The sequence below is a fragment of the Methylobacterium sp. P3_A11 genome (assembly GCF_056403155.1).
On the sequence record NZ_JBFUGA010000007.1, the window covers coordinates 1 to 100878 of the forward strand.

Annotated in this window: 84 protein-coding genes and 1 pseudogene; 47 read left to right on the forward strand and 38 right to left on the reverse strand. The window is 70.7% G+C overall.

Annotated elements, in window-relative coordinates; translation table 11 throughout:
* A pseudogene (locus AC1DXK_RS03710) lies at positions 1-261 on the reverse strand (PBP1A family penicillin-binding protein); the annotation flags it as partial.
* Positions 262-423: 162 nt separating this feature from the next.
* Positions 424-1089 (reverse strand): HdeD family acid-resistance protein, encoded by a 666-nt coding sequence (locus tag AC1DXK_RS03715; RefSeq protein ID WP_477296935.1) that lies wholly within the window; start codon positions 1087-1089, stop codon positions 424-426.
* Positions 1090-1283: 194 nt separating this feature from the next.
* On the opposite strand from AC1DXK_RS03715, the gene AC1DXK_RS03720 reads away from it, so the two are divergent.
* Positions 1284-2558 carry an HlyD family secretion protein gene (locus AC1DXK_RS03720; protein ID WP_457104113.1) on the forward strand — a complete coding sequence of 425 codons (1275 nt, stop codon included), beginning with the start codon at positions 1284-1286 and terminating at the stop codon, positions 2556-2558.
* On the forward strand, positions 2555-4276 hold the full coding sequence (locus AC1DXK_RS03725) for a DHA2 family efflux MFS transporter permease subunit (RefSeq protein ID WP_457104112.1): 1722 nt from the start codon (positions 2555-2557) through the stop codon (positions 4274-4276). The genes AC1DXK_RS03720 and AC1DXK_RS03725 overlap by 4 nt, the downstream gene beginning before the upstream one ends.
* Before the next feature lie 88 nt (positions 4277-4364).
* On the opposite strand, the gene AC1DXK_RS03730 is transcribed toward AC1DXK_RS03725, so the two are convergent.
* Complete coding sequence (locus tag AC1DXK_RS03730) at positions 4365-5579, reverse strand: transglycosylase SLT domain-containing protein (RefSeq protein WP_457104238.1); 1215 nt, start codon at positions 5577-5579, stop codon at positions 4365-4367.
* A gap of 322 nt (positions 5580-5901) precedes the next feature.
* Here AC1DXK_RS03730 and AC1DXK_RS03735 point away from each other — a divergent pair, with 322 nt between their 5' ends.
* The 11 genes from AC1DXK_RS03735 (at position 5902) to AC1DXK_RS03785 (ending at position 18656) form a co-directional block, all read left to right on the forward strand.
* Entirely contained in the window at positions 5902-7092 is a 1191-nt protein-coding gene (locus AC1DXK_RS03735; protein WP_457104111.1) for an inositol-3-phosphate synthase, read from the forward strand.
* A gap of 41 nt (positions 7093-7133) precedes the next feature.
* Positions 7134-8063 (forward strand): HD domain-containing protein, encoded by a 930-nt coding sequence (locus tag AC1DXK_RS03740; RefSeq protein WP_477296938.1) that lies wholly within the window; start codon positions 7134-7136, stop codon positions 8061-8063.
* Between the two features lie 44 nt (positions 8064-8107).
* Complete coding sequence (locus AC1DXK_RS03745; protein ID WP_457104109.1) at positions 8108-9487, forward strand: class I SAM-dependent methyltransferase; 1380 nt, start codon at positions 8108-8110, stop codon at positions 9485-9487.
* Positions 9487-10482 (forward strand): Gfo/Idh/MocA family protein, encoded by a 996-nt coding sequence (locus tag AC1DXK_RS03750; RefSeq protein WP_457104108.1) that lies wholly within the window; start codon positions 9487-9489, stop codon positions 10480-10482. The genes AC1DXK_RS03745 and AC1DXK_RS03750 overlap by 1 nt, the downstream gene beginning before the upstream one ends.
* 224 nt (positions 10483-10706) lie before the next feature.
* Positions 10707-12308: a YcaO-like family protein gene (locus AC1DXK_RS03755; protein ID WP_457104107.1), complete on the forward strand. Its 1602-nt coding sequence runs from the start codon at positions 10707-10709 to the stop codon at positions 12306-12308.
* A complete protein-coding gene (locus tag AC1DXK_RS03760) occupies positions 12305-13177 on the forward strand; it encodes a sugar phosphate isomerase/epimerase family protein (protein WP_457104106.1) in 873 nt (290 codons plus the stop codon). The genes AC1DXK_RS03755 and AC1DXK_RS03760 overlap by 4 nt, the downstream gene beginning before the upstream one ends.
* A gap of 310 nt (positions 13178-13487) precedes the next feature.
* On the forward strand, positions 13488-14726 hold the full coding sequence (locus AC1DXK_RS03765) for a glycosyltransferase family 4 protein (RefSeq protein ID WP_457104105.1): 1239 nt from the start codon (positions 13488-13490) through the stop codon (positions 14724-14726).
* 18 nt (positions 14727-14744) lie between these two features.
* Positions 14745-15503 carry a PIG-L deacetylase family protein gene (locus AC1DXK_RS03770; protein ID WP_457104104.1) on the forward strand — a complete coding sequence of 253 codons (759 nt, stop codon included), beginning with the start codon at positions 14745-14747 and terminating at the stop codon, positions 15501-15503.
* A complete protein-coding gene (locus AC1DXK_RS03775) occupies positions 15493-16122 on the forward strand; it encodes a uracil-DNA glycosylase (protein ID WP_477296942.1) in 630 nt (209 codons plus the stop codon). Before AC1DXK_RS03770 ends, AC1DXK_RS03775 begins: the two co-directional genes overlap by 11 nt.
* Before the next feature lie 151 nt (positions 16123-16273).
* Complete coding sequence (locus AC1DXK_RS03780; RefSeq protein WP_457104102.1) at positions 16274-17362, forward strand: lysylphosphatidylglycerol synthase domain-containing protein; 1089 nt, start codon at positions 16274-16276, stop codon at positions 17360-17362.
* Between the two features lie 19 nt (positions 17363-17381).
* Positions 17382-18656, forward strand: a complete 1275-nt coding sequence (locus AC1DXK_RS03785; protein ID WP_457104101.1) for an ATP-binding protein — start codon at positions 17382-17384, stop codon at positions 18654-18656.
* On the opposite strand, the gene AC1DXK_RS03790 is transcribed toward AC1DXK_RS03785, so the two are convergent.
* On the reverse strand, positions 18638-19249 hold the full coding sequence (locus AC1DXK_RS03790; RefSeq protein WP_457104100.1) for a glutathione S-transferase family protein: 612 nt from the start codon (positions 19247-19249) through the stop codon (positions 18638-18640). The two genes, AC1DXK_RS03785 and AC1DXK_RS03790, sit on opposite strands and share 19 nt — an antisense overlap.
* 166 nt (positions 19250-19415) lie before the next feature.
* Between AC1DXK_RS03790 and AC1DXK_RS03795 the strand changes: the two genes are divergently transcribed.
* The 3 genes from AC1DXK_RS03795 (at position 19416) to AC1DXK_RS03805 (ending at position 23582) form a co-directional block, all read left to right on the forward strand.
* Entirely contained in the window at positions 19416-21890 is a 2475-nt protein-coding gene (locus AC1DXK_RS03795; protein ID WP_457104237.1) for a heavy metal translocating P-type ATPase, read from the forward strand.
* A complete protein-coding gene (cueR, locus tag AC1DXK_RS03800; protein ID WP_457104099.1) occupies positions 21887-22345 on the forward strand; it encodes a Cu(I)-responsive transcriptional regulator in 459 nt (152 codons plus the stop codon). The genes AC1DXK_RS03795 and cueR overlap by 4 nt, the downstream gene beginning before the upstream one ends.
* A 64-nt stretch (positions 22346-22409) precedes the next feature.
* A complete protein-coding gene (locus AC1DXK_RS03805; protein WP_457104098.1) occupies positions 22410-23582 on the forward strand; it encodes a M20 aminoacylase family protein in 1173 nt (390 codons plus the stop codon).
* A 263-nt stretch (positions 23583-23845) separates the two neighbouring features.
* Here the strand turns inward: AC1DXK_RS03805 and AC1DXK_RS03810 are convergent, their stop codons facing one another.
* Positions 23846-25246, reverse strand: coding sequence for a leucyl aminopeptidase family protein (locus tag AC1DXK_RS03810; protein WP_457104097.1), 1401 nt, complete (start codon positions 25244-25246; stop codon positions 23846-23848).
* Between the two features lie 127 nt (positions 25247-25373).
* Here AC1DXK_RS03810 and AC1DXK_RS03815 point away from each other — a divergent pair, with 127 nt between their 5' ends.
* The 3 genes from AC1DXK_RS03815 (at position 25374) to AC1DXK_RS03825 (ending at position 30160) form a co-directional block, all read left to right on the forward strand.
* Entirely contained in the window at positions 25374-26195 is an 822-nt protein-coding gene (locus AC1DXK_RS03815) for a tetratricopeptide repeat protein (RefSeq protein ID WP_457104236.1), read from the forward strand.
* 417 nt (positions 26196-26612) lie between these two features.
* Complete coding sequence (gene acnA / locus AC1DXK_RS03820; protein WP_457104096.1) at positions 26613-29312, forward strand: aconitate hydratase AcnA; 2700 nt, start codon at positions 26613-26615, stop codon at positions 29310-29312.
* A gap of 161 nt (positions 29313-29473) precedes the next feature.
* On the forward strand, positions 29474-30160 hold the full coding sequence (locus AC1DXK_RS03825; protein WP_457104095.1) for a metal ABC transporter permease: 687 nt from the start codon (positions 29474-29476) through the stop codon (positions 30158-30160).
* A gap of 91 nt (positions 30161-30251) precedes the next feature.
* Here AC1DXK_RS03825 and AC1DXK_RS03830 read toward each other — a convergent pair whose 3' ends face one another.
* The gene (locus tag AC1DXK_RS03830; protein ID WP_457104094.1) at positions 30252-30482 is read right to left on the reverse strand and encodes a DUF6894 family protein; all 231 of its coding nucleotides are present in this window, start codon (positions 30480-30482) and stop codon (positions 30252-30254) included.
* A gap of 382 nt (positions 30483-30864) precedes the next feature.
* Here AC1DXK_RS03830 and AC1DXK_RS03835 point away from each other — a divergent pair, with 382 nt between their 5' ends.
* Positions 30865-32526 carry an OFA family MFS transporter gene (locus AC1DXK_RS03835; protein ID WP_457104235.1) on the forward strand — a complete coding sequence of 554 codons (1662 nt, stop codon included), beginning with the start codon at positions 30865-30867 and terminating at the stop codon, positions 32524-32526.
* A 79-nt stretch (positions 32527-32605) separates the two neighbouring features.
* Positions 32606-33517: a LysR family transcriptional regulator gene (locus tag AC1DXK_RS03840; RefSeq protein ID WP_457104093.1), complete on the forward strand. Its 912-nt coding sequence runs from the start codon at positions 32606-32608 to the stop codon at positions 33515-33517.
* Between the two features lie 173 nt (positions 33518-33690).
* Here the strand turns inward: AC1DXK_RS03840 and rpmG are convergent, their stop codons facing one another.
* The 5 genes from rpmG to rnr form a co-directional block, all read right to left on the reverse strand.
* Positions 33691-33858 carry a 50S ribosomal protein L33 gene (gene rpmG, locus AC1DXK_RS03845; RefSeq protein WP_091717349.1) on the reverse strand — a complete coding sequence of 56 codons (168 nt, stop codon included), beginning with the start codon at positions 33856-33858 and terminating at the stop codon, positions 33691-33693.
* 106 nt (positions 33859-33964) lie between these two features.
* A complete protein-coding gene (locus tag AC1DXK_RS03850; RefSeq protein ID WP_457104092.1) occupies positions 33965-35152 on the reverse strand; it encodes an MFS transporter in 1188 nt (395 codons plus the stop codon).
* Positions 35149-35886, reverse strand: coding sequence for an NUDIX hydrolase (locus AC1DXK_RS03855; RefSeq protein ID WP_457104091.1), 738 nt, complete (start codon positions 35884-35886; stop codon positions 35149-35151). Before AC1DXK_RS03855 ends, AC1DXK_RS03850 begins: the two co-directional genes overlap by 4 nt.
* Positions 35849-36307 (reverse strand): DUF983 domain-containing protein, encoded by a 459-nt coding sequence (locus AC1DXK_RS03860; protein ID WP_457104234.1) that lies wholly within the window; start codon positions 36305-36307, stop codon positions 35849-35851. Before AC1DXK_RS03860 ends, AC1DXK_RS03855 begins: the two co-directional genes overlap by 38 nt.
* Before the next feature lie 23 nt (positions 36308-36330).
* Complete coding sequence (gene rnr / locus AC1DXK_RS03865) at positions 36331-38652, reverse strand: ribonuclease R (RefSeq protein ID WP_457104090.1); 2322 nt, start codon at positions 38650-38652, stop codon at positions 36331-36333.
* Positions 38653-39031: 379 nt separating this feature from the next.
* Between rnr and ydiJ the strand changes: the two genes are divergently transcribed.
* Positions 39032-42118, forward strand: coding sequence for a D-2-hydroxyglutarate dehydrogenase YdiJ (gene ydiJ / locus AC1DXK_RS03870; protein ID WP_477296947.1), 3087 nt, complete (start codon positions 39032-39034; stop codon positions 42116-42118).
* 14 nt (positions 42119-42132) lie between these two features.
* Positions 42133-43023 (forward strand): ketopantoate reductase family protein, encoded by an 891-nt coding sequence (locus tag AC1DXK_RS03875; RefSeq protein ID WP_457104233.1) that lies wholly within the window; start codon positions 42133-42135, stop codon positions 43021-43023.
* 57 nt (positions 43024-43080) lie between these two features.
* On the opposite strand, the gene AC1DXK_RS03880 is transcribed toward AC1DXK_RS03875, so the two are convergent.
* The 4 genes from AC1DXK_RS03880 to AC1DXK_RS03895 all read right to left on the reverse strand — a co-directional run bounded on the left by AC1DXK_RS03880 (position 43081) and on the right by AC1DXK_RS03895 (position 47575).
* Entirely contained in the window at positions 43081-43395 is a 315-nt protein-coding gene (locus tag AC1DXK_RS03880; RefSeq protein ID WP_457104088.1) for a plasmid stabilization protein, read from the reverse strand.
* A gap of 17 nt (positions 43396-43412) precedes the next feature.
* Complete coding sequence (locus tag AC1DXK_RS03885) at positions 43413-45032, reverse strand: hybrid sensor histidine kinase/response regulator (protein ID WP_457104087.1); 1620 nt, start codon at positions 45030-45032, stop codon at positions 43413-43415.
* Between the two features lie 132 nt (positions 45033-45164).
* Positions 45165-47138, reverse strand: a complete 1974-nt coding sequence (locus AC1DXK_RS03890) for an AI-2E family transporter (protein WP_457104086.1) — start codon at positions 47136-47138, stop codon at positions 45165-45167.
* Between the two features lie 56 nt (positions 47139-47194).
* Complete coding sequence (locus tag AC1DXK_RS03895; RefSeq protein WP_477296950.1) at positions 47195-47575, reverse strand: response regulator; 381 nt, start codon at positions 47573-47575, stop codon at positions 47195-47197.
* Positions 47576-47770: 195 nt separating this feature from the next.
* On the opposite strand from AC1DXK_RS03895, the gene AC1DXK_RS03900 reads away from it, so the two are divergent.
* The 3 genes from AC1DXK_RS03900 to AC1DXK_RS03910 all read left to right on the forward strand — a co-directional run bounded on the left by AC1DXK_RS03900 (position 47771) and on the right by AC1DXK_RS03910 (position 50754).
* The gene (locus AC1DXK_RS03900; protein ID WP_457104084.1) at positions 47771-48406 is read left to right on the forward strand and encodes a glutathione S-transferase family protein; all 636 of its coding nucleotides are present in this window, start codon (positions 47771-47773) and stop codon (positions 48404-48406) included.
* Between the two features lie 118 nt (positions 48407-48524).
* Positions 48525-49430, forward strand: coding sequence for an amino acid ABC transporter substrate-binding protein (locus AC1DXK_RS03905; protein WP_457104083.1), 906 nt, complete (start codon positions 48525-48527; stop codon positions 49428-49430).
* An 82-nt stretch (positions 49431-49512) separates the two neighbouring features.
* Entirely contained in the window at positions 49513-50754 is a 1242-nt protein-coding gene (locus tag AC1DXK_RS03910; protein ID WP_457104082.1) for an MFS transporter, read from the forward strand.
* 6 nt (positions 50755-50760) lie between these two features.
* Here AC1DXK_RS03910 and AC1DXK_RS03915 read toward each other — a convergent pair whose 3' ends face one another.
* Complete coding sequence (locus tag AC1DXK_RS03915) at positions 50761-52002, reverse strand: NAD(P)/FAD-dependent oxidoreductase (protein ID WP_457104081.1); 1242 nt, start codon at positions 52000-52002, stop codon at positions 50761-50763.
* Positions 51999-52946 (reverse strand): LysR family transcriptional regulator, encoded by a 948-nt coding sequence (locus tag AC1DXK_RS03920; RefSeq protein WP_457104080.1) that lies wholly within the window; start codon positions 52944-52946, stop codon positions 51999-52001. The genes AC1DXK_RS03915 and AC1DXK_RS03920 overlap by 4 nt, the downstream gene beginning before the upstream one ends.
* A 182-nt stretch (positions 52947-53128) precedes the next feature.
* On the opposite strand from AC1DXK_RS03920, the gene AC1DXK_RS03925 reads away from it, so the two are divergent.
* The 5 genes from AC1DXK_RS03925 (at position 53129) to AC1DXK_RS03945 (ending at position 59010) form a co-directional block, all read left to right on the forward strand.
* Positions 53129-54184 (forward strand): class 1 fructose-bisphosphatase, encoded by a 1056-nt coding sequence (locus AC1DXK_RS03925; RefSeq protein WP_457104079.1) that lies wholly within the window; start codon positions 53129-53131, stop codon positions 54182-54184.
* Between the two features lie 23 nt (positions 54185-54207).
* Positions 54208-55068: a phosphoribulokinase gene (locus AC1DXK_RS03930; RefSeq protein ID WP_457104078.1), complete on the forward strand. Its 861-nt coding sequence runs from the start codon at positions 54208-54210 to the stop codon at positions 55066-55068.
* A gap of 19 nt (positions 55069-55087) precedes the next feature.
* Positions 55088-55774: a ribulose-phosphate 3-epimerase gene (rpe, locus tag AC1DXK_RS03935; RefSeq protein ID WP_457104077.1), complete on the forward strand. Its 687-nt coding sequence runs from the start codon at positions 55088-55090 to the stop codon at positions 55772-55774.
* Positions 55768-56556, forward strand: coding sequence for an HAD-IA family hydrolase (locus tag AC1DXK_RS03940; RefSeq protein WP_477296954.1), 789 nt, complete (start codon positions 55768-55770; stop codon positions 56554-56556). Before rpe ends, AC1DXK_RS03940 begins: the two co-directional genes overlap by 7 nt.
* A gap of 492 nt (positions 56557-57048) precedes the next feature.
* Complete coding sequence (locus AC1DXK_RS03945; protein ID WP_457104075.1) at positions 57049-59010, forward strand: methyl-accepting chemotaxis protein; 1962 nt, start codon at positions 57049-57051, stop codon at positions 59008-59010.
* A 31-nt stretch (positions 59011-59041) separates the two neighbouring features.
* On the opposite strand, the gene AC1DXK_RS03950 is transcribed toward AC1DXK_RS03945, so the two are convergent.
* Entirely contained in the window at positions 59042-60088 is a 1047-nt protein-coding gene (locus AC1DXK_RS03950) for an SDR family oxidoreductase (RefSeq protein ID WP_457104074.1), read from the reverse strand.
* 197 nt (positions 60089-60285) lie between these two features.
* Here AC1DXK_RS03950 and AC1DXK_RS03955 point away from each other — a divergent pair, with 197 nt between their 5' ends.
* Complete coding sequence (locus tag AC1DXK_RS03955) at positions 60286-61032, forward strand: YebC/PmpR family DNA-binding transcriptional regulator (RefSeq protein WP_457104073.1); 747 nt, start codon at positions 60286-60288, stop codon at positions 61030-61032.
* A 23-nt stretch (positions 61033-61055) separates the two neighbouring features.
* Here AC1DXK_RS03955 and AC1DXK_RS03960 read toward each other — a convergent pair whose 3' ends face one another.
* Positions 61056-62042: an alginate O-acetyltransferase AlgX-related protein gene (locus AC1DXK_RS03960; protein WP_457104072.1), complete on the reverse strand. Its 987-nt coding sequence runs from the start codon at positions 62040-62042 to the stop codon at positions 61056-61058.
* Between the two features lie 184 nt (positions 62043-62226).
* On the opposite strand from AC1DXK_RS03960, the gene ada reads away from it, so the two are divergent.
* Positions 62227-63291 carry a bifunctional DNA-binding transcriptional regulator/O6-methylguanine-DNA methyltransferase Ada gene (gene ada, locus AC1DXK_RS03965; protein ID WP_457104232.1) on the forward strand — a complete coding sequence of 355 codons (1065 nt, stop codon included), beginning with the start codon at positions 62227-62229 and terminating at the stop codon, positions 63289-63291.
* An 8-nt stretch (positions 63292-63299) separates the two neighbouring features.
* Here the strand turns inward: ada and AC1DXK_RS03970 are convergent, their stop codons facing one another.
* Together AC1DXK_RS03970 and AC1DXK_RS03975 are read right to left on the reverse strand one after the other, a co-directional pair.
* Positions 63300-64610 (reverse strand): DUF5666 domain-containing protein, encoded by a 1311-nt coding sequence (locus AC1DXK_RS03970; RefSeq protein ID WP_477296957.1) that lies wholly within the window; start codon positions 64608-64610, stop codon positions 63300-63302.
* A gap of 11 nt (positions 64611-64621) precedes the next feature.
* Positions 64622-65467, reverse strand: a complete 846-nt coding sequence (locus AC1DXK_RS03975; protein WP_457108021.1) for a DUF6502 family protein — start codon at positions 65465-65467, stop codon at positions 64622-64624.
* 642 nt (positions 65468-66109) lie between these two features.
* Here AC1DXK_RS03975 and AC1DXK_RS03980 point away from each other — a divergent pair.
* Positions 66110-66850, forward strand: coding sequence for an outer membrane protein (locus AC1DXK_RS03980; protein WP_477296959.1), 741 nt, complete (start codon positions 66110-66112; stop codon positions 66848-66850).
* Positions 66851-67029: 179 nt separating this feature from the next.
* Entirely contained in the window at positions 67030-67407 is a 378-nt protein-coding gene (locus tag AC1DXK_RS03985; RefSeq protein ID WP_457108023.1) for a hypothetical protein, read from the forward strand.
* An 18-nt stretch (positions 67408-67425) separates the two neighbouring features.
* On the opposite strand, the gene grpE is transcribed toward AC1DXK_RS03985, so the two are convergent.
* The 3 genes from grpE to AC1DXK_RS04000 form a co-directional block, all read right to left on the reverse strand.
* Positions 67426-68034: a nucleotide exchange factor GrpE gene (gene grpE, locus AC1DXK_RS03990; protein WP_477296961.1), complete on the reverse strand. Its 609-nt coding sequence runs from the start codon at positions 68032-68034 to the stop codon at positions 67426-67428.
* 104 nt (positions 68035-68138) lie between these two features.
* Entirely contained in the window at positions 68139-70931 is a 2793-nt protein-coding gene (locus tag AC1DXK_RS03995) for a [protein-PII] uridylyltransferase (protein ID WP_457108025.1), read from the reverse strand.
* A 51-nt stretch (positions 70932-70982) separates the two neighbouring features.
* Positions 70983-72404 (reverse strand): TAXI family TRAP transporter solute-binding subunit, encoded by a 1422-nt coding sequence (locus tag AC1DXK_RS04000; RefSeq protein ID WP_457108026.1) that lies wholly within the window; start codon positions 72402-72404, stop codon positions 70983-70985.
* Between the two features lie 221 nt (positions 72405-72625).
* Between AC1DXK_RS04000 and AC1DXK_RS04005 the strand changes: the two genes are divergently transcribed.
* The 9 genes from AC1DXK_RS04005 (at position 72626) to AC1DXK_RS04045 (ending at position 83220) form a co-directional block, all read left to right on the forward strand.
* The gene (locus AC1DXK_RS04005; RefSeq protein WP_457108027.1) at positions 72626-73153 is read left to right on the forward strand and encodes a regulatory protein RecX; all 528 of its coding nucleotides are present in this window, start codon (positions 72626-72628) and stop codon (positions 73151-73153) included.
* A gap of 76 nt (positions 73154-73229) precedes the next feature.
* Positions 73230-74441 (forward strand): putative DNA modification/repair radical SAM protein, encoded by a 1212-nt coding sequence (locus AC1DXK_RS04010; RefSeq protein WP_457108028.1) that lies wholly within the window; start codon positions 73230-73232, stop codon positions 74439-74441.
* Positions 74441-75925 (forward strand): UdgX family uracil-DNA binding protein, encoded by a 1485-nt coding sequence (locus AC1DXK_RS04015; protein WP_457108029.1) that lies wholly within the window; start codon positions 74441-74443, stop codon positions 75923-75925. Before AC1DXK_RS04010 ends, AC1DXK_RS04015 begins: the two co-directional genes overlap by 1 nt.
* 71 nt (positions 75926-75996) lie before the next feature.
* Positions 75997-76128, forward strand: a complete 132-nt coding sequence (locus AC1DXK_RS04020; protein WP_457108030.1) for a hypothetical protein — start codon at positions 75997-75999, stop codon at positions 76126-76128.
* Positions 76128-76292 carry a hypothetical protein gene (locus AC1DXK_RS04025; protein ID WP_457108031.1) on the forward strand — a complete coding sequence of 55 codons (165 nt, stop codon included), beginning with the start codon at positions 76128-76130 and terminating at the stop codon, positions 76290-76292. Before AC1DXK_RS04020 ends, AC1DXK_RS04025 begins: the two co-directional genes overlap by 1 nt.
* Positions 76270-76632, forward strand: a complete 363-nt coding sequence (locus tag AC1DXK_RS04030) for a HepT-like ribonuclease domain-containing protein (RefSeq protein ID WP_457108032.1) — start codon at positions 76270-76272, stop codon at positions 76630-76632. Before AC1DXK_RS04025 ends, AC1DXK_RS04030 begins: the two co-directional genes overlap by 23 nt.
* Positions 76633-76654: 22 nt before the next feature.
* Complete coding sequence (polA, locus tag AC1DXK_RS04035; protein WP_477296964.1) at positions 76655-79813, forward strand: DNA polymerase I; 3159 nt, start codon at positions 76655-76657, stop codon at positions 79811-79813.
* A 293-nt stretch (positions 79814-80106) separates the two neighbouring features.
* On the forward strand, positions 80107-82194 hold the full coding sequence (locus tag AC1DXK_RS04040; protein ID WP_457108034.1) for an ATP-binding protein: 2088 nt from the start codon (positions 80107-80109) through the stop codon (positions 82192-82194).
* A 54-nt stretch (positions 82195-82248) separates the two neighbouring features.
* Positions 82249-83220: an NADPH:quinone oxidoreductase family protein gene (locus AC1DXK_RS04045; RefSeq protein ID WP_457108035.1), complete on the forward strand. Its 972-nt coding sequence runs from the start codon at positions 82249-82251 to the stop codon at positions 83218-83220.
* A 4-nt stretch (positions 83221-83224) separates the two neighbouring features.
* On the opposite strand, the gene AC1DXK_RS04050 is transcribed toward AC1DXK_RS04045, so the two are convergent.
* From AC1DXK_RS04050 to AC1DXK_RS04075, 6 genes are all read right to left on the reverse strand, one after another.
* A complete protein-coding gene (locus tag AC1DXK_RS04050) occupies positions 83225-84238 on the reverse strand; it encodes an adenosine kinase (RefSeq protein WP_457108036.1) in 1014 nt (337 codons plus the stop codon).
* Positions 84239-84553: 315 nt separating this feature from the next.
* Positions 84554-85963: an MFS transporter gene (locus AC1DXK_RS04055; protein WP_457108037.1), complete on the reverse strand. Its 1410-nt coding sequence runs from the start codon at positions 85961-85963 to the stop codon at positions 84554-84556.
* A 79-nt stretch (positions 85964-86042) separates the two neighbouring features.
* On the reverse strand, positions 86043-86972 hold the full coding sequence (locus tag AC1DXK_RS04060; RefSeq protein WP_457108038.1) for a glutaminase: 930 nt from the start codon (positions 86970-86972) through the stop codon (positions 86043-86045).
* A gap of 295 nt (positions 86973-87267) precedes the next feature.
* A complete protein-coding gene (locus tag AC1DXK_RS04065; protein ID WP_457108039.1) occupies positions 87268-89037 on the reverse strand; it encodes an ABC transporter ATP-binding protein in 1770 nt (589 codons plus the stop codon).
* A 203-nt stretch (positions 89038-89240) separates the two neighbouring features.
* A complete protein-coding gene (locus tag AC1DXK_RS04070; protein WP_457108040.1) occupies positions 89241-90602 on the reverse strand; it encodes an MFS transporter in 1362 nt (453 codons plus the stop codon).
* Entirely contained in the window at positions 90599-91354 is a 756-nt protein-coding gene (locus AC1DXK_RS04075) for a PRC-barrel domain-containing protein (protein WP_457108041.1), read from the reverse strand. Before AC1DXK_RS04075 ends, AC1DXK_RS04070 begins: the two co-directional genes overlap by 4 nt.
* Before the next feature lie 321 nt (positions 91355-91675).
* On the opposite strand from AC1DXK_RS04075, the gene AC1DXK_RS04080 reads away from it, so the two are divergent.
* A complete protein-coding gene (locus AC1DXK_RS04080) occupies positions 91676-92083 on the forward strand; it encodes a hypothetical protein (RefSeq protein WP_457108051.1) in 408 nt (135 codons plus the stop codon).
* A 59-nt stretch (positions 92084-92142) separates the two neighbouring features.
* Here the strand turns inward: AC1DXK_RS04080 and AC1DXK_RS04085 are convergent, their stop codons facing one another.
* The 3 genes from AC1DXK_RS04085 to AC1DXK_RS04095 all read right to left on the reverse strand — a co-directional run bounded on the left by AC1DXK_RS04085 (position 92143) and on the right by AC1DXK_RS04095 (position 93349).
* On the reverse strand, positions 92143-92577 hold the full coding sequence (locus AC1DXK_RS04085) for a PRC-barrel domain-containing protein (protein ID WP_457108042.1): 435 nt from the start codon (positions 92575-92577) through the stop codon (positions 92143-92145).
* 114 nt (positions 92578-92691) lie between these two features.
* Positions 92692-93177: a DUF2721 domain-containing protein gene (locus AC1DXK_RS04090; protein WP_457108052.1), complete on the reverse strand. Its 486-nt coding sequence runs from the start codon at positions 93175-93177 to the stop codon at positions 92692-92694.
* A gap of 49 nt (positions 93178-93226) precedes the next feature.
* Complete coding sequence (locus tag AC1DXK_RS04095; RefSeq protein WP_457108043.1) at positions 93227-93349, reverse strand: hypothetical protein; 123 nt, start codon at positions 93347-93349, stop codon at positions 93227-93229.
* A gap of 243 nt (positions 93350-93592) precedes the next feature.
* Here AC1DXK_RS04095 and AC1DXK_RS04100 point away from each other — a divergent pair, with 243 nt between their 5' ends.
* Positions 93593-93955: an SWIB/MDM2 domain-containing protein gene (locus AC1DXK_RS04100; RefSeq protein ID WP_457108044.1), complete on the forward strand. Its 363-nt coding sequence runs from the start codon at positions 93593-93595 to the stop codon at positions 93953-93955.
* A 251-nt stretch (positions 93956-94206) separates the two neighbouring features.
* Here the strand turns inward: AC1DXK_RS04100 and AC1DXK_RS04105 are convergent, their stop codons facing one another.
* The 5 genes from AC1DXK_RS04105 to AC1DXK_RS04125 form a co-directional block, all read right to left on the reverse strand.
* Positions 94207-95004, reverse strand: a complete 798-nt coding sequence (locus AC1DXK_RS04105) for an SDR family NAD(P)-dependent oxidoreductase (protein ID WP_477296969.1) — start codon at positions 95002-95004, stop codon at positions 94207-94209.
* 171 nt (positions 95005-95175) lie between these two features.
* Positions 95176-96579 (reverse strand): MFS transporter, encoded by a 1404-nt coding sequence (locus AC1DXK_RS04110; protein WP_457108046.1) that lies wholly within the window; start codon positions 96577-96579, stop codon positions 95176-95178.
* Between the two features lie 195 nt (positions 96580-96774).
* Positions 96775-98121 carry an ATP-binding response regulator gene (locus AC1DXK_RS04115; protein ID WP_457108047.1) on the reverse strand — a complete coding sequence of 449 codons (1347 nt, stop codon included), beginning with the start codon at positions 98119-98121 and terminating at the stop codon, positions 96775-96777.
* A complete protein-coding gene (locus tag AC1DXK_RS04120) occupies positions 98118-99317 on the reverse strand; it encodes an FIST signal transduction protein (protein WP_457108048.1) in 1200 nt (399 codons plus the stop codon). Before AC1DXK_RS04120 ends, AC1DXK_RS04115 begins: the two co-directional genes overlap by 4 nt.
* Positions 99318-99482: 165 nt before the next feature.
* A complete protein-coding gene (locus tag AC1DXK_RS04125) occupies positions 99483-100049 on the reverse strand; it encodes a c-type cytochrome, methanol metabolism-related (RefSeq protein ID WP_457108049.1) in 567 nt (188 codons plus the stop codon).
* A gap of 250 nt (positions 100050-100299) precedes the next feature.
* Here AC1DXK_RS04125 and AC1DXK_RS04130 point away from each other — a divergent pair.
* Positions 100300-100878, forward strand: a 579-nt coding sequence (locus tag AC1DXK_RS04130; RefSeq protein ID WP_477296972.1) for a transglutaminase-like cysteine peptidase, incomplete at its 3' end; no start/stop codon positions are given.

Genomic DNA, 100878 nt, shown 5'->3' on the forward strand with positions numbered 1-100878 from the left:
GCTCGGATCGACCGGTGCGGCCGGACGGGTCGCGCGCACTCGGGCCAGACGCTCGGCCGCGCCTGCGGAGACGCTCCGGCCAAGGCGCGCGACGCCGAGCCCGGCGGCGGCGATCAATGCCCAGAGGTGACGCAGCAGGTCGCGGGCCGCGCGCCCTGCCTCCCGGGCGGCGAGGCGCGGGTCGGGGCTCTCGGTGGCAGGCACCGGCCTCGTCGAGTTCGGCTCGTCGGCCGGGGCGCGTTCCGGCGCGTCGGGCGTCATCGCGTTGCGGGTTCCGGGACCGGCCCTTCCGGTCGAGGGCGTCTTCTAAGCCGCATCCGATCCCGTGTCCCCCACTTGTGACGACGCAGACGGACCGGCAGGCCGATCGCGCCGCGACCGTGTGGATCGGGCCACGGAGTTCGAGCCGGCGTCCGGTCCGCTTCAGCGGCCGAGCGGCGGGGTCGGTCCCGCGGCCGGCCCGTGCCGGCTGCGCAGCTTGAAGGCCAGGATCAGGAGCAGCACGCCGAAGGCGAAGGTGTAGGATCCGATCCACCACGTCAGCACCAGGGCCGACATGCCCGGCTCGAGGATCAGGGCGACCCCGAACAGGATCGAGACGAGGCCGCCGAGGACCAGCCACCACCGCCCGTAATGGAGGTGCAGGCGGAAAGCCGCCGCGATCATCAGGCCGCCGGTCACCAGCGCCCATACGGCGAGCAGGAGCACGAAGGCCCAGACCGCCGCCGCCGGCACGAGAACCGCGGCGACGCCCACGATGATATCGACGAGGCCTTCGATCAGCATGAAGCCCCAGCGCTCGTGCCGCTGCGCGGCCCGGACCGCGCCCACGATGGCGATGACGCCGTCGGCGAACATGTAGGCGGCGAAGAACAGCACCAGGGAGAGCACGAACGCCCCGGGCGCGATGAACGCGATGGCGCCGAACAGGATCGCGACGACCCCGCGCAGGGCCACGAGCCACCAGTTCCGCGCGAGCGCGGCGCTCATGGCATCGAGGCGGGCGACACCGACGAGCGGGATGCCGGTGGGCGAGGTCGTGGAACCGGTGCCGGGTATGTGCGGCCTCGGGGATGGGCTGCTGGTCATGGCGGACTCCTGGGTCTTCGAGCCGAGAACGGCAAAGGTTCCGTGCGCAGAACGCCGCAGTGCGGCATGCGTTCCTGACCCGGGGGCGCCACGCATGGAACCTTGGACCGGCGACTGGCTTGTGCTGCCTGAGGCGGGCGATGCGACAAGCCCGGTCACCGACAGGTGGCCGGCCCATCGGGCGGCGACTTCCCATGTTTGACGATCAGCGGCAGTCCTTCGAGGACGCGGCACGCGCGCGTTCGGCCGGCGGCCGGAGCGGCGCGCCCGATCGCGATGTCCTCGATGTCGGATCGGCCGGAGCGACCTTCGATCCGCCCGCCGCGGACGACGCGTCGGCGCGCAAACCCGGCACGAACGACGGAGCCGTTGAGGAGCCCGACGCGCCGGAGGCGGACGACGGCGTGGAGCCGGACGACGCGGACGACGATGAGGGACGTCCCAACATCCTGCGCCGCCACCCGTTCGCGTTCCTGCTCGGCGGCCTCGCCGTCGTCGCGCTCTGCGTGGGCGTGTTCTTCTACTGGCTGCTGTACATGCACCCCTACGAGAGCACGGACGACGCCTTCGTCGATGCGCGCAGTATCGCGATCCAGCCGAAGGTCGGTGGCTACCTCGTCGACGTGCCGGTCACCGACAACCAGCATGTCGCGGCCGGCCAGATCCTGTTCCAGATCTACCGGCGCGACTACCAGATCGCCCTCGATCAGGCGCAGGCGCAGGTCGAGGCCGACGAGGCCGGCATCAAGAACCTCGACGCGCAGATCCAGGCGCAGGACGCCAATATCGACGTGTCCAAGGCGCAGGTCGCCACCGCCGAGGCGGCGTTGAAGTTCGCCCAGGAGGATGCGGCCCGCTACAAGGACCTCGCCGAGCGCGGCTCCGGCTCGATCCAGCAGTCGCAATCCGCGACCTCGACGCTGCAGCAGCGGCAGGCCTCCGTGCAGAGCGCCAATGCCAGCGTGGTCGCCGCGCAGAAGCAGATCGGCGCCCTCCAGGCCCAGAAGGCCTCGACCCAGGCGCAGCTCGCCCGCGACAAGGCGCAGGTCGAGCAGGCCGAGCTGAACCTCGGCTACACGACGGTCCGCGCCGTGCAGGCCGGCCGCGTCGTCCGGCTCACCGGCGGTGTCGGCCAGCTCGCGCAGGCCGGCCAGAGCCTGGCGATGTTCGTGCCCGACGACATCTGGGTGACGGCGAACTTCAAGGAGACCCAGATCGCCGACATGCGCCCGGACCAGCCGGTCGATCTCGAGATCGACGCCTATCCGGGCCGCAAGATCCACGGGACGGTGGCCTCCGTCCAGCCGGGCTCCGGCACCGCCTTCAGCCTGCTCCCGGCCCAGAATGCCACCGGCAACTACGTGAAGGTGACCCAGCGCATCCCGGTCAAGATCGTCGTCAGGGATTGGCCGACGGACGTGTCGATCGGCCCGGGCATGTCGATCGTCCCGACCGTCACGGTGCGGTGAGCATTGTGGCCGGTCAGGGGAGCGCGGCCGCGTCCGGCCGCAGCGCGAACGCGGGTCGGGCGCAGACGGCCGGAGCTTCGGGCCAGGGGTCGGGCAAAGGGTCCGCCACGGCGTCGGGCAAGGCGTCAAGCAAGGCGTCGGCCAAGGCGCCGGGCGGCCACAATCCGTGGCTGATCGCCGGCGTGGTGGCGCTGGCGACCTTCATGGAGGTGCTGGACACCACCATCGCCAACGTGGCGCTTCGCTACATCTCGGGCGGCCTCGCGGTCGGCCCCGACGAGGCGGCCTGGGTGGTGACGAGCTACCTCGTGGCCAACGCGATCACGCTGACGGCCTCGAGCTTCCTGGCCAAGCGCTACGGACGCAAGGCGTTCTTCATGTGGTCGGTGGCGCTGTTCACCGTCTCGTCGATCCTGTGCGGCTTCGCCTGGAGCCTGGAATCCCTGCTGCTGTTCCGGGTGCTGCAGGGGCTCGGCGGCGGCGGCATGGCGCCGCTTGCGCAGTCGATCCTGGCCGATTCCTTCCCGCCCGCGAAGCGCGGCCAGGCCTTCGCGCTCTACGGGGTCGCCATCGTGGTGGCGCCGGTGATCGGCCCGACGCTCGGCGGCTGGCTCTCCGACAACGCCTCCTGGCACTGGTGTTTCCTGATCAACGGGCCGGTGGGCGTCATCGCCCTGGGGCTGATGTACTGGCTGATCGAGGACAGCGCGGCGGCCAAGAAGGAGCGGCGCGCCCTGGTCCGCAAGGGCATCCGTTTCGACATCGTCGGCTTCGTGCTGGTCGCCCTGTTCCTCGGCTCGTTGGAGGTGATCCTCGACGAGGGGCAGCGGAAGGACTGGTTCGGCACTTCGACGCTGATGAACGTATCCGGCGTGCTGATGGTGGTCTCGTTCGCCGCCATGATTCCGTGGCTCCTGAACAAGAAGAACCCGGCCGTCGACCTCAGCCTCATCGGCAACCGCCAGTTCGGCTCCTGCTTCTTGGTGATGATGTTCACCGGCGCGATCCTGATCGCGACGACGCAGTTCATCCCGCAGATCACGCAGGAATATTACGGCTACACCGCCACCCTGTCGGGCCTCGTGCTCGGTCCGGGCGGCATCGTCACCGTGGTGATGATGTTCCTGACCGGACGCGTCTCCGCCTACCTGCAGCCGAAATGGCTGATCGCCGCCGGCATGACCATCGTCGCCCTCGGGATGTACGACCTGACGCGGATCGACGGCTCGACCACGTTCTCGTTCTTCGCGTGGTCGCGGGTCTATATCGGCCTCGGCCTGCCGATGGTGTTCCTGTCGATCACGTCCGCCTCGTACGAGGGGCTCCGCAAGGATCAGACGGATCAGGCCTCGGCGCTGATCAACGTCGCCCGCAACGTCGGCGGGTCGATGGGCGTCTCCCTCGCCCAGAACATGCTGGCCTACCGGAGCCAGTTCCACCAGAGCCGGCTGGTCGAGAGCGTCAACCCCACGTCACCGGCCTATCAGGAGACCATGCGGCAGGCGACGCAGTACTTCTCCGAACACGGCTATGCCGGCGTCGAGGCCCAGAGCCAGGCGACCGCGTGGCTCGGCAACATCCTCAGCACCCAGGTGGCCTACTGGGCCTATATCGACGTGTTCTGGGTGATGGGCCTCGTCGCCGCCTGCGCGGTGCCCCTGGCCCTGAGCCTGAAGAGCGTCAAGCTCGGGGGCGGCGCACCGGCAGGGGGGCATTAAGGGGACGGGAGAGCCGCGCATCGCGCGGCCCTCGGGTCCCGCCGGACGACGCGGCCCGGTCCGGAAGGCCCGCGGCCCGACAGGATCATCACACCCCGTCCGGCGGCAGGGCCTCCGTCACCTCGACGCGGCGGGTGCCGGCGTTCCGGCCGGACTCGTCGGACGCCACGTCGGTCGCGGCCCCTGCCTTGTCGAGCGCTTCGGCCACCGCCGCGACACCCTGGTAGCGGGTCAGGCGCCGGTCGATCATGTCGTCGAGCCGACCGTGCAGTTCCGCGACCGTGAGGCTGCGGCGCTTGCCGCCCGCCTTCTCGGTGAACAGGCTGCGATTGGCCCGGGCCGCGCTCCGGAACTCGCGTCCGGCGACCTCGTCCGGCTTCTCGGAGGAGAGCGACAGGAAGCGTCCGGCGCTCGCGGTGCCGAGGAAATGGGCGAGATACAGCTCGGTCGTCGTGAGCGCGCGCCCGACCCGGGCCTCGATCCGCTCGCGGTCGCGCTTGATCAGCTCGGCCGCCATGAGGGCGGCGACGCGGGGATCGTTGCGCAGCCCGAGGATCCGGGCGCGCATGCTGCCCGTGACCGTGATGGCGGAGCCCCGGCCCTTCACGGCGGCGGCCTCCTCGGCGAGCCCGTAGCGGGCGCCGTAGTCGCGGATCATCTCCAGCCACGTGCGGGCGACGAACTGGAACAGGCCCGCCGCCGAGGAGGTCGCGGCCTTCGCGTCCGTGTCGAAGCTCGATTCCTTGTCGGCCAGCGCCATCATGTAGACGGGGTCGACCCCGGCCTCGTCGGAGGCCTTGACGATGGTGTCGACCACCTTTCGCGGGACGCTCCGCTCGCCGAACTGCACCGCATCCTGACCCTGGTCCTGCTTCACCCGCGGCAGGGCCGCGAGGTCTTCCTGAATCAGGGCCGTGGTGGCAGGCTCCTGCTCCGGCACGGGCAGGCCCTTCCAGGCCTCCGCGGCCGACGAAGCCGGCCCCTCGGCGGGAACCGTGGGCTCCGACGCCCGTTGAGCCAGCGACTGGGCGGCACGCGGGCTGGTGTCGATCCGGTCGTGAGCCTGGGCGGCCGGCGCGAAGGCTGCCTGCGGCAGGCCGAACCCGGCGACGAGGCCGAGCGCCAGCGTCCCGGTGAGCCGGCCAAGGCCGGTGCGGCGAAGTGACCGGCGCTCTGTCTTGCGTCCAGCCCGCGGCAGCCACGCCACGGCTTCATCCTCGAAATGGCCCGCGCCGTTCAGGATTTGCGGCACGAGTCGGTTCACGTCGTCGGCGCGATGCGCCGGCTCCGGGAAAACCCCCATCATTGGTCCTCTTCTAGATCGGTCCTTGCATCGGCCCGGCTCTGTCGGCCGGGTTTCTCGAAGCGGCCGCCCTATCGACGCCGGCCGTGACCAGAATGGGACGGCCCCGTGATCCAAGCGTGGCACGGTCAACGAAGGGTTAACCCTGCCCGTTAGCGGCGCGTTAACCCGGCGAGCCGTCCGCGCCGGGCGCGACGGAGGCGCAATGTTGTCGCATTCGGGTTGGAACGCGGCCCGTCCGAGCCAGTTAGGTACGGCCCCGGGGGGGTCGTACTTTCCGTCCGAGACGCCACCCGCGTCCGCACAAGGACATCAGTTTCCGATGAGCATGCAGTCCGGTCGCCGCGTCGGTGTCGCATTCGTTGGCATGGGCGGCGCTGTCGCCACCACCGCCATCGCCGGCATCGAGATGATCAAATCCGGTTCGAACAGACTCGACGGACTGCCGCTCGCCGGCCTCTCCGTGGCGGGGATGGCCGACTACAAGGATCTCGTCTTCGGCGGATGGGACCTCAACGGCGACGACCTCGCCTCCGCGGCCAGCGGCCATGGCGTCCTCTCGAAGGACGACATCGAGGACGGCGCCAACGCCCTGAAGGGGATCACCCCCTGGCCGGCGGTCGGCAGCGCCAAGTTCTGCAAGAACATCGACGGTCAGAACCGCATCGTCGCCAAGGACCACCGCGAGGCGGTCTCGGTCATCGCCAACGACCTGCGGCGCTTCCAGAAGGAGAGCAACCTCGACGACGTCGTGGTGGTGAACCTCGCCTCCACGGAGCGCTGGCCCGACCTGAGCGACCCGACCCTGAACTCCACCGCGGCCTTCGAGAAGGGCCTGGATTCCAGCGACGAGGCGATCTCCCCGGCGATGCTCTACGCCTACGCGGCGATCAAGAGCGGCATTCCCTACGCCAACTTCACCCCGAGCGTGGCCGCCGACGTCCCGGCGCTCCTCGACCTCGCCAAGGAGCTGAACGTGCCGGTGGCCGGCAAGGACGGCAAGACCGGCCAGACCATGATGAAGACCGTGCTGGCCCCCGCCTTCAAGGCCCGCGCGCTGCACGTCGACGGCTGGTTCTCGACCAACATCCTCGGCAACCGCGACGGCCTCGCCTTGAACGACCCGAACTCGCTTCAGTCGAAGCTCAACACCAAGGGCACGGTGCTCGACTCGATCCTCGGCTACCCGGTCGAGGACCACCTCGTGCACATCCACTATTACCGGCCGCGCGGCGACGACAAGGAAGCCTGGGACAACATCGACGTCACCGGCTTCATGGGCCAGCGCATGCAGGTGAAGGTGAACTTCCTCTGCAAGGACTCGATCCTGGCCGCCCCGCTGGTCATCGAGATCGCCCGCGTGCTCGACCTCGCCCACACGCGCGGTGACGGCGGGGTCCAGGAGCAGCTCTCGACCTTCTTCAAGGCTCCGATGGTCAAGAACGGCCACGGGCCGGAGCACGCCTTCGGCAAGCAGGAGCAGATGCTCCGCGACTGGCTGGGCGTGCACTAGGCCGCATCGCCACAGGGGAGACGGCTTTTCGGAACGAGACGATGCCCAACGAAACCCTGCCGTCTTCCCCCGGCGCGGCAGCGCCGGAGGCCCTGCGCGACCTCCTGGTCGAGATGAACGACCTCAAGCGCGTCCGCTCCGCGGGCCGMCAGGGATCGATCGCCGAACGCCTGTTCGCACAGGGGTGGGGGCTCCTCACCGGCGGGAGCCCGCCCGACGACGTGGCCCTCGACATCACCGCCACGACTCTCGCGGCGACGCGGCTCTGCGATCTCGACGCCGCCTTCCTCACGGCCGCCGGGCTCTCGGAGGCGGCGGCTTCCKAAGTGCTGGTCGCGGGCTTCGATGCCGTCACCGCCGACCTCGATGCGGACCTGCGGACGCGCCTGCGTGCACGCCTCGCGCCGCGTCCGGCGGGCCAGCCTGGTCCCCTGCCGGGCTTCGTCGCCGCCCTGGCGCAGCAGCCGCGGGCCGGCGTCACCTGTCCCGGCCGCGCCCGCATCCTGCTGGAGCCGCCCGAGAACCACGCCGAGCACTGCCTGATCGTCGCGGCCTACGGCGTCTGCCTCAGCCCGTTCTACCGGGCGGACCCCGGCACCGTGTTCCTGGCTGCGATGGCCCACCACTTCCACAATGCCGCGATGCCGGATGCCGGGTTCACCGGCGAGATGCTGCTCGGCGACCATCTCGGGCCGGTCATGGCCACGACCACGGGCTGGGCGCTCGCCGAACTCGCCGAGCCCCTGCGCAGCCAGGTCGAGCGCGCCCGCGCGGTCCTGCCCGACGACGCCACCGCGGAGGGCCGCGCCTTCCACGCGGCGGATTGCATCGACCGGGTTCTCCAGATCGCCCAGCACCTCCGCGGGGCCTCGACCACGATGGGGATGGTGCTCGACGAGTGGGAGCTGGTCCATGCCGGCCCGGTCAAGGGCTTCCACGATCGTGTCCTCGCCGACATGCGCATCCCTTGATCGCCGGACCCGGTCGCCCATCTGCCGGGACGGCCCCGAGAACCATGATCCCGTTCGAACTCCACTCGCCGGATACCGGCAACCCGCTGAAGGCCGACGGCCCGCACGCTTTGCGCGACGCGGAGACCGGCGCACGCTGGCCCGTGATCGACGGCATTCCGTATCTACGGATCAACCGCGAGGCGTTGATCGAGCGGGTCCTGGCCCATCTCGACGCGGGCGAGCCCGACGAGGCGCTCGCTGCCCTGCTGGTCGATCAGGATGATTGGTGGAACGGCCCGCCCGCCGACCCGGCCGGGATCATCCAGCTCATCAAGGAGCGCCGCACAGCGACGCTCCGCGACGCGGTCGAACGCCTCGGCTGGGGCCGCGTCGGCGACTACTTCCTGCACCGCTGGAGCGATCCGACCTTCCTGGCCGGCCTTTCGTTGCTGGAGGCGCACTGGAACGAGCCGGTCTGCGTCTTCGAGTTCGCCTGCGGCATCGGCCACTACCTGCGGGAGCTGCAGCGGCGCGGCTGCAAGGTCTCCGGGGCCGACGTTGTCTTCGCCAAGCTCTGGGTGGCGCGCCATTGGGTCGTCGCCGAGAAGGCGCAGCTCGTCTGCTTCGATGCCGGCTCGCCCCACTGGCCGATCCCCGGGGCGCCGGTCGACCTGGTCGTCTGCAACGACGCCTTCTACTTCCTCGACGACAAGGCGGCGCTGCTGGAGAACCTCCGTCAGAACGCCGGCGACGACGGTTGGCTGGCGCTCAGCCACATCCACAACCGCGACTGCCCGGGCTTCTCGGCCGGCAGGGCCGTGACCGCGGAGGAGATCGCCGAGTTCTTCCCCGATGCCCTCGTCTACGACGACGCGGAGCTGACCCGGGCGCTGGTCGAGGCGCGGGCGCCGGGCCCGCAGGATCCCGCCGCCCTGCGAACCTGCGAGGCGTTCTCGGTGGTGTGCGGCCCCGGGATGCGCCCGGCGCCGCGCGCCCTGATCGACGGCCTGACCCTGCCGAAGCCCGGCACCGTGCTGCGGCTCAACCCGCTCTATGTGCCCGTGATGGCGGACGCGACGGGCTCCCTTTTCCGTGCGGGAGAGGGTCGGGGCGAGGGTTACGACGTTTCGGCACAGAGTGCGCCATCGACGCGCACTGCCGTCGCGCCGTCCTCGGAAAGCGCAAATCCCTCACCCTATCCCTCTCCCGGACGGGAGAGGGGACCCGCGTCCCACTTGGATGGCGGTGGTCAGGACACCGACCAGGGCGGTTACGTCATCCACTGGCCCTCGGAGCGCTACGAGGCGGAGTACGCCCCCCGCGCCACCTACCCGCTCCACTCGCCCGGCCCCGAGCACCTGACCTTCGACGGCAGACTCGACAGCCCGGAGACGCAGCGCGTCCGCGTGCGCGAATTCGTCGATCTGCCGGAGCGGTGGTGATGGACGCGGTCGGCTGGGGCATCGTCGGCTACGGTTGGGTCGCCCGCGATTACATGGAGCCCGGCATCCGCGCCGCCGGGCATCGGCTGGTCGCGGTCTGCGATCCCAATCCCGAGTGCCGCGCCGCGGCCGAGCGGGCAGGCGCCCGCGGCCATGCCGACCTCGCCGGTCTCATCGCCGAGCCCGCGGTCGAGGCGGTCTACGTGGCGACGCCCAACCACCTCCACCGCGGCGCCGTCGAGGCGCTGGCCGCCGCCGGCAAGGCGATCCTGTGCGAGAAGCCCATGGCGGCGACGCTGAGTGACGCCGAGGCCATCGCGCACGCCGTCGCGTCGCAAAAGGTCTTCTACGGGACGGCCTTCGATCAGCGGCACCACCCGGCGCATCGGGCGATCCGCGCCCAGGTCGAGGCCGGACGGGTCGGCACCGTGACGGCGGTGCGGATCGTGTACGCCTGCTGGCTCGGGCGCGACTGGTCGGAGGCCGGACAGCCGAATTGGCGGATCGACGCCGCCCAGGCCGGCGGCGGTGCGCTCATGGATCTCGCGCCGCACGGGCTCGACCTCGTGGACTTCCTGCTCGGCGAGCCGATCGCGGATCTCGCAGCCCTGACCCAGAGCCGCGCTCAGGATTACGCCGTCGACGACGGCGCCCTTCTGATCGGGCGGACCGAAGCGGGCGCTCTGGCGAGCCTGCACGTCGCCTACAATTGCCCCGATGCGCTGCCCCGTCGCCGTCTCGAGGTTGTCGGCACGAAGGGCCTGCTGGTAGCCGAGAACACGATGGGCCAGACGGCCGGCGGGTCGCTCGTCTTCATCGACGGGGCGAGCGGCCGCCCGGAACCGCTCGCCTTCGATGTCGACAGCTCGCCCTTCACCGAGCAGGTGCGCGCCTTCGGCTCGGCCCTGCGCCGGCCCGAGGAGCGGGCGGCGTGGTCGGCCGCGCGCGACCTTCACACCATGCGGCTCGTCGCCCGTGCCTACGGGCAGGAATAGCGACACGACAGGACGATCGATCGCCAAACTCGGATCCGGCGTAGTCCATCCACCCCCTCTTCCTGAGGTGCTCGCGCCAGCGGGCCTCGAGGGAAGGCTCCAGGGATCGCGCGGCCAGCTGGAGCCCTCCTTCGAGGCCTCCGCTACGCTGCGGCACCTCAGGATGAGGGGCGGGTGGGACACGGCGGCGGAACAGGCGGACACGAGAGGGACGGGACCGAACCTTGAGCAACGCAGACGCCTTCCACGATCAGGACGACCGCGCCCGCCACGAGCGGATCAAGGCGCCGCGCCCCTACCGCTTCGGCGCCAGGCGGCCGATCGAGGGCCTGCCCGCGATCCTGCCCGACCCGGTCAAGGCCTATCTCGACGTCCTGCCGGAGGGGCGCGTCGTCGGCTTCCCCCTGGCGCCGCTGGACCGCACCGGCATCCCGGTCTGGTTCGTGGCCCTGTTCCTCGACGACCCGTTCTTCGTGGGCGCGATGCCGTCGGGCATCGGCTACGGCGCCACCGACGACGAGGCGCTGATCGGCGCCGTGGCGGAGATCGCCGAGAACCTGATGCCGTCGCTGGCGGTCCTGCCCCGTGCCAAGGAGCGGGCGCGCTACACCGATCTCGTCCGCGTCTATGGCCAGAACGCGGTGGCCGACCCGCTCACCCTCTGCCTGCCGGCCGGATCCCCGGTCGGCCGCGACACGGTGCTCGAATGGACGCCCGCCGTGCGGCACGCCAACGGCGAGGTGGTGCTCATGCCCCTCGACGTCGCCGCGACCGACTATTTCGAGCTGTCGGAGGGCTACCGGCCCTTCACCAACCTCATCACCAACGGCCTCGGCGCCGGGCCCGACGTGCCCTTCGCGCTGGGCCACGGCGTCCTCGAACTGCTCCAGCGGGACGGTAACGGCCTGTTGTTCCGGGCGTTGGACCAGGGCGTGATGCTCGATCTCGACGGCATCGGGCCGGAGAACGCCGCGATGTTGGCCCGGCTGAAGGATCTGGGCATCCGCGCGCTGCCGAAATTCGCCACGGACCAGTTCGGCCTGACCAACCTCTACGTCGTCGGCTACGACGCCGACCCGGCCCGCACACCGGCGCCGATCGCCCTTTCGGCCTGCGGCGAGGCCTGCGACCCGGACCGGGAACGGGCCTTGCGCAAGGCCCTGCTGGAATTCCAGGCCGCGCGGGTGCGCAAGACCTTCGGCCACGGACCCCTCGAGATGGCCGCCACGGTGACGCCGCCGGGCTATATCGACGCCTTCATCCAGAAGGCGCTCCCGAGCCTCGACCTCGAGGAGAGCCGCGCGCTCCAGGCGATGCTCGAATGGATCGAGATGCCCGCCGCCGACCTGCGTGGCGTGCTGGCCGACACCGTCTATTCCGAGCGCAGCACCAAGCGCTTCGCGGACCTGCCCTCGACCCCGGCCGCCGACGGTCATGCCCGGGGCAGGATCGCCTGCGACCGGCTCACGGAGGCCGGGTTCGACGTGCTCTACGTCGACTGCACGCCGCCTGGCGGCGGTGTCGGCGTGGTGAAGGCGATCGTGCCGGGGCTCGAGGTCGAGACCATGAGCTATTACCGGATCGGCGAGCGCAACACGCGCAAGCTCCTCGACCGCGACCACCCGCTGATCCGCTTCGGCACCGAGAGCGACGCCTTACGCCCCGTGCGGCTCACGCCGGAAGCCCTGGACCGGTTCGGCGGCCAGCCGCTGTTCGACGTGGCGCTGGCCGAGCGGATCGTCGGCCGGCACTATCCCCTCTACCGCGAGCCGGAATCGCACCACGCGCCGTTCCGCCTCGCCCAGCGGAAGGGGAGAACGGCATGACGCTCCGGTTCGCCTACAATACCAACGGCGCGGCCAACCACCGCCTCGACGACGCGATCCACCTGATCAAGGCCGCCGGCTATGACGGCGTCGCGCTGACCCTCGACATCCACCACCTCGACCCCTTCTCCGAGACCTGGGCGGCCGAGGCCGGCCGCGTGGCGAGCCTGCTGGAGAAGCTGGAGCTGACCTGCGTCATCGAGACGGGCGCGCGCTTCCTCCTCGATCCCAGCGCCAAGCACGAGCCGACCCTGGTGACCGCCGACGCCGCGGGTCGTGCCCGGCGGGTCGGCTTCCTCAAGCGGGCGATCGAGATCGGCGCCATGCTGTCCGCCGAGGCGGTCTCGTTCTGGGCCGGCGTGCCGAAGCCCGGCGTCGATCCCGGCGAGGCCCGGCGCTGGCTGGCCGAGGGACTGCACGCGGTCTCGGCCTTCGCCGCCGAGTCCGGGGTCGTGCCGTGCCTGGAGCCGGAACCCGGCATGCTGATCGAGACGCTCGACGATTACGCGTCCCTCGACGTGCCGGGGCTGAAGCTCGCCCTCGACACCGGCCATTGTCTCGTCACGGGCGAGCGGGAGCCGGAAGCCGCCGTGCGGGAATTCTCCGACCGGATCGGCACCGTGGCGATCGAGGACATGAAGCGCGGGAGCCACATCCACCTGCCGTTCGGCGAGGGCGACATGGACGTGCCGGGGGTGCTGGAGGCGCTCGAGGAGATCAGCTTCGGCAAGCTGATCTGCGTCGAGTTGTCCCGCGAGAGCCACCGGGCCGACGTGATGATACCGCAGGCCCTCGATTATCTGCGCGGCTGCCGGCGCTCCGGTCCCGTGATGGCCGGCGAGCAGGAGACGCGGCGGCAATGGCAGTGAGCAAGGCCCTCTTAGCTGATGGTACGCACGCCATCGTCCCGGCATGGCGCCGGTCTCGGCTCCCGGCGGCCATGCCGACTCCGCCATCCACTCCGAACATCCGGCTTCAAGACCGGGCGCGGGTCCCCTCGCCCATGCGGGAGAGGGACAGGGTGAGGGACGAGAACGCCCAGACAATGGCTCGGCCTGTCGCCGCTTCGATGGAGCGCTCTGTCCTGAGACCTCTCGTCCCTCACCCCAACCCTCTCCCGCACGGGAGAGGGAGCCGGTCGCGCGCCGTCATCAACGGACCGTGTCCGATGGTGCAACGATGAGAATCCTCTTCCTCAGCCGCCGCTACTTCCCGGCGATATCGGGCATGAGCGTCTACGCGCAGAACCTGCTGCGCGAGCTGGTCGGCGCCGGCCACGACGTCACGATGATCTCGCAGTACCGCGGCGACGCCTTCGGTACCCGGGTCTACGGCGGCGGGCCGCCCCCGCCGGTGCCGGGGGTGCGGGTGATCGGCCTGGAACAGCTCGGCGAGCAGACATCGGGCGATTTCGAGCGCGACATCGCCACGATGGTGGACGCGATCGCCCGAGAGCACGCCCGGAAACCCTTCGATATCCTGCACGCCCAGTACGGCTACCCGACTGGCTGGGCGGTCCTGCTCGCCGCCCGCAAGCTCGGGGTGCCGAGCGTCGTCTCGATCCAGGGTGGCGACGGCCACTGGGTCGGATCGTGCTGCGAGACCCACCGGGTCGCCATGTGCGAGGTTCTGGCCCACGCCAACGCGCTGCTGATCGGCGGCGCCTCCTTCGTGGACGAGGTCTGCGGGCGGCTGGGATCGGACCCCGCCCGCTTCACCATCGTGCCCGGCGCGGTCGACACCGACCGGTTCGCACAGGGGACGCCCGACGGGCTGCCCGCGCCCCATGCCGGGCCGGTGCGCCTGTTCTACCACGGCCGGGTCGACCGCCGGAAAGGCGTGCTCGACTTCATCGACGCCCTCGCGATCCTGCGCCGGCAGGGCACGCCCTTCGCGGCCACGATCTCGGGGATCGGGCCGGACGTGGACCCGGCCCGGGCGCTCGCCGCTGAGCTGGCCTTCTCGGAGCGCGACGTCGCCTTCACGGGCTATGCCGAATACGGCTCCGTGCCCGACCTCTACCGCCGCGCCGACGTGTTCGTCTCGCCGACCTATGCGGAGGGCTTCTCCAACACGATCCTAGAGGCGCTGGCGGCCGGGCTCGCCACGGTCTCTTGCCACGCGGTCGGCGTCTCCGACTGCCTGCGCAACGGCGAGAACGGGCTTCTGGTCGATCCGGGCGACACCCCGGCGCTGGCGGCCGCGCTGACCCGGATCATTACGGACGAAGACCTGCGCCGCCGCATCGCCACGACCGGCCTGGAGGAGTGCCGCCGGGTCTATTCCTGGCATGCGGTCGGGCGGCAGATCATGGACGTCTACGCCCGCGTGCGCGACGAGTCTCCGGCCACCGAATTCCCGAGCGATCTGCCTTACGATCCCAGCTGCCGGTTCCGCGCCGAGCCGCATCTCCTCTGAGGTCGAGTGACGCGAAACGTGCCCACCGCGCTTGCCCTATCGCCCCATCTCGACGACGCCGCCTTCTCGTGCGGCGGCCTCATGGCGAGCCTCGCCTCGGATGGCTGGCGCGTGGTGATGGCGACCCTGTTCACCGGCAGCGTCGCCGATCCGACGGGCTTCGCGCTCGCCTGCCAGCTGGACAAGGGCTTGGCGCCCGAAGTCGACTACATGGCCCTGCGCCGGGACGAGGATGTCCGCGCCGCCGCCGCGCTCGGCCTCACGCACCCCGTCCACCTGCCGTTCCGGGAGGCCCCGCACCGGGGCTACGGCGCGGCGTCGGAACTCTTTTCCGAAACCCGACCCGACGATGCCATCGCCGCCGATCTCGCCCCGGCGCTGGCGGCCCTGATCGGCGCCGAGGACCCCGACCTGATCCTCGCCCCACAGGCGATCGGCGGGCATGTCGACCACGTCCAGGCGGTCCGGGCGCTCCGCAGCCTCGATCCGCCGCCGCCGATCCTGTGGTGGCGCGACTTCCCCTACACGGTGCGGGACGCCGCCCCGAAGGAGCCTCTCGCGGCGCTGTTCGCGGGGCTCGCCGAGCCGGCGATGCGCCTTGATCAGGAGGCGCAGGCCCTCAAGCGTGCCGCCTGCGCGGCCTATGCCAGCCAGATCGGCTTCCAGTTCGGCGGCATGGCCGGCCTCGACGCGCGGCTCGCTCGGGAGGAGGGCATCGAGCGCTTCCGGCTGTTGGGCTCCCTCGGCTTCGCAGTTTCCAGCCTGGATGCCGGCTGAACCGCAGGCGCCGAAGGCGCTGGCCGATCCCGAGGCCCTCGCGGCCCGTCGCGCCCTGATCGGCAGCTGCCACATCGCGCCGATCCGAGCCCTCGCGGCGCGCATATCCGCCGAGTGTGGCGCCCCGGTCCCGGCGCCCGACCCCCTGGACGGCGGCGTCGGAGCGCGGATGCTCCTCCTCCTCGAGACTCCCGGCCCGGCGGTGCTGCGCACCGGCTTCGTCACCCGCGACAGCGCGAACGGCACGGCCGCCAACCTGTTCCGCTTCCTCGCCGAGGCCGGGCTGAGCCGGGCCGACACACTGATCTGGAACGCGGTCCCCTGGCTCATCCACGCCGAGGGCGCCCGCAACCGGGCGCCCCGCCGGGCGGAGGTCGCGGCGGCCGCACGCTATCTGGCCCCGCTCCTCGACCTGCTGCCGCGCCTCGCCGTGGCGGTGCTGGCCGGCCGCTTCGCCGGGGAAGCGGCGCCTGCCGTCGCGGCGCTCCGCCCCGACCTGCCGGTGATCCAGGTGCCGCACCCGAGCCCGACCTATGTCTGCACCGCGCCGGAGGTGCCCGAGCGGATCCGGCACGGCCTCGCGGAGGCGGCCGCAATCCTCGATCGAACCTCCGGCTGAGGATAGATCGCCCGTCACGGGCCTGCCTTCCCTGGCCTTGCGCCCCGGTTCGGCCTACATGCGGGGCAACGGGCCGCGGTCCGGGAGATTCCGGCACGGGCTGACGGCCTTCGGCCGGGCCGCGCAGCCGGAAGGGCGGACGCCGATCGGCATGAATTTTCAGGGACAGCACCGGAGCGCGGCCGAGCAGGCCGAGCCGGTTGAGCACGATGCCGCCGCGACCGCGAAGCGGAAGAGCCGGCGCAACCGCTATGCCTGGATCGGCACGGCCGCCAGCATCGTGCTGTTCGCGGTCTCCCTCGGCGTGCTGTGGAAGCTCGTCCAGAGCGTGAGCTGGGCGGAGGTGCGGACCGCGATCGCGGCGGCCACGACCGAGCAGCTCGGCCTCGCCTTCCTGTTCGTCGGCATCAGCTACCTCTTCCTCACCGGCTACGACGCGCTGGCCCTGCGCCAGCTCAGGATCAAGGTACCCTACCGGATCACCGCGCTGGCCTCCTTCACCAGCTACGCGGTGAGCTTCACGTTGGGCTTCCCGCTGCTGACCGCCGGAACCATCCGGTACTGGATCTACGCCCGGCAGGGCCTGTCCACCGCCAAGATCGCTGCGCTCACCGTCATCGCCGGCTTCACCTTCTGGCTCGGTATGGGCGTGGTGCTGGGCTTGAGCCTGATCATCGAGGCGGGCCAGCTCGCCGGGCTCGCCTTCACGTCGATCCGGATCAATCAGGGTGTCGGGCTGGCGGCGCTGGCCCTCGTGCTCGGCTATCTCGCCTGGGTCTCGGCGAAGAAGCGCAGCATCACCGTCAAGCACTGGCGCCTGGAACTGCCCGGAGCCTCGGTCTCGATCGGGCAGATGATCGTCGGGATCGGCGACGTCTGCGCGGCAGCGGCGGTCCTCTACGTCCTGCTGCCGCAGGAGATGACGCTCGGCTTCACCACCTTCCTGGCGATTTACGTGCTCGCCGCCATGCTGGGCATCGCGTCGAACGCCCCCGGCGGCATCGGCGTGTTCGAGGCCACCGTGCTCCTCGCCCTGTCGAGCCTGCCGCGAAACGAGGTTCTGACCTCGCTGCTGCTGTTCCGGGGCTGCTACTACGTCGTGCCCTTCGTGACCGCCCTGGCGACGCTCGGCCTGTACGAGATCGTCAAGCGCGCGGCCGGGACGCGCGATCCCGGGCCGCCGGAGGGGACGGCCGGCCCGTCCGGCCGGGCGTGGCACGACGAGTCCGAGACCCACTGAGCGGACGGCCGCACCTGCCATGTCGGGCCGCCTGCGCAGCTACCCCGCCTGGACCGGTGCCGCGATCGCGGCGGGTCTGTTCGGTCTCGCCACCGCCCTGGCCGGACGTCTCGATCTCCCTCTGATCCTGATCGGGCTTGGATCGATCTGCCTGGGCGGCTGGCTCGGCGGCCGCGGCCGCGAGGCGCCGGTGCCGCGTCCGGCCGCCACCACGCAGCGCCACGCGGTCGCCGAGGCGCTGCTCGCCCATGTGCCGGACCCGGTCATCCTGGTGGACCGGCGCACCCTGGTGGTGGAGGCCAACCCTGCTGCCCGTGCCCTCCTGCCGGCCCTGCACCAGGGCCGGCCCCTGTCCTTCGCGCTGCGCGACCCGGAGGTCCTCGACGGCATCGAGGCGGTGCTGAGTTCCGGCCTGCCGCGCCGCGTCGCGCTCTCGACCCGGGTGCCGCTGGAGCGCATCTTCGAGGTCCAGATCGGCGCCCTGCCGATGCCGGACGGGTCCGGCGTCAGCGCCCTGCTGTTCCTGCGCGACCTCACCTCGGCCCGGCGCCTTGAGGCGATGCGGGTCGATTTCGTCGCCAATGCGAGCCACGAGCTGCGCACGCCGCTGGCCACCCTGATCGGTTTCATCGAGACACTCCAGGGTCCTGCGCGCGACGACGCCCAGGCCCGGGAGCGCTTCCTCGAAATCATGCGGGTCCAGGCCCTGCGCATGACGCGCCTGATCGACGACCTGTTGTCGCTGTCGCGGATCGAGCTGCGCGAGCACGTGGCACCCACCGCGGTGGTCGATCTCGGTGCCCTCGTCCGCCAGATGGTCGACGCCCAGGGTCCCCCCGCCGAGGCGCGGGGCGCCACGATCCGGTTCGAGGACGGCGCCGGACCCTACCCCGTGCCCGGCGATGCCGACGAACTCGCCCGGGTGATCGAGAACCTGATCGAGAACGCCGTGAAATACGGCGGCGGCCGGATCAGCGTCGGGCTCGCCCGCGAGGACGATCCGCGGCTCGGGCGCCGGATCGTCCTGTCGGTGGCCGATGACGGGCCGGGCATACCGCCCGAGCACATTCCGCGCCTGACCGAGCGCTTCTACCGGGTCGACGTCGCGTCGAGCCGCGCCCGCGGCGGCACCGGTCTGGGGCTCGCGATCGTCAAGCACAGCCTCAACCGCCACCGCGGGCGTCTCGCCATCGAGAGCGCGGAGGGGACGGGGACGACGGTCCGGGTCAGCCTGCCGGAATACGGCGCCGCCGCGCCGCCGCAGCCCGCGTCCGATCAGGCCGGCCCGGCATAGGTCCCGATTCCGAGCCCGTTCTCGACGTGTCCGACCCAGGTGCGGATGGCCGGGTAGCCCGCGAGGTCGAAGCCACCCTCATGGGCCATGCGGGTGTAGGCGACGAGGGCCACGTCGGCGAGTGTGAGGGCATCGCCGGCCATGAAGGCGGAGCGCTCGAGGGTCGCCTCCATCAGCCGCAAGGCATCCGCACCGCGCTCGGCGAGCTTCGGATCGAGATCCTCCGGCGACCGCCTGAGGTAGTGGAGCTGGTAGCGGCGGACCGCGATGTAGGGCTCGTGGCTGTACTGCTCCCAGAACATCCATTGCAGCATGCGGGCGCGGGGGAGGGGGGCTTGCGGGATCAGGGCGGACCCCTCCGCCAAGTGCAGGATGATCGCGTTCGATTCCGACAGGACGGCGCCCTCGGGAAGGACGATGATCGGCACGCGCCCGGCCGGGTTCAGGGCCAGGAAGTCCGGCGTGCGCGTCCCGCCGCCCGGAACATCGACGTCACGCCAGACCGCCGGGATGCCCAGGTGGGCCGCGACCCACTTCACCTTGAGGCAGTTGCCGGAGCCCGGATCGCCGTAGATCGTCAGGGGCTCGGTCATCCGCGTCCTCCTCGCTCCGGTGACGGAGCTTGGCCGGGTCTGGACGATTCGACAACGGGCGCCCCCGACCGACCGGTCCTGTAACGGCCCGCAGACGGCCCTTGACCTTCCCATGATGGGAAGCCCCATCTGATGGGGCATGGATGCTTCGAACGGGATCGCCGCCATGTCGAAATCCGTCACCCTGACAGTCCCCATCTCGGGGATGTCCTGCGCCTCCTGCGTCGGCCGCGTGGAGCGCGCCCTGACGGCGCTGCCCGGGACGCGGGACGTCGCGGTGAACCTCGCCACCAACCGCGCCACCCTCGTCCTCGACGCGGGCACGACCCCGGGTGACGTCGCGGCGGCCCTGGCGGAGGCCGGCTATCCGGTTCCCGAGACGCAGAGCCTGCTCGCCGTCGAGGGAATGTCCTGTGCGAGCTGCGTCGGCCGCGTCGAGCGGGCGCTCTGCGCGGTGCCGGGCGTGACGGCCGCCAGCGTCAACCTCGCCGCGGGACGGGCCGCGATCCGGCACCCCGAGGGCGTGGTGTCGATGGACGACCTGATCGCGGCCGTGGAGGCGGCGGGGTACGAGGCCCGCCCGGTCGATGCGGGCCATCCGGCCGACCCCTCGGCCCGGCAGGCGGACGAGGGCCGGATCCTGCGCCGCGACCTGACCGTTGCGGCCCTCCTCTCGGCGCCCGTGGTCGTCCTCGACATGGGCGGGCACCTGCTGCCCGGCCTGCATGGCGGCCCGGTCACGGCGGTGGTCGAGGCGATCCTCGCCACCCTGGTCCTGGCCTGGCCGGGGCGACGGTTCTTCCTGCGCGGCGTGCCGGGCCTGCTGCGCGGCCACCCCGACATGAACGCCCTGGTCGCCCTGGGCGCCGGGGCCGCCTACCTGTTCTCGATGGTCTCGACGCTGGCGCCGAGCCTCCTGCCCGCGGGCGCGGCCCATCTCTATTTCGAGGCGAGCGTGCTGATCGTCACGCTGATCCTCCTCGGCCGGACCCTGGAAGCCCGGGCCAAGGGGCGCACGGGCCAGGCGATCGCCCGGCTGATGGACCTGGCCCCGAAGACCGCCCGGGTCGTGCGCGACGGCGCAGAGACCGAGGTGCCGCTCGACGCCCTGCGCATCGGCGACGTCGTCCGGGTGCGTCCGGGCGAGCGTGTGGCGGCGGATGGCTCCGTGGCCTCCGGCACCAGCCACGTCGACGAGAGCATGGTCACCGGCGAGCCGGTGCCGGTCCGCAAGGGGCCGGGCGACAAGGTGGTCGGCGGCACCCTCAACGGGCGCGGCAGCCTCGACCTGCAGGTCGAGGCCGTCGGCGGCGCCACCGTCATCGCGCAGATCGCCGCCATGGTGGAACGCGCCCAGGGCGGGAAGCTGCCTATCCAGGCGCTCGTCGACCGCGTCACCGCGCGGTTCGTGCCGGCGGTGATCGGGATCGCCGCCGTCACCTTCCTGGCCTGGCTCCTCCTGGCGCCGGCCCCCGCGCTGGGGCCGGCCCTGGTCAACGCCGTGGCGGTGCTGATCATCGCCTGCCCCTGCGCCATGGGGCTGGCAACGCCCACCGCCATCATGGTCGGCACCGGGCGCGCGGCGGCGCGCGGCGTGCTGTTTCGCGACGGCGCCGCGCTGCAGGGTCTGCGCGACGTGCGCGTCGTGGCGCTCGACAAGACCGGTACGCTCACCGAGGGGCACCCCCGGCTCACCGGGATCGTCCCGGCCGCGGGCGTGGACGAGGCCGAGGCGCTGGCCCTCGCCGCCGCGCTCGAGACCCGCTCCGAGCATCCGCTGGCCGGCGCCGTGGTGGCGGCCGCCCGCGACCGGAACCTCCGCGTTCCGGAGCCGGAGAGGTTCGAGGCGGTGGAGGGATTCGGCGTCGCGGGCCGGGTGGCGGGCCGGGCCGTGGCGCTCGGGGCGCCGCGCTACCTGCAGCGTCTCGGCGTCGCCCTGGACCCGGGCCTCGCCAGCCGCGCCGAAGGGCTGGCCGAGGCCGGGCAAAGCCCGATCCACCTCGTCCTCGACGGCGGGCACGCCGCGGTCCTGGCGGTGGCCGATCCCGTGAAGCCGGGCGCCGGCGCGGCGGTGGCGGCCCTGAAGGCGCGCGGTCTCGTGGTGGCGATGGTCACGGGCGACGATCCCGTCACCGCCGCGGGCGTGGCGCGGAGCCTCGGAATCGATGCGGTGGCCGCCGGGGTTCTGCCCGGCGGGAAGGTCGAGGCCGTCCAGCGGTTCCGGTCCGCGCACGGGCCGGTGGCCTTCGTGGGCGACGGGATCAACGACGCGCCGGCCCTGGCCGAGGCCGATGTCGGGCTCGCCATCGGCACCGGCACCGACATCGCGATGGACAGCGCCGACGTGGTGCTGATGTCGGGGGAGCTGGAATCCCTGGTCGAGGCCCTGGCGCTCTCGCGGGCGGTGATGGCCAACATTCACCAGAACCTGTTCTGGGCCTTCGCGTACAACGTCGCGCTGATCCCGGTGGCGGCGGGCGTGCTGGTGCCGTTCGGCGGCCCCGCCCTGTCGCCGATCCTGGCTGCGGGCGCCATGGCGTTCTCCAGCGTGTTCGTCCTCGGCAACGCCCTGCGGCTGCGCCGGGCCGGCGGACGACCGGCGTCCACGGGGGCGTCCGCGCTCACCGCGAGGCCGGCATGAGCGGGACGACCCTGACGATCGGCGAGGCGGCCCGGCGCACCGGGGTCTCGGCCAAGATGATCCGCTGGTACGAGGCGACCGGCCTGCTGCCGCCGGCCGCCCGGTCCGAGGCCGGCTACCGCCATTACGGCGCGGCCGATCTGCACACGCTGCGCTTCATCCGCCGCGCCCGCGACCTCGGGTTCAGCGTCGATGCCATCGCGGATCTGCTGGCGCTCTGGCGCGACCGCGCCCGCCCGAGCGCCGGGGTCAAGGCGATCGCCCAGGAGCAGATCGCCGATCTGCGCCGCCGCATCGCCGAGATGGAGGGGATGGCCCGGACGCTGGAGCATCTGGCGGAGGCCTGCTGCGGTGACGAGAGGCCGGACTGCCCGATCCTGGACGATCTCGCCGCGGCGGATCATGGCCCGACGCGGCAGCGCGCGATCCGCTCGCTCTCCAAGCGCGGCCGTTGACGGCGGCTCTGGCCCCGGCTTTGCTGGTCTGGTCGATCCCGAAGGCCACGAAAGCCCCGACCCGATGCCCGTCCTCGAACGGATCCGCGCATTCGCCGACACGATGACAACGTGGCGGCACGACCTGCACGCCCATCCCGAGCTGCTCTACGACGTCGAGCGCACCGCGGGGTTCGTCGCGGACAAGCTCCGGTCCTTCGGCTGCGACGCGGTGGTGACCGGCATCGGCCGCACGGGGGTCGTCGGCGTGATCCGGGGGCGGGGGCGCGCCTCCAACCGCGCCATCGGCCTGCGCGCCGACATGGACGCGCTGCCGATCCAGGAGGTGCGGGACCTGCCCTACCGGTCCACCGTGCCGGGCAAGATGCACGCCTGCGGCCATGACGGGCACACGACGATGCTGCTCGGGGCCGCCCGGTACCTCGCCGAGACCCGCGACTTCGACGGGGCGGCCGTGCTGATCTTCCAGCCCGCCGAGGAGGGCGGCGGCGGCGGCGAGGCGATGGTCGAGGACGGCCTGATGGAGCGGTTCGGGGTCGAGTCGGTCTACGGGATGCACAACATCCCCGGCATGGCGGTCGGCACGTTCGCGATCCGCCCGGGTCCGATCATGGCGTCCACCGACCGATTCACGATCACGATCGAGGGCCGGGGCGGCCACGCGGCCCTGCCGCAGAACGCCATCGACAGCGTGCTGGTGGGAAGCCACGTGATCATCGCCCTGCAGAGCATCGTGGCGCGCAACCTCGATCCGCTGCAATCGGCGGTGGTCTCGGTCTGCGCGCTGGAGGCCGGCGAGGCGTTCAACGTCCTGCCGCAGACCGTGACCATGCGCGGCACGATGCGCACGCTGTCCCAGGCGGTGCGGAGCCGGATCAAGGCGCGGATCGAGACCCTGGTCGCCGAGATCGCCGGCGGCTTCGGCGCGCGCGGCCTGGTCGAGTACGGGTCGAGCTATCCGGTCACCGAGAACCATCCCGCCGAGGCCGACTTCATGGCCGGCGTCGCCGAGGCGCTGGTAGGAGAGGAGAATGTCGACCGGGCCGTCGCGCCGATGATGACGGCCGAGGACTTCTCCTACATGCTCGGCCGCCGCCCCGGCGCCTACATGTTCATCGGCAACGGCGACAGCGCCTCGCTCCACCACCCGCATTACGACTTCAACGACGACGCCGCGCCGTACGGGGCCTCCCTGTGGGCGCGCCTGATCGAGACGGGCCTGCCGCTGACCGCCTGAGCGCGCCGCCGGCTCGGGGGCTGGCGGCGATCACCACCGCGGTGGGGCGGGCGTGATCCGCAACCGCGAGGACTTTCGTTTCGGGCTCGGGACGCTCCGGAGCCTGGCGCTATGCGACGGGGCCGGCATCCTGTAGCGGCAGGCGGGTCTTGCTTGAGCCGCATCGTCATCGCGAGCGCAGCGAAGCGACCCAGGGAAGCGCAGCCTCTATCAGCGTGGCGCTGACTGGATTGCTTCGCTGCGCTCGCAAAGACGAGAGGCGATCAGCCGCCGTAGCGCGCCTTGAGCAGCGCGTAGGTCAGCCGAGCTGTCTGGACCTCGCCGCCCTCCGGCCGGCCGGGCTTGGTGGAGGGGTTCCAGCCAAAGAGGTCGAAATGGCCGTGGGCCTTCGTCTTCGGGGCGAACCGGCGCAGGAACAGCGCCGCGGTGATCGCCCCCGCGAACGGGCCGCTCGAGACGTTGTTGAGGTCGGCCACCTTGGAGTCGAGCAGGCTCGCGTAGGGCGCGTGGAGCGGCATCCGCCAGACCGGATCGATCGCTGCCCGCCCCGCCCGCGCCACCGCCTCGGCCAGCGCGTCGTCTTCCGTGAAGAAGGCCGGCAGGTCCGGCCCGAGGGCCACCCGGGCCGCGCCCGTGAGCGTCGAGAAGTCGAGGATCAGGTCGGGGGCGTCCGCGTCCGCGAGGGTGAGCGCGTCGGCCAGGATCAGGCGCCCCTCCGCGTCGGTGTTGCCGATCTCGACGCTGAGCCCGGCCCGGCTCTTCAGCACGTCGCCGGGGCGGAAGGCGTTGCCCGAGACCGCGTTCTCCACCGCGGGGATCAGCAGGCGCAGGCGCAACCGGAGCCCGGCGCCCATGACCATGTCGGCGGCGGCGAGGGCTGCGGCGGCGCCGCCCATGTCCTTCTTCATCAGCAGCATCGCGGCCGACGGCTTGATGTCGAGCCCGCCGGTGTCGAAGGCGACGCCCTTGCCGATGAGCGTCACGCGCGGCGCGTCCTTCGAGCCCCAGGTCAGGTCGATCAGCCGCGGCGCCCGGGGCGAGGCGGCGCCGACGGCGTGGATCAGCGGAAAGTCCTTCGCCAGCGCGTCGCCCTCCGTCACGGTGACGGTCGCGCCGTGGCGATCGGCGAGGCTTCGGGCGGCCGCCTCGATCTCGGCGGGGCCGAGGTCGTTGGCCGGCGTGTTGACGAGGTCGCGGCCCATCGCCACCGCGGCGGCGATCCGCTCTACGTCGGCGGCGTCGATGCCGGTCGGAGCTGCGAGCCGGGCCTTCGTGCCGCTGCCGGACCGGTAGCGGCTGAAGCGGTAGCTCCCCATCAGCCAAGCGAGTGCGGCCTCGGCGGGCTCGGGCGCGTTCTCGAGGCGGTAGGTGCCCTCCGGCAGCAGACCCGGCAGCTTTCCGACGATCAACCGGTCGTAGGATGCGGCCTCCGGATCCCCGAGTCCGAACAGCACCCGCCCGAGGCCGCCGTCCCGGGCCGGCAGCAGCGCGAGGGTGCCCGCCTTCGGCTTGAAGCCGACGGCCTGGGCGAAGCTGCGCCCGGCGGGTTCCAGGCCGGCCTCGGTTTCCGCCCAGGCCGCCGTCGTGACCAGGGTCACCGGCACGGCCTGCGTGTCGGCGGGTCGGAGCGCGTGGATCGTCGCCGGGATCTCGGCCTGGGTCATGTGCCTCTCGCGTGCCGTCGGGACCAGCAGCTTAACCGGTGGTTAGGGTTAACGCTCTATCACCGGCCGGCCGGAAGCGTGAAGCGCGCCATCGCACCCGGCCCCGATGTCGGCGGAGCGTATCATGATGACGGCCCTGATCCGGGTCACACGATCTCAGGCCACCGCCGGACGCCGCACCGCACTGGTGGCTGCCGTGGTCGCGCTGGGGCTCGCCGGCTGCAACACCCGCTCTCCCGAGACCACCGGCTCGATCGGTCCCCTCGGAGCCCCCTCCACGGCCCCCTCCGCGGCCCCCGCGCGGCAGGACATCGACCGGCTGGCGGAGCGGTTCAACGCCGAGCCCACCGACGGCCGCACGGCGATCGCCTATGCCCGCGCCCTGCGGTCGACCGATCAGATCAACCAAGCCGCAGCGGTCCTGCAGCAGGCCGCCCTGCGCAACCCGCGCGACAAGGCCCTGCTCGGCGCCTACGGCAAGTCGCTGGTCGAGGCTGGCCGCTTCCGCGAGGCGATCGACGTGCTCGCCAACGCGCACACGCCCGCGAACCCCGACTGGCGCATCCTGTCGGCCCAGGGCTCGGCCTCCGCTCAGCTCGGCGAGCAGACCCGGGCACAGGGCTTCTACGAGGCCGCGCTCAAGATCCGGCCTAATGAGCCCTCGCTCCTGTCCAATCTCGGCCTGTCCTACGCGCTGTCGCGCAATCTCGATCTCGCCGAGCAGACCCTGCGGCTCGCCGCCGACCAACCCGGCGCCGATGCGCGGGTGCGGGCGAACCTCGCCATGGTCCTGGGCCTCAAGGGCCGCTTCGCCGATGCCGAGACCGTCCTGCGCCGCGACATGAGCCCCGGGGAGGCGGCCACGAATGTCGCTTCCCTTCGCAGGCTCGCGGCCCAGCCGAATCGGTCCAAGGCGCTGTCCGGCGCGGGTGCCCCCGGGCAGGGGTGACGCGAGCGCGGGGCTCCGGTGCTCAGCCGCGCCGAGGCCCGTGACCGACAGCCATCCCGTCGCTCCGGGCTCGCCTTCGGCATCCCGGACCGCCGATACACCGTGACGTTGGACTGGCCCGTCCCATGCGCGACGACGGCCGGCGCGCCACGCCGCGCGGCCGCACGCCCGGGCTCGACAGGAAAACGCACCTGTCATCGCGACCCGGTAGCGGCCAGATTCGAAAAGTTCTATATCCCTCCCTGGCTGCGCCGCGCGGCTTCACGGGCGTCCAAATCGCCCCCGCGCATCGTCTCCTACCCGGGCGCTCCCGGGGCGGCGCGCGCCCGTCGGGCGCTACACAGGCCGAACACAGACTTCGTAGCGCAGGTTTTGCCTGCGCGTGTTCGACAACCCGCAGCGAGGATAGAACCAGCCGTGCCCTCACTCGACAGCTTCAAGGCCCGCCAGACGCTCGAAGCCGGCGGCAAGACCTACACGTACTATTCGATCCCCCAGGCCGAGAAGAACGGCCTCGCCTCGGCAGCCGCGCTGCCCTTCTCCATGAAAGTGATCTTGGAGAACCTGCTGCGCTACGAGGATGACCGCTCGGTCAAGAAGGCCGATATCGCGGCCGCCGTCGCCTGGCTCGACCAGAAGGGCAAGGCCGAGGTCGAGATCGCGTTCCGCCCCGCCCGCGTGCTGATGCAGGACTTCACCGGCGTGCCGGCGGTGGTCGACCTCGCCGCCATGCGCGACGCCATGGTGGCGCTCGGTGGCGACCCGCAGAAGATCAACCCGCTTGTGCCGGTGGATCTCGTCATCGACCACTCGGTGATCGTCGACGAGTTTGGCACGCCGAAGGCGCTCGCCGACAACGTCGCCCTGGAATACTCGCGAAACGGCGAGCGCTACACCTTCCTGAAGTGGGGCCAGTCGGCCTTCGACAACTTCTCCGTCGTGCCGCCCGGCACCGGCATCTGCCACCAGGTGAACCTGGAATACCTGTCGCAGACCGTCTGGACGAAGGCAGAGGACGGGTCCGAGGTGGCCTATCCCGATTCGCTTGTCGGCACCGATTCGCACACCACCATGGTCAACGGCATGGCCGTGCTCGGCTGGGGCGTCGGCGGCATCGAGGCCGAGGCCGCCATGCTCGGCCAGCCGCTCTCGATGCTGATCCCCGAGGTCGTGGGCTTCAGGCTGGCTGGCAAGCTGCCCGAGGGCACCACCGCCACCGACCTCGTGCTCACCGTCACCCAGATGCTGCGCAAGAAGGGCGTGGTCGGCAAGTTCGTGGAGTTCTACGGCCCCGGCCTCGACGACATGGCGGTGGCCGACCGGGCCACGATCTCCAACATGGCCCCCGAGTACGGCGCGACCTGCGGCTTCTTCCCCGTCGACCAGAAGACCATCGACTTCCTGAAGGTCACCGGCCGCTCCGACGACCGGATCGCCCTGGTCGAGGCCTACGCGAAGGCGCAGGGCATGTGGCGCGACGCCAGCACGCCCGACCCGGTCTTCACCGACACGCTGGAACTCGACATGGGCGAGGTCCGGCCGTCGCTCGCCGGGCCGAAGCGCCCGCAGGACCGCGTGCTCCTCGACGGTGCGAAGCCCGGCTTCGCCGCCTCGATGGAGACCGAGTTCAAGAAGGCCGCCGACATCGCGCGCCGCTACCCGGTCGAGGGCACGAACTTCGACCTCGGGCACGGCGACGTGGTGATCGCCGCGATCACGAGCTGCACCAACACGTCGAACCCCTCGGTGATGATCGGCGCGGGCCTGCTCGCCCGCAACGCCGTCGCCAAGGGCCTGCGCTCCAAGCCGTGGGTGAAGACCTCGCTGGCCCCCGGTTCGCAGGTGGTTGGCGAGTACCTGGAGAAGTCCGGCCTGCAGGACCCCCTCGACGCGCTCGGCTTCAACCTCGTGGGCTTCGGCTGCACCACCTGCATCGGCAATTCCGGCCCGTTGCCGGAGGCGATTTCCAAGGCGATCAACGACAACGACATCGTCGCCGCGGCGGTCCTCTCGGGTAACCGCAACTTCGAGGGGCGCGTGAACCCCGACGTGCGGGCGAACTACCTCGCCTCGCCGCCGCTGGTGGTCGCCTACGCGCTGGCCGGCTCGATGCAGATCGACATCACGACCGAGCCGCTCGGCCTGGGCTCCGATGGCAAGCCGGTCTACCTGAAGGACATCTGGCCGTCCTCGGCCGAGGTGCAGCAGTTCATCGAGGAGAACATCACCTCGGCGCTGTTCAAGTCGCGCTACGCCGACGTGTTCGGCGGCGACCAGAACTGGAAGGATGTCGAGGTCACCGAGGCCGAGACCTTCGCGTGGAACCCGGGCTCCACCTACGTGCAGAACCCGCCCTACTTCGTCGGCATGGAGAAGACCCCGAAGCCGGTGGAGGACATCGCGGACGCCCGCATCCTCGGCCTATTCCTCGACTCGATCACCACCGACCACATCTCGCCGGCGGGCAACATCCGCGCGGCCTCGCCGGCCGGCGAGTACCTGCAGTCGCACCAAGTGCGCGTGCAGGACTTCAACCAGTACGGCACGCGGCGCGGCAACCACGAGGTGATGATGCGGGGCACCTTCGCCAACATCCGCATCAAGAACCAGATGGTGAAGGACGCCTCCGGCGGCGTGGTCGAGGGCGGGTGGACCCACTTCCAGCCGTCCGGCGAGAAGATGTTCATCTACGACGCGGCGCAGAAATACGCCGCGCAGGGCACCCCGCTGGTGATCTTCGCCGGCAAGGAATACGGCACCGGCTCGTCGCGCGACTGGGCGGCCAAGGGCACGAAGCTGCTCGGCGTCCGCGCCGTGGTGGCCGAGAGCTTCGAGCGCATCCACCGCTCGAACCTCGTCGGCATGGGCGTGGTGCCGCTGGTCTTCCAGGGCGACACGAGCTGGCAGTCGCTGGGCCTGAAGGGTGACGAAACCGTCACCATCAAGGGTCTCGCCGGCGAGCTGAAGCCCCGCCAGACGCTGACCGCGGAGATCAAGTCCGCCGACGGCACGGTGAAGCAGGTCCCGCTGACCTGCCGGATCGATACCCTCGACGAGCTGGAATACTTCCGCAACGGCGGCATCCTTCCGTACGTGCTGCGCTCGCTGGCGGCCTGATCCCCTGGGGCGGCCTTCGGGCCGCCATCGGGTTCTACGAGGCGGCGCCCACCGGGCGCCGCCTTATTTGTTACTCACGGCCTGTGTTTCGCTTGCGCACAACCTTGTTTTGCGCGCGGCAAGCCCCATAACCCGGCTCTCGAAGCCAGGATGGGACCTCGATGAAGCACCTCAGCAAGACCCTCGTCGCCGCTGGCCTGACGGCCCTTCTGTCGAGCGCCGCCTACGCCGCCCAGGTCGAGCGCGTCCGCGGCACCATCGACAAGGCCGACGGCACCACGCTCACGATCAAGACCGACGACGGCAAGACCGAGACCGTGGATGTCGGCGGCGCCAAGTTCGCCTGGGTGGTCCCGTCGAGCCTCGATGCGATCAAGGACGGCGTCTTCATCGGCACCGCCACCAAGGGCGAGAACCCCATGACCGCCCTGGAGGTGGTCCTCTTCCCCGAGTCGATGCGCGGGACCGGCGAGGGCCATTACGGCTGGGATTCGATCACCGACCAGACCGCAGGCGCCGGCGCCAAGGTCAAGAGCGCAATGACCAACGGCACCGTGAAGGTCGAATCGTCGAACGCCCCGAAGGTGAAGAGCGCCATGACGAACGGCACCGTGAAAGCCGACAAGGCCGCCGCGGGTGGCGAGCGCACCCTCACGGTGAGCTACGGCAAGGACGGGTCCAAGGAGATCGTGGTGCCGGCTTCGGCGCCGATCGTCGCCTTCGAACCCGCCGACAAGGCGATCCTCGCGCCGGGCTCCAAGGTCTTCGCGGTGGTCGCCAAGGACGGCGCCAAGGCCGAGGGCAAACTGGTGGCGGTGGGCAAGGACGGCCTGACCCCTCCGATGTAAGGCAGGGCGGCCCGTCCGGCGGGCTCCGTCGGGCGGGCCGATCGCCTCGGGGGCGCTGTCGAAGCGGATCGCTAGGCGGCGTAGGGCAGCCTCACTGATCCACGATGAAGAAGTTCGCCTGCGCCCGCATCACGAGCTTGCCGGTCTTGTCATAGGCGTGGGCCGTATACTCGTTCACGCCGGTCGCCTCGCCTTCGTCCTGCAGGATCGCGATCAGGGCTCTGCGAAGCAGAACCCGCAGGGCATGGAGATCAGGCAGTTCGGTCCCTTCCGCGTCGATGACTTCGACGTGGTTTGCCGTATCGATGAAATAGCGTGGCATTGCGGCTCCCGCAGATGAGGGCGGGGCGCGTTCGCTCTGAGGCCCTGCGACGCAGACTACGGTGCCGGGGAGGGCGCCGGACGCCTTGATCTGTCTCAACGGGCATCGCCGTGGACGGAGAGACGGTGGACCCCGCGCGGATACATGATCGGTCGCGTCCGGCTTCCCGGGTGCTGGGATCGCGGCGCGTCGTGCCCGGGCACGGATCCACTGCGACTCAGTGCCGATGTGCGGCCTGATTTCGGGGTTGACGCATACACGTCGACCCCGATTGGATTAAAATTGCCGTCTCAGCGTATAGCGCGCTGGTGCCCTGCACACAGATCGCGCATTCTCCCGCCGCGCGCGGCCCATGAACGAGGCTGCCGTGGAGGAGTCGATGATGAGTGCTGGCGTTGCGGGCGCGATCGCGCCTGATGGGACACCAAATTTTCTGTCGCGTGAGCGGATCGTCGCCAAGCCGGGCTTCAACCGGTGGCTGGTCCCGCCGGCGGCGCTTGCGATCCATCTCTGCATCGGCATGGCCTATGGCCTCTCGGTGTTCTGGCTGCCGCTGACCCGGGCGCTCTCCGTGGGCAAGCCGACGCCCGCCGCCTGCCCCGACATGGGCGTGATGACGGCCCTTTTCACCACAAGTTGCGATTGGCGCGTCAGCGACCTCGTGACGGTCTTTTCGATCGGCATCGTCGTGCTCGGGCTCTCGGCCGCACTGTTCGGCGGCTGGCTGGAGCGCGCGGGTCCGCGCAAGGCGGGCATCGTGGCCGCCCTGTGCTGGGGTGGCGGCTTCCTGATCGGCGCGCTGGGTGTCTACGTCCATCAGCTCTGGCTGGTCTGGCTCGGCATGGGCCTGATCGGCGGAATCGGGCTGGGCCTTGGCTACATTTCGCCGGTATCGACGCTGATCAAGTGGTTCCCCGACCGCCGCGGCATGGCCACCGGCATGGCGATCATGGGGTTCGGCGGGGGTGCCATGATCGGCTCGCCGCTGGCCGACAGCCTGATCAAGAGCTTCCGGACCGCGGACTCGGCCGGCGTCTGGCAGACGCTCGCCGTCATGGGCATCGGCTACATCCTGTTCATGCTGGGTGGTGCCTTCGGCTACCGGGTGCCCCCGGCCGGCTGGCGCCCGGACGGGTGGACCGCGCCCGCGTCCAAGAACGCCATGATCGCATCGGGGCACGTCCATCTGCGCGACGCGCACAAGACCTCCCAGTTCTGGATGATCTGGCTCGTCCTGTTCCTCAACGTGTCGGCCGGCATCGGCGTGCTGGCCCTGGCCTCGCCGATGCTCCAGGAGATCTTCGGCGGCGAGCTGATCGGCCTGCCGGGCACAAGCTTCTCCACCCTCGACGCCGGCCAGAAGGCGCAGGTCGCGGCCATCGCGGCGGGCTTCGTCGGACTGCTCTCCCTGTTCAACATCCTGGGCCGGTTCTTCTGGGCTTCGATGTCGGACCGCATCGGGCGGAAGGGCACCTACGCGATCTTCTTCGCGCTGGGCGGCCTCCTGTACGCGGCGGCGCCCTGGGCCGCCGGCATCGGCTCGCAGGCTTTGTTCGTCGCCATCTTCTGCGTGATCCTGTCGATGTATGGCGGCGGCTTCGCGACGGTTCCGGCCTACCTCGCCGACGTGTTCGGCACGCAGTTCGTGGGCGCCATCCACGGCCGCCTGCTCACCGCGTGGTCGATGGCGGGCATCGTCGGACCCTTCGTCATCACCAAGATCCGCGAGGCGCAGGTCGCAGCCGGCGTGCAGGGGGCGGACCTCTACGGCCGGACCATGTACGTGCTCGCGAGCTTCCTGGCGGTCGGGTTCATCTGCAACCTGCTGGTCCGGCCGTTGGCGCAGCGCTGGTTCATGTCCGATTCCGAGCGCGCCTCCCTCGACGTCCGCACGGGCGCGACGGCCGACGGACCGTCCGGGTCGTTCGGGATCGGACGCGGCGGCTTCAGCCTCGGCGCGGCCCTGGCCTGGGCGGTGGTCGGCATTCCGATCGTCTGGGGCATCGGCATCACCCTGTCGAAGGCGTTCATCCTGTTCCGGTGAGTGCCGGGAGCCCTCGGTTGTGGCCGGCACGGCGGGTCGCTAGGGTTCCGGCGCCTCGCCGTGCCGGGACGCCTCCGTCGTGATCGACAAGCTGGACTTCCTGCTCGCGCTCGCCCGCGAGCAGCATTTCGGGCACGCCGCGGAATCCTGCGGGGTGACCCAGCAGACCCTCTCGGCCGGCGTGAAGCAGCTGGAGAACCGGTTCGGCGTGCAACTCGTGCTGCGCGGCTCCCGCTTCCAGGGCTTCACCCCCGAGGGCGAGCGGGTCCTGGAATGGGCGCGGCGCATCGTGGCCGATGCCCGGGCCATGCACGAGGAAGTCACCGGCCTGCGCCGGGGCCTGACCGGGCACCTGCGCATCGCCGCGATCCCCACGGCCCTGCCGATGATCGTGAACCTCACGACCCCCTACCGCGAGCGGCATCCGGACGTGCGGCTCACGGTCGAATCAGCCACCTCGGCCGACATCTTCTCGCTGATCGAGAACCTCGAGGCGGATGCCGGCCTGACCTACCTGGACAACGAGCCGCTCGGGCGGGTGGTCTCCGTGCCGCTCTATCGGGAGCGCTATCGTCTCGTCACGGCGATCGGCGGCCCATTCGACGGCCGGGCGAGCGTCACCTGGGCGGAGACCGGCAGCCTGCCGCTGTGCCTGCTCACCCCGAACATGCAGAACCGGCGGATCATCGACCAGCAGATCCGGGAATCTGGTGCGGATCCCGCCGCGACCCTCGAGTCGAACTCGATGATCGTGCTGTTGACCCACGTGCGCACCCTGCGCTGGGCCTCGATCATGCCCGAGATCCTGGTCGATGCGCTGGGACCGATGGAGGGCGTGCGCACGATCCCGATCACCGCCCCGGACCTGGAGCACACGATCGGCCTCGTCGCCCCGCGGCGTGAGCCGTCAACGCCGATGGTGACCGCCCTCGTGGCCATCGCGCGATCCCTGGCGCGGACGCTCGATCCGGACCTTCCAGCGCCCGCCTGACCGCGCAAGCCGCCGTCGTCGCCGACCAACGGGGGCGTTTCCCCGTGCGGGGCGCGGCGGGATTCCCGCACTCGGCGGCCCTCCGCCCGCAGGAGGGCGCCCCAAAGAAAGAAGCCGCCCCGTCCCCGGAGCGGCTTCACATGAACGGTCGGGCCGGGATGCGGCCCGGCGTCTTACTTGATCTTCGTCTCCTTGAACTCGACGTGCTTGCGCGCGACCGGGTCGTACTTGCGCATCGACAGCTTCTCGGTCTGCGTCCGGGAGTTCTTCTTGGTGACGTAGAAGTAGCCGGTGTCGGCGGTGGAGATGAGCTTGATCTTGACGGTGACGGCCTTGGCCATGGCGCGGCGCTCCTGCAGGGTGCGGCATTCCGCGTGAGCGAAACGCAAATGGCCGGGAAGGCCCGGCCGAATACGGGCGGGTGAATGCCCGATCGGGCTCGGCAGGTCAAGAGTGGCGGGGCACCCACTCCGTGGCAGCCAGCCATCCGGCGAAGGCCAGAAACAGGGCGAGGAGCGCCAGCGCGAAGCCGTGCGGCGGCGCGAGGTCGAGGCCACCGCCGATCACCGGCGGACCCAGCATCAGCCCGACATTGTAGAGCACCACGAAGGCCGCGTTGGCGCCAGCGAGATCGTTTGCCGGCGTGCGGTCCCCGAGCATCGCCAGCCCGACCGTGTAGAGGGTGCCGGCGATCCCGCCCCACACCAGGAGCAGGAGGCCGAACGCGATGGGACTGCCCGCCGCCAGGGGGATCAGGGCCGAACCCGCCGCACCCGCGAGTCCGGCGCCGAGCAGCACGGCGCTGCGGTCGAGCCGGTCTGCGAGCCAGCCGAACGGGATCTGGAACAGCACGTTGCCCAGCGCGATCAGGCTGACGAGGCCGGCCGCTCCTTGCGCGTCGTAGCCGAGGCGCAGGCCGTAGAGCGGCAGGATTGCGAAGATGCCGGTCTCCACCGCACCATAGGCGAGGGCCGCCGCCAGGGCGCCTGGAGCGAGCCGCACGTAGCCGAGGATACTCCGGCCCGAGCCCGTCTCGATCGTTGGCGACAGCCCGCGGGCCAGCAGGATCGGCAGGCCGCCGGCCAGCATCAGGACGGCCCCGGTTGCGTAGGGCGCCGGCCCCTCGGTCCCGACCAGCGCCAGCAGCAGGGGGCCGACCGCGAACCCCGCCGCCAGGACGGTGGCGTAGATGCCCATCACGAGGCCGCGACGCTCGGGGGGCGCGGCCGCGTTGATCCAGTATTCGGACAGGACGAACAGCGCGCCGAGGGTCGCCGAGAAGACGAAGCGCAGGGGAAACCACAGGGCAATGCCCGGCAGGAGCGGGAACAGCGCCAGGCTGACCGCCCCGACGAGGAGCGCCAGGCCCAGCAGCGGCGCAACGCCGATCCGCGCCGCGAGCCGCGGCACGAACGGCACCGTGCAGATGCTGGCGATGCCGGCCACCGCCGTGTTGAGCCCGATCAGCGTACTCGACGCGCCGCGCCGCTCCAGCTCGATCGAGAGGAGCGGGATCGAGAGGCTCAGCCCTATGCCGACGACGGTGACGCAGGTCACGGCCGCCGAGATCGCCGCCACATCTTCCGATCGGATCCCCCGCCGCGCCTCCCGTGCCAGCTTTTCCGGGTGGCTCACAAGGCTACCCGCTCCCGGCGGCCGTAGCGTTCGTAGTGGAAGGGGATCATCCGATGCGGCGCGAAATCGACGGTGATCTGCGCCTCCAGGTCATCGAGGATCGCCCGGGTTATGTAAGGCAGGTCGAGCTTGCGCGCGGCATCGAGGCGGACCCAGGCGAGTTCGGTGAACTCGGCGTCGACGCTGATCCGCCCCGGCTCCTCGGCCGCCACCATCCGGTGGTCGACCGCGAAGAAGCGCGTGTCGAAGCGGCGCACGCGCTTGGGCGGGGTGATTGCCCGGGCCACGAGGTGCAGGGCCTCGAGATCCGGAAGGACGCCGTGGCGGCCAAAGCCCTCCCAACCCTCCGGGGTGCCCTCGGGGGCGCCGTGCTCGGTCGTGCCGAGCAGCAGGCCGGTCTCCTCGTAGGTCTCGCGGATGGCGGCGAGGGCCAGTGCGCGGCCGAGATGATGCGGCGGGCGGGAGACCTGCCGGGTCAGGGCCGCCTCCGCGTAGTCGGGGAGCGCCCCGGCCACCGGCATGTGGCGGTCGCCGAGTTCGATCCGGCCGCCCGGAAAGACGAACTTCCCCGGCATGAAGGCGAGGTTCGGGTTGCGCCGGCCCATCAGGACCTTGGGGCCGCCCTTTCCGCGCCGGTCGATCACGATCATGGTCGCGGCGTCCCGCGGGCGCAGGCGCGCCGCGGCGGGCTTCCCCTCAGGACCGGTCGCGATCTGTGGCTCCGGCTGCGGCAAGGCGGGTCTCCTCCAGCCCCGGGACGGGGCGGCTCCGCGGTAGCGTGGCGAAGCCGTGCATGCCAAGGGCGTATTGCAGGCCGACGACGGCGCCCTTGACCGGCTGGAGCAGGACAAGGGCGAAGAGGAGCGTGAAGACCGGCCAGACGCCCATCTCCACCCAGAGGGGCACCTCGTAGGCGCTCTCGGTCTCCAGGATCAGGTACCCGACGATGTGGGCGACGATGAAGATGACCACGTAGGGCGGCAGGTCGTCGGCCCTGTGGTGGTGCAGCTCCAGGCCGCAGGCCTCGCAGTCGGGCCGGACCTTGAGGAAGCGGCCGAAGATCCGCCCCTGTCCGCAATGGGGACAGCGGCCGATGAAGCCGCGGGCCAGCGCGGGGATCAGGCGAGTGCGGGCCGGGAGCGCGTCGGCGGTCATGGGAGGGGTGTACATCGGCCCGGTCAGCGGCGCGAGCCGCGATGGCGCGACCCGGTGTTGCGGATTCCGGCGGGGCGGCCGGGCGGCGCGGACTTGAACGGTCGAGCGCCGGGCTTCTGCCCCGGGCCGGCCTTCCGGGCGCCCGACCGGGAGCGGCCCTCGCTGAGCAGCTCGAAGCGCAGCGCGCCGGCGATCGGCGCGGCTTCCACGAGCCGCACCTCGACCCGGTCGCCGAGGCGGAACGTCTCCCCGCTTCGCTCGCCGACCAGGGCGTGGCGGCCTTCCTCGTGGCGGAAATAGTCGGCGCCGAGCTGCGAAACGGGCACGAACCCGTCGGCGCCGGTCTCGTCGAGCTTGATGAACAGCCCGGCGCGGGTCACCCCCGCGATCTGACCCTCGAAGGTGGCGCCGACCTGATCGGCGAGGTGGTGGGCGATCAGCCGGTCGATGGTCTCGCGCTCGGCCGCCATGGCGCGGCGCTCGGCGGCCGAGATCTGCTCGCCGATCTGGGCGAGCTCACCCGCGGAGATCGCGACGGCCAGACCGTCGGAGCCGAGCCGGCAGGCGGTGATCAGCGCCCGGTGGACGACGAGGTCGGCGTAGCGCCGGATCGGCGAGGTGAAGTGCGCGTAGCGGCGCAGGTTCAGGCCGAAATGGCCGAGGTTCTCGGCGGCGTAGACCGCCTGGGCCTGGCTGCGCAGGATGACCTCGTTGAGGAAGACGCCGTGCTCGGTCTCGGCCGCCATGGCCAGGATCCGGTTGAACAGGGCGGGGCGCAGCGCGCCGTCCTTCGGCAGCTTGATGCCCACCGAAGCCAGAACCTCGCCGAGCGCCCGCATCTTCTCCTGAGCCGGCTCGTCGTGGACGCGGTAGATCAGCGGCTGCCGGGCGTGCTCCAGGGTCTCGGCGGCGGCCACGTTCGCCTGGATCATGAACTCCTCGATGAGCCGATGGGCATAGAGGCGCTGGGGCACGATCACCCGGTCGACCGCACCGTCGGGGCTGAGCAGGACCTTGCGCTCGGGCAGATCGAGGGCGAGCGGCCCGCGGCGGTCCCGGGCCTCCCGCAGGGCCGCGTACGCGGCCCAGAGCGGGCGGAGCGCCGTGTCCAGCAGCGGCCCGGTCGCAGAGTCCGGCTGTCCGTCGATCGCGCCCTGCGCCTGCGCGTAGGCGAGCTTGGCGCGGGACCGCATCATCACCCGGTGGAAGCTGTGGCGGCGCTTCTCGCCATCGGCGGCGATGACCATGCGCACCGCGAGCGCCGGCCGGTCCTCGCCCTCGCGGAGCGAGCAGAGGTCGTTCGAGATCCGCTCGGGCAGCATCGGCACGACCCGGTCGGGGAAGTAGACGGAATTGCCCCGCTCAAGCGCCTCGCGGTCGAGGCTCGAGCCCGCCCGCACGTAGGCGGCGACGTCGGCGATGGCGACGGTGAGGATGAAGCCGCCCGGATTGGCCGGATCGGGATCGGCCTCGGCCATGACGGCGTCGTCGTGGTCCTTGGCGTCCGGCGGGTCGATGGTCAGGAGCGGCCGGTCGCGCCAATCCTCCCGGCCCGTCAGGGGCGCGGGCTCGGCGGCGTCGGCTTCCGCCAGGGTCGCATCCGAGAAGACGTGCGGAATGTTGTGCAGGTGGAGCGCGATCAGGCTCACCGCCTTCTCGGAGCCGAGGGAGCCCAGACGCTCCCGGACGCGTCCCCGCGGCAGCCCGAACCGCGTCTCACGTTCCAAGGTGACGCTGACGAGGTCGCCGTCGCGGGCCTGCCCCTCCTCGCCGGGCGGGATCATGATCTCGCGGCCCTGCGAGCGCTTCTCCACCGGCGCGATCCGGCCACCCTGCGCGCCGGCGCGGTAAACCCCGATCACCTCGGCCTTGTTCTTGCCGATGACCTTAACGACGCGGCCCGCATAGCCGCCCTCCGCGTCGCGCTCGACGCGGAGCAGGACGCGATCGCCAATGCCCGGCGCCGGCCGGTTGCCCTTGCGAGGGCCGCGCGGCTGGGTCAGCACGATGGAGGGTGGCTTCCCGGCCCCGCCCCATTCCACCGGCACGGCCAGGAAATCGCCATGGCGGTCCCGCGAGCGGATGTCGGCCAGAACCACGGGCGGCAGGTGGCCCGCCGGGGCGAGTCCGCCGCGGCCGCGGTCGAGGTCGCCGTCCGCCTCGATCTCCTTGAGGACGCGCTTGAGGTCGATCTTGGCGGCCCCCGTGATGCCGAAGGCCTTGGCGATCTCCCGCTTGCCGACGCGCTCCTTCGACTCGGCGACGAAGGCGAGGATCTGCTCGCGGGTAGGGAGGGGCGGAGGAGCCGCGGGCTCGGCCGCCGGAGCGGTGGTGCGTCGTGCCAAAAGGTGGGTGCCAGACAATTCTGCGGAGGAAGAGCCCGCGTGCGGGCCGAGAATCGGACGGACGATCCTGCGATCCCAAGATGGGTGTCCGGGCGGCCCGCGGCAACGCCGCGCCGTCCGTCCTCAACAGGCGCGATCCGTCCGTGTCTATAACCGTGGAGGCGACCTTCCGGATCAGTTCGGCCGCCATGTCAGTCTCGAAGCCGGGTGCACGGATCGCCTCCAGGCCGAGCCGACAGGCGCGCCGGCTTGCCCGGTCCACCTGCCCGTCGAGCGTCCCGCGCCGGCCGGTGTGGCAAGGGGATGCCGGCGGGCGCAGGGAGACGCGCGACAGAACGGCCGATCTTCCTTCGCGATCTGCCGGGTGTAGAAGGCACGGATGATCCCGGTCCTGACCCGCCGAACCGAGGCCGTGCCGCTCTACGAAGCGGCCTGCGCCGAGCTGCGCCTGCGCGGCTTCGAGGGCGACCTGACGCTCTCGGACGCCGACCGCACGGTCTTCGCCACCGACAACTCGATCTACCAGGTGGAACCGGGGGCCGTGGCCTTCCCGCGGACCCGCGACGACCTCGTGCGCATCGCCAAATTGCTGGACGACCCGCGCTTCGCCGCGATCGTGATCCGTCCGCGGGGCGGGGCCACGGGCACCAACGGCCAGTCGCTCGGCCACGGCCTCGTGGTCGACACCTCGCGGCACATGAACCGCATCCTGGAGATCGACGCCGCCAACCGGAGTGTCCGGGTCGAGCCGGGGGTGGTGAAGGACCAGCTCAACCGGGAACTCGCCAAGCACGGCCTGTTCTTCGCGCCGGAACTCTCCACCTCGAACCGCGCCACGATCGGCGGCATGATCTCCACCGATGCCTGCGGGCAGGGCTCGTGCCTCTACGGCAAGACCCGGGACCACGTCCTGGCCCTGACCTGCGTGCTCACCGACGGCACGGTCTGGACCGCCGAGCCCCTGGACGAGGCGGGGCTGAGCGCCGCCAAGGGGCGCAACGACCGCGTCGGCGCGATCCACCGCACCGTCGATACGGTCGTCACCGAGAACGCGGCGCTGATCGCCGCGCGCTTCCCCAGGCTCAACCGCTGCCTGACCGGCTACGACCTTGCGCATCTCCGCGACGCGGAGGGGCGCTTCGACCTCAAAAGCGTCCTCTGCGGCTCGGAGGGGACGCTGGCGCTGATCGCCGAGGCGCGGCTCAACGTGCTGCCGATCCCCAAGGCCGCGGTTCTGGTGGCGCTGTCCTACGTCGATTTCGACGCGGCCTTGCGCGACGCGCAGGCGCTCCTGCCGTTCGGCGCCGCCTCGGTGGAGACGATCGACTCCACGGTGCTGGCGCTCGCCCGCAGGGATCCGATCTGGGCCGAGGTGCAGGCCTTCTTCCCCGACGATCCGGCCGGGCGGCCGGTGGACGGCATCAATCTCGTGGAGTTCGTGGGCGACGACGCCGCGTCCGTCGAGGCCGTCCTCGGGCGGCTCATCGCCATGCTGGAGGCCGAGCGCGGCCCGGACACCAAGCGCCTCGCCTTCACCGTCGCCCGGGGTGCGGCGATCGAGAAACTCTGGACCATGCGCAAGAAGGCGGTGGGCCTCCTCGGGGCCGCCAAGGGCGACGCGCGACCAATCCCCTTCGTGGAGGACACGGCGGTCCCGCCGGAACGGCTCGCCGACTTCATCGCGGAGTTCCGGGCGCTCCTCGACGGCAAGGGGCYGCGCTACGGCATGTTCGGCCACGTCGATGCCGGCGTCCTGCACGTCCGGCCGGCGATCGACCTGAAGGATCCCGCCCAGAACGGCCTGATCCGCGAGGTCACGGAGGGCGTGGTGGCGCTCACCGCCAAGTATGGTGGCCTGCTCTGGGGCGAGCACGGCAAGGGATTCCGCTCCGAATTCGTGCCCCGGACCTTCGGCCCGCTGATGCCGGCCCTGGAGGCCGTCAAGCGCGCCTTCGATCCGGGCGACCGGATGAACCCCGGCAAGATCGCTTCGGCGACGGGTGAGGCGCTGACCCCGATCGACGGTGTGCCGCGCCGGGGCGAGCAGGACCGCACCATCCCGGCGCCGGTCCGCCGGGATTTCGACGAGGCCCTCCATTGCAACGGCAACGGCGCCTGCTTCAGCTTCGATGTGGACGAGGCCATGTGCCCGTCCTGGAAGGTGACCCGCGAGCGCCGGCACTCGCCGAAGGGCCGGGCGTCGCTGATGCGCGAGTGGCTGCGCCGCGCGGCGTCGGACGGCGTCGATCCGACCGCCGAACTGGCGCGGCAGCGGGCCGGGTGGCTCCGCGACCTGGCCGCTACCCTATGGGGCACGATCCGGCGGCGATCCGAGGCGGGCGACTTCTCCCACGCGGTGAAGGAGGCGATGGATGGCTGCCTCGCCTGCAAGTCCTGCACGGGCGCCTGCCCGATCAAGGTCGACGTCCCGAGCTTCCGGGCGAAGTTCCTGGCGCTCTACCACACGCGCTACGCCCGGCCCCTGAAGGACCACCTCGTAGCGGCGCTGGAACCGCTCCTGCCGCTGGCCGCCCGGGCGCCGCGCCTGAGCAACGGCCTCCTGATCAATCCGGTGGTGCGCCTGCTGCTCGCCAGGGCCGGACTGGTCGCGATCCCGACCCTGTCGCCCGTCGCCCTCTCGGCGCGGCTGGCGGATCTCGGCGTCGCCGTCGCGACTCCCGAGGCGCTCGCCCGGCTGGACCCCGGCGATCGGGAGAAGGCGGTTCTGGTGGTGCAGGACGCCTTCACCAGCCATTTCGACGCGGAGGTCGTGGCCGACGCCTGCGCGCTGCTGGCCGCCCTCGGCTTCAAGCCCTGGCTCGTGCCCTATCGCCCGAACGGCAAGCCGCTGCACGTGCACGGGTTCCTGGCCCGGTTCGCCGCCGTTGCCCGGTCCAACGCCGGGATGCTGTCGGAACTGGCGCGCCAGGGCGTGCCCCTCGTCGGGATCGATCCGTCGATGACGCTGACCTACAGGTCCGAATACGCGCAGGCGCTGGGAGGCGGTGACCTGCCCAAGGTCCATCTGCTCCAGGAATGGCTCGCCGCGCAGCTCGACCGGATCCCACCCCGGCAAGGTGGCGGGACGCTGCAGCTCTTGCCCCACTGCACCGAGCGCACCAACGCGCCGGGCGCGGTCCGCGACTGGCAGGCCCTGTTCGCCCATCTGGGCCTGCGGCTCGAGGTGCCGGCGGCCGGCTGCTGCGGCATGGCCGGAACCTATGGCCACGAGGCGCGCCACCGGGCCACGTCGGAGGCGATCTACGGGCTGAGCTGGGCGCGCCTCGTGGCCGAGGCGCCCGGCTGCACCCTGCTGGCGGACGGCTATTCCTGCCGCTGCCAAGCCAAGCTCGTCGACGGCGTGCGCCTGCGCCACCCGGCCCAGGCGCTCCTCGATCATGTCCGCAGCAGCGCCGTCGGCGCAGCCCCGTTCCATCCCGAGCGCGCCGCGGCTTCGGCGCGATGAGCAGCGGTACCGCCATGAACGTCGCTGTCGTCGGAGCCGGCGCGGTCGGCTGCTATTACGGGTTCCTCCTGGCCAAGGCTGGCCACCCGGTGACGCTGATCGGCCGTCCCGCCCTGGTCGAGGCGGTACGGTCGGACGGTCTCGTGCTGGAGAGCGCGGGCGGGACGGACGCGGTGCCGGTGCGGGCGACGACGGAGGGCGAGGGGGTCACCCGGGCCGAGCTCGTGCTCGTCTGCGTGAAGTCCGGCGACACCGAGGCGGTCGGCGCGATGATCGCGCCGCATCTCGCCGCCGCCGCCACGATCCTCAGCCTCCAGAACGGCGTCGACAACGCCGAACGGCTCGCCGCAGTGCTCGGCCGGCCGGTGGTGCCGGTGGCGGTCTACGTCGCCACCGCGATGACCGGGCCGGGCCGCGTCCGGCACAACGGGCGGGGCGACCTGATCCTCGGCGCCTCGGAGACGAGTGCGGCCATCGCCGCCGCGTTCACGGCGGCCGGGATCCCGACGACGGTCTCGGAGCGCGCCGTCGACGCCCTCTGGGCGAAGCTGATCATGAACTGCGCCTACAATGCCCTGTCGGCCCTGACGCAGCTTCCCTACGGCCGGCTGGTCCAGGGCGAGGGCGTCGTCGCATCCATGACCGACGTGGTGCGGGAATGCGGCGCCGTCGCCAGAGCCGCGGATGTGCGGGTGGCGCCCGACATCTTCGACAGCGTCATGGCGCTCAGCGTCGCCATGGCCGACCAGCGCTCGTCCACCGCCCAGGACCTGGCCAGGGGCCGGCCCAGCGAGATCGACCATCTCAACGGCTACGTCGTGCGCAAGGGCGCGGAACTCGGCGTCCCGACGCCGGCCAACCGGATGCTGCACACGCTGGTCAAGCTCGCCGAGCGGGACGGCTAGATCGCCCTGGGTGGCTCGGGACGACGGCGCGGCTGTGCCCTTGCCGGCCAATCCGTCTCACGCCCGCGCCGCGGCATTCGCCTTCCGGGTCGCAGCGGCCTTCCTGGCGGAGGCGGATCGCTCCGCAGCCGTCCGGCCTTCAGACGCCTCGCCACCGCTCGCGCCACCCTTGTGGGCGGCCGGATGACCGGTAGACTTGCCCCGGCCCGAGCCGCCCGGCTTCTTGCCGCCGCCGTCGTCCTTGTTGACCGTGGCCCAAGCGCGGGCCTCGGCTTCTTTTTCCGGCACGCCGCGGGACTCGTAGGATTCCGCGATATGCTCCGCCTTGCGCTTCTGCTTGTCGGTGTACTTCGACTTGTCGCCCTGGGACATCGGCCGTCTCCCGAAGGTCAGCCCACCCCGGTCGGACCGTCGAGGATGGCCCGCACGCGTCGGACCAGCTCCGTGCGCCGGTAGGGCTTGTTCAGGAGATCAAACTCCGAGCCGCCGATATCGGTTCGCTCCAGGCTCGCCTCCGCGTAGCCGGTGGCGAGCAGGACCTTGAGCTTGGGCTGGCGGCTGCGCGCTTCGCGGGCCAGCAGCACGCCGTTCATGCCCCCGGGCATGATGAGGTCGGTGAACAGCAGATCGATGCGCTCGCTCGAATCCAGGATCTCCAGGGCCTCGCGGGCATTGCCGGCCACGAGCGTCGTGTAGCCGAAGTCCCGCAGGATGGTCCGGGCGAGTTCGGCCACGTCCTCGCGATCGTCGACGATCAGGATCGTCTCGGTGCCCTGCCGGTCCACGGACCGCAGCGCGACCTTCGGGGGCGTGTTCACGTCGCCGTCGGTCGCCGGGAACGACAGGCGCACCGTCGTGCCCGCGCCCACCGTCGAGTCGATCTGCGCGGCACCGCCCGACTGCTTGGCGAAGCCGTAGACCATCGACAGGCCCAGCCCGGTGCCCTTGCCCTCCTCCTTGGTGGTGAAGAACGGGTCCATCACCCGGGCGAGCACGGCCGGCGGGATGCCGGTCCCCGTATCCTTGATGGCGATGCTGACGTACCGGCCATCGCGCAGCGGCCCGATCTCCCGGCCGCGGGCGGCGATCTCGCTGTTCTCCGTGGAGATCCGCACGGTGCCGCCCTCCGGCATCGCGTCGCGGGCGTTGATCAGGACGTTCAGGATCGCGACCTCGGCCTGGGTGGGGTCGACGCGGCAGTTCCAGAGATCCTCCGCGAGATCGAGTTCGATCTTCACGGCCTCGCCGACGGAGCGGGCGACCATCTCGCCCATCCCCTCGATCAGCGTGTTGAGGTTGACCGCGCGGCCGTCCAGCCGCTGCTTGCGGGCGAAGGCCAGCAGCTGCTGGGTCAGGGTCGTCGCGCGCTCGGCGGCCTGGCGGATGTTCTCGGCGGCCCGCCCCAGCCGGGCGCGGTCGGCGTCGGGCTTCTCGAGGCCGGCGGCCAGGATGTCGACGTAGCCGACGATCACCTGAAGCAGATTGTTGAAATCGTGCGCGATGCCGCCGGTCAGCTGGCCGAGCGCCTCCATCTTCTGGGCTTGGCCCAAGGCCTCCTCGGCGTCGCGGCGGCGCGAGACGTCGAGTTGCGAGGCGAAAAAGTACACGAGTTCCCCGTCGGCATTGTAGACCGGGGAGACGAACAGGGCGTTCCAGAAGGTCGAACCGTTCTTGCGGTAGTTCAGGATCTCGGTGGCGAATTCCCGTTTCTCGGCGATCGCCGCGCGGACCTGGGCGATGCTCTCGCGGTCGGTTTCCGGCCCCTGCAGGAATCGGCAGTTGCGTCCGATCAGCTCCTCCGGCGTGTAGCCGGTCATCGCCAGGAAGGCCCGGTTGGCGAAGATGATCGGGTTGTCGGGCTGGCGCGGATCGGTGACGATCATCGGCATGCGCGTCGTCTCGACGGCCGCGAAGAAGATGTCGCTCCTGCGGTCGCTCAAGTCGCTCGGTGCGCTGTCCCTGATCGGAGGGCTCGGCCCGGCGGGGGATGTTTCTGGAGTCTCAGACATGAGAGTCGGTCGTTACCCCCCGGATCCTGGAAGCACTTCGCGCGCGGCCGATCACGACGGGCGTGAGAGACTGTAGCGGTCGGGCGCGCGATGTCGACGGCGCGTGCCCGGCGGCGGTGTCGCGCCGGCGGCTCATGCTGCGGCCGGCTGTGGTGACCCGGCGTGCGTTTCGACCTGGGCCGGGACGAGCCGGGACGGCGTGGGCGCCCGGCAGGTGTCCAGCACCGCCGAAAGGGCCTCGTTGAGGGACGTCACCAGGAAATCCGCCGAGGTCGCCCGACGCAGCCTCTCCAGGGTCGCCGGATCGCGCTCGCGCCAGAAACCCACCAGGATCCGGACGCCCGGCACCGCGGCCCGAGCTTGGCGGACCGTGAACCGGATCTGCGACAGGCTCACCGGCTCGAGGTAGGAGAAGCAGATCAGCGCCAAAGCTTCGGGGTTCTCGGGCCGCTCGCCGGCGCGGATCGCCGCCATCGACAGGGTCTGCGAGGCCAGCCCGTGCCGGGCGAGGATCTGGCTCAGCATCAGCGTCGCCGCCTCGTCGAAGGGGCCGCGGCTGGAGACGCACAGGACCGGGGTCGCGCCCCGCCAGTTGGGCGCGAGGTCCTCGCGGCCGAGGACGATGCCGGCGACCTGCCGGTCCGGCCCGATGGCGGCCAGCGCCGCCGCGGTCTCGGTATCGGGGCCGCGGCCCGATCCCCGACGGGTCCGCCGTGCCACGGGAGCGGTGCCCAGGCGGTCGACGACCGTGCGGATCGCCGCGCCGACCTCGTCCTGCCGCTCGCGGTCCAGGGTGCCGCGCGAGAGATCTTCCTGGGCGAGTAGAAGCCCCGCGAGGGCGACTTCGTCGTAGTAGGTGACGAGGGCGCGTTCCTTCAGGAACTGCCAGCCCTGGTCGATCGCCTCGACGGGATCGCCTGCCAGCATGCGCTGGTAGAAGATCTCGGGCGGCGACAGCGCGGGCTGGTCGCCGAGCAGCACGTCGAGATACCAGAGCCGCTCCACATGGCGCCCGAGCACCACGAGGCAGACCGTGAGCGGCGTCGCCAGCACGAGGCCGATCGGGCCCCACAGGAAGGTCCAGATCGTCGCCGCCAGGATCACGGCGACCGGCGAGAGGCCCGTGGAGTGGCCGTAGAGCAACGGCTCGATGACGTGGCCGCAGATCGGCTCCACCACCAGGAACAACGCCGCGGTGGCGATCACCATGCTCCAGCCGGGATCGACTGCTGCGGCGAGGATCAGGGGCAGAAGGGCGCTGATCGCCGCGCCGATATAGGGCACGAACCGGAGGATCGCCGCGAGAACGCCGAACAGCGTCGGGCTCGGCACGCCGATCAACCAGAGGCCGACGCCGATGACGAGGCCGAAGGCGATGTTGAGGGCGAGCTGGGCCAGGAAGAACCGGCTGAGCCGGCTCGCGGCGTCGTCGATCGCCGCCGTGGTGCGGCGCAGGTCGCCCGAGCCGCCGGCCAGCTTGATCGCCCGGTTCCGCAGATCCTCCCGCTGCAGCAGGATGAAGATCGTGAAGATCAGGATCAGGCCCGTCGTGGCCAGGGGATGGAGGATCGGTCCCGCGAAGGTCTGAAGCGTGTCGACCACGCTGGCGCGGGCGGGCGTGAGTTCGACGGTGAGGGGATGCGTGCGCGATCCCGGCTCGCCACGCACCTCCGCGGCAGGCGGCGGCTGCAGGGTGGAGCCGAGATCCTGCACCATGTCGACGATCCGTGACAGCGTGCTGGTCCCGGAGGTCGCCCCGCGCAGATCCTTGATCTTGGTGCGCATCACCTGGGTGTAGCGCGGCAGGTCGGCGGCGAGCTGGGATGCCTCGCTGGCGATCAGGCTGCCGAGCCCGAACAGGGCGCCGAAGACGATCACGACGACCAGCAGCACTGCCGGCGCCCGCGGCACGCGCAGCCGCCTGAGCATCCGGACCGCCGGCACCAGCACGAAGCTCAGCAGGATCGCCAGTGTCACCGGCACGAGGATCTCGCGGCCGAAATACAGCGCCGCCAACGTGGCGACCACGAGGAGCAGCGAGGCCAGCGCCACGATGACCGGCAGGCCCTGCTTCAGGCGCTGGGCAGTGACGGGATCCTCGGTCACGAATACGCTCCACTCATGTCAGTTCTCGGGGCGACGGCGCGCCGATCCGAACCGGGTCAGCTCGCCTGCTCGGTCTCGCCCAGGGCCGCGCCGATCTGGCTGAGCAGCTTCGAGAAATCGACCGGCTTGGGATGATAGTCGTCGCAGCCCGCCTGGATCGCCTTGTCGCGGTCGYCCGACATCGCGTGCGCGGTGAGCGCGATGATCGGGATCGCCCGGGTGTCGGTGCCCGATTTCAGGGTCCGCGCGACCGACCAGCCGTCGAGGACCGGCAGGTTCATGTCGAGGAGGATCACGTCGGGCTGGCCCGAGCGGGCCTGATGGACGCCGGCCTCGCCGTCATGCGCCAGGATCACCTCGTAGCCGCGCCGCTTGAGGCGCCGAGAGAGGAAGTCCCAGATCTCTTCGTGATCCTCGACCAGCAGAATCTTCGCCATGGAAACTCGAACCCCCGGCTCGCATCGTCCGGGACGGAACCCCAACGCGCGGCATCGCACAATCGCCCAACGTTCCTGCCGCGATTCCGGTCCCTTGAGAAGCAGCGTACCGGTCCGCGGTTGACCCGAACTTCAGCCGGTATGAGCGTGCCGCCGTGCGAATCGACAATCCTCGCCGGCTGCGGAGCGTCCAATATGCATGACATCGAGTTCTATCATTCGCCCAATACCCGCTCGTCGGGCGTGCGCGTGCTGCTCGAGGAACTCGGCGTCCCGTATCGGCTGCACGCGCTCAACATGCGGGCCGGCGAGCACCTCCAGGACGCCTACCGCGCCGTCAACCCGATGGCGAAGGTGCCGGCGATCCGACACGGGGAGGCCCTCGTGACCGAGCAGGCGGCCGTGTACCTCTACCTCGCGGACCTGTTCCCGGAGGCCGGTCTCGCCCCGGCGCCCGCCGAGCCCGCCCGCGCCGCCTACCTGCGCTGGATGGTGTTCTACGGCTCCTGCTTCGAGCCCGCCGTGATCGACCGGCACCTGAAACGGGAGCCGGGGCCGCGCGGTATGTCGGCCTATGCCGATTACGACAGCGTCATCGCCCGGGTGAAGGAGGCGCTGACGCCCGGCCCATACCTGCTCGGGGCGCGCTTCAGCGCCGCCGACGTCCTGTGGGGCGGCGCCCTCGGCTGGACCATGGGGTTCGGCCTCGTCGAGCCCGCGCCCATCCTGGTGGATTACGTGGAGCGCATCCGATCCCGCCCGGCCTCCCGCAAGGTCGCCGCCGCGGACGCGCAGCTCGCGCAGGAACACGAGGCGGCCGCGTCGGCCTGAGCGCGGCCGGACTCTTGCTGAGGCCGGATCCGGGGGCCGGATCCGGCGCGCAGTCCGGCTCCCCGCCGCGGAGCAACGCGCCCGGCGCCCCGATCGCGCGACCGGAACACGCCAGCCCATGCGCCTGCTCGCCCCCATGCTCGCCGCGCTCCTCCTCGGCGCTCCCGCCCAGGCAGGGGAGCCCGCCGGCACCCTGAGGAAGATCCAGGACAACAACAGGCTGGTCCTCGGCGTGCGCGACACCGCGACCCCGTTCAGCTACCTGGACCAGAACCAGAAGGTCGTGGGCTTCGCGGTCGACATCTGCCTGCGGATCGCCGACGCGGTGAAGCGCGAGCTCAAGAGGCCCGGCCTCGAGGTCGCCATGGAGTTCGTCAATTCCTCGTCGCGCATCCCGCTGATGACCAACGGCACGATCGATCTCGAATGCGGGACGACGACCAACAACGCCGAGCGCAAGAAGCAGGTCGACTTCACCAACACGCACTTCCTGACGGCGACCCGCTTCGTGTCCCGCAAGGACCAGCACATCGCCAGCCTGGACGACCTGCGCGGCAAGACGGTCTCGTCGGTGGCCGGCTCGACCAACATCCTGATGCTGATCAAGGCCAACAACGAGCGCAAGCTCGGCATCACGGTGACCGCCGCCAAGGACGTCCCGGAAGGGTTCCTCATGGTCGAGACCGGCCGGGCGGCGGCCTTCGTCATGGACGACGTGCAGCTCAGCGTGGTCGCGGCACAGTCCAAGGAGCCCTCCGCCTACGTGGTCAGCGAGGAGACCCTGTCGAATCCGGAGCCCTACGGGATCATGCTGCGCCGGGACGATCCGGCCTTCAAGGCGGTGGTCGACCGGGCGACCGCCGATCTCTACCGAAGCCCCGAGATCATGACGCTCTACGACCGCTGGTTCCTGAAGCCGGTGCCGCCGCGCGGGCTGACCTACACCGTACCGCTGTCCTCCGCCCTGCGCTGGGCCTTCGCGAATCCGACCGACAATTCCGATCCGGCCTTCTACGCGCACTGATCTGTCGCGCGGCGGGGTTCCGCTCCGGCGAGGGAGATGCGATGCCGCAGAGCGGATTCTGCCCGCGTCGCGAAGCGTTCCCATGACGGACAGCACAGAGCCGGCCCTCCCATCCGCCGCGGCGCTCGCCGCGCCGCCGGCCACCTCGATCCCGCGCCTGATCGTCGTGCTGGCCTGCGCGGGGTTCGGCAGCACCTTCGCGCTGCGCTCCGTCGAGCCCCTGGTGGGCGTGCTCGCCCGGGACCTCGCGAGCGACGCCCACACGGTGGCGCTCCTCTCCACCGCCTTCGCGCTGCCTTACGCCTTCATCCAGCCCGTGCTCGGGCCGATCGGCGATGCGCTCGGCAAGGAGCGGGTGATGAGCACCTGCCTGGCGGTGCTCGCCGTCGCCCTCTCCCTGTGCAGCATCGCCCCCGACATCGGCAGCCTGTTCGGCCTGCGCATGCTGGCGGGGGCTGCGGCGGGGGGCTGCATTCCCCTGTCCCTGGCGCTGCTGGGCGACCGAGTGCCCATGGAGAGCCGTCAGGTGGCGATCGGCCGTTTCCTGGTTGCGGTGATCCTCGGCCAGCTCTCGGGCTCGACCTTCGCGGGCCTGATCGAGGCGGCGATCGGCTGGCGGGGCGTCTTCGCGGTCACCGCAGCGGTGGCGGCCATAGCCTGCGCGGCGACCGTGTTCGGCTTCGACCGGGCCGGTCGCGCCCCCGCCCGACGTCCGGCCTTCGGCGTGGCGGTGACGCGCTACCGGACGATCCTGCGCAATCCCCGGGCGCGGGTGCTGTTCTCGGCGGTGTTCATCGAGGCCATCGCGATCTTCGGCGTGTTCCCGCACCTCGCCCCGCTGATCGAGGCCCGCGGCGAGGGCGGCCCGCGCGAGGCCGGACTCGTCTTGGCGGGGTTTGCGGTCGGCGGCCTGCTCTACTCGGCCCTGGTCGGGCTGCTGGTGCGGCTGCTCGGCCTGCCGCGGATGCTCATCGGCGGCGGCCTGATCTGCGGCGCATCCCTCACCGTCGTCGGGCTCGCCGGTACGTGGCAGGTCGATTGCGCCGCGCTCACCGCCATGGGGCTCGGATTCTACATGCTGCACAACACCTACCAGACGCAGGTCACCGAGGTCGCGCCCACGGCCCGCGCCTCCGCGGTGGCGCTCCACGCCTTCTCGTTCTTCTGCGGGCAGGCGCTCGGCGTCGCGGTGATCGGGCAGGCGCTCCTCCGGCTCGGCCAATTCGGAGCGCTCGCCCTCTGCGCGGTCACCATCCTGGCGCTCGGCATCGGCACCGCCATCGCCCTGCGGCAGAAGTCCGCCCCGGTGGCGTTCCCGGGCTGAGCGCCCTCAGGGCCGCTGCAGCGCAAGCGCCTTGAGGTCGAAATCCGGATCCGCCGCCTGGTCCGGGGTCAGCGGCGTCCCGGCCGTAAGGAGCCGCCGGGCGATCATGTGGTCGGCCGCCCTGTCGACGGATTCGACGGCGCTCAGGCGGCCGTCGCGGAAGCGGAAGACCGAGAAGGCGGGTCCAGACCCGCGGACCACGCTGTTATCCGAGGCGCCCGACAACCCGGCGATCTGCAGCTTGTGCCGGCCCTGGTCGCTCCAGAACCAGGGCAGCGCGCCGTAGGCCGCCGGCTTTCGGTTAAGCCGTGCCGCGAGGCAGCGCCCCTGGTCGATGGCGTTCTGCACGGATTCGATGCGCACCGTGCCGTCCGGCGTGAGTCCGTGGGCGAAGGGGCTGGGAAACCGCGCGCAGTCGCCGATCGCCGAGATGGCCGGATCGGGTGTCGACAGGAACGCGTCGACCCGGACCCCATCCTCGGCCGGCAGGCCTGCCTCCAGGGCGACGTCCCGGTTCGGCAGCACGCCGATGCCGACGAGGACGAGGTCTGCGGGCAGCTCTCCGCCGTCCGCGAGGGCGACGCCGACGGCGCGGCCGTCCCGTCCGAGGATCGCCGTCACGCCGGCCCCGAAGGCGAAGCGCACGCCCATGGTCTCCTGAGCCGCGCGGAAGAACGCGCCCATCTCCGCCGAGATCGCCCGGGCCATGGGGCGCTCGGCTGCCTCGATCACCGTCACGGAGAGGCCGCGCCCGGCCGCGACGGCGGCGAATTCGAGCCCGATGAAGCCGGCGCCCACCACCACGATCGCCCGGGCGGCCTCGATCTCCGCCTTGAGCGCGTCGGCATCCGCGAGGCCGCGCAGCTGACGCACACCCTCGAGGTCTGCCCCGGGCACGGGCAGAGGCCGGTTGCGCGCGCCGGTGGCGAGCACGAGGTGGTCGTAGGGCAGGTGCCCGCCGTCCGACAGCTGCAGCCGGCACGCCGTCCGGTCGATCGCGACGGCCCGGAGCCCCGGCCGGAGCGTGATCGCGTGCTCTGCGAAGAAGCCGGGCGGGCGCAGGAACAGACCCTCCTGATCGGTCTTGCCGGCGAGGTAGGCCTTCGACAGGGGCGGCCGCTGGTAGGGAAGGGCGGTCTCGTCGCCCACCAGGGTGATCGGGTCCCTGAACCCACCCTCGCGCAGGGAGGCGGCGAGCTGGAAGCCCGCCTGGCCGGCGCCCGCGACGACGATCCCGGCCGCACTCACGCCTTGGCTCCCGCCAGCGCGAGACCGCTCTCTGCGACGCCCGGCAGGCTGCGCGCACCCTCCGACATCAGGTAGGACCAGACCGCGGAGGCCGCAGGCCCGAGCACCTTGTCGGCGCGCCGGACCGCGTACCAGTCGCGCCGGATCGGCAGGCCCTTGACGTTGAGGAGCACGAGCCGCCCGCTCTCCAGCTCGGCCGCCACCGAATGCACCGAGAGCAGCGCGATCCCGAGGCCGGCCATGACCGCCTGCTTGATGGTCTCGTTCGAGCCGGTGTCGATATCGAGCGGTGCCCGCTTCACCAGCACGCCGGCCATGAATTCCTCGAACACCATGCGCGTGCCCGAGCCCTCCTCGCGCAGGAAGAAGGGCTGGTCGGCGAGGTCCTCGCGGTTCAGGCCGCTCTTGCCCGCCAGAGGGTGCCCCGGCGGCGCGATGAGCACGATCGGGTGCGGGCCGAAGGTGGCGGCCTCGATCGGGAAGTCCCGGGGCGGGCGGCCCATCAGGGCGAAGTCGATCTCGTAGCCGCGCAGGGCCTCGACGGTCTGGCCGCGGTTGCGCACCGACAGGCTGATCTCGACGCCGGGATGCTTCTTGACGAAGCCGGCGATCACCTGGGGCGCGAAGTACTTGGCGGTGGAGACGACGCCCAGCGCCACCCGTCCGCCCTCGGCGCCGCGCAGGGTGCGCAAGCGGTCGGTGCAGGTCTCCAGCACCGTGTTGATGCTGTCGATCGCCCAGAGCATCTCGCGGCCGGCATCGGTCGGCTTGAGGCCGCCGGGCGTCCGGTCGAACAGCAGCAGCCCGGCCTCCTCCTCCAGCTGGCGGATGCGCGCGTAGAGCGCGGCCGAAGTGACGTTCAGCTCCTGCGCCGCCCGGGTCATGGTGCCGAGGCGGGCCACGGCAGCGACCGCCTGAAGCTGCTTGAGGGAGAGGTTGCGCATGGCGGACATCTCGTTTTTTTCGTCCTATGGCACAAGATCGCACAGAAATCTTGAAGGCCCGGCCGCGGGTTCCTGTCGATCCGGAGACAGAGACCGCTATCTTGGCAGCCGAGCGGCCGCTACAGAGCCGGCGCGGAACGCGCGATCCCGAGGGACGGGATCCGAGCAGGAGGAGTAGGCCGATGGCAATTTCAGCGGCGGTCGGAACGCCCCTCGAGACCTGCCTGGCGCAGGCCGTGGACGCCAACCCGGCCCTGAAGGACGCCGCCGCGGTGATCGCGGCCGTCGCGCGCTCGGCCGTGGAGATCAGCGAGCGGATCGGGCGCGGGGCGCTCGGCGGCGACCTCGCGGCGGCCGGCGAGCATAACAGCGACGGCGACGTGCAGAAGGCCCTCGACGTCATCGCGCACGAAAGCGTGACCGCGGCGCTTCGCGGCGCCCCGGTCGCCGAGGTCGCCTCCGAGGAGGCCGAGGAGGTGATGCGGCTGAACCCGGACGCGCCGCTCGCGGTCGCCATCGATCCCCTCGACGGCTCGTCCAACATCGGCGTCAACATGGCCGTCGGCCTGATCTTCGGCATCCGGCCGTCGATCAAGGATCCGGCGAATCCGCTCGCATCGTTCACCACGCCCGGTTCGGCCCAGATCGCCGCGGGCTTCGTCACCTACGGACCGGCCACCGCGCTGATCCTGACGCTTGGCGACGGCACCCAGTCCTACGTGCTCGACCGCGCCGAGGGCCGGTTCAAGCTGACGAGCCCGGCCCTCTCGGTGCCGGCCACCACCAAGGAATTCGCCATCAACGCCTCGAACGCCCGGCACTGGGACGCCCCGGTGAAGGCCTATATCGAGGATTGCCAGCGCGGCACCGAGGGGCCGCGCGACAAGGACTACAACATGCGCTGGCTCGCCTCCCTGGTGGCCGACATCCAGCGCGTGCTGACCCGCGGCGGCGTGTTCCTCTATCCGGGCGACGCCCGGAAGAACTACGCCCGCGGCCGCCTGCGGCTGCTCTACGAGGTCGCCCCCGTGGCGATGCTGGTCGAGCAGGCCGGCGGCGCCGCCACCGATGGCCAGACCCGGATTCTCGATCTCGTGGCCACCGGCATCCACGAGCGGGCGCCTCTGGTCTGCGGCTCCACCGAGGAGGTGGACTGCGTTGCGACCTACTACGCGGGCGGCAAGCCCGATGCCGGCCGCTCGCCGCTCTTCGGCCAGCGCGGCCTCATGCGGTCGTAGGCGCAGCACGAAGGCCGAACAGAATGTCGGCGCGGCATCCCATCATCTCGGTGACCGGCTCCTCCGGGGCCGGCACGACCTCGGTTCGCAACACCTTCGAGCAGATCTTCCGCCGGGAGGACGTGCTGGCGGTGTTCATCGAGGGCGACGGCTTCCACGCCTTCGACCGGGACACGATGCGGGCCATGATGGCGAACGAGCCGACGCTGTCCCACTTCGCGCCGCGGGCCAACCTCCTGCCCGAGTTGGAGGCGGTGTTCCGAAGCTACGCCGAGTCCGGCACCGGCCGGACCCGCCATTACGCGCATGACGCCCACGATGCGCACGCCTACGGCATCCCGGAGGGCAGCTTCTCGGACTGGGAGTCGTTCCCCCCGGATTCCGACCTGCTGTTCTACGAGGGCCTGCACGGCTGCGTGGCCGACCAGGACGTCGACATCGCCCGTTACGCCGACCTGAAGATCGGCGTCGTGCCGGTGATCAACCTCGAATGGATCCAGAAGCTGCACCGGGACCGATCGTTCCGCGGCTACTCCACCGAGGCCGTCACGGACGTGATCCTGCGGCGCATGCCGGATTACGTGCAGACCATCTGCCCGCAATTCTCGTTCACCGACATCAACTTCCAGCGGGTGCCGACGGTCGACACCTCGAACCCGTTCATCGCCCGCTGGATCCCCACCGCCGACGAGTCGATGGTGGTGATCCGCTTTAAGGACCCGAAAGGGATCGATTTCTCGTATCTCGTCTCCATGATCCACGACAGCTTCATGAGCCGAGCCAATTCCATCGTGATCCCCGGCGGGAAGCTGGATCTCGCCATGCAGCTGATCCTGACGCCGATGATCATGCAGCTCGTCGAGCGCCGCCGCAGGCTGGCCTGAACCATCCCGAAAGCCTCCCATGCTCACACCCGTCATCGCCCCCTCGATCCTCTCCGCCGACTTCTCGAAGCTCGCCGAGGAGACCCGCGCCGTGGATGCGGCCGGGGCCGACTGGATCCACCTCGACGTGATGGACGGGCATTTCGTGCCCAACATCACCTTCGGGCCGCCGGTGGTGAAGGCTCTGCGACCGCACACGCAGAAGTTCTTCGACGTGCACCTGATGATCGCCCCGGCCGATCCGTATCTCGCGGCCTTCGCGCAGGCCGGCGCCGACGGCATCACGGTCCATGCCGAGGCCGGGCCGCACATCCATCGCTCGCTCCAGACCATCCGCGACCTCGGCAAGCGCGCGGGCGTGGCGATCAATCCCGGCACGCCGGCCGCCATGGTCGAGCCGGTGCTCGACCTCGTGGACCTCGTGCTGGTGATGACCGTCAATCCCGGCTTCGGCGGGCAGAGCTTCCTGAAGAGCGCCATGGAGTCGGTCGCGCGGGTGCGCGCCATGGTGGCGGGGCGCGACATCCGCATCCAGGTCGACGGCGGCATCGATCCCGAGACCGTGAAGGCCGCGAGCCGCGCCGGTGCCGACACCTTCGTCGCCGGCAACGCCGTCTTCGCCGGCGGCCCGGACGCTTATGCCGAGCGCATCGCGGCGATCCGTGATGGCGCGGAGGGCGCCTCCGGCCGCGACCTGTCGTGCTGAAGGCGCTGATCTTCGACGTCGACGGCACCCTCGCCGAGACCGAGGATCTGCACCGGCAGGCGTTCAACCGCGCGTTCGCGGAGGTCGGCCTGCCCTGGGACTGGGATCCGGCGCTCTACGCCGATCTGCTCACCGTGATGGGCGGCAAGGAGCGGCTCGCCCATTACATCGACACGCAGCACGCCGCGCAGGCCGACGCGCTCCACGCCCTGGCCCCGGAGATCCACGCCCGCAAGACCGCCGCCTACGGCGCGCTGGTGGCGGCGTGTCGGCTGCCCCTGCGCCCTGGCATCGGACGGCTGATCGCCGAGGCGCGGGCGGCCGGGATCCGGCTCGCCGTCGCCACCACGACCAGCCGGCCGAACGTCGATCAGCTCGTCGCCGTGAACTTCGCGCCCGGCCTCGTGCCCTTCGACGTGATCGCCGCCGGCGACCAGGCCGACCGCAAGAAGCCGGCGCCCGACGTCTATCTGCTGGCGCTCGCCGGCCTGGGCGTCGCCGCCGCGGACGCCGTGGCGTTCGAGGATTCCGCCGCCGGCATCAGCTCGGCCCGCGCCGCCGGCCTTCCGGTCCTGGCGACCCGGAGCCGCTACACCGACAGCCACCGGCTCGACGGCGCCTTCTCGGCGGTCTCGGACCTCGGCGAGCCGGGTCGGCCGCACCGGCACCTCGCCGGGTTCGAATGGCCGGGCGGCGTCGTGGACCTAGCCGGCCTGAACCGGTGGCACGCGAGCCTCGCGGGTCACGGCGCAGTCCCGCACGGTCCTGAGATGCATCCGTAGGCCGGGACGCCCAACCATCTCCGGACGGTGCGCGCCGCCTCGGGTGCCCCCGACGTCGGCGGAGATCGCCGTCCCCATTACCGGCAGCGACGGCTCCCGTGACTGACCTTGCGCCGGATCGAGATCGGTCTGCCAGGGCGGGAAGTTCACCGAGGTTGCGCCGCAACAACCGTTCGACTGATCGCCGTATATTATTTCGATCGAGCTGAATATTTTTGAATAAATTCTTGTATAAAGAATGATCTGTAGGTACATATCGTCAATAAGACGAATATCGAACTGCTGAAAAATCTGATTGCTTTGTGAATAAATCTTAGGATAATCAGACCTCGTGCTCGCAAGAGTGGGGTAATGTTCGTGCGTGCGCCGTCGATCCGTTTCTTGCTCGTGTCTCTATTCGCTCTGATCGGCCTTTCGTCGATCGGTTTCGCCGCATTGGAGATATTCAGGAGCCGGTCGGCACTGAATAAGGCCGATCAGGTCGCGACTTACATGTCCATTGACCACGGACTTTTCGTCGGTCTGACAGAGTTGCGCGTCGAGCGCGGTTGGGCCTTGTTCGCCCTCTCCGCTGAGCCTGATCGTAATCGCAGCCACCGGCAGGCCTCGCTCGCGGGCCGGACGGCGTTCGACGCGGTCGCGGACACGGCCATCACCGGGCTGAGCCAAGCCCCGGCGGCGGGCCTGCGCGCGAAGGGAGCCGACCTGCAAACCCTGTTGCGCGCGTGGCAGCGCGCCCGCCCGGCCATGGACGTCGCCTTCGAACAGAGGCTCGCCGAGCGCGATCCGACGCTCCGCAAGAACGTGGACGACCACGCGAACCGCTTCATCACAGCGCTCGAAGCCGCTTCAGAGGTTTTGGAGACGGAGATTCAAACCCTCGACACGGCCTTTGGCAGCTATCTCGATGCCAGGGCGGCGACCTGGGTCGCACGCAAGAGCGGCGGCACTGTCCTGGCGCTCGTCGGGGACTTCCGAACCCAAGTGATCACGAGCAAGCCCGAAGCCCTGCAGCGGCTGATCACGGCACAGGCAGAGGAGCGCACGGCGTGGCAACTCGCCGAGCGCTCCGTGAAGATCGCCGGGGTCGATGCAGACGTGAAGGAGGCCTATGCCAGCGCGAAGGCCGCCTATTTCGCGGGCCGCCTGTCGGAGATGCGGCAGGCCGCAATCGGCGAGCTCCTGGCGGGGCGCCCCCTGCTCAGCCTGGATCCGGAATGGGATACCCGGGTCTTGGCCGGCCTGAAGGCGATCTCCGACGCGGCGGTCACGGTCATCGACGCGGCCGTGAAGCGGGCGCGCGCCTCCGCGGCGGCGGCCCGCCAGGATTTCATATTCGCGGTCGCCGCCATCCTTTTCGCGACCGGAGTCGCGGCTGCGGCGATCCTGATCGTCCAGGTGCGCGTCGTGCGGGGCATCCTCGGGCTGGCGGGTTCCATGCGCCGCCTCGCCGACGGCGACGTCGACGGCCACGTGTCCGGAGCCCAGCGCACGGACGAACTGGGGGCGATGGCCGGCGCCGTACAGGTGTTCAAGGACAACCTGCTCCGGACCCGGTCGCTGGAGCAGGAGGCCGCCGAGGCCCGGCACGCCGCGGAGGTGGAGCGCCGCACGGCTCTGCGGGAGATCGCCGACGGGTTCGAGCAAGCGGTCGGCGGGATCGTCCGCGCGGTGTCCGGCTCGGCAGGCGCGCTGCAAGCCACGGCGCAGTCCATGGCGTCCACCGCCTCCGAGACGGCGGCGCGGTCGACCACCGTGGCGGCCGCGGCCGACCAAGCCGCAACGAATGTCGGCACGGTCGCGGCTGCCGCGGAGGAGCTGGGCACGTCGGTGCAGGAGATCGGCCGGCAGGTCGATGGCTCGGCGGGGTTGGCGCAGACTGCCGTGGCGGAGGCGGACCGAAGCGGCGAGCTGGTCCACGCCCTGACCCAGAGCGTCGGCAAGATCGGCGAGATCGTGGCGCTGATCTCGGGCATCGCGGCCCAGACGAACCTGCTGGCGCTGAATGCCACCATCGAGGCGGCCCGCGCCGGCGAGGCCGGCAAGGGCTTCGCCGTCGTGGCGGCGGAGGTGAAGGCGCTGGCCGACCAGACGGCCCGGGCCACCGAGGAGATCGGCCGGCAGGTCGGGCAGGTGCAGGGCGCGTCGAATCAGGCCGCGTCCGCGCTCGGCGCCATCGCGGCGCGGATCCGCGAGATCAACGGCGTCGCGGCCTCGATCGCGGCGGCCGTCGAAGAGCAGGAGGCTGCAACGCAGGAGATCGTGCGCAATGTCGGGCAGGCTGCGGCCGGGACGGGCGAGGTGACGAGCAACATCGCGAGCGTCGCTTCGGCCGCCGAGGAGACTGGCACGGCCGCGGGCCAGGTTCTGGCCGCGGCATCGGCGCTGTCGGATCAATCCGCGCAACTCACGGCCGAGGTCCAGCGCTTCCTCGTGACTGTGCGGGCGGCGTGAGGTGGCAGGCCGGCCTCGGCCTGTCGCGCGGCTAGACCGGGGGTTGGCTCCGCCGACGGGCCTGTCGCCCCGTCTCGCGCCCGTGCGCCTCGGTGGCGAACAGCATCGTCCCGGCCACGAGACCGAGCGCCGCCGCGAGGCCCAATTTCAGCCAGCGCGGGTCGGCCGCGGTGACCTGTCCGGTCGCACGGGCGTCGAAGCGTCCATGCGCCCCCGGATCGGTATCTACCGGGTCGTAGAGGTTGTCGGGTCGGTTCCTCTTGGCCTGCACGCTGGTCATCTCCCCGCGATAGCCGTGCCGGGCGAGATAGCCGTCGATCCAGCCCGGGATCAGCATGTTTCCGATGATCGCCGTCCAGGCCGAGGCCCCGATCCACAACTCCCGCGGCGCATCGTGGGCCGCCCGGAAGACGTGCCGGGCGATGGCCTCCGGCTGGTAGATCGGAGGCACCGGTTCGAGCTTGCGCGGCAGCCGTGAGCGCGCCCAGTCGAACTGAGGCGTGTTCACCGCCGGCAGCTGCACCATCGTCAGCCGCACCCGGCTGCCGTCGTGGAGCAGCTCGCTGCGCAGGGAATCGACGAAGCCGCGCACGGCGGCCTTGGCGGCGCAGTAGCTCGCCTGGAGCGGGATAGACCGGTAGGCGAGCGCCGAGCCGATATGGACGATCGTGCCCCGGTCGCGCGGGACCATGTGTCGGAGGGCTGCCAGGGTGCCGTGGACCTGGCCGAGATAGGTGACCTCCGTGGCGCGGCGGAATTCCTCCGGGCGCGTCTCCTGCACGGCTGCGTAGATCGTCACCATGGCGTTGTTGACCCAGACGTCGATACCGCCGAACCGGTCGGCCAAGGCGTCGGCGGCCTGCGCGACCGCATCCGCGTCGGCGACGTCGGCCGCGAAGGCCAGTGCCCGGCCACCGGCCTGCTCCACGTCGCGGATCGTGCCCCTGAGCCCTGCCTCGCCCCGGGCGATCAGCCCGACATTCCAGCCGTGCCGGGCGAATTCGTGGGCCACCGCCCGGCCGACGCCGGCGCTCGCGCCCGCGACCATGACCGTGTTGCGTCCATTCCGGCTCGGCATCAGGCCTCCGATTGAGGGGCACTCCCTGTGGCAACGCCCGGATACGGTAATCTTTCCGCGGCCGACCGATCCCGGGCTCCATGAGCGGCTGCGTTGCTTCGCCGGAAGCGGGCGGCCTATATACGGCGCGATCTCACAGCCGCGACGGCGGGGTCCCGAACGCCCGCCCTCGTCAACGAACAAAAGTCTGAACCGTCATGGCAGGCCATTCGCAGTTCAAGAACATCATGCACCGGAAGGGCCGGGTGGATGCGGTCCGCTCGAAGGTGTTCGGCAAGCTCGCCCGCGAGATCACGGTCGCGGCCAAGCTCGGCACGCCCGATCCGGCGATGAACGCACGCCTGCGGGCGGCGATCCTGGCGGCCCGCGCCGAGAACATGCCCAAGGACAATATCGAGCGTGCCATCAAGAAGGCAGCCGGCGTGGATGGCGAGAACTATGAGGACATCCGCTACGAGGGGTACGGCCCCGGCGGCGCGGCCTTGATCGTCGAGGCGCAGACCGACAACCGCAACCGCACCGCCTCGGACGTGCGCTCGGCCTTCACCAAGTCCGGCGGCAGCCTCGCCGAGACGGGGGCCGTCGCCTTCATGTTCGACCGCGTCGGCGTGATCGCCTACCCGGCCTCCGTGGCCGATGCCGACACGATGTTGGAGGCCGCCATCGAGGCCGGCGCCGACGATGTCAGCTCCGGCGAGGACGGTCACGAGGTCGTCTGCGCACAGGATTCCTACGGCGACGTTGTCAAGGCGCTGGAAGCCCGTTTCGGCGAGCCCAGCCGCACCGGCCTGATCTGGAAGGCGCAGAACACCATCGATGTCGACGACGAGACCGGCGAGAAGCTGATCCGCCTCGTGGAGGTGATCGAGGACCAGGACGACGTTCAGCACGTCTACGTCAACTTCGCCCTGTCCGACGCGCTGATGGCCAAGCTGCAGGCCTGATCGGATCGGCCCGCCGGCACCGGTCAGGCGCCGGCGGCGGCGAGTTCGGCGCCGAAACGCTCCTGGGCGTAACGTTCGACCGAGAAGGTGTCGTCGGGCAGTTGGACCATGAACCGCTCGGCCACCTCGGTGAGCACGATGTCGGGCCGGACGCGCTCGATATACGGCCAGTCCAGCGAGGTGCTCCAGATGAAGTGCACCTCGCGGAACGTTTCCGCGAGCATGATCGTCAGCATGTACGGCATGACGTGCGAGAAGGAATCGCCGAACAGCGCCAGCCGCCGCGGGTCGGTGGCCTTGGCGTTGCCGTAGACCACGTGGGCGCCGACATGCAGCGTGTGCAGGAGCCCGGCCTTCTCCCGTGCCTCGACGATCGGGCTGCCATAGGTCCGCACCGCGTCCTGCTGCATCAGGACGGTGCGCGAGCGCGCCCGCCGCGGCGGATCGAACGCGCTTCCCAGATCGCCGTCGTGGTCGGTCTCGAAGGAGGGCCGGTCCCGCAGGTCGTCCCGCGGCGTTGCTCCCAGTGCCCGGCAGATCTCAGCATAGGCCAGGAAGCATCCCTCGAACGACCAGTGTGTGTCGGTCCGGCAGTAGAGGTCGGCGCTGTCGCGCTGCGTCCGCATCGGGGTCACCAGATCGATGCAGGTCGCCCGCCAGCGCTTCCGTCGGCGCCAGCCGGCGTAGCGGGCGATGGGGCCTCGAAGGCGGCCCGTCGAGGGCTCGTTGTGCAGCAGACGGTAGGCCGGCGACGCGGCCGGGCGGATCGCGAGCCCGTCGAGACGGTGATCGTAGATCATCAGCTTCTCCGGGGCGACGACGTGGCGATACAGGATACCCAGGCCGCGCAGGCGCCGTTCGCGGGTCGTCACGAGGCTCCGCCACTGCCAGATCAGCTCCGTCGTCTCCTCGGGCCGTTCGTACTGGCCGAGGACATCGTTGGTCCCCGTTTTCAGGAACAGCCACCCGTCCTGGCCGACATGGATGTGGTCGGTGTTGCTGGATGCCATGGCGTCCTCGCGAGGCGGAGCGCCCGCTCCGGTGCCGGCCGCCGGTTGCAGCGGATTCGGGCGCAAGGAGCGGGATGCCGGAGCGGCAACGGATGGACAGAGTGCGGCGAGCGCCATCCACCGCCCGGCAGGTCCCCTCATGCCCCTCCCCAACGCCCACGCCAAGCCGCATAGTGCCGCCGCCATGCGCGTGGTTCCCAGGCCCGATCTCAGTGAAGCCGACTGTTGGGCGGCCCTCTCGGCCCGCGACGCGCGCGCCGACGGCACCTTCGTGTACGCGGTCCGCACCACCGGGGTTTACTGCCGTCCGAGCTGCGCCTCGCGGGCGGCGCGGCCCGAGAACGTGACCTTCCACCGGTCCTGCGCCGAGGCCGAGGCTGCCGGCTTCCGGCCGTGCCGGCGCTGCCGCCCGGACGAGCCCGCGCTGGCCGAGCGCAGGGCCGAGATGGTCGCCCGGGCCTGTCGCCTGATCGAGTCGGCCGAGACGATGCCGTCGCTCGCCGAACTCGCCCGCGCCGCCGGCCTGAGTGCCTACCATTTCCACCGGGTGTTCAAGGCCGCCACCGGCGTGACGCCGAAGGGCTATGCCGCCGCCCGCCGCGCCGCCACGGTGGCCGCCCGTCTGCCGGGAGCCGCCTCGGTGACCGAGGTCCTGTACGAAGCCGGCTACGGCGCGGCGAGCCGCTTCTACGCGGGCGGCGCCCCCCGCCTCGGCATGGCGCCCGCATCCTACAGGACCGGGGGCGCGGGCCTGCATATCCGGTTCGGCATCGGCGCCTGCACCCTGGGCGCGATCCTGGTCGCCGCCACCGAGGCGGGCGTCTGCGCGATCCTGCTCGGCGATGCGCCCGAGCCCCTGCTGCAGGATCTCCAGGACCGCTTTCCCGGCGCGGAGATCGAAGGCGGCGATCCGGTTTTCGAGCGCTGGATGGCGCAGGTCATCGGCCTCGTGGAGGCGCCGGGCAGCGGTCTCGACCTGCCCCTCGACATTCGTGGCACCGCCTTCCAGCAGCAGGTCTGGGAGGCCTTGCGCAAGATCCCGGTCGGGTCGACGGCGACCTACGCGGAGATCGCCCGGGCCATCGGCCTGCCGACGGCGATGCGCGCGGTCGCCCGGGCCTGCGGGGCGAATCCGGTCGCRGTGGCCATCCCCTGCCACAGGGTGGTGCGCTCGGACGGCGCTCTCTCGGGCTATCGCTGGGGCGTCGCGCGCAAGCGCGCGCTGCTCGATCGGGAGGCCGGGGGCTGAGGCCCGTCCTAGCGACGTCCTCCGCCAGGTCCACCGAAACCGCCGCCGCCGAAACCGCCGCCACCCGGGCCTGCGCCCGGCCCGCCGGGCGGACCGCYGAACCCCCCCGGGCCGCCCGGAAACGCCCCCGGGCCTGCCGGCGGCGCGCCGCCGAAGCCGCCGCGGGGCGCCCCGAACCCTCCAGGTCCGTCCGTGCCGGGGACCAGGGCGCCCCCCGGCCGGGTATCGATGGCGGGGCCGCGCGGCCCACCGAGGCCGCCCAAACCTCCGGCTCTGCCGCCGGGCTCGGCGCCGAAACGTCCGGGCAGTTCGTCGGGCAGGTTGCGCAGATCCAGTCGGTCGCGCTCCCGCTCGAACCGCGGGGCATCCGGTTGCGTCGGCCCGGGAGCGATGCGGTTCTCGATCCGCAGCCGCTCGACCGTGAGGTCGCCGTCCCGCGCGATCGAGGCAGTCAGCACCGCCCGCACGCTCCCGGCGCGCGGAACCCGCGCGGCCGCCCGGCCCACCACCGCGTAGCCTGCGCCGACGTCGAGACCGGCGCCGGCCCGGCCGATATAGGCCTCGATCGAGACCCGCCTGAGACCCGGCGGAAACGGCAGGCCCACCTGCGCCGCGTTGGTCACGGCGAGCACATTGTTCGTCGCCGTTCCGGTCACCTGGACACGCTTGCCCGGCGGCAGGGCGTCGGCCCCCGAGAGGCGGAGGGCGCCGATCCTGAGCCCGTCCGGGCCGCGGCGCACCGGGCCGGAGACGCGATCCGGCCCGGTCTCCCGCGCCTCGATCAGGCTCGCCACGATCACGCCGTCCGGCCGCCGCAGCCCGCTCACGGCGACCCGTGCGCCCGGCTTCCACGCGCCGTCGAGACCCGCGGTCGAGACCCGCTGCCCCAGCACGATCAGGTGCCCCGGCGCGACGGCCTCCACCGGCCCGACCACCTCGCTGGTCACGTCGATGCGCCGCGTGGCGAGGCCGCCGCCCTCCGGCCGCGCGACCACGTGGACCACCTGCCCGATCTTCAGGTCGGCGGTCGTCGCGGGAGCGCCGTCGATGCGCACCTCCACCTCCGGCGGATAGGCGATGCGCAGGTCGTTGACGATGATCGAGCCGAAGCGGCGGATCGTGCCGATCACGCCGGTGCCGCCGATGCCGCGGTCGCCTTCACCCAGAGATCCGCCCTTCGGCTCGTCGGTCCGCATCATGCCGGTGCCGCCGATACCCTGGTCGCGCGGCGCTTCCTGCGGACGGACGGCGCCTGGCAAGAGGGTCGCGGCGCCCGCGAGCAGGCGCAGGACGAACCGACGATTGGGCGACACGGGCACCGGCCGGGCTCTCAACGGCCGTCCTTGGGCTGCGCCGGGGGCGCCGCTTCCGTGTAGACGTAAAGGCCGAAGTTCCAGCGATGCGTGCCGCCCGGGTCGGTCTGGCAGGCCGCGTGCGCTTCCCGGTTGGCCTGCTGCAGGGCCTCCATGGCGATCTCGCGGGCGCGAGCCTCGAGCTTGGTCGCGAGCTCCTTGGACAGCCCGTCATAGTGGACCGCCCGCTCCAGGAAGCGCGGCGTCTCGCCGACGATGTTGGCGACGGCCGCGGCGATGTGGTCGTGCAGGTTGCGGCCGAAATAATAGAGCTGCGGCCCCTCGGCGCCGTCGCCCCGGGGCACGTAGGCGGCCTCGGCCAGCACGATCCGATCCTGCGGATCGGTGAAGGCCAGCCCGCGGTCGAGCCACTCGTCGAGGACGGCGCGGGGCCGCAGGTCCCGGGTCACGCCGGCCACCAGGGATTCGAACGAGGGCGCGCCGCCCTCGGCAGTGCGCGGCAGCTTCAGGGGTTGGCCCTGCGGATCGGTGAAGGCCGGATCGGCGATCCAGCGGGCGATGATCCGGCTGGTGCGCGAGACGACCGCCGGAACGGCGCTGACCGGGGCGCCGGCACCGCGCAGACGCCGGACCTCCTTGCGGTGGATGCCGGTCAGCAGGGAGACGCGGCTGTCGGTCTGCTCCTTGCCGGCCAGTGCGAAGTCGTATTCCGCCACGTTCACGTAGAGCTCACGCAGGAGGTCCATCAGTCCCGGGAACGTGATGCCGCGAGCCACGAGCAGGCGCACGAGTGGGCGCAGCAGCCGCGCGAGCGGCGCGTGAAGGTTGGCCCCCTCCCGCGGTGTATCGGCAGTCTCAGACATGGCTCCATCGTGACGGCTTGTGCCGTGGGATACAATCCCACCGCGTGCGGCCCCGCACACCGAACCGCACTTTCAGAATTGACGTGGGATTTTTGCACACGTAAGCCAGATCGTGGTCAAATTTCCCACGAAGAGCCGGGAACAGGCAGCAATGACAGATCGAACCCGCCCGCTTGTCCCAGTGGCGATGCCACCGCTCACGCTCCCCGTTTCGTCCGCCGCCCGTCTGCGGTTGAGCGATCCCATTCCGCGGTTGCGGCGCCTCGTCTGCGCCTTCGCCGCGTTCACCCTGCCCGTCCTCGGGGTCGCTGTCGCGGAAACGGTCCACCGCGCCATCGCACCGAAGACGTCGCAGGCCGCCGCACCCGTCATCCCCTCAGACGGGGCGGCGGCACCCTCGGGTGTCGTCACGCCAGCGCGCGCCACCCGAACCATGAGAGCGGCCGCGCGAGCGACCGAAATCCCCGCGGTGCAGTCGTGATTGCCCTGTCCGGATCGGGTCATCCGCAGCCAGCCCCGGCCTGCGGCGGAGCGGCCGTCCTCGATCTCGCGCTGTGCCTGATCTTGTCCGTGACGGTCGTCGGTCTGCTCCTCCTGGCCCTCTGATCCCGCCGCCTCGCCGCGCTCCAGACCGAGAAATCCATGACCTTCAGGTTCCATGCTGCCCTCACGGGCATCACGATCGGCTGCGTCGCCCTTACGGCTCAGGCAGCGGATCTGCCCCGGCGCGCACCGCCTCCGCCCCTGCCGCCCCCGCTGCCGGTCTTCACGTGGACCGGATTCTATGCGGGCTTGAATGCGGGGTACGCCCTCCACACGGGAAGCAGCGGATTCACCGACCCGACCTACGGGGCCGCCACCGGCGGCGGTCGGTCCGGCGGCTTCGCCGGTGGCGGACAGATCGGCTACAATTATCAGTTCAACCCGGGCTCCGGCTTCCTGGTCGGCGCCGAAACCGACATCCAGGGCACGGCCTTCGCGAAGGCGGACGCCGCTTATCTCGGCACGACGCCCTACTACAGCGTTCGGCCCAGCCTGGACTATTTCGGCACGGTCCGCGGCCGGCTCGGCTACGCGTTCGATCGCGTCCTCGTCTACGGCACCGGCGGCTTCGCGTATGGCGGCGGTGCCCGCTCAACCTATGCGGGATCCTATCCCTACGCTCCACCGTCCACCGATCGGATCGGCTACGCGACCGGCGGCGGCATCGAGTACGCCTTCACCGAGAAGCTCTCCGTCAAAGTGGAGGCCCTCTATCTCCATCTCGGCCGAGGATCGGCCGCCGCGACGTATTACAAAGCCAGCGTTCCGGCATATTATGGTGCCGGCAAACAGGATTCCGGGTTCGCTCTGGTTCGGGCCGGTGTAAATTACCGATTCTGAGTAATATTGCCTGGCCGAGTACTTGACGGATCGGCCGGGCTCGGTCGCAATGGACGGCGTTCGGCTTTGCGAATCCGTCGGCCGCGTGCACCTGTTCTCGGCCGGTGGGGATCGGCAATCCCGAATGCCGCTCGGGCCTCGCTCCGCGTGACCAGGGGTCTTCGCCGACAGGATCGACCGTGACCGTTCCGAGCCCGACTTCCCTGACGATCGTTTCGCTCGCCTTCGGGCTCGTGGCCTGCGCCGTCTCGGCGCAAGCTCAGGAAATCGTCCCGCCCGGCTCGGCCGGCCACGGTGGCATCCTGATCTACGGGAATTTCTGCGGCCCCGGCAGTCGGGGACCCGGATACCCGCCGATCGACGCCCTGGATCGCGCCTGTGCGCATCACGACGCGTGCTATCCCGAACCGGCCTCGGGGAGGCTGCCGACCTGCGCCTGCAACGGTCGCCTCCAGCGCGAGGCCGGAACGGTTGCCAGAGACCCGCGCGCGCCGGCTCAGACCCGACAGACCGCGCAGTTCATCTCGGATTTCGCCGCGGCGCTGCCCTGCCAGTAGGCCGCGCCGCAGGACGGGTCAGGCCGCGTCGGCCGGATTGGCGGCAGCCTTGGGACCGCCCTTGGCCACACCCACCAGGGCCGGCCGAAGCACGCGCTCGCCGATGACGTAGCCCGCCTGCACGACCTGCACGACGGTTCCTGCCGGAACCTCGGCATTCGACACCTCGAACATCGCCTGGTGACGGTTGGGATCGAACTTCTGGCCCTGCGGTTCGACGATCTTCACGCCGTGGCGCTCGAGGGTCTTGCCGAGGTCGCGCTCGGTCAGGTCGATGCCGTCGATAAGGCCCTTCAGGGCGCCGTCCGCCGAGGCCTTCGCGTCAGCCGGGACACTGTCGAGGGCACGGCGGATGTTGTCGGCGACGTTGAGCACGTCCCGGGCGAAGTTGGTCACCGCGTAGGCTCGGGCGTCGGCAACCTCACGTTCCGTGCGGCGCCGCAGATTCTCCATCTCGGCGAGGGTGCGCAGCATCCGGTCCTTCAGTTCGTCGCGCTCAGCGGTGAGCAGGGCCAGGGCCTCCGCGACGGGATCGACCGAGGCCGACCCGGCGCCCAGATCCGCGGGCGCGGAATCCTGGCCGGCACCGGCTTCGACCGTGGTCTGGCGCTGGTCATCCTGGGTCATGTCGTTGCTCGTCATCACGTTTCAGTCGTGGGCGGGAATCGATGCGGGATGGTCGAATTCGGCGCTGATATCTGACCGAGGGGCGACGAAATCAACCCGTCCGCTCACGCCTCCCGCGGCGGGGGCGCAGCCACCAGCGCCTCCAGTCCCTCGGCCTTGAGGGTGGCGACGTCGTGCGCGAACACGTCCATCACCGCGCTGCGGATCGCGGCCTGCCGGTCGGGCTGCGTCACCCGCGTGCCGGTAAGATCGGTGACGTAGAAGACATCCACGGCCCGCTCGCCGAAGGTCGCCACGTGGGCCGAGGTGATGTTGAGCGACAGCCGGCCGAAGGCCGTCGTCAGCTCGTAGAGGAGGCCCGGCCGGTCGAGGCCGGTCACCTCCACGACGGTTTCCCGGCTTGACAGGGCGTTGTCGATGATGACGTCCGGCGGCACCGGGAAGGTCTTGGCGCGGGTGCTCGACAGCGGGTGCTTGTCGGCGACGAGGTCGGCGATGCGGATCTCCCCCTTCAGCGCCCGCTCGATCGCCGCCGTGATGCGCTTGGTCCGGCGCAGCTCGTCCTCGTCGCGCTCGAAGGCGCGGGAGATGAAGATCGTGTCCAGGGCGAAGCCGTCGGTGGTGGTGAAGATCTGCGCGTCGACGATGTTGCTGCCGGCCGCCGCGCAGGCGCCGGTGACGATGGCGAGCAGGCGCGGATGATCCGGCGAGTAGATCGTGATCTCGGTCACCCCCCGCACGGGATCGAGGCCCACGTCGGTCGCGCTGGTCCGGCCGTCGGCGAGGGCGTCGCGCAGGAAGATCGCGTTCTTGAGCTGGCGCGTGCCGTCGACCTTGAGCCAGTAGGCCTGGCTGTGCCGGCCCGCATACGCGTCGAACTCCTCCGAGGCCCAGCCGGGCAGCTGCTCGCGCAGGCCCATCTGGACGAGGCGCACCCGGTCCGTGCGGGCGATCTCGGAATGGCCCCCCGACAGGTAGACCTCGGTCTCGTCGTAGAGGGTGCGGACCAGTGTGCCTTTCCAGGCGGTCCAGACGCCGGGGCCGACCGCCGTGATATCCGCCACGGTCAGGATCGTAAGGAGCTTCAGCCGCTCCAAGCTCTGCACGCTCGCGGCGAAGCGCTCGATCGTCTTGGCGTCCGAGAGGTCGCGGCTCTGCGCCGTCATGGACATCAGCAGGTGGTGCTCCACGAGCCAGCGCACCGTCTCGGTCTCGGCCTGGTTCAGGCCGAAGCGGGGGCAGAGCTTCTCGGCGATGGCGGCGCCGGCGATCGAGTGGTCCTCCGGCCGGCCCTTGGCGATGTCGTGCAGCAGGATCGCCGCGTAGAGAGCCGTGCGGTTGTGGATCGTGTGCACGAGGCGCGAGACCAGCGGATAGGTCTCCTGAGCCCGACCCGATTCGATGTCGGCCAGCACGCCGACCGTGCGCAGCAGGTGCTCGTCCACCGTGAAGTGGTGGTACATGTTGAACTGCATCATCGCGACGATGCGGCCGAAATCCGGAATGAAGCGGCCGAGCACGCCCGCCTCGTTCATCTCGCGCAAGGCCTCTTCCGGCGCATTCCGCGAGGTCAGGATCTCGACGAACAGGCGGTTCGCCTCGGGGTCGACGCGCAGCGACGGGTTGACGAGGCGAAGGGACCGGTTGGCCAGCCGCTTCGCGTCCGGATGGATCGCGAGGTTGTGCCGGTCGGCGAGCCAGAACAGCCGGATCAGGTTGACCGGGTCGCGTTCGAAGGCGTCCTCCGCGCGCAGGTTCACCCGGCCGTGGTCGATCCAGAAATCCTCCGCCTCGATCGCGGTCGCCCGGAAGCGGTCGCGGAACCGGCCGATCCAGCGGTCGAGCACCGGCGTGCGCTTGGCGTGGCGCGCCTCCAGCTCCGCACACACGATGGCGGTGAGGTCGCCGACATCCTTGGCGACGCGGAAATACGCCTTCATGAAGCGCTCGACGCCCGACAATCCGCCGCGGGCCTCGTACCCGAAGCGTTCGGCGATCCGCGGCTGCAATCCGAAGGACAGGCGCTCTTCCGCGCGCTTCGTCGCGAAGTGCATGTGGCAGCGGACCCGCCACAGGAACTCGTCGCAGCGCTCGAACAACGCGTATTCGTCCGGGGTGAACAGGCCGGCGCTCACGAGTTCGATCTGGTCGCGCACGCGGTAGGTGTATTTGGCGATCCAGAACAGCGTGTTCAGGTCGCGCAGGCCGCCCTTGCCGTCCTTGACGTTGGGCTCGACGAGGTAGCGGGAGGTACCGGCCTTCGAGACGCGCAGGTCGCGCTCGCGCAGCTTCGCCTCCACGAATTCGGAGGCGGACCCGACCACCAGCTCGGCGTCGAACCGCGTCACGAGTTCCTCGTAGAGGATCCGGGTGCCGAACAGGTATCGCGCTTCCAGGAGGGCGGTACGGATCGTCATGTCGGCCCGCGCCTCGCGCAGGCATTCCTCCACCGATCGTGTGGCGTGGCCGACCTTCAGCTTCAGGTCCCACAGGACATAGAGCATCCCCTCGACGACGCTCTCCGACCACGCGGTCTGCTTGTAGGGCAGCAGGAACAGGAGATCGATGTCCGAGCCCGGCGCCATCGTGCCCCGGCCGTAGCCGCCGGTGGCGACCACCGCGAGCTGCTCGCCGGTCGAAGGATTGTCGTTGGGATAGAGCCGCCAGACCACGGCGTCGTGGATCGCGCGGACCACCGCGTCGGTGAGGTTCGAGAGCGTTTGCGCGCAGCGCAGACCGTTGCGGTCCTCGAGGAGCTGCGCCTCGGCGGCGCGGTGGCCCTCCTCGATCACCCGGCGCAACTGCGGCACAAGGGCGGCCCTGAGCTTGGTGGGCTCGCGGGCCTCGCGGTCGAGGTTCTCCAGGACCGTGTTGAGGGCGGCGACGGGATCGAACATGGCTCCCGTTAGCATGATATCCCTACGCCGCCAGCCATCCGGCCCCCGTGGTCATTCCGCCGCCGGGAGGTCGAGTGCGAGCAGCCGCGCCGTCCGGTTGCGGGACGCACCCCGCGGCTCGGTCTCGCTCGCCTGACGCCGGGCGTCGGCGATGGCCGCGTGCACCCCGTCCACCGCCAGGATCAGGGCGCTCACCGTGCGGGAATCGATGCTGCGCTCGCGGGCATAGCAGACCACGTCGGCCACCAGCCCGTCGGTCTCGATCGCGATCGTGTCCAATTCGGAACTGGTCGTCGCCGCACGCACCTCGCGCATGATGTCGAGCAGCCGGTCGAGCACGACGTCCACGCGCTCCCGGCGCTTGCGGGCGAGCCGCTGCCCGATCCAGGCAATGCCGGAGCCGATCGTGCCGCCGAAGAAGGCGAAGAGGTAGATGTAGTCCTCGTAGCGATCGAGAAAGGTCTGCTGCTCGCGCTCGAAATAGTCGACCGCACCGGGATGGTTCGGGAGGCGCGCGGAGGTCGCCGCCACCGTCGTGTCGAAGTCCGGCGCCTTCATCAGCTTGGCAACCGGCGCCGCCGAGGCGAGCCGCGAGCGCCACTCGAACAGGTGCTGCGTCGCCGAGGCGACTGCGACGCGGCTGACCGTGCCCCGGGCCATCAGGCGATAGGAGGCGCCGACGGTCTTGATCTCCTCGTCGGGCCGCTTCGGTCGACCGCCGAAGGTGCCCGCCGGGATGGTCACGGCTTGCAACTCCGGGAAGCGTTGCAGGATCGCGTCGCCATCCGGGATCGAGACGAAGCCGATCTTGCGGTCCAGCGAACCCAGTTCGACGGCGTGCACCATCCCGGCCGCCGCCTTCGATGCGGGGCTGGCGATGATCGCGACCGCGTCGACCCGTTTGTCGGCGAGGGCGGCCGTGACCTCGCCGACCTTCAGCGGCACCACGACGACGTGGCCGGGCTCCGCCTCGGCAGCCGCATGGCTGCTCTCCGGCGCGTCCTCGGCCGCGCTGTCGGGCAGCAGGTCGTAGAAGGAGAGCAGGTTCGTCAGGAACGGCAGGTCGGCACTGTGGCGGACGACGATGCCGAGCCGCTTGCGTGCGAGGGCGGGGACGTCGTCGATGTCGGCTGCCTCGGGGGCGGCGATCACCAGGGCCTCGTCGTGCAGGATCGCCAGGGTCAGCCCGTTCTCGGGCAGGAACACGTCCGGCCGGACCACCGCGAGGTCGGCCTTGTTCCGCTGGAGTGCCAGGGCGCTGTCGCGGACATCGCCGTACCGGACGACCTTGAGGCGCACATCCTCGCGCGCCCGGTCGAGGGCGCTGGCATAGGCCTCGATCAGCGCGGCCTCGGGTCCGTCCTGGGGACCGACCGCGACCGTGAGCGTGTTCGGACGCGACAGGTAGACGATGGCGGCCGCGGCCGCGGCGAGCCCCAGGGCGACGAGGACCAGGAGCCACTCGCGGCGCATCAGAATCGCCGCCCCGGACTGCAGGCGCCGCCTGCGGCCCTGAGGGCGATCGGACGAAGAACGGTGGTTCGGGCCATCGCCGAGCCTGTCGCGTTGCGCACGTTCCATAGCCGAGTCATGGAACGCAAACCTGTCGAGATCGTGAAGAACCGGTGAAACCTCCAAACGTTGCAGGATCCGCGCCAGAACGCCGCGACCGGGCGGCCAAGCCGCCGGGGCCGGTGAGTCCGGCCTGGCTCGAACGGGCCGCGCTCCATTATCTGGAGCGCTACAGCGCCTCGACCGAGATGCTGCGCCGGACCCTGGCGCGCCGGGTCCAGAAGCGGGCGCGGGCTCGGGGCGAGGATCCCGAGGGCTTCGCGGACCTCGTCGCCGCGACGGTGGCGCGGGCGGTCTCGGCCGGGCTCGTGGACGATGCGCGATTCGCCGATACCCGGCTCGCCACCCTGCGCCGACGCGGCACGTCCAGCCGGGGCGTCTCGGCCAAGCTCGCCGCCAAGGGCGTCCCGCGGGCCGTGGTCGAGGCGGCCATGCAGGCCGAGCGCGAGGCCATGGCCGACGGGGAGGCGGACCGGATCGAAGATCAATCCGCCCGGGCCTATGCCAAGCGGCGGCGCCTGGGTCCGCATCGCCGCTCGGATCAGCGGGCCGCCTATCGGGACAGGGACCTCGCGGCGCTGGCGCGGGCCGGGTTCGGCTACGACCTCGCCCGGCGGGTCGTCGACGAGGAGCCGGATGCGCCGCCATGACGGGTGCGGCATCGCGGCTCGGGGCAAAGGGCTCGTCCGCCTTGCACCTTCGGCCGGGTTGTTCATTGTCTGTTCGATGGACGAGACCCTTGCCAAGAAGCTGCGCATCCTGGCCGATGCCGCGAAATACGATGCGTCCTGCGCCTCGTCGGCGGCGCCGAAGCGCGCGGCCGGCAAGGACGGCCTCGGCTCCACCACCGGGGCCGGAATTTGCCACGCCTACACGCCGGACGGGCGCTGCGTGTCGCTCCTGAAGATCCTGCTGACCAACTGGTGCCTGTTCGACTGCGCCTACTGCGTGAACCGGCGGTCCTCGAACGTGCGGCGGGCGAAATTCACGGTCGAGGAGGTCGTGAATCTCACGCTGAATTTCTACCGGCGCAACTACATCGAGGGTCTGTTCCTGTCCTCCGGCATCATCAAGTCGCCGGACCACACGATGGAACTGCTGACCCGCGTGGCGAAGTCGCTCCGGCGCGACCATGGCTTCGCCGGGTACATCCACCTGAAATCGATCCCCGAGGCGAGCCCCTGGCTGATCGAGGAGGCCGGCCTCTACGCCGACCGGCTGTCGATCAACGTCGAGCTGCCCACCGAGGCGAGCCTGGAGCGCCTTGCTCCCGAGAAGGACGGCGCCGCGATCCAGGGCGCGATGGCGCAGATCGGCGAGCGGATCGCGGAGGCGAAGGCCGAGAAGAGGCGCTTCTCGCCGGCCGGTCATTCGACGCAGGTGATCGTGGGGGCGGACGCCACCACCGACGAGGCGCTGATCCGCAAGAGTGCGCTGCTCTATGGCAGCGTCGGCCTGAAGCGGGTCTATTACTCCGCGTTCAGCCCGATCCCGGACGGCTCGGCGATCCTGCCGCCAAAACCGCCGCCGCTCCAGCGCGAGCACCGGCTCTACCAGGCCGACTGGCTGCTCCGGTACTACGCATTCACCCCCGACGACGTCGCCGACGCGGCCGAGGGCGGCATGCTCGCCCTCGACATCGATCCGAAGCTCGCCTGGGCGCTGAAGCATCGGGACAAGTTCCCCGTGGACGTCAACAAGGCCGATCGGGAATGGCTGCTGCGGGTGCCGGGGCTCGGGGCGCGGGCGGTCGACAAGATCGTCAAGGCGCGCCGCCACACGACCCTGCGCCTGGACGACGTCGCCCGTCTCACGTCGGGCCTGAAACGGGCGCGGCCGTTCCTCGTGGCCGCCGATCATCGCCCCGTCGGTCTCACGGATCGGCTCGACCTGCGGACGCGGCTGGTCGAGCCGGCGGCCCAGCTGAGCTTGTTTTGATGCGAGCGGGAAACGCGCCTTCCCTTCTCTCCCCCGCTGAGAGGGGAGGGGATTCGCGGAGTCCGCGCGCCGTCGCTTTGCGCCCGGGCGCCGATCTCACCGGTTTTCGCCTTGCCGTCCGGAGCCTCGTCGCCCAGGGCGTTCGGCCCGAAGCCGTGACATGGACGGTGACCGATTCGCCCGGCCTGTTCGGCGCCGCGTCGGCCCCGGCCCCTGGCGCGCCGCTGGCCCTGCCGAAACCTGTGGCCGGCCTGATCCCCCAGGTGGTTCCGCACAGCGATCCGGAACGCTACGGCCTGCTCTACGCGTTGATCTGGCGGGTCTGCCAAGGCGAGCGGCACCTGATGGAGGTCGGCAGCGACCCGCTGGTCTACCGCCTGCACCGGATGGCGAAGGCGATCGGGCGCGACCTGCACAAGATGCACGCCTTCCTGCGCTTCCGTCGGTCGGAAGATGGCCGGGGCGAGCACTACGTCGCGTGGTTCGAGCCGGATCACCACATCCTGGAGGCCGCCGCACCGTTCTTCGTGAACCGCTTCCGCGGGATGCGCTGGTCGATCCTGACGCCCGAGGGCTCGGCCCATTGGGACACCGAGACCCTGACCTTCGGGCCGCCCGGGGACCGGACGCAGCTGCCCGAGGGCGACGGGTTCGAGGCCGGCTGGCAGACCTATTACGAGAGCACGTTCAACCCGGCCCGCACCAACCTCAAGGCGATGCGGGCCGAGATGCCCAAGAAATACTGGCGCAACATGCCCGAGACGGCCGCGATCCCCGCCCTGGTGCGCGCGGCGGCCGGGCGTACCGAAGCGATGATCGAGAGGGAGCCGACCGTGCCCACACGCCGCGAACCCGCCCGCGCCGTCGCCGCGATGGCGGACCAGGATCCCAAGACCCTGGACGAGCTGAACGCGATCATCCGCCGGACCGAGCCGCTCGTGCCGGGCGCGACCCAGGCCGTGCTCGGCGAGGGGCCGGTGGGCGCCACGATCGCCTTCGTGGGTGAGCAGCCCGGCGACCAGGAGGACCGGCAGGGTCGTCCCTTCATCGGGCCGGCCGGGCAGCTCCTGTCCCGCGCCATGGCGGAGGCCGGGATCGACCGCGGGGCAAGCTATCTCACGAACGCGGTCAAGCACTTCAAGTTCGAGGAGCGCGGCAAGCGCCGCATCCACCAGAAGCCGACGGCCGGCGAGGTCAGCCATTATCGCTGGTGGCTCGACCGGGAGCTGGAGTTCGTGGCGCCCAAGCTCGTCGTCGCCCTCGGCGCGACCGCCGTGCTGGCGCTGACCGGAAAGGCGGTTCCGATCACGCGGGCGCGCGGGCCGTTCCGGTTCGACCGGCACGACAACCGCTTCCAGGGCTTCATCACCGTGCACCCCTCCTACCTCCTGCGCTTGCCCGACGAGGCGAAGGCGGAGGCCTACGCGGCCTTCGTGGACGACCTGCGCCGGGTGGAAACGCTGGGGCGGGAACTCGCCGCCTGATCCCGCGCGGCGGCGGCCCGAGTCTGGTAGGCTGTTGGTGCCGATTTCCGATTCCCTGCGGTGCCGGATCCATGGACAGGCACGTCGCCCTCGACATCCTGCGTTCCAACCAGGCCGAGCTGCGCCGGCGCGGGGTGCTGCACGCCGCCCTGTTCGGCTCGGTCGCCCGGGGGAGGCGCGGGCGGATAGCGACCTCGACGTGATGATCGACATCGATGCGCCCGTTGTGGGCGGGATCTACGGCTATGTCGGCCTGTGCCACTTCATCGATGACCTGTTTCCGATCCGGGTCGACGTGGCGAACCGGGCGGCTCTGAAGGATCGAGTCCGCGCGCGGGCCGAGCATGATGCCGTTTTCGCCTTCTGAGCGCGAGCGGACGGTCTGCTCAGACATCGTCGCCAACGCCGAGCGCGCAACTCGGTTCGTTGCTGGATTCACGCTCGAGACATTCGAGGCAGACGAGCGCACCCAATTCGCGGTCGTGCGCTGCTCGGAGATCATTTCGGAGGCGAGCCGCCGATTGAGCGCCGAGACGAAAGCCCGGTATCCCGAGGTGCCGTGGCGACAGATCGCGGATGCGGGCAACGTCTATCGCCACAGCTATCACCGGGTGACGCTGGACATCGTCTGGCTCACCGTCCACCACGAAGAGCCCGTTCTGGTCGCGGCCTGCCGCACCGAGCTGGACCGCGTGCCCGACTCCTGATCGCCCAGAGCCGCCCGAGCCCATGACCGACTCGAAGCCCGCGTCGAGCCCCGAGACCAAGCCCGTCGGCCCCGGCGATCAGGTGATCCTGGTCGATGGCTCGTCTTTCATCTTCCGGGCCTATTTCCAGTCGATCAACCAGGACCAGAAGTACAATTCCCGCCCCTCCGACGGGCTGCCCACCGGCGCCGTCCGCCTGTTCTGCACCAAGATCGCGCAGTTCCTGCAGGACGGGGCCGCGGGCACGATGCCGACCCATCTCGGCATTGTCTTCGACAAGTCCGAGGGCTCGTTCCGCAAGGAGATGTTCCCGGACTACAAGGGGCATCGTCCCGACGCGCCCGATGACCTCAAGCGCCAGATGCCGCTGATGCGAGACGCGGTGCGGGCCTTCGGCCTGCACGCCGTGGAGCTGGAGCGTTACGAGGCCGACGACCTGATCGCCACCTACACCCGGCAGGCGGAGGCGCGGGGCGCGGGCGTCATCATCGTCTCCTCCGACAAGGACCTGATGCAGCTCGTCGGGCCGCAGGTTCGGTTCTACGATTTCGAATCCGGCGCCAAGGGCAAGCCCGGCTACCGGCCCGAGCGCAACCTCGATGTCGAGGCGATCATCGCCAAGTGGGAGGGCCTGCAGCCGAACCAGATCGGCGACGCCCTGGCGCTCATCGGCGACACATCCGACAACGTGCCGGGGGTGCCCGGCATCGGCCTGAAGACCGCCGCGGCCCTGATCAAGGAGTTCGGCAGCCTCGAAACCCTGCTGGAGCGGGCGGGCGAGATCAAGCAGCCCAAGCGCCGGGAGACGCTGCTGGCCAACGTCGATCAGGCCAAGCTTTCGCGCAAGCTCGTCGCGCTGATGGAGGACGTGCCCGTCCCGGTGGCGCTCGACGACCTCGGCGTGCCTCAGCCCGATCCGGAGAAGCTCGTCGGCTTCCTGAAGGCGATGGAGTTCAATACCCTCACGCGCCGCATCGCCCAGATGCTGCACGTCGATCCCGAGGCGGTGAAGCCCGATCCGCGGCTCCTGCCGGGCTCCCGGCCGCAGGGCTCCGCCAATGGCGCGGGCGGCAGCGACGCGGTGCCGTTCTTCGGCGATTCCGTGCCCCCGGACCCGGAGACCGCAGCCGCCGGCGCCGAGCGCCCGCCTGGCGCAGCCCCGCCCGAGGGCGGGGAGGTCGATCCCTTCGCGGATCTCGATCTGCCGGACGCCCCGGCCAAACCCCGGGCGCCCGTGGAGGCAACTCCCGGCAACGTGGTGGCCGCCCGGGCCGCGGAGGCCGTGGCGCCGTTCGACACCGCCGCCTACGAGACCGTCGCGTCCCTGGAGCAGCTCGACGCCTGGATCGCCCTGGGCCAGGAGGCCGGTGTGATCGCGGTCGACACCGAGACCGACGCGCTGGACGCCCACAGGGCCGGCCTCGTCGGCGTGTCGCTGGCGGTCGCCACCGGCCGGGCCTGCTACATTCCGCTGGCCCACGTGCAGGCGGCGAAGGTGCAGGCCGACGCCACGGACCTGTTCGGCGAGGGCGCCGCGTCCTCCGATGTGGCCGAGCCGGTTCCGGGCCAGATCCCCCTGAAGGACGCCATCGCCCGGCTGAAGCCGCTCCTGGAGGATCCCGGCGTCCTGAAGGTCGGCCAGAACCTCAAATACGACTGGGTCGTGCTCGCCCGCTACGGCATCGAGGTGGCGCCCTTCGACGACACGATGCTGATCTCCTACGTGCTCGATGCCGGCAAGGGCGGACACGGCATGGACGAGCTGGCCCGCCGCCATCTCGGCCACCAGCCGATCACGTTCTCCGACGTGGCCGGGACCGGCCGCAACAAGGTCAGCTTCGACCGCGTCGCCATCGACAAGGCCACGGCCTACGCGGCCGAGGACGCGGACGTCACCCTGCGCCTGTGGCGGATGATGAAGCCCCGTCTCGTCGCCGAGCACCGGGTGGCCGTCTACGAGACCCTGGAACGGCCGCTCGTCCCGGTGATCGCCCGGATGGAGCAGCGCGGCATCCGGGTCGACCGGGAGATGCTGAGCCGGCTCTCAGGGGACTTCTCGCAGATCCTGGTGCGCCTGGAGGAGGAGATCCAGGAGGATGCCGGCGAGAAATTCTCCGTAGGCTCGCCCAAGCAGATCGGCGACATCCTGTTCGGGAAAATGGGCCTGCCAGGCGCGAAGAAGACGCCGTCCGGCCAGTGGGCGACGCCCGCCACGCTCCTGGAGGAACTGGCCCAGGCCGGCCATGAACTGCCCAAGAAGATTCTGGAGTGGCGGCAGCTCTCGAAGCTGAAATCCACCTACACCGACTCCCTGCAGACGCATGCCGACCGGGAGACGGCGCGGGTCCACACCTCGTTCTCTCTGGCGGCCACCACCACGGGCCGGCTCTCATCGTCGGAGCCGAATCTCCAGAACATCCCGATCCGCACCGAGGAGGGGCGGCGCATCCGCCGGGCCTTTGTGGCCGCGCCCGGCAACCGGCTGATCTCGGCGGATTATTCCCAGATCGAGTTGCGGCTCCTGGCCCACATGGCCGACATCCCGGAACTCCGGAAGGCCTTCGCGGACGGGATCGACATCCACGCGGCCACGGCCTCCGCGATGTTCGGCGTGCCGCTCAAGGAGATGACGCCCGATCTGCGGCGGCGGGCCAAGACCATCAACTTCGGCATCATCTACGGCATCTCGGCCTTCGGGCTGGCCGACCGCCTCGGCATCGGCCGCGAGGAGGCGTCGGCCTTCATCAAGCAATATTTCGAGCAGTTCCCCGGGATCCGCGACTACATCGACTCCACCAAGAAGATCTGCCGCGACAAGGGCTACGTCACGACCCTGTTCGGCCGCGTCTGCCACTATCCGCAGATCCGCTCCAACAACCCGTCCGAGCGCGCCAGCGTCGAGCGGCAGGCGATCAACGCGCCGATCCAGGGTTCGGCCGCCGACATCATCCGCCGGGCCATGGCGCGGATGGAGGCGGCCCTCGCCGCCAGGAAGCTCGGCGCCCGGATGCTACTTCAGGTGCACGACGAACTGGTGTTCGAGGTCGCCGAGGACGAGGTCGAGACGACGATCCCGGTCATCGCCTCGGTGATGGAGGAGGCTCCGGCCCCGGCCTTGACGCTGAAGGTGCCGCTGGTGGTGGAGGCCAAGGCGGCGGGGAACTGGCAGGAGGCGCATTGACGCCGCCGTCGTGGACGACGGCCGCGGCTGCCGAGGGGCCTGATCGGATCGGGGATCGAGCGGGCGGCCTTCGCGCGCGCTGCGACGCAAGCCACCCGCACGGCAGCCGCTGCGGCCCTCAGATCCGGGTTGCTCCGCTGTACCTGCCGAGTCGCACGCCAAGTCGGATGCGTCCGTACCCGAACTGAGCAGGCACGTCCGAACGTCCGTCGTCGATCGAACCGGCAACCTTGGAGATAAGGTCAAAGCGGTCCATACGCGCGAAGCCTCATGAACTGCATCGCCTTTAGCTTGTGACCAATTCCCTCTCCTTCCTCGCCGGCGGCGGCGAGGCCGCGCGGTTGATCCGCGCGCGCGACTGGTCCGGCCATCCCCTCGGTCCCCCGGAGACATGGCCGGCGGAGTTCCGCGCGGCCCTCTCGCTCGTGCTCAACTCGCCGGAATCGATGATCCTGGCCTGGGGGCCGGATCTCCACTTCTTCTTCAACGACACCTACGTGCCGCTCCTCGGGCCGCGGCTCTCCTGGGCGATGGGGGCGCGGTTCGACGAGGTCTGGGCCGATGCCCTGGATCAGGCCAGGCCGATCATCGACGCCGCCCTGGCGGGCCGGCCGGAACGGTTCGTCGATCTGCCGTGGACGCTCGGCACCGACCGGGGCGCCCGGGACACGTGGTGGAGCTTCTCGTATTCCCGGGTGCTCGATGCCGAGGGACGCGTCGCGGGCCTGTTCATCCTCACCAACGAGACCACCGCCCGCGTGCGCGCCGACGCCGCTCTCAAGGAGAGCCAGGACAGGCTCGAAGCCGCCCTCACGGAACTGCGCGACCTCAACGCGTCCCTGGCGCGGCAGGTCGAGGAGCGTACAGCCGACTGCAATGCCCTGTGGACCCTCTCGTCCGACATGATGCTGCGCTGCCAGTTCGACGGGACGATCACCGCGGTGAACCCCGCCTGGACGGAGGTGCTGGGCTGGCGGGAGGACGACCTGATCGGGATCACGCTGATCGACGTCGTCCATCCGGACGATCTGGCCCCTACGCTCGAGGGTGCGCGAAAGCTCTCGGCCGGCGGCAGCCTCGCGCGGTTCGACAACCGCTACCGTCACCGGGACGGGACCTATCGGTGGATCAGCTGGGCGGCCCGGACGGGCGAGGGTGTGATCAACGCCGTCGGGCGCGACTTCACGGCGGAGCGCGAGCGTGCCGATGCCCTGGCGGCCGCCGAAGAGGCCCTGCGGCAGTCGCAGAAGATGGAAGCGGTGGGGCAACTCACCGGCGGCATCGCCCACGACTTCAACAACCTGCTCGCGGGGATCTCCGGATCACTCGAGATGATCCAGACCCGCCTGGGTCAGGGCCGCGTCATGGACGTCGACCGCTACATCAACGCCGCGCAGGGGGCGTCCAAGCGGGCCGCCGCCCTGACCCACCGGCTGCTTGCCTTCTCGCGGCGTCAGACCCTGGATCCGAAGCCCACCGACGTGAACCGGCTGGTCGCCGGCATGGAGGAATTGATCCGTCGCACCGTGGGTCCCGCCGTGATCGTGGAGGTGGTCGGCGCCGCGGGCCTCTGGCCGGCCCTGGTCGATCCCCCGCAGCTCGAGAACGCGCTCCTCAACCTCTGCATCAACGCCCGGGACGCGATGCCGGAGGGCGGCCGGATCACGATCGCGGCCGCCAATGCCCGGCTCGATGCGCGCGCCGCCCGGCGCCACGACATGCCGCCCGGGCAGTACCTCTCGCTCTGCGTGACCGATACCGGCATCGGCATGCCGCCGGACGTCGTCGGCAAGGTGTTCGAGCCGTTCTTCACCACGAAGCCGCTGGGGCAGGGCACCGGCCTCGGCCTGTCGATGATCTACGGCTTCGCGCATCAATCGGGCGGACAGGTCCGGATCCATTCCGAGGTCGGCAAGGGCACCGCGGTCTGCCTGTACCTGCCGCGCCATCGCGGTGCGGTGGCGGACGAGGACCCACACGCCGCCGTGGGGGCGCTCCCGCGAGCCGCGCCGGGGGAGACCGTGCTGGTGGTCGACGACGAGCCGACCGTGCGCATGCTGGTCACCGACGTTCTGGAGGATCTGGGCTACACGGTGATCGAGGCCGCCGACAGCGTCGCCGGTCTGAAGGTGCTGCAATCCGACGTGCGCATAGACCTGCTGGTCTCTGATATCGGGCTGCCGGGCGGCATGAACGGGCGCCAGATGGCCGAGGCGGGACGGCTCTCGCGCCCGGGACTAAAGGTGCTGTTCGTCACCGGCTACGCTGAGACCGCCGTGCTCGGCTACGGCGAGCTGGAGACCGGGATGCAGGTCATCACCAAGCCGTTCGTGGTGGAGGTGCTGGGTGCCCGCATCCGCGAGATGATCGGAACGGCTTGACCGCACGGCCGGTTCGGGCCTCATCGGCCGGAAACGGCGGGGAGGAGACACGCCATGCGGGCGCTGCTGTGCACGAAGCTCGACGGGCCGGAGCATCTGGAAATCGCGGAGCGTCCCGATCCGGTCCCGAGCCCCGGACAGGCCCTGGTGCGGATGCGCCTCGCGGCGCTGAACTTCTTCGACACGCTGATCGTGGCGGGGCGCTACCAGGTGAAGCCGCCGCTGCCGTTCTCGCCGGGTGGCGAGGGGGTCGGCGTTGTCGAGGCGCTGGGGGAGGGGACGTCGGGGGTGGCCGTAGGAGACCGGGTGATCGTCCACGCGGGCCACGGCTGCTGCGCGGAGCTGATCGCCATCGAGGCCGCCAAGCTCACACCGGTACCGGACGGTGTCCCGGACGAGCAGGCGGCGGGTCTCACCATCACCTACGGCACCTCGCTTCATGCCCTGGCGAACCGCGCGCGACTGAAACCCGGGGAGTGGCTCGCGGTGCTGGGCGCTTCCGGGGGCGTCGGCCTCGCCGCGGTGGAACTCGGGCGCTTGATGGGCGCGCGGGTGATCGCCTGCGCCTCCTTGGAGGAGAAGCTCGCCGTAGCCCGCGCCCACGGGGCCGAGGCCACGCTGGTCTACGATCCCGCGACCCTCAAGGACGAGCTGCGCCGGATCTCCGGCGGTGGGGTCGACGTCGTCTACGACGCGGTCGGCGACGCCTACGCGGAGCCCGCCCTGCGGGCGCTCGGCTGGCGCGGGCGCTACCTCGTCATCGGCTTCGCCGCCGGCGCCATCCCGCGGCTGCCGCTGAACCTGATGCTCCTCAAGGAACTCGACGTGCAGGGCGTCCACTGGGGCGCCTTCCTGGACCGGGAGCCGGAGGCGCATCGGGCCGATCAGCGCCGGCTCCTCGGCTGGGTGGCCGAGGGCAAGCTCACCGCGCAGGTGCACGGCGTCTACCCGCTGGCGGCGTTCCAGGAGGCCTTCGGCCTCCTGACCCGACGCGCCGCGGTGGGGAAGGTGCTGCTGCGACCCTGATCTCTCAGAGCAGCCCGCGCGCCTTCGCCAGGGCGACCAGATCCGCCTGTGGGCGGGCGCCGATATGCTGGATTACCTCGGCGGCCGACAGCGTGCCGAGCCGAGCGCTGGCGACGTGGTCGAGCCCGCGGGCGTGGCCGGCCAGGAAGCCCGCCGCGAACAGGTCGCCCGCGCCGGTCGTATCGACCACCTCGTGCACCGGGCTCGCCTCGACGGCGCGGACCTCGCCGCCCTGAACCACCAGGGCGCCCTCGGCCGAACGGGTCACGAGGCCGAGCAGGTGCCGGCCGCGGGCGTTGCGCTCGTCGCGCAGCGACGCCACGGCGACCTCGGGATCGGCGGTCTCGTACAGGCTCTGCAGCTCGCCGATGTTGGCGAACAGGATGTCGATGCTGCCGTCGCGGAGGAGCCCGAGGAACTCGTCCCGGTAGCGGCCGACGCAGAACGCGTCCGACAGGGTGAGCGCCACGGCGTTGCCGGCCTGATGGGCGATCTGCGCGGCCTTGCGGAACGCCTCCTTGGCTGCCGGCGGATCCCAGAGATAGCCTTCGAGGTAGACGACGCGGGCGGACCCCACGAGCGCCTTGTCGACGTCGTCCGGGCTCAGGCCCTGGCAGGCGCCGAGATAGGTGCTCATCGTGCGCTCGCCATCCGGCGACACCAGCACGAAGCAGCGGGCGGTGGCCGGTCCATCTTCGGACGGCGGCACGGTGAAGGCGACGCCGGTCGCCTTGAGATCGTGGCTGAACAGGCCGCCCAGCGCGTCGTTCCGGACCTTGCCGACGAAGCCGGTCCTGGTCCCGAGCAGGGCCGCGCCGACGGCGGTGTTCGCGCCCGAGCCGCCCGACACGATCGTAGCCGGACCCATTGCCTGGAACAGGGCCTCGGCCCGCGGCTCGTCGATGAGCTGCATCGCGCCCTTGGTGACGCCCTGTGCGGACAGGAAGGCATCGTCCGTGCGGGCGATCACGTCGACGATCGCATTGCCGAGCACGAGGAGATCGAGGGGTTCAGTCATCCGGGCGTCCTGTTTCGCATTCGCGCCGCTGTGGCATCCGCCTCGGATCGGATCAAGCTCCGACGTCGGCCGGCGGGCGGTCGGCGAACGGCGCGGGGACGGGCAGCCTCAGGCCGGGCGGGGTCCGGTCCAGCGTCTCCCGGGTCGCGATGCGGGGTTCGATCAGTGCGCCTTCTATGCGGCGGCGGTGACGGTTCTCCGGTCCAAGCCGGGTTCAGGCCTTACCGGAAACCACATCGCGGTCGCGAACGGGGCGTGGATCTTCGATGATCACGGCCATGGCGCGACATCGCGCAGACAATCGATCGCGTGCCCTCACCTCGCGATCTTCTCCAGCGCCACGCCGCGGGTGCGAGGCCCGAGCAGTCCCACGAGCAGCCCGGCCACCAGCATCGCCGCCGAGATGAACAGGAACACGCCCGGCGTCCCGGCTTCCCGCAGCACGAAAGCGATGACGAACCCCGTGAAGATCGCCGAGAATCGGCTCCAGGAATAGACGAAGCCCACCGCCCGGGCGCGGATGCCGGTCGGGAACAGCTCGGCTTGATAGGCATGGAAGCTGTACGACATGACGTTCGACGCCAGGGTCAGGCCGATCCCGAGCGCGACGATGACCGCGACGTCCCGCGTCTGCGCGAAAGCGAGGCCGCAGCCGATGTAGACGAGGGCGGCGGCCACGATCACGTGCTTGCGCTCGAACCGGTCGGCGATGGCGAGGCCGATCAGCGGCCCAACGGGAGCGGCCAGGGCGATCAGGGCCGTGTAGGCGAGGCTCGACGTGACCGTGATCCCCTGCGCCACCAGCAGGGTCGGCACCCAGTTGGCGAACCCGTAGAAACCCACCGTCTGGAAGACGTTGAAGCCCGCCATCATCAGCGCCCGGCGGCGGTAGGGCGGAACCCAGAGGTCGCGGAACGCCCCGCGTTGTTGCACCGGCTCCGGCGCCGCGGCGACCGGCAGCGGGCGCCCGAGCTCGGCCGCGATCCGCGCCTCGAGCCGGCGCAGGACCGCGTCGGCCTCGGCCAGCCGCCCGTGCTCGACGAGCCAGCGCGGGCTCTCCGGGAGGCCCGCGCGCATCCACCAGACCACGATCGCCGCCGAGGCGCCGATCAGGACCACCCAGCGCCAGCCGTCGATGCCGAGGGGCGCGGTCGGGATCAGCAGATAGGACAGGAACGCGACCACCGGCACGGCGGTGAAGCCGATGCCCTGGCAGAGGGCGAAGGCCCGGCCGCGGATCGCCTTCGGCACCAGTTCCGAGAGGTAACTGCCGATCGTCACCATCTCCAAGCCGAGTCCGATCCCCGCGATGAGCCGCCAGAGATTGAGGCCGAAGGCATCGCTCTGGCAGGCCATGACGACGTTGGCCGCCGTGTAGGACAGGAGCGACCATGTGAAGATCGCCCGGCGTCCGAAGCGGTCGGCGAGCCAGCCGCACAGGAGGGTGCCGATGAACAGGCCTGTGAACAGGGCGGCCACGAAGCTCGCGACGCCGCTCGCCCCGAACAGACCCGGCGTCGTCGGCGTCAGGATCCCGGCCTTGACGAGGCCCGGCGCGACGTAACCGGTGAACAGCAGGTCGTAGAGTTCGAAGAAGAAGCCGAGCCCGAGCAGCGCCACGAGGCGCCAGACCGTGGGCGTCGCCGGAAGCCGGTCGAGCCGTGCCAGGATGGCGCCGGGGTCGAGGGCGTCTTCGGCGGACTGGACCGCCGGACTCGTCGCCATGATGTTCAGTCCCATCCCGGTGCGGCCGCGCCCTGCCGGGGGAGTGCCGTGGACGCGGCTGCCACGCAAGGGCGCATGCTCATGCGCCGAAGACCGACCAGCCCATACGCTGTGTCAGCCGCTCGAGGGCGACGCGGCCGAGGTGGGAATTGCCCGCCGCGTCCAGGCCCGGCGACCAGACCGCGATCGAGGCCTTTCCCGGCGCTACCGCCAGGATGCTGCCGCCGACGCCGCTCTTGCCCGGCAGGCCGACCCGGTAGGCGAATTCGCCCGACCCGTCATAGTGGCCGCAGGTCAGCATGATGGCGTTGATGCGGCGCGCCCGTTCGGCCGAGACCACCGAGTGACCGGTCGCCGGGTTGCGGCCGTTATGCGCGAGGAACCGCCCGGCCATGGCGAGCTGTCGGCAGTTCATGGCGATGGCGCAGTGGTGGAAGTAGACGCCGAGGGTGAAGTCCACCGGATTGTCGATGACGCCGAAGGACTTCATGTAGTTGGCCAGCGCGGTGTTGCGGAAGCCCGTGCGCTTCTCCGAGGCCGCCACCGTCTCGTCGATGGCGATGGTCGAATCCTGGGCCAGGAACTGCATGAAGCGCAGGATCTCGCCGAGGGCCTCGCGGGGTTCGTGGCCCGAGAGGATCACGTCGGTGACCGCGATCGCGCCCGCGTTGATGAAGGGGTTGCGCGGCACCCCGCGCTCCCGTTCCAGCTGCACGATGGAATTGAACGGATTGCCGGAGGGCTCCCGGCCGACCCGCTTCCACAGCCGGTCGCCGACCATGCCGAGCGCCAGGGTGAGGGTGAAGACCTTCGACACGCTCTGGATCGAGAACGGGGTCTCGCTGTCGCCGCCGGTGAAGACCTGCCCCTCGGCGTCGATTACCGCCATGCCGAACTGGTTCGGATCGACACCGGCGAGTTCGGGGATGTAATCGGCGACCGCCCCCCGGTCCGGTCGCTGGGCCATCTCCTCGGAGATCTCCCGGATGACGAGGGCAAGGTCTGGCACGATCGGGCTCGGGCGTCGGGCAGCGTCGGGACCGGGCCGGTCAGCGACGTCTCGTGCGACGCAAGGTCTGGTCCAGCCGCCGCGTGATCTAGCAGCGCCCGGCGCCTGTGAAAACGGGGGCGGGCCGAACATGCGGCGCCGACCAAGCAGCCTTCAGCGGCGCGACGCCGAACGGCGCGGTAATCCGTACGATCACGGCGACCTCATCCGGCCGGTGCGACCCCCCACCGCCGTCGCCTTGAAACGGAGCCCCTCGCTGGGGCCGCGATGACGGGCTCGGACGTGGCCGGCAGGATCAGGCAGCGGCGAGCGACGTCGCCATGGTTTCCTTCTTCATCAGCTCCCGGAAGAAGCCGTCGAGATGGGTCAGCTTGTCGGGCGAGCCGTCCTGTGCGATGCGGCCGCCTTCCAGCACGACGATTCGGTCGAAATCCTGGAGCGTCGAGAGGCGGTGCGCGATGGCGATGACGGTCCGGCCCTTCATCAGGTTGGCGAGCGCGTGGCGGATCGCCTGCTCGGATTCGGCGTCCAGCGCCGAGGTGGCCTCGTCGAGGAGCAGGATCGGCGAATTCTTCAGGATGGCCCTCGCGATGGCGATGCGCTGGCGCTGGCCGCCCGACAGCTTCACCCCGCGGTCGCCGACGATCGTGTCGAAGCCCTCCGGGAGGGCCTTGATGAAGTCGGTGCAGTGTGCGGCCTCGGCCGCCTGCCAGACCTCCTCGTCGGTGGCCTCGGGCCGGCCGTAGCGAATGTTCTCGCGCAGGGACCGATGGAACATCGAGACGTCCTGCGGCACCACCGTGATCGCCTCGCGCAGGGATTCCTGGGTGACCCGCTCGATGCCCTGGCCGTTGATGCGGATCGCCCCGCTCTGCACGTCGTAGAACCGCTGGATCAGCGAGAACAGGGTCGACTTGCCGCCGCCGGACTTGCCGACGAGGCCGACGCGCTGGCCCGGCTCGATCGCGAGGTCGAAATCCGTGAAGACCGGGCGCCCGTCCGGATAGCTGAAGGCGACGTGCTCGAACTCGATCTTGGCGCCCTGGCCGCTGAGGGGCTGCGCCTCGGGATGATCCACGAGATCGTGGGGCTGCAGCAGGGTGTGCAGCGCCTCCGCGAGGCGGGCGGTGTGCTGCGTCGCGTCGACCAGCGCGACGGCGAGGTCGCGGGTGGCGGCGAGGATGCGGATGCCGAGGGTGCAGACCAGAACCACCTGACCATTGGTCGCCTGGCCGGCCTCCCACATCTGGATCGCCCAGTAGAGCAGGCCGAACACCGCCAGCACGGTGAGCACGGCGTGAACGATGCGCAGCTTCTCGAGGTAGAGCAGCGACGAGCGGCGCGCGCGCATCTCGGTGGCGATCGTGCCCTCGAAGCGCTGGCCCTCGCGCTTGAACGCCGAGAAGGCGCGCACAAGGGACATGTTGCCGACGAGATCGACCATCTCGCCGTCCACGGAGGCCGCCTTGGCGGCAAAGTCGTGGTGCAGCGGCTTGCCGGCCGCTGCCATCTTGAACATCAGCACGACGACGGCGGCGAACACCCCCGCCAGGATTCCCGCCATGGTGAGGTTGACGGTGGCGATGTAGGCGATCGACCCGAAGGCCGCGACCGTCGGCGGCATCACGTTGAACACGAACATGTTCTCGACCGTGAAGATCGCGTTCGAGGTCGCCGTGATGCGCGACGCGAGTGTGCCCGGCTGCCGGTCGGAGAAGAAGGTCGGGGAATGGCCGGTCATGTGCCGGAACAGGTCGCGCCGGATGTCGCCGGTGATGCCTACGAAGGTAAAGGCGCCCGTCAGTGCCGCCACGCGCCAGAGCAAGTTGTCGGCGGCGATGAAGGCGATCAGGACCGCGAGCGCGCTCCAGACGACCGTGTTGCTCGGCCCCGGACCCTTGGTCAGGGCATCGACCACGCCCTTGAGGGCGTAATCGGTGGAGACCGAGAAGCCGACGGCGCCCAGCACGGAGATCAGGATGACCAAGTGCGGCAGCCAGCGGCGGCGGAGGTACCGCGCGACGAAGGCGAAGGGCCTCTCGGCGTATCGGTGCAGCTCTTCCATCGCGGTGACCATTCCGTATTCGCGCGGCTTTGGCTTATGGGCTGAGGCGGAGTGCAGCGCGGGCGCAGTCTGACCCGCAGCGCCAACGCGAGAGCGTTGCCATTGTTTCACCGGCCCGCGCCTTCCGTGCGCTTTTATCGGCCAAACCTGAATGCCGCTTGAGCGGCTCGGAAACACCCAAGCGAATCTGATGCCGCGGCCCGTCAGGTCGCGGCATCGGTCTGGCGCGTCTCCGGCATGATCAGCGCCACGAGCATGAAGGCCGCGAAGCCCATGACGGCGAGGCCCAGGAAGGCGCTGTGGCTGCCGAGATGATCGGCCATGATGCCCGCCAGCGAGGTCGAGAGGGCTGCGCCGATCCCCATGGCGGTGCCGACCGCGCCGAGGGCGAGGTTGAAGCGCCCCGTGCCGCGGGTTAGGTCCGACACGATCAGCGGCACCATCACGCCGAGGACCGAGGCGGAGATCCCGTCGAGGACCTGGATGGCGACGAGGCCGTAGGGGTTGGTCGTGTAGGCCAGCAGCAGGCCGCGAACGGGCAGCGCGCCGAAGCCGATCAGCAGCACCGGGTAGCGACCGAACCGCTCGGCGGCTCGCCCGACCGCCGGGGCGCTGACCGCCAGCACCGCCTGGGGGACCATGATGCAGGCGGCCACCAGCGCGGTGGCGGTCTCGCTCGCCCGCAGGGTCAGGACGCTGCCGACGAGGGGCAGCATCGCGGCGTTGGCGAGGAAGAACAGAACCATGCAGCCCGCGAAGCACAGCAGCCCGCGGTTGGTCAGCAGCGCCCGGACCCCATCATGGCCGGAGGCCCGAGACTCTTGGATCGCGGCCGGCTGCTGGAACACGCCAGGATCGATGTCTTGGGCGCGGATGCGGGCCAGCGCGATCACCGCCGGGATCCCGAGCGCGGCGGTGAGATAGAAGACCGCGCCGTTCGATAGGTAGTAGCCGATGGCACCCATCCCGGCGGCGCCGAGGGCGTTGCCGAGGGCCGCGAAGCTCGCGTTGCGGCCCAGGCGCTCGCCAGCCCGGGCGCGCCCGACGAGGCCGATGCTGATCGCCGCAATGGCCGGCGTCAGCACGCAGCTAGCGGCCGAATGCAGGGCCATCGCCAGGAGCACCACGAGGAAGCTCGGCCAGATTGCCAGGGCGAAGGCGCTGCCCGCGATCCCGATCACCGCCACGGCGGCGGCGAACCGCTTCGAGCGCACGACGTCGACGAAGGCCCCCCCCGGGACCTGCCCCAGCAGCGCGACGAGGCTGCCGACGGTGAGGGCGAAGCCGATGTCGGACTGGGTCCACTTGGCCTGCGAGAAGTAGACGGCCAGGAACGGACCGAACCCCGTCTGCAGGTTGGCCACGAAGAACGTGAAGGCATCGAGGCCGTGGCGGCTCGCCGCCGAGATCGCGCGCCCGGCGGGGGCGGCCGGAGCCGACGGCGTACGTGCGGCCTCGGCTCCCTGATCCTTCAGGCGGACGGGACGGGAACGGATGTCCTGCCGGGGCACCTCGCGCTCGCGGGGGGAGACGGCGGTTCGAACCTTCAACCGGGCCACCGTCACTTATCCGGCGCCTTCTCCGGGGGCAGGATGGGCGCAGACGGGGTCGCGGCGGCCGGTGCCGCAGTGTGCGAGCCGGGGGCGCCCGGGTTCGTCGATGCCGGAAGGGGCGCGGGTGGAGCCGCCTGCGGCAGCGCGGGTGCCGGAGCAGCCGGTGCCGCGACGGACGGGGTGGCCGCCTGCTCGCCTTCGGCTGCGGGCGCGGCCGGGCTGGCCGGACCCAGAACCACGATCGGCTCGCCGGCCTTGTATTCCGGCGAGACGCGGACCTGGTTGCGGGTGAGCGCGACCGACAGCTTGCGYTCCTTGCCGCCATCCGGGGTGAAACGCAGGGCACGCCAGTCCACGGCGATCTTGCGGGTGCCGACCCCGAGGAACCCCCCGAAATCGATGATGGCGGCACGCGGGTGGCCGTCCTTGTCGACGATGATGTCGATGACCCGTCCCAGTTCGTCGCCACCGGCGCTGCGCACGCTGCGGCCGAGCAGGCTCTCGTAATCCTGGGTGTCGAGGACCGTGGCCGGCGTGCCCTGCTGCTGAGCCTGGGGCGACGGGGCCGGCGTGCCTGCGTTGGGCGGTGGCGGGGCGGCCGCCGGCGGAACGGGGGCCGGATTCGCCGGAGAATTCGCGGCTGGAGCCTGCGGCGGGGCTTGGGCGGCCGCACCCTCGCTGCCGCTCGCCTGGACCTGCGCCGCAGCACCCGACGCCCAGAGGGCGAGCGTCACGGCCACGATCATCCGCTTGGTTCTGAACACGCGTCGTCCTCTGAGGAAAGGCCGGGCTGCATCGGCGCGCCGGTGCAGCCGCGACCGTACGGCCGGTCCCGGATCCGCCGCCGGCAGGACCCGGCCTGCGGATGGCGTCGTGCCGCAGGACCTGGGCGAAGTTATGGACCGCGGCGTCCCGACAGCAAGCCTCGATCCGCGCTTAGGTCAGTCGGCGCGCGCGGGGCTTCGCGACCATCCCCCGTGCAGCCGTGGGGATGTCTGGTTTTCGCCGCATCGCCAGCGTAGACAACCGCGCAGAAGCCCATGCGAGCCGCGGATGGCACCGCGGCCACGATCGAGGACCTCACGATGTCGACCCTCACCACGTCGAGAAGCGCCGCAGCGCGCGGCCTCGCGCTCGCCGCCGCCCTGGCCGGCCTCGTGGCCGGGTGTCAGGCGCTGGGCGGCGGCGGAGGCGTCATGCCGGCGACGGAGGTCGGGCTGCCGCCTTCGCTGCGCGGGTCCATGCCGAACCGCGAGCCGCGCAACGCCACGGTCGATGCCGACGGGCAGCCGCTCCAGACCGCGCCGACCCGGCAACTGGCGATCCCCAAGAGCGCCGGCGGCGCGACGCGGACCGCCGACAGCGGCGAGCGCCGGATCCGGCGCGAAGACCTCGATGGTGGAAACGCGGCCGTCGGCGGCAGCGGCGGCAGCGGGTCGATGGGTCCGATGCTCTCCCCCGGCGGCAGCGTCGGTCTCGGCGGGAAATTCTGAGCCGCCGAGCGTCGCGCTTCGATCCATCGCACCTCGATCCCGCGCGCGGTGGCGCCCGCTCAGGCGGTGGGCTCGTGCTGGGCGTAGAAGGCCTCGATCCGATCGCGGTAGGACGTGTCTGCGAACCCGTCCTCCGCGGCCCCGTGGCTCGGCGCCCCGGCCAACACGCCCGGGTCGATGTCGACCACGTAGCCGCCCAGTTCCGTGCTGTAAGTGAGCGCCTTCCAGGGCAGCGGATGGTGGGTCTCGCCCAGTCCGAGAAAGCCCCCGAAGGCGAGCACGGCGTAGGCGACCTGCCCTGAGACTTTGTCCACCATGAAATTGTGGACGGCCCCGAGATGACGACCGGTCCGGTCGTATACGGCTGTTCCCTCGACCTTGTTGGACGCGATCAGCCGGGGGGTCTCGTCGATGGCGACCCCTTCGCCGGCGGGATCGAGTTCGAGTGTGCCGGGCTTCCTGAGGGCGCGTTCGTTGGGCAGGTCCGTCGGCATGGTCGTTTCCCGTGTGCGGGCGGATCGGGCTCCCATGGCGGGGCCTCAGCTGACTAAGCGCGCCGGCCTGGACCGGTTCCGCCCTCGAATACGGCCTGGGGCGGTATCGATCGATCAGGGATCGGACGGCATGCCGGCGCTCGCCCGCCGCTGATTGATCCGGTCGCGGACCGAGCGGCTGGCCAGAAGCATCTCGAACCCGAAGGCCACGAGGGCGCACAGCGTGCACAGGATCGCCGTGCCGAACAGGCCGAACAGCAGCGTCGCCACCGTGTTGTCGCGCAGGGCGCCCACGAACAGGGTCAACACCGCGCCGCAGGTTGCGACGCCGCCGAGGGCGGCCAGGAACACCGCGGCATCCAGCGCGAGGGAGCGCCGGTGTAGCCGGTCCAGGCGCCGGCCGAGGAGGAGGCGCTCTGCGTCGCCCGCGCCGGCCAGCAAGCCGGAGACATGGTCGGCCTGATCCGCCACCCGGGCGAGCCGGGCACCGAAGACGTTGAGCAGGGTCGCGATGCCCGAGAGCAGGAAGACGGGACTGAGCGCGACCTGGACGACGTGGGCGGTGCTCTCCAGGCTCGTGAGGGTGATCGGGTCGGTCATGCCGCCGGGCTGATGCACCCGGCGGATCGGCATCGCAATCCCGGCACGCTCAGACCAGACCGCGGCCCTGAGCGAAGTCGGACGCAGCCGGCTCGGCTCGGACCACGAGGCCGAGGGCCGTGATCAGGCCGGTGGCGAGCAGGAGTGCGAGCGTGAGGGCCGGAGCGAACATGCCCGTACTTCAGGCGCAGGATTGTTAAGAGTAGGTTTCGCGCGCAGCATCGGGGTGAATAAACTTTGCGGCGCCGTCGATCGGGCGATCCAACAGGGGATTGCGGCGTGTGGGTTGTGGATGAGGGGGCTGCAAAGGCAATTTCCCCTTGGAACGGCGGCAGCACCGCTTAGTTGCTGCTATGCTGGCTCGGCCGTGGGGCGATCATGCCCCGGCCTGCGGCCCGAGAACCGGAGGAAGTTTATGGCCACAAAGACCGAGAAGGCTGCGCCGAAGGCGGCCGCCAAGACCACCAAGACCGCGGAGAAGGCTGCTCCCGCCAAGGCGACGAAGCCTGCCGCCACCAAGGCGGCCGGCACGAAGCCGAACGCCCTGCAGCAGCCGCTGAAGCCGTCGGCCGAACTCGGCGCCATCGTCGGGACCAGCCCGCTGCCGCGCGGTGAGGTGGTCAGCAAGGTTTGGGAATACATCAAGAAGCACAATCTTCAGAATCCGGAGAACAAGCGCGAAATCGTTGCCGACGACAAGCTCAAGAAGGTCTTCGGCAAGGACAAGTGCTCGATGTTCGAGATGAACAAGCATCTCGCTGCCCACCTGAAGGCCTGATTGCATCCTAGAGCCAAGCCCGGTGTCTCATCCGGGCGGTCGGCTCTAGGAGCTTTCGTGCTTCGCCTGTCGGAACGGACCAGCGGCCGGTGCGCCGTTGTGTGCCGCGGGCGAGTGCCCGGAATCCAGACCTGTCGGCGCGACCGGATGCGGTGAAGTCCGCGTTCCCCGGACGCCCCGGCAGGTCCGGATTTCGGGCTTGTCTGCGCGACCGCCAGCGGATCCGTCCGGACCCGTCCCCGGCCCTCGATCTACGCGAGACCCTGCAGGACGCCGCCGTCAACCCGGAGGGCGGCGCCGGTGGTGGCGCTCGCGGCCGGGCTGCAGAGATAGGCGACGAGGTTCGCGACCTCCTCCACCCGCGCGAGGCGCTGGATCAGCGAGGAGGGGCGATGCTCCGCAACGAACGTGCGGCCCATGGCCTCCAGGTCGGCATCGGCCGTCCCGCCGGCCATCTGCTTCATGAACTCCGCTACGCCTTCGGAGAGAGTCGGACCAGGCAGGACGCTGTTCACGGTCACGCCGCTGCCGGCCACCGTCTGGGCGAGCCCGCGGGAGATCGCGAGCTGCGCGGTCTTGGTCATCCCATAATGGACCATCTCGGTCGGCGTGTTGATGCCGGACTCGCTGGAGATGAAGATCACCCGGCCCCAGCCCCGCTCCGCCATGCCGGATGTATAGGCCCGGGACAGGCGCACGCCGCTCATCACGTTGACGTCGAAGAAGCGCTGCCAGTCCGCATCCGGAATTTCGAAGAACGGCTTGGGCTCGAAGATGCCGGTGTTGTTGACCAGGATGTCCACCGCCGGCAGGGCTCGGAGCAGGGCTGAGACGCCGTCCGCGGTGGCCACGTCGCCCGGCGCCGCGAAGGCGCGGCCGGCCTTCGCGGCGCCCCGCAGCTGGCCGAGCGCGGCCTCGACCCGCTCGGGCGTGCGGCCGTTGATGCCGACCTCGGCGCCGAGGTCGCAAAGTTCCTTGGCGATGGCGAAGCCGATGCCGGCGGTCGAGCCGGTGACGAGGGCTTTCCGGCCTGTGAGATCGAGATCCATGGGGTTGCTCCAGCTGGTGATCTGCTGCGTCAACGCAAACCGGCGCGACGGGTGGCATGCGAGCGCCGTCTCAGGCGCGCTCCGCCGGAGTGGACATCGGTGCGGCGCAAGGGAGCGTGCTGCAACAAAGGCTTCGAGCCGTACCCGATCGCAGCGCGATCGAGCGCGGCTCTATCCCGTCCGACTCCGCCGCAGGACGCTGGCGCAGCCGCCGATCACCGCGAGGGCCACCGCGCAGGACAGTGACAGGGTCACGGCCCGTTCGGCGCCGAGTCCGTGGGTCAGACCGAAGATCACCGCCACGAGGGCGGCGCCGAGGGACTGCCCGGTGAGCCGTGCCGTCGACTGCATCCCGCTGGCCCCGCCGGCGCGCTCGCGCGGTGCCGAGGTGACGATCACCTTGTTGTTGGGCGATTGGAACAGGCCGAAGCCCAGGCCGCAAAGGGTCAGGCGCCAGACGACGTCGACGGTCGTGGGCGCCGCGGGCAGGAGCGTCACGCAGACGAGGCCGGCGGCCATCATCGCCAGACCGATCCCGCCCAGGATCCCGGGGGGATAGCGGTCGGCGAGGCGGCCCGAGACCGGCGCCATCGCCGCCACCGCGATCGGCCAGGGAGTCAGGAGGAAGCCGGTCTGCGTGCTGGAGAGGTGCAGCACGTCCTGAAAGTAGAAGGGCAGTGCGACGTAGGACACCATCTGGGCGCAGAACGACGCCACGGAGGTCGCCATCGACAGAGCGAAAGCCGGGATCCGCAGCAGATCCACCGGCAGGAGCGGCGCGGTCAACCGGATCTGGCGCCGCACGAACACCGCGCCGATCACCAGGGCACCGACGAGTTCGGCGATCGCGATGGTCCGACCCTCCGGATCGCCCAACCCGTCGATGCCGATGATCAGAAGGCCGAAGGTCAGGGCGTTCAGCACCGCGCTCACGATGTCGAAGGGTCGGCCGCTCGCCGGCGTCACCGGCAGGGTGCGGGAGGCCACCGCGAGCGCCAGCAGGCCCACCGGGACGTTGACGAGGAACAGCCAGGGCCAGGTCGCCACCGAGAGGATCGCCGCCGCGACGGTCGGACCCGCCGCGGAGGCCACGGCCACGACCAGCGCGACGTTGGCGACCCCCTGGCCGATCATCCGGTGCGGGTAAATGAAGCGGACGAAGCCGATGTTGACGCTCATGATCGCCGCGGCGCCCAGTCCCTGGACGATGCGCGCCGCGATGAGCAGCGGCAGGCTCGGCGCCACCGCGCAGGCGAGGGAGGCGACGACGAAGACCGCCAGGCCCGGCAGGTAGACCTTCCGGAAACCGAAGATGTCTCCGAGCGCCGCGAAGGGCAGGAGGCTTGCCGTCACGGCGATCTGGTAGGCGTTGACCACGAAGATCGCGTCGGCGGGCCTGACGGCGAGGTCCTTGGCCATGACGGGCAGCGCCACGTTGACGATCGCCCCGTCGAGGACCGCCATGGTCATGGCCAGCGCGATCGCCGCCATCGCCAGGACGCGTTCGCGCGGCGGCAGTCCATCCGGGGGACTGCCCGACGCGACGGTTGCCGGACCGGTCGGGACCTGCGCCATTCTCGCGCGCGCTCCTGCGGCGTCCGGAGGCTCCGTGACGTCGATGGCTGGAACGTCCGGGCGCGGGCGCGCCGGGACTGCCGATCCCTGTCGCGCAGGCCACGCGGTCCGTCGAGGGGCGCGGTGTGTCCTATGTCACGGCGCGGGCGCGTCTGTTCGCCCCCGCTGAGGCGGCCCCGGAGCCCGCGGGTCCGCTCACGCCAGCATGTAGGTGAGCAGCGAGCGGAGCTGCGCAGGCTTGATCGGCTTGCGCACGAGTTCAGCCCCGGCGGCCGCGACCCGTTCTTCGACCGCGTCGGAATGGTCGGCCGTGGTGACGATCACCGGGAGCGGATCCGCCCGCAACGCCCGGAGGTAGGCGGCCACGTCGAGGCCGCAGGCCCCGTCGTCGAGATGGTAGTCGAGGACCAGGATGTCCGGCGGCGCGGCCCCGGCCTCGACGGAGGCCCGCACCCCGGCGAGATCGCGGAACGTCGAGACCCGGGCATCCCAGTTCTGGAGAAGGCGCGCGAGAGCGTCGGCCGTGGACACGTCGTTCTCCACGACGAGGACATGCGCGCCCGAGAGCCGGGTCGCCACCGGCGCCGGCGGTGCGATGGCGGCCGGGATCGCGCTCACGGGTAGCGTCAGGGCGACCCGGGTCCCATGGCCGACCCGGGACCGCAGCCTGAGGGGATGGTCGAGGGCCACGGCCATGCGCCGGACGATCGACAGGCCGAGGCCGAGGCCTGGCTCCTCGCCGCTGCCGGTCCGCGCGCCGCCGCGGAAGAACTCGTCGAAGACGAGGTCGCATTCCTCCGCGGCGATCCCGCAGCCGGTATCGGTCACCTCGACCCGCACGTTGCCGGACCGCCGCCGGGCCGCCAGGACGATCCCGCCGGTGCTCGTGTACCGGACGGCGTTGGAGACGAGGTTCTGGAGGATGCGCTGGAGGAGCACCACGTCGCTGGCGACGGTGACGTCCGGGCAACGCACCGACAGGCGCAGCCCCTTGCGCTCCGCGAAGGGTTTGAAGCTCTCCGCCAGTTCCGCCAGCAATTCGGGCAGGAAGACCGGCTGGATCTGCGGCCGGACGATGCCGGCGTCGAGCTTGGAGATGTCGAGCAGCGTCTTGATCAGGTCCTCGATGGTCTGCAGGCCCCGCTCCACCTGACCCGCGATGGCGCGCGCCTCCGGCGGCACGTCGAGGTCGGCGAGGGCCGAGATCGACAGGCGGGCGGCGTTGACCGGCTGCAGCAGATCGTGGCTCGCCGCAGCCAGGAAGCGGGTCTTGGAGCGGTTGGCGGTCTCAGCCTCCTCTTTAGCGGCGGCCAGCGCCTCGTTGGAGCGCTCCAGCCGGTGCATCAGCCCGGTCAGCTCTTCCGTGCGTGTGCGGACCCGGCCCTCCAGCATGATCGCGGTCTGGAACAGCGAGTAGGCGCTGCCCCGCTGGTCCATGGTGCGCTCGACATGGGACATCAGCGCGGCGTTGATGCGCTCGAGCTTCTCGATCCGCCGATGCAGGGACGCGTCGGTTTCGAGCCCTTTCGGATGCAGGGTCACGGCGCGACCGGGACTTGGGCTTTAGCCGGCTCTGCCGTGCCATGTCCCTTGCCGATGGCGATGCCCGTGAAGGTCTGGTTCAAGTGCATCGCCCGGTACTGCTCGCCGAAGGTCTCGAAGCCGACGACGTTGTAGCGCCGGTAGAGGTCGGCGATGCCGTGGCGGACCTGCCGGCTCTCGGCGTCCAAGCGGCGCAGCACGCACTCGAATCCGATGATGAGATCGACTCCGCCGAGCACCGCGTCGAGGCGCGCCAGCTCGGCCCGGGTCGAGGCGACGATGTCGCGGGGCTCGGCGAGCGTGAGAACCACGCCCTCGTCCACCGCGCAGAAGAAGCTGAGGGAGCCATCCTCGTTCATCCGCCGGATCGACCGGCAGAAATACTCGCCGCCGACTTTCACGGCGAGCGGATAGGCGGCGAAGCTCATCGGCGACAGGCCCTCGGGATCGAGGCCGATCGCCATGGCGTATTCCCGGGCCGCCGGTTCGGCGTTGAGTTCGTGCACGGTCCGGCGCTCGCCATCCGAGGCGGTCACCACGAACTTGGTCCGGGTCGGTTCGAAATTGTCGCTCTTGAAGATCTCCACCGAGAAGTCGGTCTCGACGAGGACAAGGACCGCCGCCCGGCGGTGGATCTTTCCCCCGTGGAGCAGCACAGCGTCCCGGAAGCGCAGGTCGTCGCCCGCCGAACCGCCGACGATCGGGATGCCGTCGAGCGCCCAGGCGATCGCCGAGACGACGGTCTCCTCGGCGTTGGTGAGCCCGTCGATCAGGGACAGGGCGAAGCGGTGGCCGGCGCCAGCCTCGACGTCACGGCACGGGTCCACCGGGTCGAGGGTGCGCCGGAGCGCCCGGACCGCGGAGGCCGTCCGCTCCACGTCGAGGTGGTCGATGGCATCGATGACCGTCGAAACGATCCGGAAGCGCTCGGCCGGAAACGCGATGGCGACGAGGCCGCGGTCGATGTCGCCGGCCGGCGCGATGCCGCCCGACATGGAGCAGCCGGCGACCGGAACGCCGGGAAACCGGGTCTCCAGGGCGCTGGCGAGGATCTCGGCGTCGTAATCCGCGGAGAAGAACACGACGATCTGGGACAGGTGCGCGTCACCGACGGCCCGTGCGATCTCCGCGACCGCATCGGCGGCCTCGGACGCATCGGTCCAGGCCGTCCAGATGCCGCAGAGATGGCGGCGCACTCCCGATCCTTGAGCCACGTTCCATCCCCTGCGACCCCCTCGGCAAGCTTGGTGCTCGCTCTTCAGCGTCTTGTGCAGAGTATGTCGTGTGCAATCGAACGGTGCAACGGGGCGTCATGGCCTCCGGTCCGGGCCGGGCACGAGCCCGCGCCGGAGGCACGGCCGTCACTTCATGCAGGCGTCCTCGGCCTTCTCGAAGGCTGCGGGCTTCGGTTCGTGCTCGGGCGGCCGGTTGCGGCCGAGCGCCCCGTCCGAGCGGGCGCGCAGGTAGGTGTAGATGTCCGGCATGTAGCACATGACGTTCCGGTTCTCCCCGAAGGCCGGCATGACCAGCTCCTGCGAGGCGTTCACGTCCTTCTTGCCGCCGACGATGATCCCCGCGAAATGCGCGTAGTCCATGCCCTTCAGGGCATCGACGAGGGATGGGGCGTAGGTCGAGCCCATGCCGTCCGGCCCGTGGCAGACGATGCAGTTCGCGTTGTATCGCAGGTAGCCGGACATCGTGTACCAGTCGACCTTCTTGCCGTCGTCCGTGATGCGGTAGGTCGGATCGCCGTTCTTGTCGGTGTATTGACCGTCCTGGACCTTGGCCGGTTGCGTCGGACCTTCGCTCTTCAGATCCGCGGCGGCCGGGCTGGCCGGACTGGCTGCCGAGGCCGGAAGCATCCCGAGAGTCCCTGCTACGAGGCCGGTCAGGATGATCCCGGCGACCCAATCTGCTGCGCACCGCATGCGACTTCCTCCTGCCGCCCACAGGGTTCTTCTCGGTGGCGCGGCTCGGGGATATCGACGGATCACGGCAGAGAACACGTCGGTGCGCATTCACGTTTCTGCGCTCTGGCGGCGCGCTTCGCGACGGGGCGGCGATCCCACGCTTATCCGCATTGCACACAGCATTAACCTTTTGTTAATCCGCGGATTGCCGCCGGCCCTCCGGCGTGAGAGCTTTCGTTAACGAGAGCTTAACGGTTGGGTCCCAGCGATGCGGTTCGCGGTTTCCATGATGCAGGGACTGGTCGATGGCCCCGCATCGCGTCGGCTCTCCCGGGTCCGCCGTGCGGCCGTCGCCGCCCTCGCGGTCCTCGGCTTCTCGGGCCTCGCCGCGACGGCGCAGGCGCAGACACTGGCGAGCCTTCCGAGCGACGTTGGGGCGCGGGTTCAGGGGGACGCCAAGCCGATCGCGGCGTGGGTGACGTTCTGCCAGGGCTACGCGGCCGAGTGCGCGGTGGACCGGAGCGAGCCGGCGCGGATCAGCCTGACGCCGTCGACCTGGGCGACGATCGTGGCGGTGAACCGCCGGGTCAACAAGGCGGTCGAGCCGATGACCGATCAGGACCACCTGCACGTGGCCGACCGCTGGGACCTGGCCGAGGATGGGATCGGCGACTGCGAGGATTTCCAGCTGCTCAAGCGCCACCTTCTGGTCGAGGCCGGGCTGCCGCGGCGGGCGATGCGGATGACCGTGGTGATCGACGAGAAGGGCGAGGGCCACGCGGTGCTGACCCTGATCACCGACCGGGGCGACCTCGTGCTCGACAACAAGACCAACGCGATCCTGGCC

Coding starts and splice junctions, on each gene's coding strand:
- AC1DXK_RS03715 (WP_477296935.1), bottom strand. CDS start 1,089: ATGACCAGCAGCCCATCCCCGAGGCCGCACATACCCGGCACCGGTTCC.
- AC1DXK_RS03720 (WP_457104113.1), top strand. CDS start 1,284: ATGTTTGACGATCAGCGGCAGTCCTTCGAGGACGCGGCACGCGCGCGT.
- AC1DXK_RS03730 (WP_457104238.1), bottom strand. CDS start 5,579: ATGGGGGTTTTCCCGGAGCCGGCGCATCGCGCCGACGACGTGAACCGA.
- AC1DXK_RS03735 (WP_457104111.1), top strand. CDS start 5,902: ATGAGCATGCAGTCCGGTCGCCGCGTCGGTGTCGCATTCGTTGGCATG.
- AC1DXK_RS03745 (WP_457104109.1), top strand. CDS start 8,108: ATGATCCCGTTCGAACTCCACTCGCCGGATACCGGCAACCCGCTGAAG.
- AC1DXK_RS03750 (WP_457104108.1), top strand. CDS start 9,487: ATGGACGCGGTCGGCTGGGGCATCGTCGGCTACGGTTGGGTCGCCCGC.
- AC1DXK_RS03760 (WP_457104106.1), top strand. CDS start 12,305: ATGACGCTCCGGTTCGCCTACAATACCAACGGCGCGGCCAACCACCGC.
- AC1DXK_RS03765 (WP_457104105.1), top strand. CDS start 13,488: ATGAGAATCCTCTTCCTCAGCCGCCGCTACTTCCCGGCGATATCGGGC.
- AC1DXK_RS03775 (WP_477296942.1), top strand. CDS start 15,493: ATGCCGGCTGAACCGCAGGCGCCGAAGGCGCTGGCCGATCCCGAGGCC.
- AC1DXK_RS03780 (WP_457104102.1), top strand. CDS start 16,274: ATGAATTTTCAGGGACAGCACCGGAGCGCGGCCGAGCAGGCCGAGCCG.
- AC1DXK_RS03785 (WP_457104101.1), top strand. CDS start 17,382: ATGTCGGGCCGCCTGCGCAGCTACCCCGCCTGGACCGGTGCCGCGATC.
- AC1DXK_RS03790 (WP_457104100.1), bottom strand. CDS start 19,249: ATGACCGAGCCCCTGACGATCTACGGCGATCCGGGCTCCGGCAACTGC.
- AC1DXK_RS03795 (WP_457104237.1), top strand. CDS start 19,416: ATGTCGAAATCCGTCACCCTGACAGTCCCCATCTCGGGGATGTCCTGC.
- cueR (WP_457104099.1), top strand. CDS start 21,887: ATGAGCGGGACGACCCTGACGATCGGCGAGGCGGCCCGGCGCACCGGG.
- AC1DXK_RS03805 (WP_457104098.1), top strand. CDS start 22,410: ATGCCCGTCCTCGAACGGATCCGCGCATTCGCCGACACGATGACAACG.
- AC1DXK_RS03810 (WP_457104097.1), bottom strand. CDS start 25,246: ATGACCCAGGCCGAGATCCCGGCGACGATCCACGCGCTCCGACCCGCC.
- AC1DXK_RS03815 (WP_457104236.1), top strand. CDS start 25,374: ATGACGGCCCTGATCCGGGTCACACGATCTCAGGCCACCGCCGGACGC.
- AC1DXK_RS03825 (WP_457104095.1), top strand. CDS start 29,474: ATGAAGCACCTCAGCAAGACCCTCGTCGCCGCTGGCCTGACGGCCCTT.
- AC1DXK_RS03830 (WP_457104094.1), bottom strand. CDS start 30,482: ATGCCACGCTATTTCATCGATACGGCAAACCACGTCGAAGTCATCGAC.
- AC1DXK_RS03835 (WP_457104235.1), top strand. CDS start 30,865: ATGAGTGCTGGCGTTGCGGGCGCGATCGCGCCTGATGGGACACCAAAT.
- rpmG (WP_091717349.1), bottom strand. CDS start 33,858: ATGGCCAAGGCCGTCACCGTCAAGATCAAGCTCATCTCCACCGCCGAC.
- AC1DXK_RS03860 (WP_457104234.1), bottom strand. CDS start 36,307: ATGACCGCCGACGCGCTCCCGGCCCGCACTCGCCTGATCCCCGCGCTG.
- AC1DXK_RS03875 (WP_457104233.1), top strand. CDS start 42,133: ATGAACGTCGCTGTCGTCGGAGCCGGCGCGGTCGGCTGCTATTACGGG.
- AC1DXK_RS03880 (WP_457104088.1), bottom strand. CDS start 43,395: ATGTCCCAGGGCGACAAGTCGAAGTACACCGACAAGCAGAAGCGCAAG.
- AC1DXK_RS03885 (WP_457104087.1), bottom strand. CDS start 45,032: ATGTCTGAGACTCCAGAAACATCCCCCGCCGGGCCGAGCCCTCCGATC.
- AC1DXK_RS03900 (WP_457104084.1), top strand. CDS start 47,771: ATGCATGACATCGAGTTCTATCATTCGCCCAATACCCGCTCGTCGGGC.
- AC1DXK_RS03905 (WP_457104083.1), top strand. CDS start 48,525: ATGCGCCTGCTCGCCCCCATGCTCGCCGCGCTCCTCCTCGGCGCTCCC.
- AC1DXK_RS03910 (WP_457104082.1), top strand. CDS start 49,513: ATGACGGACAGCACAGAGCCGGCCCTCCCATCCGCCGCGGCGCTCGCC.
- AC1DXK_RS03920 (WP_457104080.1), bottom strand. CDS start 52,946: ATGCGCAACCTCTCCCTCAAGCAGCTTCAGGCGGTCGCTGCCGTGGCC.
- AC1DXK_RS03925 (WP_457104079.1), top strand. CDS start 53,129: ATGGCAATTTCAGCGGCGGTCGGAACGCCCCTCGAGACCTGCCTGGCG.
- AC1DXK_RS03930 (WP_457104078.1), top strand. CDS start 54,208: ATGTCGGCGCGGCATCCCATCATCTCGGTGACCGGCTCCTCCGGGGCC.
- rpe (WP_457104077.1), top strand. CDS start 55,088: ATGCTCACACCCGTCATCGCCCCCTCGATCCTCTCCGCCGACTTCTCG.
- AC1DXK_RS03945 (WP_457104075.1), top strand. CDS start 57,049: ATGTCCATTGACCACGGACTTTTCGTCGGTCTGACAGAGTTGCGCGTC.
- AC1DXK_RS03950 (WP_457104074.1), bottom strand. CDS start 60,088: ATGCCGAGCCGGAATGGACGCAACACGGTCATGGTCGCGGGCGCGAGC.
- AC1DXK_RS03955 (WP_457104073.1), top strand. CDS start 60,286: ATGGCAGGCCATTCGCAGTTCAAGAACATCATGCACCGGAAGGGCCGG.
- AC1DXK_RS03960 (WP_457104072.1), bottom strand. CDS start 62,042: ATGGCATCCAGCAACACCGACCACATCCATGTCGGCCAGGACGGGTGG.
- AC1DXK_RS03975 (WP_457108021.1), bottom strand. CDS start 65,467: ATGTCTGAGACTGCCGATACACCGCGGGAGGGGGCCAACCTTCACGCG.
- AC1DXK_RS03980 (WP_477296959.1), top strand. CDS start 66,110: ATGACCTTCAGGTTCCATGCTGCCCTCACGGGCATCACGATCGGCTGC.
- grpE (WP_477296961.1), bottom strand. CDS start 68,034: ATGACCCAGGATGACCAGCGCCAGACCACGGTCGAAGCCGGTGCCGGC.
- AC1DXK_RS03995 (WP_457108025.1), bottom strand. CDS start 70,931: ATGTTCGATCCCGTCGCCGCCCTCAACACGGTCCTGGAGAACCTCGAC.
- AC1DXK_RS04000 (WP_457108026.1), bottom strand. CDS start 72,404: ATGCGCCGCGAGTGGCTCCTGGTCCTCGTCGCCCTGGGGCTCGCCGCG.
- AC1DXK_RS04010 (WP_457108028.1), top strand. CDS start 73,230: ATGGACGAGACCCTTGCCAAGAAGCTGCGCATCCTGGCCGATGCCGCG.
- AC1DXK_RS04015 (WP_457108029.1), top strand. CDS start 74,441: ATGCGAGCGGGAAACGCGCCTTCCCTTCTCTCCCCCGCTGAGAGGGGA.
- AC1DXK_RS04020 (WP_457108030.1), top strand. CDS start 75,997: ATGGACAGGCACGTCGCCCTCGACATCCTGCGTTCCAACCAGGCCGAG.
- AC1DXK_RS04025 (WP_457108031.1), top strand. CDS start 76,128: ATGATCGACATCGATGCGCCCGTTGTGGGCGGGATCTACGGCTATGTC.
- AC1DXK_RS04030 (WP_457108032.1), top strand. CDS start 76,270: ATGATGCCGTTTTCGCCTTCTGAGCGCGAGCGGACGGTCTGCTCAGAC.
- polA (WP_477296964.1), top strand. CDS start 76,655: ATGACCGACTCGAAGCCCGCGTCGAGCCCCGAGACCAAGCCCGTCGGC.
- AC1DXK_RS04045 (WP_457108035.1), top strand. CDS start 82,249: ATGCGGGCGCTGCTGTGCACGAAGCTCGACGGGCCGGAGCATCTGGAA.
- AC1DXK_RS04050 (WP_457108036.1), bottom strand. CDS start 84,238: ATGACTGAACCCCTCGATCTCCTCGTGCTCGGCAATGCGATCGTCGAC.
- AC1DXK_RS04055 (WP_457108037.1), bottom strand. CDS start 85,963: ATGGCGACGAGTCCGGCGGTCCAGTCCGCCGAAGACGCCCTCGACCCC.
- AC1DXK_RS04065 (WP_457108039.1), bottom strand. CDS start 89,037: ATGGAAGAGCTGCACCGATACGCCGAGAGGCCCTTCGCCTTCGTCGCG.
- AC1DXK_RS04080 (WP_457108051.1), top strand. CDS start 91,676: ATGTCGACCCTCACCACGTCGAGAAGCGCCGCAGCGCGCGGCCTCGCG.
- AC1DXK_RS04085 (WP_457108042.1), bottom strand. CDS start 92,577: ATGCCGACGGACCTGCCCAACGAACGCGCCCTCAGGAAGCCCGGCACA.
- AC1DXK_RS04090 (WP_457108052.1), bottom strand. CDS start 93,177: ATGACCGACCCGATCACCCTCACGAGCCTGGAGAGCACCGCCCACGTC.
- AC1DXK_RS04095 (WP_457108043.1), bottom strand. CDS start 93,349: ATGTTCGCTCCGGCCCTCACGCTCGCACTCCTGCTCGCCACCGGCCTG.
- AC1DXK_RS04100 (WP_457108044.1), top strand. CDS start 93,593: ATGGCCACAAAGACCGAGAAGGCTGCGCCGAAGGCGGCCGCCAAGACC.
- AC1DXK_RS04105 (WP_477296969.1), bottom strand. CDS start 95,004: ATGGATCTCGATCTCACAGGCCGGAAAGCCCTCGTCACCGGCTCGACC.
- AC1DXK_RS04110 (WP_457108046.1), bottom strand. CDS start 96,579: ATGGCGCAGGTCCCGACCGGTCCGGCAACCGTCGCGTCGGGCAGTCCC.
- AC1DXK_RS04125 (WP_457108049.1), bottom strand. CDS start 100,049: ATGCGGTGCGCAGCAGATTGGGTCGCCGGGATCATCCTGACCGGCCTC.